Origin of the sequence: Pseudoalteromonas sp. SW0106-04, from assembly GCF_001293805.1 — a bacterium.
GTDB lineage: Bacteria > Pseudomonadota > Gammaproteobacteria > Enterobacterales > Alteromonadaceae > Pseudoalteromonas > Pseudoalteromonas ruthenica.
The window spans coordinates 114,734-230,076 of sequence record NZ_BCAI01000001.1 but is presented as its reverse complement, the minus strand read 5'-3'; the positions used below and the strand labels follow the sequence as shown (position 1 = coordinate 230,076).

Here is a 115,343-nt window from a genome sequence, read left to right as displayed (position 1 = left end):
CACAAACATAATCACCACTTCCGGGGAGTTCAGTTGCTCCAAACGGTGATAATCTTTACTTGAAAGCTCGTTGATACGCTCGTTCATCGCTTGCACATGCTCAGCCAAGGCTTGGTGAGCTTCAATATCGCTATGGGCGTTAACGTAGCGGGTATACGCATTTAGAGATGTTTTGGCATCGACGATAATATGGCGTTGTTGTGGCAAATAGACCACCACGTCGGGACGAAAGCGACCTTCTGGAGTATCAAAGCTCGCTTCGCGTCGATAATCCTCATTGAGGCGCAGTCCAGCGCTGTCTAAGACGTTTTCTAGCATTAACTCACCCCAGTTACCCTGGGTTTTCTTTTGCCCTTGTAAGGCCGTAGAGAGACGCTCAGCTTGTTCGGTAATAGATTGATTGAGTTTTTGTAGATGTACTAACTCGGCTTTAAGTGCTGCTCGTTGTTGCAGCTCTTGCGAGTGGATATGCTCCATTTTATCTCTGAAACCTTTTAACTCGCCTTGTACTGGTTTTAATATCTGCTCCATGCTCTGCTGATTAAGGCTTTTAAACTGCTGTGATTTATCCTCAAAGACTTGTTGCGCGAGCGCGCTAAATTCTTGCTTTAGTTGGTCTTTAGAATCCTTGACTAACTGCAGTTGCTGCTCAAAGTGCGCTTCTTTTTGCTCTAGCGTCGCTTTCAATGACTCATAACGGCCATGAACAAGGGTTAACTTTTGCTGCAGTTGCTGCGCCTCCTGACGCTCTCGTTCTAAACGATTATCTCGTTCGCCAAGCTGCTGCTGATGATATTGCTGTTGCGCTAAAAGCTGTTGCTGTGTGTGCTCATTGCGCTTTTTATAGTGTGATACCCTAACCCCTAGGAACAAGCAAAGAGGAATAACAAAGGCGAGGGAACCTAGGCTCAATAATGCTGTAGTGGAAAGTGACGCGAACATACCTTTCTCGCAAAAATAATGCTGTTGGCTTGATAATAGCAAATCCCAGACAAAAAAAAGCCAGCTAAATCAAAGCTGGCCAATTCATAATAATCAGGGAAATCAACATAGGGTGCTTGTCTAACAAGCATAATAATAGAGTCTGGCGACAGCCAAAAGTTCAAAAGAAATTATGCTTTTTCTTCATTTTGTAAGTTAAGCATCTCAAGCAGTTGATTATCATCAATTTTTTTATCTGCCAACAAACTCGTATTTAAGAACTCATCAACCAAGTGACGCTTTTTATCTGCCAAAGACATCACTTGCTGTTCCACGGAATCGGCAATAATTAACTTATACACAAAGACGGATCGATCTTGACCCATGCGATAAGCGCGGTCCGTTGCTTGATGCTCTACAGCAGGGTTCCACCAAGGGTCAAAATGGATCACTGTATCGGCGCGGGTTAAATTTAAGCCACTGCCGCCGGCTTTAAGGCTGACTAAAAACACGCGTTTATGCCCTTGTTGAAACTCGTCCACCTGGTGCTGGCGGTCACGAGTTTGACCGGTGAGCATCGCGTAATCAACCTCTAAGTCGGTCAACTGCTTGGCAATTAAACGCAGCATTGAGGTAAATTGACTAAAGATAATGACATGATGATCCTGAGCGAGCATATGTGGTAAATACGTGGCTAACCACTGTAGCTTCGCACTGCTGGCTTCGTGTGCGTCATCAACTAACTGCGGATGGCAACAAATTTGACGAAGTTTCAAAAGTGCATCAAGGAACTGTAACTTACTTTTCCCCACCCCCTGGTGCGCCACTAAATGGGCGAGTTTATCGTGTAAAGCGCGATGATAATTGTGATAAACCTGAGCTTGTGCGGGTAACATATCGAGCTGTTTTACCAGCTCAGTTTTGCTAGGTAGTTCGCAGAGTACATCTGCTTTCGCTCGGCGCAGCAAATAAGGTCTTATAGCCTCTTGCAGCGCTACTAGCCCATCAGTGGCTTCGAGAAAGTTACTTTTGAACTGAGCGTCGCTGCCTAACAGTCCGGGCAAAGCGAAGTCAAATACCGATTTGAGCTCTTGCAAATTGTTTTCAAAGGGTGTGCCGCTGAGTGCGATTCGTGTTTGGGCCTGTAACTGCTTGGCCTTGATGCTTAACTGTGACTGCGCGTTTTTTATCGCCTGCGCTTCGTCTAACACCACAGTGTTAAATTGCACACCGTGATAAAACGCAAAGTCACGTTTAAACAGCGTATACGTTGTGACAATAACATTCTTACAATTTAGCTGCTGTAATTGTGCAGTACGGTTGTGTCCGATAACCACATCGACATCCATATGTGGACAGAAGCGTTGAATTTCGTTGTACCAATTCGCGACTAAGCTCGTTGGGCACAAGACTAAGTGGGGCTTTTGGGTATTTTCTAAGGTGCTCAGGAAGGCGATAACCTGCAATGTTTTACCTAGCCCCATATCATCGGCTAATACCCCACCTAAACCTTGTGCAGCGAGCAATTGCAGCCAATTAACGCCTGAGTGTTGATACTCCCGCAAAGCAACACTGTGATGTAATTGCGGCTTTTTCAGGGACTTCAAGGTGGCCGGAGCGAGTAACTTTTGCAACTGACTATCCACTCGTAGCTCAAATGATTGTTCTTGTTGTAGTTGCTGATAAAGACTGCGAGGAAGCGTACAGTGCGGCTGATGTTTGCCACGAGCAAAGCGGGCAAGATACTGCCTTATACATTCAGCAGTGGCAGCACTAATAGTAAAGTAACGTTCCTCTACTGCAATAAAGTAATGCTGGGTGGTATAGGCTGGCACCGACTGCATTTGCGCTAAGGTCAATGGATAGTCCTTAGCGCGATGGTTAATAACAAACTGCACTTCTAAGCGATGGCCGTGCAACGCATTTACCTGGGCGATAATGCGCGCTGAGGTGGTGTTCTTCACATCAGCTTTGGGAAGGCCTGTCACCGTACCGCCTAGCGCCTGCACTTGGGTATTCAATTCAAACAGCCACTGCTGTTGATGTAAGCGCGAACGCGGAATAAATATATACTCATCTTGTAAAGGGGCTTTACATGGTTGCAATCCTAAATTTTGCAGTACGGTTACCGCTGGCGTTTTCTCCTTTGCCACTAGGCGGACTTTATAGGGCACCTGGGCAGTTAAAAATTGCAGATTAAAGTATGGAGTTAACTTTTTTTTTTGATTCACCAAAGTTCTCAGGTGAAGCGTTTTCATTAGCCGTTTAGCCAGCTCGTCCACTTCACTGGCTTCGGCCTGCGGAAAGCGTGCTAACGCCTGTATTTGCTCTGCACTAAGATGAGTTTGCAAAGCATGAACCTGGTGTTCCGCAGTATTAACGTAATAAGGTGGGGAGGTCGGTAATACCCGCTCGGCGTTGAAATTAGGATAATTTGCGCGCAGCTGAGCAATATCATTCTTAACCTGCCATTGATAACTAAGCGCAAAAGGCTTACCCAGTTGTAACGGCTGACGCTCCTTTTCAAAAAACAGCTGAGCGTTACTCAGTAGCTGCAAAAGTGCTCTTTCACCCCACTGGGAGTGAAGGGTTAACTTGCCAGGCTGGTTTTGTGAGCGGATCCAAGAAAACAGCCGAAAGTCTTGCTCACATACCCCTTTAGGTGTCACTTGGGCGTGGCTTTGTTGTTCGGTTAACGCTCGCCCTTGGGTGTATTCATTATCTTCATTTAGTGCCGCGATTTTAGCCGTCAAAGTTAATTGCTGATGATGAGGATGTAGTTCAAAGGCAATTCCGTGATTTTGCACATCAGACGCAGCGCCATCACTTTTTATCTCATTAAACCAGTCTTCGATACGGTATTGATGAGCATAATCACCTTGGCTTTGTAACTTCAACTGCAGTAACGCCGAGGCCACGTGCTTACAACGGACTTTAGCATCACAGCTGCAGTGCGCTTCAACATCAACGACTTGGGCTGTGACATTGAGACGAATCTGCTGATCGTAGGTGGTTCCATCGTCGTCCATCACTTGGGCATCGATTTGCGTGTAGTCATCGTTTGCCTTTACCCACAATACTTGCTCATCTCGCAACATTTGCTGAGCACGACTGTACACACCTTTGGTGAATAATCGTTTTAATGCCAATTCGGAAAGTGGAAATGAAAACTGCTGTTGCTCATTCACTTCAGCAAAAACAGCCAATAAATCCTCTTTGGTTAACGACGACGCCATGGACCTACTCTGGAACTCAAATATGCCAGTATATCGCCTTTAAAGGGAAGGAAAAAGTATGAACTAGTGAGGAACTTACAAAATAGGTACAAAGGTTTAAAAAAGTAAGCCCCGATTGGAGCTTACTTATACAGAATGATGTCTAATTAAAGCTCTCTAGCATTTTCGCCAACTGTGCAAAGCGTTTATCTGTTAGCACTTTATTATCGATTTTTATGGTTACATCACCACTTTTAGTATGCTTTTGTACACGCACAAAATCATTACCTAAATCAATATCTTGCGTACGTTTTCCAGCCTGCTCAACATCGCACAAATACTTAGTAACGGCTAATGCCGCCTTATCGTCACTGTCAAAATGCTGGTCGCTAAAATGGCTACTGCATTGTTTAACACGCTCATTAAAGCTTTCTGCGTCTTTATCTTTGGCTTGAATCAGTTTCTTAGCGACTTCGCGACCGACGTAGTTGGCAGTAGGGTAGAGCGCCAAAACATCGTGAGGAAGACACTCATACGCTTTTATGGCATCAGCGATAGCGGTGTGTGACACTCCCTCGAGGGCCGCTATTTCGCGATAAGAACCTTTTTTACCTTGCAGCTGTAACTCATCACGGGTGTATACATATGCTTGCCCCAACTCCCACAAACTTGGCGCAATATACTGATCTGAAGAAACCGCGAGTATTTTGGCGTCCTCATCGTTGAAATCTGCAGAGCTTAATACCAAATAGTCAGCTTTTGCGAGAATGCAGGCTTTACGGCGGCGAGAACCCGCCAGCACAAATAAACCGTCATCATGCTCCCAAGCCAAAGCCGGGTGCTGGTTGCGTCCATCTTCTGCAATTGCGGGTAAAATGTCAGCCACAGACTTCTCTGTCAGCAGGGCCTGAACTCGGCGGTTTTTACCATAAACTTTGGTACGCTGCTCTATTTCAGCGTGGGGGATCACCTCACACGTTAAGCGAATTGTACGCTGCGGATCGCTCGGTGCTGGCATGCTAATAACATCGCCAGCTTGCGCTTGTTCTAAAAGTTGATCAAGGCTGCTATTTTCTACCGCTGTTGCGAACGGATCTATTCGAGTATCATTTTTACGTTTTTTTGCCATGACAGTGCCTTACTTAGTCGCCTCTAACTGAGACTGAGTGGACGGCCAATTAGAGCGTATTAACATCTCTAATTCATCGACCACATCTTTAATGTTTTCCTGCGCTTTTACTAGCGATTCTCTACTTGCCAAGCTATCTGATGTTTTCTGATCAAATATGGTATTGAACGATGATGAACTAGCAGTAATGGCACTGCTGTGGTTAATGGGGTAGCTCATCACCTGACGACCAAAGGCCGAGCGGACATCCTTAACAATATCTCGCTGCGAATGGTTTCCCTTGACGTAATTGGTCACCAAAAACTGCATGAAGTCCCAGCCATCGTGACCGAGCGCCGCCACAGTGTGATAAATCTCACCTAAGCGCTTGAGATACTTATTATTTGCGTCAAAGTCTACAGCCTCAGGATGGACCGGTATAAGCATGGAGGTTGAGGCCATTAACGCATTGTAAAACATAAAGTTAAGTGATGGAGCGGTATCAATTAGGATGATATCAAACTGATCTTTTACCGGCTCAATAACCTTTTCAAGTAATTTATGGTAATGCCGCGTTTGGTCGTAGTTGGCACTTTCGCGCAAAATAGTGGCTATTTCATGCTCAAAATAGAAGTCGTCCATACCTGATGGCAGGACACGAATATTAGGGATGTGTGTTGGTAGAAACGCATCGCTGACGATTTGCTCCCAGGTTTCATTTTCTTCTAAATCGATACAATCACGCATAAGATCGCCAACGGTAATGGGATCTGGCTCACTAGGGGGAAAGAAGCTAGAAGAGGAGCCCTGAGGGTCAAGATCGATGATACCTATTCGATATCGTTTAATATTGGTGGTGGCCAATGCAGCAGCTATATTCACCATGCTTGTGGTTTTGCCACATCCTCCTTTTAAGGAGTTGATAACAATGACTTGCAGTTTATCGTCTTTATCACGGTGGTCGGCATCAATGCCCATGACTTCGGCCATGGCGTAGATGTTTGACAACGTATACGCATAGTGACCATTAGCACCTCGACGTATTTCAATATGATCAAAATCGCCCTGATCATGACGTCGCTTTAAGGTTCGGTTATTACAGCCTAACAAATCGGCGGCCGCTTTTTGGGTGTATGTTCGCAGCTCTTTTTCTTCTGACTTAAGGTGAGCGCGATAATGTTGTATTCGCCCTTCTAATGACTTTTCAGCTACATCGGCGGTGGCTTTCAATAACTGATATGTTTTTAGCGCACTTTGTTTGATTGTCATACTAGCTTCCCTAAATTTGAGGCTTTAGTATAATGTCCACTACTTTACCTGTAAACATATATTTTAGACGACATTCTATTTTTTGATTGAAATTAAATCAAAGAAATTTTTTATGAATAAATCCCTTAAGGTAATAAGTAGGGTAAATAGGTTTAAATATATAGGTAGTAATAGGTTAAGGTTGCAAAATAGATAGGTAACTTACTGTTATCTAATAATAAATTTAAAATTGTTAGATCGTAATTTTACCTGGTAAAGATCTGATTCTTACTAGCTGCGAGATCATGTTTTTACTGACTTAAATTTAACCTGTCTAGTTATGCACATAATATTAAGTAGGTTATCCACAAAAAGCGCCCGTGAGATCATTATTTTACTATCTCTAATACGGAGCTTATGCACAATGAACAGTGGTTCTAAGCCTTGTCAGTCCTAAAAGATCGGATCTTTACTTGCTACAGATCAGATCCATACTAAGCGAAAACTTAGTTATACACAGTGCGTTGATGAAGAAGCGATTTTTGCTGTTTTTTTGTACCATAAACGGCGGTCCAAGAGCGAAAACCTAAATTTAGTTAGTAAAAATTCGATCTAACAGCGCTGAGCTAGTAAAATTGTGATCTGAAACAGAGAAAGTATGCCTACAGAAAAAGGCTGTTAGTAAAAAACTGATCTCAGGAAACTAACTTCAAGTTGGATCAGTTTTTTACTAACATAGACGATTAACTTTTGCAGCATTATGTGTTGATATTGCTGATAGCACCGAATAAACGGAAAATAACAATGAGCCGGAAGGTCAATATCTCGGTTGAAAACTTGCCTGATTCATTAAGAGGCCAAATTAATGGCGTCGAGAGCGCAACCGATAATGAAAATTTAGCCCTTTTTACGGACAACAAAGATGTTCGCATTTCTATTGAAAGTTCTGCGGCTCACGGATTAAGAGCATATTCTAATACATTTAACCATTACGACTTGTGGGGACGCTTTGTTCGTTCAGGCCATAAGAAGCTTCCTCTAGAAGAAGCTCCCAAGAAAACCATTATTACCCGGAGAATATCTGAAAAACTAGACGGCATCCTTTATGAAGGGGAAATAAAAATTACCCCTGCTGTTGTTAGTACCCGACAAGATGGTGAAGAAGTAGAATGTTTAGTATGGCCTTCTGACAGAGAAGAAAAAGTTGAACGCGCATTAATAAGATTGGCGTCGAAAGGTAAAATAGTAAAGATTAACTTCAAGTCTGGCATTCAATATGCGGTGATCTTTTCCATGAATGAATTGGCTCAAGAGTTAAAAGCTGTTGGTCAGTCAATGCCATATCCACAAATCAAAGAATCACTTGAAGCGTTACAAGGCTCGAAGTTGTCTTTTAAATATTCGGCAACCGACACACGCAACTCTCATATTGATGATTCTTTTTACGAGTCCAATATGAATTTTCTTTCTTCGCTGCATTTCAGCGGTAAGAAAGGGCAGGGCGGTAATGTTAAGTGCGTGGCATGTTTGAATGCATTCGTGCATAACATGATTGATAACTTGGAGTATAAGGGTTACTACTTTAACCGAGCTCAAGAATTAAAGCGCGGTCTGTCTCGATGGATGATGTTGCGTTTGTATCACTTGTGGCGTTACGCTGCGCCAGGAAAAACTTATCACTTTCGCTTAATCTCAATCATGGAGAAGTACGGCTCGATTTATGCCGACGATGAAATTACCGACAATAAACTCAAAGCCCTGCGCAGAGATATGACGACAACTATGAAAGATCTCATTGATAAGGGGGCAATATCAGATTACAGCATTTCCAATGTTAAAGATGACAACACCGGCAAGATAATTGACTACGTGTATGAAATGCATCCTTCAGATGAGTTCTGTGAAGAAATACTGACTCTGAATAAACAACATAAGCGCATTGAAATCCAGGGTGGAAAACGAATTGTTGAAAATGCCGAAGTTATTGACGAAGAACGCTTAGAGGAAATTGTCGAAAAGTAAATTTAGGCGCCAACCAACATCCCCTCAAAAAATAAGGGTGAGTAAGTGTTTACTCACCCTTTGCCAAGTAAAGACGCTCAACTAGGTACTCATACTCTCGTTTTCTAGGATCCTCTTTTAGTGTGTATGAAGTTAATTCGCCTAGCTTCAAATCCGGGTTGTCATCAAAAACAATAAACGGTAGCGCACCGCTAACATGATATCGACGTGCGTCGCTGAATCTTACATTTACCTCAGGTGTCACTCGAATAGGCCGACGAATACGTAACTTTTCGTTATGACTGAGACTGGCCACTTTTGCTTTCTCCTGTTCCACCAAACGTTGCCACTGAGTTTGGTCTATCATCCTCGGGTTTGAGTAAGCACTGCTACGCTCTAACATAGTAAGTGCTAACTTACGCGATAGAGACTTGGTCGAGTGCTTTTTCATCCAAGTAAAGCGCACGGAGGAAGGGGAGTTGCCTTCATAATGTATACGTCGATAAAACGACAACGTTTGTAGCCCTGGCACTGCGCTATGAACCGCATCAAAGCGGGCGTCGTTGTTATCGTAAGTAAGCACTAACTTTTTAAATTCCATTTTTAGCTCATTTATCTTGTCTATGTATGGAACCAGCTCAGACGCACTCTGTTTAGCTAAAACAATTAACCCTGGATGGCGGCGCGCCATTTTACTACTTAAACCTTGTTGTTTATAAAAGTCAGTGTAGGAATTGCAGATGCGTAACAATGCTTGTTGGCCATCATGAGCGGTTACTGGAATAGAGCTCAACGCTTGACGTTCGTCATCCGTAGTCGGTGCGGGTAATTCAAAATATCGACTATGGTGTATGGGCTGCTTTTTAACCGTTTCGGTAAGCGCTTGTAAATAATCACCTGTTAAATCGAATATTGCTCTAAGCTGTGTTTTTACTGAACTCATAAGTCAAAACTATAACGAACACATCATACTATGGAGGATACCTGATAAATCACTTAAAGCATACGTTCTTTGACAAATTCGTTATGACAGTAGACACAGGTGTCACGGTGTAAATAATAGAACGCTAAGTATGATGTGTTCATTATTTGAATTACTTTAACCATTGTGGCTAAATAAAATGAATGAACCGCATCCAAAGGAGTAACTAATGAAAATCATGTTTGTATGCTTAGGAAATATATGCCGATCGCCAACCGCCCACGGTATTGCTATTAAATTAATTCGAGATTCACAGCTAAATCAGGTAACCGTAACCAGCTCGGGGACCGCAAGCTACCATGTGGGTTCACCCCCTGACAAAAGGGCAACTGAATATGCCTTATCCAAGGGCGTAGACCTAAGCGTTCTTAGGGCACAACAGCTGCAAAAGGCAGACTTTTATGAGCAAGACCTTTTACTGGTGATGGATCAAAGTAATTATGAAAACGCCCTTGCTCTAAGACCAGCTGATGCAACAGCTAAGGTTGAAAAGTTGCTGTGGTATTACCCGAACTGTCCTTTTGAGGATGTTCCAGATCCATATTATGGTGAAGATGAGGGATTTGCTCAGGTTTTCCATCTATGTGAGGTCGCAATCACCCATTTGCTAGAAGATATTTCAAAAACCCGTTGATGATGAGGTAAACTAATAAGCACATTATGTATGATGTGTTCATTATGCCATTTTTCTAATTCTTGTAATTTATTTAACGAACAGCGCCTTTACCCCTTGCGTCAGCGCCCGCCATTCGGTACTTTCGAGGGGAGGTAACAATAGGAATGAGGAAAGATAAAAAGTGAAACCTTGGAGTCCCAATAGTTGGAGAGATTTACCAATCGTCCAACAACCCACATACCCAGATGAAGCCCAACTGGGAAAAGTTGAGAGCGAATTAAATAATGCTCCGCCATTAGTGTTTGCTGAAGAAACGAGAAGTTTGTTCAAGCAGCTAGAAGATGTATGCGAAGGCCGTGCGTTTTTGTTACAAGGCGGAGACTGCGCCGAATCATTTAACGATTTTAACGCAGCCAATATACGCGATACATTTAAAACCTTGCTGCAAATGGCAGTGGTGCTAACCTATGGTGGCAAGTGTCCGGTCGTCAAAATTGCTCGTATGGCGGGGCAGTTCGCTAAACCGCGCTCAGCAGACATCGAAACTAAAGACGGTACATCGCTGCCTTCATACCGTGGCGACATTATCAATAGCTACGAGTTCACCGAGCAAGCTCGAGTACCAGATCCACAGCGGTTAATGAAGGCATACCACCACAGCGCCGCGACCTTGAACTTATTACGTGCTTTCGCTCAAGGTGGTCTAGCTGATTTACACCAGGTAAACCGCTGGAACATGAGCTTTGTCGCTGCTAACCCGTTGAAGGATAAATACCAACAGCTGGCTGACAGAATCCAGGATGCGTTAGAGTTTATGGAAGTCTGTGGTATCAACTCCACCAATGCTCCATCACTCACAGAAACAGCTTTGTACACGTCTCATGAAGCACTGCTATTAGGCTATGAGCAAGCGCTGACACGCCGTGACCACCTCAGTGGTGACTGGTATGATTGCTCGGCGCATTTCGTATGGATTGGCGAGCGCACACGCCAGTTAGATCATGCCCACATTGAATTTTTCCGTGGCATTAAAAACCCGATTGGCGTGAAGGTCGGCCCAGGCATGGACCCAGACGAGCTCATTCGCTTGATTGACGCCGTAAACCCGGAAAATATTCCTGGTAGGTTAACGCTTATCACACGCATGGGCGCTGACGTGCTTCCAGAAAAATTGCCCGCTTTGGTGCGTAAAGTTCAGCAAGAAGGACGCAAGGTTATCTGGAGTTCAGACCCGATGCATGGCAACACGGAAAAGGCCAGCTCCGGTTATAAAACTCGAAGCTTTGACAATATTCTGCGCGAGATCAGTCAGTTTTTTGCTGTTCACAAAGCAGAAGGGTCTTATGCCGGCGGTGTTCATTTGGAAATGACCGGCCAGCACGTGACCGAGTGCACAGGTGGTGCATATGGGTTGTCTGATGCAGATCTAGCGCAGCGTTATCGCACCCAATGCGACCCTCGCCTTAATGCCGACCAGGTCCTCGAGCTTGGCTTCTTAGTGGCAGACTTATTAAAGGATGCCCGTAAGTAAAATGAAAAGCGCCAACGTGGCGCTTTTTTAATATTTACGACGTTGTAGGCCAGATTCTGCCATTATCTTTGCAGAGATTTCCTCCACTGAATGATGAGTAGAATTGAAGTGAGGAATTTTAAAACGCTTATAGAGCATTTCTACTTCGCGGATTTCAATCCGACATTGTCGCAGTGATGCGTAACGAGAGTTCGCCATACGCTCATTACGTATAGCCGCTAGGCGTTGCGGCTCAATGGTTAATCCAAACAGCTTATCCTTATACGGCTGCAAACATCGCGGCAGCTCCCCAGATTCTAAGTCATCTGGAGTGAAAGGGTAATTCGCTGCCTTAATGCCGTACTGCAACGCTAAATAGAGGCTTGTTGGTGTCTTACCACTGCGGCTTACGCCCACAAGCACCACATCAGCCTGGTCATAATCTTTTATGTTCGCACCGTCATCATTTGCCAATGCATAATTAACTGCGGCAATACGATAGTCATAAGATTGCTCGTGAATACTGTGCGTGCGATGCACTTTGGGCACGGGCTCAACATTGAGCTCCCTCTGAATTTGCGCGCTGAACGTGGAAATAAAGTCATAGCAAATGGCATTACTCGATTGAATAATTTCACTGAGTTCTGGGTTAACAAACGTCAAAAACACTATAGGTTTTTCATGGCTGAAACTGGCGGCTTGCTCGAGCTGAGATTTTACTTCCCGCGCTTTTTCGACGGTTTCAACAAACGGAATGGTGATGTGTTTAAATTCTACAGGAAATAGCGATAACGTGGCATGGCCGAACGTTTCAGCGGTTATAGCAGTGCCATCGGATATATAAAACGCGCTACGCATGAGAGTCCTTTTTTATTAGTATCTTGGTATAAACCGCCGGTACACGGTTTACGCATCAGTGGTTGCCAGTGTAGAATGTTAGCGCCTCATTTAAAAGGTCGCGTTTGCGGCCAAACTTACAATTTGTTTTTTGGAGAAAGTTCCGTGCAAGAATACGTTCTCTGGTATCAAGAGCTTGGTATGCAAGATGTGCCAAGGGTTGGAGGCAAAAACGCCTCACTTGGTGAGATGATTTCCAACCTGGCGAACGCGGGCGTGCAAGTGCCTGGCGGTTTCGCAACAACCGCATCAGCATTTAACGAGTTTCTTGAGCAATCTGGATTGAATGCTCGCATCCACGACGCACTAGACAAACTAGACGTTGAAGATGTAAATGAATTAGCCAAAGTTGGCGCCGAAATCCGTCAGTGGATTATCGACACCCCTTTCCAAGCCTCCTTGGACCAAGCTATCCGTGACGCTTACGCGCAATTACACGGTGACCCAGCTCAAGACGTATCATTCGCAGTTCGCTCGTCAGCCACTGCAGAAGACATGCCCGACGCCTCCTTCGCGGGCCAGCAAGAAACTTTCCTTAACGTGCGCGGCATCGATTCAGTAATGACCGCTATCAAACACGTATTCGCTTCTTTATTTAACGACCGTGCTATTTCATACCGCGTGCACCAAGGCTACGACCACAAAGGCGTAGCGTTATCGGCCGGTATTCAACGTATGGTGCGCTCTGATAAAGCAGCGTCCGGAGTTATGTTCAGCATTGATACCGAATCAGGCTTTGAAGATGTGGTATTCGTGACTTCAAGTTATGGCTTGGGCGAAATGGTTGTACAAGGCGCGGTAAATCCAGATGAGTTTTATGTTCATAAGCCAACCTTAGCCAATGGTAAGCCTGCGGTCGTGCGCCGTAATATCGGCTCAAAAGCTATCCAGATGGTGTACTCAAGCGATGAAAGCCATGGCAAGCAAGTAGAAATCGTTGATATCGACCCGGCATTATCCAACACCTTCTCAATAACTGATGATGAAGTGATGGAACTTGCCAAGCAGGCTATCATCATCGAGAAGCATTACGGTCGTCCTATGGATATTGAATGGGCGAAAGACGGCAACGACGGTAAGCTATACATCGTTCAAGCTCGTCCAGAAACTGTGCGCTCAAATGAAGATGCCAATGTCATGGAGCGCTTCCAATTGAAAGGCCAAGCGCCGGTGATCGCTGAAGGACGTGCAATTGGCCATAAAATTGGCGCCGGGGTAGTACGTGTTCTCAATTCAATTGATGAAATGGACAAAGTGCAGCAAGGCGATATTCTTGTCACCGATATGACAGACCCTGATTGGGAACCTATCATGAAGCGGGCTGCGGCTATCGTTACCAACCGAGGTGGGCGTACTTGTCACGCAGCCATCATAGCGCGTGAACTTGGTATCCCGGCAGTAGTAGGCTGTGGTAACGCCACAGATCTTATTACGGCAAACCAAGAAGTAACGGTATCATGTGCTGAAGGCGATACAGGTTATATCTATCAAGGTCAACTTGAGTATGATGTACTCACATCTCGGGTAGACGAGATGCCTGAATTGCCAATGAAGATAATGATGAATGTGGGTAATCCAGACCGTGCGTTTGATTTTGCCCGTTTACCTCACGCTGGCGTCGGTCTCGCACGCTTAGAGTTTATTATTAACCGCATGATCGGTGTTCACCCTAAAGCGCTGTTGAATTTTGATGCTCAGTCTAGCGAATTGCAGGCTGAAATTAACGATATCATTGCTGGTTATGAATCTCCTCGCGAGTTTTACATCGCTAAACTAGTAGAGGGTATCGCTACCCTGGGTTGTGCTTTTGCACCACAACGCGTCATCGTTCGTATGTCTGACTTTAAGTCTAACGAATATGCGAACCTAGTTGGCGGCCAGCAATACGAGCCAGACGAAGAAAACCCAATGATTGGTTTCCGTGGTGCTTCACGTTACGTGAGTGAAGATTTCCGCGACTGCTTCGCTCTTGAGTGTGAAGCAATCAAGCGTGTTCGTAACGACATGGGTTTAACCAATGTTGAGATCATGATTCCTTTTGTTCGCACAGTGGACGAGGGCAAACGTGTTATCGAATTACTGGAGGAGCACGGCTTAAAACGCGGTGATAACGGCCTCAAAGTAATTATGATGTGTGAATTACCTTCAAATGCTCTGCTAGCTGAAGAATTCTTAGAGCACTTTGATGGTTTTTCAATTGGTTCTAATGACCTAACCCAACTCAGCCTCGGCCTTGATAGAGATTCAGGTTTAATCGCGCACTTGTTCGATGAACGTGACCCAGCTGTTAAAAAGCTACTTTCTATGGCGATAAAAACAGCCAAAGCAAAAGGCAAATATGTGGGTATTTGTGGTCAAGGCCCTTCAGATCATGAAGACTTTGCCGCATGGCTAGTGCAAGAGGGTATCGACTCTGTATCGTTAAACCCGGATACGGTGCTAGAAACCTGGCTATACCTTGCAGAAAAGCTTAAAGGCTAATCTGACAAGATAAAGGGCGAGTTTCTCGCCCTTTATTGTTATCGCTTCGCTAGTTTTCTATCTAATAGCTGACACCCTTTGCTCAGGGTGCTTTGGCAATAACGTAAATATTTTCGAGCCCCTGGGTAATGTACCGCAAGTAGCGTTAAGCCTATCAAGAAGAAAATGACTGACGGCCCTGGTACCACAGCAAACACTATCCCCAGTACAAAACAGAGCGTGGCAGCTAAGTTCATTATCACCTTTTTCATCTGTTTTTCCTAAATATATAGTATTGATCTTACCTTAGCAGGAAAGCGTATGAACAGGCATTCCAATTTGTAACAATCTGTACATTCTTCAATTTAGAACTGGTCGCATCATGGTATAATGTGTGCGTCCGTCACCAAGAACAATTCCAGCATGATAGCAAAGTTAACTGTAGAGCAAGTCAGTTCCGAGCTGGTACTGCATTACCTAAAAACTATAAAAAAAGAAGGCTTCAGTGGTGAAGTCGATGCCACTTATGGCACGCGATTGCTTGCTGCAACCGACAACAGCGTGTATCAGCAAATACCGCAAGGCGTGATCTTTCCCAAAACAAACAAAGACATTCAACTAGCCCTCAATATTGCCTCGCATGATCCGTTTCTTGAACTTACTTTTGGCCCGCGCGGCGGTGGCACTGGCACGAATGGTCAGTCGTTAACACCAGGCATCGTTATCGATTTATCTCGTCATATGCAGCAGATAATCGAAATCAATGAACAAGAAGGGTGGGTACGGGTGCAAGCCGGCGTCATTAAAGACCAACTTAATGACTATTTGCGTCCTTATGGATACTTTTTTGCGCCAGATTTATCGACCAGTAATCGCGCCACTATAGGTGGAATGATCAATACTGATGCGTCAGGGCAGGGCAGCTTAGTCTACGGTAAAACCTCTGACCATACTTTAGCAATAAAGGCTTTTTTGGCCGATGGCAGCGAGCTGGAAACACAGCGTATTAGTCGCGAAAAGGCCGAGTTGATTGCCGAGCAAGACACCTCTGTTGGCAAGCTATATAAAACGGCCCTTGATGTGAGCGTTGGCAACCGCGAGCAAATCCTTAAAAAATTCCCACGACTAAACCGCTTTTTAACCGGATACGATCTTGAACATGTGCTTAGCGATGACATGTCTGAGTTCGACCTCGGTCGGTTGATCACCGGCTCAGAAGGTTCATTGGCAATTGTCAGTGAAGCAAAACTCACTATTACTCCCATCGCTAAGTTCAAAACGCTGATTAATATTAAATACGATAGTTTTGACTCAGCACTGCGCAACTCCCCATTTTTGGTAGATGCCGAAGCGACGTCCGTAGAGACGGTCGACAGCAAAGTGCTTAACTTAGCGCGTGAAGACATTATTTGGCATTCAGTATCGGACTTAATTACAGATGTACCCGGCAAAGACATGCAAGGGCTGAACATGGTGGAGTTTAATGCCGAACGCAAAGAAGATATGCGCGATAAAATAGACGCCTTATGCGCTAAGCTCGATAAATTAATTGCCAACAAAGACGCTGGCGTTATCGGCTATCAGCTCACAGATGATGTCTCGGAGATTCAGAAAATTTACGCGATGCGTAAAAAATCGGTCGGCTTGTTAGGCAACACCAAAGGCAAGCAAAAGCCATTAGCCTTTGCTGAAGATACCGCCGTACCGCCAGAAAACTTAGCTGATTTTATCGCTGAATTTAGAGCATTACTTGATAGCCACAATTTACACTACGGCATGTTTGGTCATGTCGATGCCGGTGTTTTACATGTTCGACCCGCGTTAGATATGTGTGACCCTGAACAAGAAAAAACATTGCGCACGATTTCAGACCAAGTCGTTGCATTAACCGCTAAGTATGGTGGATTGATGTGGGGAGAACACGGTAAAGGCTATCGCAGTGAATATGGCCCCGAGTTTTTTGGTGAACAGCTATTTAATGAATTACGACGTATCAAAGCGGCATTCGACCCTCACAATAAAATGAACCCAGGGAAAATTTGTACGCCCCTTGAGTCAAATGACCAATTAGTGAGTGTGGATGACAAAAAGCGCGGTTGGTTTGATAGACAAATTGATATCGCGGTGCGTGACAGTTTTGATACCAGCATGAACTGTAACGGTAACGGTTTATGCTTTAATTATGATGCAAGCTCACCGATGTGCCCATCTTATAAGGCCACGGGTGATCGACGCTTTTCGCCAAAAGGTCGCGCAGGATTAATGCGTGAATGGTTAAGGTTACAAAGCGAGCAGGGCGTTGACTTATTGCAAGAAGAAAAAGGCATATCTAAAAAAGAAGGGCCCACATGGTGGGAGCGCTTTTTAAATTCAAAAGCAAAGCGCAGTGGCGAGTATGACTTTTCTCATGAAGTAAAGCAGTCAATGGATGAATGCTTAGCATGTAAAGCGTGTACAACTGCATGCCCGATCAAAGTCGATGTGCCTACATTCCGCGCGCGCTTTTTAAATTATTACTACAGCCTGTATAACCGGCCAGCAAAAGATTATTTAGTAGCAAGTATTGAGCAAACTGCGCCACTATTGGCTAAATTCTCGAGCGTAACAGCCCCTGTTATGCAATCGAACCTTGTTCAAAAGGCGATTAAAGCGACTTTAGGTTATGTAAACACGCCTACACCAAGTCACCCAAATTTAGCCAAACGTACGCAACAGTTACGCAAGTTTGATTTACAATACCTTAATTCCTTGGATGCGCAGCAAAAACGCGACTATGTGTTGATAGTACAAGACCCATTCACAAGCTTTTATGAAGCAGAACTTGTTGAAAGCTTTGTTAAAGTGGCACAAGCTTTAGGCAAACAGCCTATTTTGTTGCCGTTCAAGCCGAATGGTAAACCGCAACACGTAAAAGGTTTTTTAGCCAAATTCGCGAAAACCGCTAAAACTTCAGCCGACTTTTTAAATCAGGTCAGTGAACTCGGTATCCCAATGGTCGGGCTCGATGCCTCCCTTGTGTTATGTTACCGCGATGAATATGCCACTATCTTGGGTGACAACCGAGGTGATTTTGAAGTCCTCGTTGCCCATGAATGGCTGGAAGATCAACCGTTTAAGCAGACAGTATTTGAACCAACACCTGCTTATACTTTGCTCAGTCATTGCAGTGAAACAACTTCTCTTCCACACAGCGCCAATGTTTGGCAGGGGATATTTTCTCGTGTTGGTTTACTACTTAAACCTCAGGCAACAGGGTGTTGTGGCATGGCAGGGACCTACGGCCATGAAGTACAAAACCAAGAGAACAGCCGTACTTTATACGAATTGAGTTGGCAACAACCCGTTCAGCACACTGATCCTTCGCGGTTATTAGCAACGGGATTCTCATGCCGTAGCCAAGTAAAACGGTACGCGCAATTTAAGCCCAAGCACCCAATAGAGGTGCTAGCGAATGTGCTTAGTTAATTTCTATTTTTATAGGAATTAGCAATCGGGCGAGTGGTGATCCCATGAACGAAGACACTCATCAAAATGGTGAGTGTCGCTAATTCGGCTAAGCCATTTTCAGTAGACTCTAACACCATTAGCGTAAATACAATGGATGCCAGCCCCCTTGGACCAAACCAAGCGAGCGTAAATTTTTCTTTTAATGACAGTTCGTTAAAAGGAATTAAGCTCAACATCACCGGGGCAACACGTACTAAGGTTGCAGCTAAGAATGCAAATAATACTTTATAGATATTTAGATCTATTGTTTGCAGTTGGAAGAAGGCATATGCACCGAACAAACACCAGATAAGATAGGCAAAGAAGTCTGCGATATGCTCACTGTCTTCTATTAGTTTTTCATCATCGTCGGCACGATAAAATTTATCAAATACCAAACCACCAACAAATGCCGCAACAAAGCCACTGCCGCCAAGGAGTTGGGCGAGGGTGAACACACTAACAGCAACCGACAAAACTAAAAATGGACTCGATGATTTCTCAAAGTAATGGCGAGTAGCGCTTAGCTGAGTAAGCTTTAATGCTCCATAGGTAACACTGACACCAACTATGAGTGCGATACCTATTTCTTCAATGAGAAATGTAAGCATCGTCGCCGCACCTTGAAACTCACCATGCTGCCAAGAAAGAAACAAGAATAAAAATATAGGAACGCACATCCCATCGTTAAGACCGCTTTCCACATTGATCGATTCACGTATTTTTTCTGGAACACTTTGCGATTCGAGCAAGCCTTTACTAAGCGCAGCGTCTGTAGGTGTTAAGATGATGGCCAATAGAGGTACGGCCACGATTCGTGATAAATCGACCAAAAAATAGTTTAACCATATGAAATATATTGAATATCTCAACGAACTAACAGCAGACTTTGCGCTATTGATACACTGTTTGTTATATTCGTACTTTCAACTTAGAATTTTACTACCCACTTCAGTACCGACAATACGGTTAAATTATGTATGTAATTGGTCAACTTGCCAAATTGGCAAGCGTAAACGTTGAGACCGTTAGATATTATGAACGGTGCGGCTTAATTGAACAGCCCCAAAAACCCGTTAAAGGTTATCGTCGTTATCCTGAGACGACTTTGAATCGCATTCGGTTTATCAAACGTGCTCAAGAGTTAGGGTTTTCCTTGGATGAGATCGCTAACTTGCTGATGCTGGAAGAGACTTCTTGCCAAGAAGTACAAAGTATAGCAAACCACAAACTTGCCAGTGTTCGTGCAAAAATGGCTGATCTACGCCGCTTAGAAACCAGTCTTAATGATTTACTGAAACAATGTGCAAGCAACACTGAACAGGCACATTGCCCGATTATTACTTCCCTTCTCCCAGAAAACAACTAATAACAATCGCTAAACCCCTTGACTCCGTACTTGGATACGGAGTTTATACTGTTTTCTATCAGAACATTTGAAGTGGAGTAAGCCATGGCAAAAAACGATACCAGTTTACCGCTAGTTGGTGGTATTGCTGCTGCTATTGGTGCTGGGCTTTGTTGTGCTGGGCCCTTAGTCTTGTTACTACTAGGCGTTAGTGGTTCTTGGATTGGCAATCTGACCGTATTGGAGTCATACCGCCCTATTTTTATCTTGCTGGTACTGGTTTTATTTAGTTTTGCCGGTTGGAAAGTTTATCGACCTATAGAAGAGTGTGAGCCTGGAACCGCTTGTGCAATGCCACAAGTACGTAAGCGCCGGCAGATCATTTTCTGGGTAACCGCCTTCATTGCATTAATATTAGTCACTAGCAATTACTGGATTATCTGGTTTGCTTAATTATATCGTTGAGAAATAACCCTTGGAGAAGAAGATGAAAAAAATTGCACTATTATCCCTACTATCAATACTTAGCTTGGGTGCGTTTGCCAAGCAGCAAACAGTCATGCTTGAAGTTCCCACGATGACCTGCGTAACTTGTCCGATTACGGTGGAAAAAGCATTGCAACAGGTTGAGGGAGTTACCAAAGCTGAAGTGACCTTCGAAGATAAGTTAGCCGTGGTCACTTTTGATGATGAAAAAACTACGGTGGAAAAGCTGACCGAGGCCACAAAAAATGCCGGCTATCCATCTGTGGTAAAGCAATAAAGGACGAATACTAATGAAGAACCTGCTGAGTCTTTTTACCCGCATTGGCGACAAAGCCAGCTCATTAGGTGCCGTGGTGTCTGCCATGGGTTGTGCCATGTGCTTTCCGGCCATCGCCAGCTTGGGGGCAGCCATCGGGCAGGGTTCCTCAGTCAGTGGTAGTGGTTCTTTATCAATACACTCTTGCCTATATTGGCTTGGGTTAGCCTAATAGTTAACGGACTTGGCTGGATTGGTCACAAGCAGTGGCATCGTAACCTGCTTGGTATGCTAGGGCCTATTCTGTTGTTGCTATCACTTTATCCGTTCTTTCAATATGCCTGGAGCACTTATGTGACGTACTCAGCCTTGGCACTGATGGTAGCGGTATCAATCTGGGATATTTTTTCGCCAGCGAATAAACGCTGTGACAATGAAAGTTGTGTGCTTCCTGCCGACAACACTCACTCAAATCCATAAGGAGGTCTTTATGCGTAAATTCTCCATCTCTGGAATGACTTGTGAAAGATGCCCTCAGCAGATCGAAGATGCCTTGATCGTCATGCCTGGCGTCAGAAATGCCACCGTTTTTTATACGAAATCCAGTGCAGTCGTCGAAGCAGAATCTGATGTCAATGAACAGACGCTAATCAATACCATCAAAGCTCTTGGCTACACGGCTCAACCTGTCGCGTTAGATGGCTGCGATAGTGAAGATGTGACTGACAAAAAGTCGCTGCATGTCGCTATCATCGGTACTGGCTCGGCTGCTTTTGCTTGTGCTATCAAGGCAGTGGAAAATGGAGCACAAGTCACACTCGTTGAAGCTGGAGATGTGATCGGAGGTTGTTGTGTTAATGTCGGTTGTGTACCTTCGAAAATTCTGCTCCGGGCTGCCCAGCTGGCTGAACAGCAGCGTAACAATCCTTTCGACGGTCTAGAAAATCATGAACCTTCTTTGGATCGTAGCTTGTTAGCGAAACAACAAACTGCACGCGTGGAAGAGTTACGTGCCGCCAAATATCAGCATATTCTGGATACCAATCCAGCATTGTCATTGGTACAAGGTTATGCATCTTTTAAAGATACTCATACCTTAACTATTCGCAACAAAGATGGTTACGAGCAAGAGCTGGTTGCAGATCGCTTTTTGATTGCCAGCGGCAGTCAGCCATCTATTCCTCCTATTCCAGGCCTGGTTGATACCCCTTATTGGACTTCGACGGAAGCTTTATTCGAAACTGAGCTACCTGAGCACTTGTTAGTGATAGGCTCTTCAGTTGTGGCTGTCGAACTTGCTCAAGCTTATCGTCGGCTGGGTGCAGAGGTCACTATCTTGGCTCGCAGTACTTTATTGCTCCGTGAAGACCCACTGTTGGGAGAAGGCTTAACCGTAGCTTTTGAACAGGAAGGCATTCGCGTACTGGAACATACCCAAGCCAGTCAGGTGTCTTATGAAGATAATAAGTTTATCCTTGATACCGAGCAAGGAGAAATTCGTGGCGATAAATTGCTGGTCGCCACCGGCCGTGCACCTAATACCGGTAAGCTTAATCTTGCCGCTGCCGGTGTAGAAAAAGAGGCCAATGGAGCGGTCACTGTAGGTGATCAGATGCGCACATCACAGTCACATATTTACGCAGCAGGTGATTGTAGTAACATGCCGCAACTGGTTTATGTCGCGGCAGCGGCAGGCAGTCGTGCAGGGATTAACATGACAGGGGGTGAAGCTCGGTTGAATCTATCCGCGATGCCAGCCGTGATCTTTACCGAACCGCAGGTAGCAACGGTAGGGTTGTCAGAACAAGAAGCTCATGCACAGAATATTGAGACCGAAAGTCGAGTATTGCCACTGGAAAACGTGCCTCGAGCACTGGCTAACTTCGACTCTCAGGGTTTCATCAAACTGGTGGTTGAAGCTGGCTCCCAACGCCTGATCGGAGCCCAAGTATTAGCTCATGATGGCGGCGAGATTATCCAGAGCGCGGCACTGGCGATTCACAACCACATGACAGTGGATGACTTAGCGGATCAATTGTTTCCTTATTTAACTATGGTGGAAGGCCTGAAGCTTTGTGCACAAACTTTCAGTAAAGATATTAAAGAACTGTCTTGCTGTGCTGGGTAAGCTTTATCTTTCGTCAGAAAAGATATTTATGAGTCTGCTTTTGGTTTCCAGTGATACGGTACTACCAATTTACTGCATATTTCTTCGTGGAAAGTTTCTTCAGTAACTGTTTGAGAGCTAGCCTCAAGCAAGATATTTGGCCACAATAGGAGATGTGATCATCTGAATTACTGCAAAGAATGTGGCTGGTATTACTATTTCTGATGGCAACCGGGATGCAGCCACAAAAGCCGCTGCAATGCTAAATTCTTTTTTGCTGACAGTAAATAGGTATGCGATGACTTCCGGTCGGTCTGTCGTTATAAACCGTGAAGCCATTCCAATTAAGTAGCCACAAAGATTTAGACTTAAAGCTGCTCCAGCAATTACAAAAGCATACTATCCATAACCAATGATGGTTTCTGCATTGGAAGCCACTACCGCAAGTAATATTACAAGATAGAAGACTGACCCAATTCCTGCGTAAGTCGAATCATGCTTTGAAATAATCGTCGGAAAGTTGGTGCGTAAGGTTACACCGAGAATTGTAGGCACTAAAACAACTAGAGCTAACTCCAGGATGATGGAAACGAGAGGGACTTCTAGCTGTATCCCTGTCAGCCATAGAAAAAGGAGCGGAACTACGAAAGGAGAAAAGGCTGTATTGACCGCATTGAAAAAGGCGACCAGTCAAGAAGCCTGCAATTGAATCGGGCCATAGACGAGCCCCATTGCCAAAAACTGTCTTGACGGTTTGCGAAAGACTATTCGTACGGCATGTGCATCAAATGTAAGGCTGATCACAAACATCAGAATCACAAGTAAAGGGGCTATTGAGGAGTCGAGGTACTTCCCGGATTCGGGCAATATCAGGCCAACTCCAGCTACAATAATCACAAACCAAACAAGATTTGATTCAACGAAATAAATTAATCGACGCATAGGTCAAGGGTACCAGTTACAGTGCGGCCACAATATAAATTATAGCTGTACACTCCCAATTACAGAGCTTGAGAATCATCGCGACATTGCTCATTTGTCATTTCAAGCTCAATGGTCGTATGCTCTAAATTAAATTTACTCAATCGTTCTGCTATGGACTTTTTTAACTCCAGTTGCTGTTGAGTAGACAGTGCCTCTTGTAGAGCTAGATGAGCAGTAAGTACATGATGCTCTCCATCCAATGACCACAAGTGCAGGTGATGGATACTATCCACTTCTTTGAGTTCTATTAAGGTTTTATAAACTGATTTTGACAGTTCTTTGTCAGGGATTGCCTGTAAAAATAACCTTATAGTGTGCCAAAGGTTTTTAGCAACATTAATTAAAATATAGAGAGTGAAAAGAATTGATAAAGCTGGGTCAAGAATGGGCCAGTCAACAAAAAGAAGTACGATGGAAACGATTAAAACTGCAACCCAACCCAGTACATCTTCCAATAAATGCCAATTGAGTACACGCTCATTAAGAGTTTTGCCTTTACTTAATTTATAAGCCGCAAACCCATTAACTAGCACCCCAAACACGGCTAAGGCGATCATGCCCTCAACTATAGGCATTTCTGGTTGCAGGAGTTTAGGGATAGCTTCTGTCAGAACCCAGACGGAACCAATAATGAGGACTAGACCATTAATAAGTGCACCGAACAATGATAACCGGCGGTAACCATAGGTGAACTCTGAATTTGAACCTTTTTCACTAACTTTACTGAGAAACCAAGCAAATCCGATGGATAAACTGTCGCCAAGATCATGAACGGCGTCGGCCATGATGGCGGTACTATTGGTTAAGATACCTCCTATAAATTCGATAATGGTAAAGGTGACATTCAGAAAAAATGCCCAACCTATACGATTATTTGAACCATGTGAGTGCGAATGATCATGCATTTAAGATTACCTCTTGTGGAGCTCTATTCCTACCTTAGGATTTGATCTTCAATATACGAATACCGCCAACTAAAACAATTAATCCAATGATAAACCCAATGATTAAGTCTGGATATTGTGAGCCCGTCCATGCCACTAATCCTCCGGCAATAATAACGCCTGCGTTAGCGATGACATCGTTAGCAGAAAAAATCCAACTTGCTCTCATGTGAGCGCCGCCATTTCGCTTTTTGGCAATTAAGATTAAGCACCAGACATTTGCTACCAAGGCAATTAAGCCAAACACCATCATAAGGTTTGACTCAGGCTCACTCCCTTGAACCAGTCTCCTCACAACTTCTGTTAATACACCCAGAGCTAATATAATCTGTAACCATCCTGATATATGCGCTGCACGGAGTTTTTTTCGGACGCCATGCCCAACGGCGTATAGTGCCACCCCATACACTGCTGCATCGGCAAACATATCCAATGAATCAGCTATCAATCCGGTCGATTGTGCCCACCAGCCGATAACAAGTTCTGTAATAAACATCACTGCATTAATAGCTAATAGCATTTTAAGTATCCCAGCTTCCTCTGCTTCTTCATTTTGTGCCGTCAACCTTGCTTTATGGATAATCTCGCTGTCCACAGCGTTAGTTGATTCCAATCTAGCCCCAAGCCCAAGAGACGTTATCCGGTCTTCTACCATGTCCCTGAGTTCAAGGTGATGAAGCACTCTAACTATGCGTTTATGTGTATCAAACTCGAGGATTACACTTGGCTCAAGACTGTCCAGTGCCATTCGGATCATGCTTTCCTCTGATGGGCAGTCCATTTTAGGAACGTGGTATTCGCTTACATGTGCCCCTTCAAATAACTTGTCGTCGTTAGTAATATCTTGTGTTTCATCTGTAGCATCTGCTTTGCAGTCACGGTTACATTTCTGGCTCATAGGTATACCTTGCATTTTTTGATATTGGCTTTCCCCCTCCCCGATCACTATAGTCTAAAGCGGAGAGTCCTCGATACGAAAATGGGCGAGCTTTCAGCATTAATGGGGTGTTGGTTCAAACCATCTTGCTATTATAAAGTATTGCCGACTCCAAAATAGAGCCGGCAGATTGCTAGTTAGTGTTTCTCCTTCAACTTACCTTTTGAAAACCAGGCAAACAGAACGGGCAACACAAACAGTGTTAAAAATGTGGCTGTTATCAGCCCGCCTACGATAACACTGGCAAGCGGTTTTTGTATCTCTGCGCCAACGCCATTTGATAGCAACATCGGTATTAAACCTAACGCAGATGTCACTGCTGTCATCAATACCGGTCTAAGCCTGGATACGGCACCATCAAAAGCGGCTTCACTGACAGGTAGGCCATCCTTGATACGCTGATTGATACTTTCAACCATCACTACACCGTTAAGTACCGCGACGCCAAACAGGGTAATAAATCCGACCGAGCTGGGCACTGATAAATACTGCCCTGACAGCCAGAGTGAGAACACCCCACCAATAACGGCTAGAGGTACATTTACCAGGATCAGCATAGCCTGACCAACCGAAGCAAAGGCAAAGTAAAGCAACAAGGCAATAAGCGCCAGCGATAATGGCACGACCAGCGACAGACGCTTTTGTGCTCGCTGTTGATTTTCGAATTGTCCACCTATATCCACGGAGTAACCCGTTGGCAAATCAACTTGTTCAGCAATCGCTGCGCGAATATCTGCTACCACACTGCCCATATCACGCCCTTGCACATTGGCCTGAACGACTACTCTGCGCTGAACATCATCGCGGCGAACCTGCGGCGGGCCGGAAGCAATATTTACAGAGGCTACATCACCAAGGCGAACCCAGGCTCCTGAAGGTGCCTGCAAACGAAGGTCAGCAATAGTTTCGCGATCTTGGCGAAAACGTTCATCCAACCGAACATAGATATCATAACGTTCGTTACCATTGATGATTTGTCCAGCGCTGGCACCGCCAAGCCCATTTCGAACCACTTCCATGACATCCGCTACGTCGAGTCCATAACGAGACAATGCGCGGCGATTGGGCTTTACGACCAATTGAGCTTCACCGACAATTTGCTCCATGGCAACATCACGCGTACCGTCGATCTTTTTGACCACTGCCTCAATTGCCTGCCCTTTTTCAGCCAGCACATCAAGATCTTTACCAAAGAGTTTTATCGCTAGTTGCGCTTTAACCCCCGATAACAGCTCATCCACACGGGTGGCAATTGGTTGTGAAAAATTGAACAGCAATCCGGGATGTTGTTCCAGCTTTTGCTCCATCAGGGATTGAAGTTCATAACGATTATCGGCGCTGGTCCATTCTGGCACTGGCTTAAGACCAATATAGATCTCAATGTTATTCACTGGCTCTGGATCACCGCCAATTTCGGCACGTCCAATGCGTGATAACGCATAGGTGACTTCCGGGAATTCCATCAGCATTGCTTCAAGTTTTGGAGCGACTTCAAGCGCAGTATCCAGGCTGGAGGACGGAGCGAGTGTTACCCGGAGGTTGACCGTTCCTTCTTCGAGTTCAGGCACAAACTCGGTACCCAGACGCGGTATTACTAAAGCTGCCGCAACCACGAGCGTTACAGCAATACCAACGACGACCTTACTGTGGCTCATAGCCCACGACAAACCCTTGCGGTAGAGTTTATCAAGTGGTTTCAAGACGAAACTCTCCCGCGGGCGTATCCCTTTGCGAAACAGGTAGGTGGCTAATGCTGGGACTATGATTAAAGCTACAATCAGCGCGGACAGCATAGACAGCATGATACTGATAGCCATCGGCTGGAACAGTTTGGCTTCGACCCCTTCGAAACTGAATAGCGGCATGAAGACAACTAAAATAATTGCTGTAGCAAAAAATATAGGTCTTGCTACCTCTCTGCCAGCTTCTTGCAAGCGTAAAGCAATCCCATGGCTATCATGAGCTGCATCAACAGGATCTGGATCATCCTGAACCATTGTCTGTCTATCTTTGTCATGGGTAGCATCGGGATGGGTCAAATGTTTGAACATGTTTTCGACCATCACTACAGAGCCATCCACGAGCATGCCAATGGCCACGGCAATACCGCCCAGAGACATTAAGTTTGCCGAAAGACCAAACCACGCCATCACCATTAAAGCAATACCGATGGAAATTGGAATTGAGATCAGTACCAGTAAGGTAGCACGCAAATTCATTAGGAACAGCGCCAAAATAACGACAATGAAGACAAACGCCAGCAATAGAGCATTGACAACAGTATCAACCGCTTGCGTCACTAGGTCAGCCTGATCGTAATAAGGCTCAAACTTAACTCCTTCCGGTAACGCCTGATTAATACGTTCGACACGAGCATTAACCCCATCAATGGTGCTTTTAGTATTGGCTCCTAAACGTTTTAATACAATACCAGAGACGACTTCCCCCAGTTCCTCAACCTTTCCATCAGGGGTTCTGCGTGTCATGGTCACTGCGCCCTGGCGGATTTCGCTACCCAGACTCACTTTGGCTACATTAGATACTGTGATAGTAGTGCCATCGACTGTTTTCAGGGGGACTTGCCGGAGCTGTTCCAGCCCTTGCTTGCCATGATCGAGCCAGCCGGTACCTCGGATCACCAATTGCTCCTGACCACGGTTCATATACCAGCCGCCAACATTGGTGTTGTTACGCTCCAGAGCCGCCATGATATCGTCCTGGGTCAGACCGTAAGATAACAGCTTTGACGGATTCAGATCGACCTGATACTGACGCACCTCACCGCCGAAGGACAGCACATCAGTCACGCCTTCGGCCGGGATAAGCAACAACTTGACCACCCAGTCATTTAAGCTGCGTAGCTCCATGGCATCGAAACCCGAACCGGGTTCGGCAACCAGTAAATACTGATAGACTTGCCCCAGCCCAGAAGTGTTTGGCCCCATTTCGGGTGTACCAACGCCCTCTGGAATCAGCTCTTTGGCAGCCTGAAGTCGCTCGAATACCAGTTGCCGGGCAAAGTAAATATCAGTGCCTTCCTTAAACACAACAGTAACGCCAGACAAGCCAGTCTTTGAAATAGACCTTACTTCTTCTACGTCAGGCAAGGCGTACATCACTGCTTCAATCGGGTAGGTTATCAGCTGCTCAACTTCCTCAGCAGCCAAGCCAGGAGCTTCGGTGTTGACCGAGACCTGAACGTTGGTAACATCTGGAAATGCATCAAGATTCAGCCTTGGAATAATAAAAAAGGCACTGACCGTTAGAGTAATAAGCGCAATCGCCACCAGCAAACGGTTAGTGACCGCCCAATCGACAATTCGATTAAACATAGAGTCTCCTTAGTGCTTAGTGGTTATGCGGATCAAAACCGCCTTTGGCGATTTGTGAAGCAACAAAAAATGCACCGTCGGTAACAATACGTGTTCCGGGAACAATGCCGTTAATTTCACGTAACGAACCTAGTGCTCGCTTTAGTTCAACTTCTTGAGAGCGAAACTGCCCTGGACTCTCTTCTACAAAAACTGCCCAGTCTCCATCGGGATTCCGCATGAGCGCTGACTCTGGCACAGCCAATACCGGCTCTTCTGTACGAAAACGAAAGAAGACCTCTGCAAACTGTCCCGGATGCAGCCTATGCTCCAGGTTGTCCACCAATAAGCGCACTGTTCGGGTTCGTGTAACGGGGTTTATGGTATGTGCTTCTTGGGATACTTTGCCTTGAATTCGGATATCACCAGCCACAATGTCAGCCAATGTACCGAGCGGAAGTGATATAGACTGATCTGCTGGAAGGTGTGCTTCGACCCAGAGCTGCTTCTCATTGGCCAGCTTGATCAGAGGAGAACCAGCTTCGACGCGCTGCCCCTGCTCGAAGTCGTCAGATAACACAGAACCATCGGTTTCGGCACGTAGGGTATATTCGCCCAATGCCTTAATATCTTGCGATGCCAGAGACTGCAAATCTGACTCAGCTAACCCATAGGCCTGCAACGTTGCCCGAGCCGCTTCCCAGCTGGTTTTGGCCTGGATATAACGCTGCTCTCCAACGGTTTTGCGGCCGAGCTTGCGGACTCTTTCCCATTCAGGCCAGGCGGTGCGATAGTCTGCCTGGGCCTGCGCCACATCCTCACTGAACAGGGTTACCAGTGGCTGACCTTGTTCAACATGAGCGCCCAATGCTACGTGACGACGTAATACAACGGAAGCAACTCGCGGTGACACTATGTAGCTAGTGTATCCATTAGAAAGAACTTCCCCTGGTGCGTAGAACTCATAATCAATACGCTTGGCAGTGAGAGGAGCAACCTGGATATCAGCAATAGTCATTTGGGCAGTATTTAGTGCCGTAGTGGCAGAAGCTTCTTCTTGATGCCCATGTCCATCTTCTTCAGTATTACTTTCGCTGTGTCCAGCCTCATCATGACTTTCATTGTGGGAACTATCGCTAGACTCATGTTCTGTATCACCATGACGCTCATGTTCATCCGTGGCATTTGATGGGTGCTCCTTGTGAGACGCATCATCCTTATGCTCAATAACCTCTTGAGCAGTCTTGCTCTTATCATGTTCGTGCGCCTCACTACTCATTGTTTCTGCAAGCCCTACGCTTGGTGCAGTCATTGCGGCGCTTAGCATCACTATCAATAATCTATTCATGTTCATTGTCCTATCTTTAATTCAGTGGCTTAGTCGCAGTTAAAACAACAGCTCTGAGCTGGCCGGAGTGCAGCAACACTTCCGTTAACGCAAGCTGTGTGTGCTTTTCGAGTGAGATTCCTGCCAGCAAGCTCTCCGAACGCTGGTTGAGAGCAAGCAGGTAGTCAGTTGTTGATAGATCACCGCTTCGCCACTGGCTTTCCAACAAGTCAGCACTATTTTCAACTCTGCCATGAGCCAGCTCGAGCCAGCGTCGGTATTGCTCGTCATAACGTTTCCAGGCAGCTTGTGCAGCCTGCCAGTCAAACCGTAGATTGCGATAAACGGCCAAGAATCGGGCCTCTGCTTCTAGTGCTGCACGATTAGCCACACGAGTTTCGGCACTGTAGTCATTACGTACATTCAAAGGAATTGAGAAGGTCAGGCCGACAGTATTTTCTCCACCGTCGCGACCAGCATTGACTCCAAAGGTCGGCTCTGCTTTGGCTGCGCGGCGGGTTGCTTCCGCTTCTTCCTTGATGGACTTCCAGCGAGCCTGAGCGCTGGCAACATAGGGATGTTGTAACAACTCCTGGTTAGTAATTGACACCGGCTCCGAAGGCCAGAAATCTTCGGGAATGCCTCCTTTTTCAGGAGTCCACTGTGGCAAAAGTTCGCGCACTCTGCTTTCTGCTTTTTGCAAAGCGACTTCAAGCTCAGCGACCTGTGCCAGCTGTTTTGATAAAGATAGAAAGGTGAGTTCAGCATCAATAGTGCCTATATCCCCTGCTTTTTGGCGCTTTTCAGCCACTTGCAATAATGCATTAAGCTGCTCTTTTTGTGCCTGAGCAATAATGGCGGCTTCATTACTGGCACGCCACTCAACCAATGCTGATAGAGCCTCAGCAGTCTTACTCATAACCTGTTGCTGATACTGGGCTTTGGCTGCTTGTCGGATAAAAGCCGCCTGCTGCTGTTTAGCACCTCGTCTATCCCACCAGTCAACCGTTTGAGAAACACCTACACGGTAGTTATTTTCTTCACCAACCTGTTCCAGCTCAGAAGATAACTCCGGGTTGTAAAGTGGCTGTTCCGCTGCGTCCGCAGTAGCTTCCGAGCCTTGCAGTTGCTCGCGGGCCGCGATGATGTCTGGGTGCTGCTTTATCTGTGATGCCAGCCAGCGCTCCCAATCAACGGGTTGCGCTTGCGCCGAAGCCGACAGCAAATAAATAACGGCACACATCGCATAAGAAACGGATAGTTTCTTCATGAAATTTCCTCACAATTAAAATCAAAGTACATCAGGTACAGCTGGGTTGGCATTTGCACAACGCTATACCTCAGAATAAAAGTTTATTTGTACTGTATTTAACTGATCGGAGGGGGATTATCAGGGAAGGCTATATGGGAACGGTAATGGGAAGGGTTGCCTAAAATAGCACCCTTTTGATAAAGAGAAGCAGAGATATCTTGGCGACCCAGAAAGAAAGGGTGTGATGAGCCATGACAGTGACAACAATGGTGGCAATCAAGCTGGTAGCTTTTGCTCTTTTCTGATTCTAACCAACGCTTGTCATCATCTGGTATTGGAGAGGAGTGAGCTTTTTGATGCTCGTGATCAAAAGTAAGATGCTCAGAACCGGATTGATGAAACTGATGAACGTCCGCCACAGCAACTACCGATTGCAGGGCAATCAATATGGCTAGAGCGAAAGTTAAAAGTTGACGGTTCACGGTAAAAAAGAGTCTCTACTCGTTCTCATAAATGCAGGGCAGTAGACTAGCAGATTATCAGTTAGTTCACAATAGATAAGTGGATACTAACCAACTATTACACAGCTTTGTGGTTAAACGCTAGCTTTCAGACTTGGCTACTTCCTGTTTTTTGCGAGTTTCTTGGGCGATTTCAATTCCTCAATCTCATGCTCTAGCTGCACAACGGAAGTGTTTAGCTCATTGTTTTCTTTGGTTATAGCATCAAGTTGCGCTAGTAGCTCCTCTCTGTCAGTACTGGCTGACTGCACCTTTTCAGTTAACGTTTTTAATGAGTTTTGAAGTTCGCGCTGTGACTTGGCCAACAACCGCTTTTCGGTGATTAGCTCAGCGTTCTGACGGTTCAACTGCGTGAGTTCTGACTGTTGAGAGGCAATGGTTTGCCCCAGCTTTCGCTGCTCTGCTCGCAATCCCGACACTTCTTCAGCGTGCTTGCGCTCTTGTTGATCACGCTGTTCTTTAGCGGATTCGCGGAAGTGGCTCAAGTTGTCATAACTGTGTTGCAGACTCTTCTCCAGATCGATAATTCGTTCATCTTTTTGTCCACAAACAGCTGTAAGTTCTTTCAAGTCACTTTGAATACCTTGCAACTCAGTGTTCAGTTGCTCACTCTCACGGCTGGCAGTATTGAGCTTCGCCTGTAGTGAGTGAATGTTATCACTTAGAGCTTTATTTTGCTCTGTGGCTTGGCTTAACGACTCCTCAAGTCCTGACTTTTCTTGATTCCAAGACTTACGCTCTTTATCAAAGGCTTGCTCCATGTCTTCAATGGTTTTATTCGCTTCAGCGTTGAGCCTGGCAGCAAGCTGGCTTACCAGGTGCCCAATGGCGTCGGAGACTTTGACCTCGGTGAGTGTACCGTTAGTACGGGTCTTTTTAATGTCTTTGAGGTATTTTGAGATGGTGGTTTTGGAGCCAGTGTTACCCAGCTCAGCTCGTATTGCATCAATTGATGGGTTATTTACACCCTGTGAAGTCAATGATTTATATGCTTTTTCAACGTCAAATTGAGAGATGCCTGTGCGCGCCATTTTTTAAGTCTCTGATTATTTTGTAATGTAATACATAATATGTATATACATATTATTACTGTGTCATCTACGTGTCTATAGCTTTCGAAAATTCATTTTAGATAATAGTAGATTATCTATTGTGATAGACATTTTTGGACGATATGATGAGATAAAGTCGTACATAACACGCATATATGCCCGATTCTAAAAATATTGATTTAGTGAGTTTTTACGTCAACGCAGCCACTCGCGAAAATACGGTACGCAGTTACCGTACCGCCATTGAACACTATGAGCGTCACTGGGGGGGACTCTTACCTGCCACTCCAACTGCGATTGCACAGTATCTCAGTCACTACGCTGATAAGCTGACTTCAAGCACCTTAGCACACCGGTTGGCCGTACTTGCAAAATGGCATCATGAATACGGTTTTCCAGATCCTACGAAAGCACCATTAGTAAAAAAAGTAATGAAAGGTATCCGAGCAACGCATGCATACCAAACCAAGCAGGCTCGGCCTCTCCAATTAGAAGAATTGAAAATCATTATTCAGTGGCTTGAGGAGTCGATAAAGGAGTCAAAGGATTATAGGAAAGGCTTGAGACTCATTCGAAATAAAGCCATTCTGCTACTCGGGTTCTGGCGTGCTTTTCGAGCAGATGAGCTCACTAATATCCATGTTGAGTACGTGACCATGATCCCCAACAAGGGAATGTCACTGTATTTTCCTACTACGAAAGGCGATAGGGATAATAAAGGGGTGACCTATAAAGTTCCAGCTTTGCAAAAACTCTGCCCTGTCACTGCTTATCAGGACTGGGTTACGGCCGCTGAATTAAGCAAAGGACCGCTATTTGTAGGGATCGACCGCTGGGGACATTTTAATCATAAGAGCATGACATCCAATACAATCATTAATATTGTTCGAGAGTGTGCAAGTGGTGCTGGACTATTACACCCTGATGCCTTTAGTAGTCATTCGTTACGACGGGGGTTCGCATCCTGGGCCGACAGTAATGGCTGGAGCCTTAAAGAGCTTATGGAATATGTAGGTTGGAAAGATCCAAAAACGGCGCTTCGTTACATTGGTTCATCGCATAAGATTCAGCAACACTTTATTGAACAGCTAAAATAATGCAGTACAGTGACTGGGCCACTTCATCATGAGTTTTAAGCATGAATTCAGTATAGATTGAACTTGGACACTAAACGTCTTGCGCAAGTTTAATAAACTTCTCAGCACTAAAATTACTTTAGATAAACTGCAAGGTGATTGTGGCTGAGCTAAACAGTCGAACATTTTGTAATGTAACCAAATAATCAGACCTCCTAGCTGGCCTCGAGATCCGTCGCTGGTATTTATATCTCTATGACAACAATCAATGAAACCGCTTACCCGCGCATTAAACCTAACATGAGTCAGTCTGAATTACAGTCTGTATATACACCCACCCCCGAGGATATTGCCTATGTTCGCCAGCAGCGCCGGCGCAAATTGGATCAGCTTGCCCTGTTAGTCCATATTAAATTAACTCAGCGTTTGGGGTATTTTCTCAAGTCTCCTGACATCCCTAACAAGATTATTAGTCATATTTCTGAGCAGATGAAAATGAGGAGCGCTCCGAGAAAGTACTTATCACGGTTCGATAGAGGTGGAAGTCGAACCCGGTTAAAGGCTTTAGTGAGAAGGTATCTAGACATTAAGCTAATTGAAAGCAATGATAAAACAACATTATTGCTTCATAAGCTGTCATCCGAAGCATCTGAGAAAAAGCATGAAATCGCTGATATTATCAATATAGTCATTGAAGGGTTGGTTAAACAGCGCTATGAATTACCCGGCTTCTCAACTCTGGTAAAATACGCTAAATCAGCTAAAAAGCAAGTCAACGATGCCTATTTCAAGCAAACGCATAGAAAGCTGAATCATGAGCTGACAGCTGAGTTGGATAGAATGCTTAATAGCTCTGGAAGTAAAACACGCTGGGACTCGATTAAACGAGAAGTTAAAAAACCCACGAATAAAGAAGTCAAAAGCTACCTTCAACATTTACAATGGTTACAAGGCCTAGTCGAACGCTTACCAAATATGGAGTTCCTACCGTTAACGAAGAAACATCATTTCACTTTAGAGGCTCGTTCATTGGATGCTTTTCACTTAAAAGAAATGAAGCAGGCCAAACGTTACACACTGATGGTGTTGATGATCCAATCAAAATTAAGTCAATCCTTAGACGACGTGGCGGGTATCTTTAAACGAAAATTGAATAAGTTGCACCAATCTGCGGAGACCCGACTGATGGAATACCATCAGGAGCATACACAGCGAACGGAAAAACTTATCAGCCAGTTTCGTAATGTCTTAAAAACTTATGGTGATAATGAAGCTGGCGTACCGCCATCACTGTCGGATATTCGAAACGCCATGAGCGAAGAGCCAGCGATACTATTAGCTGAGTGTGAAGAGCACTTAGCCTATGCTGGAAATAATTATTATCCCTTTATGCTTAAATTGTATAAACCGCAACGTGCCCAGCTTCTGAACTGTTTGGAGCTTTTAGAGTTAGGGTCATCATCTGAAGATAGCTCGATTCTACTGGCGCTAGAAACCATTCTGGAGTATCGAAATACCCACAAGCAGGAACTGGGTCACTATGAGGAGTTTGTCGCGCAGCCCTGGGTGAACGATAAATGGAAGAAGCTGATATTCAACGCAGACACGAAAACGGTCAACCGTAAATACTTTGAGTTGTGTGTTCTGTCTCGGATCAAGAATGAACTCAGCTCAGGTGATTTATTCATTCGTTACAGCCTGGAACATTCAGATTATCGCAAAGAACTAATCAGTTGGGATGAATACGAGCAAGGTTTATCTGAATATACTGACATGCTAGGTTTTTCAAAGGATAGCAAAACCTTTGCAACTGAATTAAAGAAAACTCTCAGCGAATTATCAACTCAGGTGGACGAGCAATTTCAATCCAATGAGTTTCTTGATTTCAATAATGATCAGCTTGTGATTAGAAGACATCAGAATATCCCTGAGCCCCAACAACTCAAGAAGCTTGATGAAGCCTTACGGGACTCTCTTGAGGAAAAGAGCATTGTCGATATTCTGGTAGAATCCGAGCAATGGCTGGACGCCCACAAATTGTTTAAGCCTGTATCTGGATTTGAAAGCAAACTTGATAATCCTCGTAAACGCTTTATATCGACCCTTTTTTGTTATGGCTGCAATCTTGGGCCAACTCAAACAGCTCGCTCAATCAAGACCTTAAGCCGTAAGCAAGTTGCTTGGCTGAATTTAAAGTATGTCACTGAAGAGAAACTTGAAAAAGCTATTGTAAAAACCGTGAATGCTTATAACAAGTTTGAGCTGCCATCCTTCTGGGGATCAGGTAAATCAGCATCAGCTGATGGTACCAAGTGGAACGTGTACGAACAGAACCTATTATCAGAGTATCATATCCGTTATGGGGGGTATGGCGGTATAGGTTATTATCACGTCTCGGACACTTACATAGCTTTATTCAGCCACTTCATTCCGTGTGGCGTTTATGAAGCTATCTACATCCTTGATGGCCTCATTAAGAATGAATCGGACATACAGCCGGATGTGATCCATGGAGACACTCAAGCTCAAAGCACAACCGTTTTTGGCCTGGCTCATTTGCTAGGTATTGACTTGATGCCCCGAATACGAAACATCAAGAAGCTGGTATTTTACAAAGCTGACGGTCGAACCAAGTACAAGCATATAAACCGTTTGTTCCGAGGTAATATCAATTGGTCATTGATTGAACGACACCTGCCCGATATGTTACGTGTGGCACTGTCTATTCAGGCAGGAAAAATATCACCGTCTACAATTTTAAAACGTTTGGGAACTTACAGCCGTAAAAACCGACTGTATTTTGCCTTTCGTGAGTTGGGTAGAGCGATACGAACTATATTCTTACTGAAGTACATTAGCGATGTGGAGCTCAGGCGCACCATTCATTCTGCTACCAATAAAAGTGAAGAGTTCAATAACTTCACCAAGTGGTTGTTCTTTGGGGGTGACGGTATTATTGCGGAAAATGTGCGACATGAACAGCGGAAGGTCATTAAGTATAATCAGCTTGTGGCTAATCTGGTTATTTTGCATAACGTTCAATCCATGACAGAAGTTCTGTCGCAATTGAAACAACGTCAAATGCCAATTTCAGAAGAGGTGTTGAAGTTTCTTTCGCCATATCGAACTGAGCATATTAATCGCTTCGGCGATTACCATCTCGATTTAAGTAAAAAGCGAAAGCCCCTAAACTACAAACTTGACATCATAAAAAGCCAAAGCCCGCAGTAATACGGTTGGACGAGATTTTACATTTTGTTGTATACAGCGTCGGTAAATATATTAAATGGAAAACTTCAAATAGACTTATCTGATAACTTCGCAAAGCAAAATCAACAGTTTGACTTGAATTTTTCTTTTAATTCAAGTGGTTAATTATTTTATTGGTCGATTTGTTACGAATCGTGGCCGTACCTCCAATAGGGCCAAGGCAATAATGTGCATGTGCGGAAAGAGTAAATACCCCAAAGCAAATGTAACAAAAAAGGTTATTGGTAAAGCAACGAACAAAAGCACTAAAGGATACTTGAACTGCGACTTTAGTACATTAATACGCGTCTTGGCTGCATCAGTAAAAAGAAATACCGCAAGTGTCAATTCAACTAATGGTAATAGCGCGCTCAATGGCTGATCCACTTTCATTGCATCGCTAAATGCCCACGCAAGCGCGGCACCGACAATGACAAAATACATCGGGCCAGTTAATTCAGCCCGAGCCAATCTACGAAAGGAAACTGAATAAATAAAAAATGCTAAGCCCAGGGCTGCTGCCAATTGATATTCCATAAATGCAGTTCCTAAAGTTTACGTTTAACACCCGATTTAGCGCGCTCTTTTATATTCGTTTGAATATAAATTTGATCCGTGGTCGCAATTTTTGCATGACCTAAATCTTCGGAAAGATGCTTGAGCGGCCTTGAAGCAGCATCATGAGTTGCCCCCGTATGACGCAGCCAATGAGCAGTTGCTGCTTGTAGCTTTTCCGCTTCTTCAGTGAAGCCATCGGCTACCAGCGCTGAGCTGGCCAATTCAAAACTTTGCGCAACAAGGCGGCGAATTTGTCTAACCGTCATTCCGCCTTTCCCCCGTATTTTATGAATTAGTGGGTAGGGTTCATCAACACGGGGCAGGGCACTTAACCCTCTATACAAACGGTAGCGTTTTAAATATGCAATAAAATCTTGGCTTAACGTAACATCACGGAGTTTGTTACCTTTGCCCATAACACGCAGAAACCAAAAGCCATCAGCGTCTTGCCAAAAATGCGACATGACAGGAGACCAATTAGTACGCTCAGACAACTCAGAGATCCTTAAATACAGGCCTTTCAAACAGGCTAAAGTAAAAAGATTACGTTCTAGATCAGGGTCTTCCTGACATTGCTCTTCGGTTACACGCAGTACATATTCCCACTGCAAATCACTGAGAGTATCCGGTTGATTGATTTGCGACTGAACAACTAAATAAGGGCAGTTCTTTTTAACTACCGGGACAAAATTCGCGAACGCTTGCTCTTCTAAAATAGCAAACTTATAAAATACATTAAGTGCTGTAAAAGTCGCATTTAAACTTTGTTGCGATGGCTTTGTCTCGCGTGCTATAAACGGTCGCCATTTTTCGTTGGCTTTACGTAAACCTTGATGCTGTTTAAAGCGCCATTGCACCGAGTCGGAACACCAGGTTTTATCTGGTTCAACAACAAAATCAATGTATTGCTCAATATCTTCTCGTTTCAAAGAAAACAAAGAACATGTTTTATTAAACCAAGTCCACAAAGCAAAGCGTTCTATCTCATTACGAAACCGAGTAAAAGTGGCATCTGACTTTCGACCGTATACGTATAAAAACCGGTAGATAAATAGCAAATCTTGTTTAACTTCAGCGACGTTTAAGCTTTGTTGAGCTATAAATGCGGCAAGTTCAGGGTATTCGCTGTGCAACGTATCATCTTCAAGATGCGCTATTTGATAGCGAAGTTGTTTAAAGGTATCGACTAGTGGCGTAGGCATACTGACAACTGGACTACAATAATATAAGGCATAGCTTACCATAAAGTCCGATACTGTCTAGTATTGGACATAAAGAAGGGGTTCTAAATGAAACTATCTAAATCGGTGCTAACGTATTCTTTTATTTTCACTTTGTTCGCGGTGCTGACCGGATGTGCAAGCACTGGCACGCCAGCGCAGAAACGACAAGTAGTTCAAGATATGCGCAGTGATACTCTTAATCGCCTTTATGACCAGAAGCCGGATGTTCGTAATCAACTAACCTCTGCAGCAGGTTACGCCGTATTTGATAATGCCAATGTGAACGTAATCTTTGCAAGTTTTGGCGGTGGCTATGGTGTTGCAAAAAATAATCGCACCGGCGAATGGACCTATATGAAAATGGGTGAAGCTGGGCTAGGGTTAGGCTTAGGAGTTAAAGATTTTAATGTGGTGATGGTGTTTCATACCGAAGATGCACTCAATTATTTCATTAAGAATGGTTGGGCATTTGGTGGTAACGCCGATGCTGCTGCAAAGCATAAAACTGAAGGTGGAGCCGTTGCCGCTGAAGCCCAAGTTGGCGATGTGACTATTTATTCCATGACTGAAACAGGGTTAGCTCTGCAAGCAGTTCTAAAAGGAACCAAGTTTTGGAAAGATGACGAGTTAAATTAAAATCAAGTCCTTTCGGCTCACGAAATAGTGAGCCATTCGTCTTCGAATTATGGAAAACCCTCTCAAATAACAGCTCTTCTCTTTAAATAAACAGGGGCTATCTTAAGGAATTTCAATACAACAACTAATTTAACATAACATAAATTATAGGCTTTTCTAACCATACAGTTCCTTCAATGTGGACAGTAGCTAGTCATATAATTTGTTGCTATCATAGGCCTGATACTTTTTAATTTAACAGTTACAACAAGGATAGTTTACATGATCACACCAGAAAGCCTATACATCATGGATGTCGCAGAGTTCACTAAAGATTTATATCGCATGGGTAATGCTACTTGGCCTAAATTTGATGAAGACAGAGCGAGAGTCGATGTTGTAATCACTAAGCAGGACGGTATAGAGATGGTAGTTGCTAATGGCAATGGCTTCTCAGCATTTGATCACCTCACTAGAATAATGAAAAAACCCGGTAAAAAGGTCTGGAAGATTGTAAAAGGTGCATCTTTGCCTAAAGAGCTCAAAATAGTTAAAGATATGCGACCTGGCCATGAAGGTCATTACATGATTGCCCCTGCAAAAAATATGACTCTTAAGAAGTATCTAGGCATATTAGAAGAACTAGGTTTAGATAGATCAAGAGTTAAGTTAGTTACAAAAGAGGAACTCGCAAATGCCAGCTAAAGGTATGAAGTTAATCGTTAGCGAATATCATATCATTCACGAAGCTTTAAAGTGTTATGAAGAACGTTTGGATAAGTTATCGTCGATGACAACCGATGAAGATCAAGAAGTCATATATGATGAAAAGCTACAGGATATTGAGGGGATGATTAAAGCCCTAAAAATTGCAGCAAAAAATGACTTTGATTTGGAGCTGTGAACCTATAGCTTGATCGTTTCTTTTTTTTTGAAAGTCTCATAGCGACTAATTTCATTAAGGAAATTAGTCGCTATCAATAGAAATAAGAAGGGTAGCTTCAACTACCCTTTTCTTTGACTTAAACGTTGATTCTGCTATTTTTTCTTATCCTCGAGGGCCTTCTCTTTTACTTTGAACCTGTCCACATAGCGGGTTCTTGTAGAAAAAATGATTCAAACGATAAAATAAAAAGGGTCGCTTTCACTGCCCTCTTATTCAAATCATTAATCAAAACAGATAAGCTCATTTGTCTGATAACGTGTTCTTTCTTCAGACAACAAACTGCTAAATGACGGCTAGCCGATTATGTAATCTTTGATATCAACGTCATCAATTTGCGAGTCGTTAAGATGTTGCCTTGCGTAATCCATGTAAGCACCGCTTGTTAAGAACAAAGCAAATAGATCTTTATCTATATGCCTATCTTGCGCCATAAATTTCATAATTTTCAGTGACTGGGATAAGGTTTTTGCTTCCTTATATGGCCGGTCATTTGCAGTCAGCGCTTCGAAAATATCGGCAATGGCCATGATCCGTGCAGGCACTGACATTTGCTCAGCAATTAATCCTCGCGGATACCCACCGCCATCCAACTTTTCATGATGCGCACCAGCATATTCGGGTACACGCTGTAAATCCTCTGGTAATGGCAGAGTTTCTAACATGCGAATGGTCGTAATAATATGCTCATTAATAATATACCTATCTTCTTTCGTCAAAGTGCCCCGGCCTATTTTTAAGTTATATAACTCGCCCAGATTTTTTTTATTTTCTGTTGGTTCCATATTAAAACCAAAACCTGAATTGCGGCTAAATTCCCTTTCATTACGTGCAAATATATGGCGATTTTTATCCGCAAGTAAATACTCTTGACCTTCAGTGGTATGCTCAAAACCTTTCATCCGCCGCTGTTCGGCCGGGGATAGCCCAAGGCAATCATCGAAATTTCGGTACCATGTTTGCTCTGCTATCGACTCCAATCTGCTGCGGTCTTGTTCAGACATCATTTCTCCACCGACATTGCATTTGGCAACAAAAGCAAAATCTTCCTTTAGTTGCTTTTGTCGCTGTTGAAGCGTTGCATAAAGCCTTAGTTGCTCTTCAGGCTCTCTATTTACGGCTTCAAGATAATCAATGCGTGCATCGCGGTATAACACTTCAAAGCGCATACGTATTTCGTGAATTCGATTATATATACACTCTAACTTAGAGCCTTTATCGACAATATGCTCCGGTGTCGTAATTTTACCGCAATCATGTAACCACGCAGCTACTTCAAATTCACGCCACTGCTCTTTGGAATTAAAACCAAAATGCGCAAATGGTCCCTTCTGTTGATTATTCGCTTCTTTCGCCAACATCATCGCCAGCTCTGGTACGCGAGCACAATGCCCCCCTGTGTATGGCGATTTTTCATCAATCGCCTGAGCAATAAGTTGAATAAATGCATCGAGCAATTCCTTTTGTCCGGCCTCAAAGTCACATATTGATTCAGACATATTAACCATGGCCGATGAAAGTTGGTGGATTTCCTCAATACGAGAGTCAACATAATGAACATGGTCATAGTCTCGTTGACCAATCTTTTGATTTTCTTCAATTAAGCGTTGAATGGGGTTGGCTAGATTACGCGCCATTTGGGAGATAATGATCAGTACTATAAATAACACAAATAAGGTTACTAACATGGCCTTTTTTACTTGCCATTGCAGTTGCGACAAGGCCTCATCCTCGCTGACTATGAGTGCGATGTATTCCTGATTCCCAGAACCAATGAGCCCCTCAACACGCGATATATAGGCATAATGTGTTTTGTTATCAATTTCTATTTCGTGCATGCGATCGCGTAGGGGTGCTTGTTGGGCAATATCCAGTAACTGCTTAGAGGGCAACTGTGAAAGCTCTGCACGCCGTCTGGGGCTGTCAAAGTCTAACCACTTTTGTTTTAGATCTCCTTTCAAACTTGGTTCTAGTTCATTAATAGCCCGATTTATAAACGTCATCAGCGGCGCTAAATCCTTTCTTACCGTGTGATGAAAGTTGAAGTCACTTTGTGATTTTAGTTCACTAATTTGGGTTATTTTTTCAAGCCCTTCAATATAGAAGTAAGCTTGAATGTAGTTGATAACCACCTCATCATCGAACACAACATCAACCTCCCCTCTGTTAAGACTCTTTAGCGCATCGAGGGTATCGTTGTATTCAATAAAGTGGGCGTTGCCTAAATGCGCCTTTAAAAACTTTGTCACTGCGTAGCCTTTTTGCGCAGCAATTCGCAACTCTTTGAAGTCACTTAAACGTTGTTGCCCTTGTGTCTCCCCCTGGCGCATGGTGGCAATCACCCTAGTGTCATAGTGGCCATTCGCAAATACACAAAACTGTTCACGTTCTTCGTTTTTCATAAGTCCAAGTAGCATATCTATTTTGCCGGACTTTAACTGCTCCACTAGTTCCGGAAACCGATAGCCGTTGATAAATTGCAGCTCGACCCCCAGTTTCCTCGCCAATAAACGAATATGCTCAACACTGTAACCCCGAGGTTGGCCCGATACTGAGTACTCAAATGGAGGGTAATCATCCATAACCCCTACTCGCAAAGTACCGACTTTATCTAAATAAGCACGCTGACGGTCGTCTAAGGTGATGGGTGTCACGTTCAGTTCTGATGGCGCATCAACACGTTGCTCTATGCTGACTTCCCCATTGTCATCAAATAAATAGCCATTGCCGGTTAGGGTATAATCAGGTATGTCCATGTATCTAGACAAAGAAGATAGCAACACGGTGGTCCCCGCTACCACGTTATTTTTGCCGGTAATCGCGTAACTCGTGCCAGGGCGACCTATAAAGCTAAACATATAGGGGGGCATTTTATTTACACTTTGATGTGATGCGTTCTTAAACCACGGCCTTTGCCGAGCATCGTAGTCTGTTGGCTCCTCAGTTTGTATTCGAACGTTAAGCTTGGAGTCGAGAAATTGGGTATACCTTTTCCTATCGCCGCCCTGACCATATATTTGTACAACAACCCAGCGGTCGTTAGGTGCTGCACCCCACACGCGCCTAATCCCGGGAGTGGACTCTAAATTAGATATTTCAAAGTAATCGCCGTTACTAAAGCCGTAAAATAATGAAAACACCTCTTCTTGAGCACTTAATAAAGCACTAAAGCGAGTTAGTTGCTCGCTGCTAATGGACCTGACATCACGAATATTTTGCAGCTTAATTACATTGGCGAGACTTACCGCAGCCTGCTCTTGACGTCGCGCTTGGCTGGCGACCTGAGTAGCGATTAATTCAAACTGCGTTGTCGCTGCATTTTTTGCAAGACTACTACTAAAGTAATAGTGTAGTGATATAGCCGCAATAACCGTGAAGGCGCAAGCAAATATGAAGGTTGTTATTAGTGTAACGCGTATTGTAAAACGCTTTTTCTTGTTGTTAACTTCCATGCCAGCATACATATTTTTAAAGCGGAAGTTAAAAGTATAGGTAGGTATTTCAACACTATGAAATATTTAGCTTAATTATTTTCTTGTTGACGCTGTTGTTGAAACCGCTGATAGTTCTGTTTTTGTTGCTCTAAGCACGCAAAATAGTCATCATCATTTTTATATGCACACTCGTCTAAGCGTTGAGATTGGGTTTCATGATAACGCTGGGTGCCCTTACAAGCACTCAGGGAGAGCATACACACCACGGGTAAAATATAGCTGAATTTAGTCATTAGGCAGTAGTTAGAAAACAATGAATGATAAATCAAAACAAGGTCCCTTCGCACGCTTACATCAAAAAAAGCAGTCAAAATTGGACCAGAGCAAGCGCCAAAAACAAGTTATCTCTTGCTATGCGCAGGACCATCATAAGGCAATTGCTGAACTTATTAAACATTGGCTTAAATAAACCTATTACTGGGTATAGTTATTAACTATTTTTTCCAACTCGCCATTACGCCTTAACTTATCTAATAAGCGGTTAGTATAAAGCATATTGATACGCCCGTTATCAGTTTTTGGAAACTGAAACTGGTAAAGAGCTGTGTCTATGGGGCGGTTACTTTTAACTAATTCACCCACCAGCTCAGGTCTTGACCTCAACAGATAATCATAAACATGCTCTGCAATTACAACAGCACTGAGTTGCCCATGCTCTTTGTCTGCCAGGGCCTTTAGCATATTTATTTCAGAGTAAAAGTTATCACGGACCATGTTGCCGTTATTAAGCAGCGGCATTAAAGTTGGATAGTGGTAGTCGAAGCGGGTTCCAATTCGCAGCGGCTTTTGGCGGTCGTTTGCTAACCTTTGCAGTTGTTTTATATCATTGATTGCTGGGCCGCTTGCCGGATAAACCAACACATCATTCACTTCAACTATCGCGTCACTCCAATAATAGTGACTGGCGTTTGCAACCCAGCGCTCGGAATCAAAGCGGTAATGAATTTGCCCTTCGTGTAACAACTTTAATGAGCGCCGTGAGGTATTTGGCTGCGCTTTATAGGCATGATCACTAAACGAGTTCAGCGCCACTAATAGGTCAGGAATAATGCCTTTGGTGGTATCACCCACGATACTATAAGGAGGGTAATGATCTGGTAAGCTGCCCTTCAACTCGTGAGCAGACACACTGAGCGCACTAACAAGGACGAATAAGCCAACAATAAAACGCACAGGCAAGACTCCTACCAACACATTGCAGGTATACTAGGAAATGCGCTGGTAAAAGTCTAGCTAGGAATAATAAAAAGGCACAAAAGTGCCCTATTTACAGCAGCTTAGTACCCGTTACAGATAATTTTCAGCATTCTTCTAAGCGGTTCTGCCGCTCCCCATAGTAGCTGATCGCCCACCGTAAATGCACTAATATAACGAGGCCCCATACTGAGCTTGCGAATGCGGCCAACAGGAATTCGTAAAGTCCCTGTGACATTGACAGGGCTCAACTCTTCGCTCGATGCACCGCGCTCGTTGGCAATGACATCGACCCATTCGTTGTGACTCGCAAGAATTTGCTCTATTTTGCTAACGCTAACATCCTCACGCAATTTGATGGTCAGTGCCTGAGCGTGGCAGCGCATCATACCTACACGCACGCATAAGCCATCAACCGGGATAGGTTGCTTCGAGGAACCCAAAATTTTATTGGCTTCTACTTCAGCCTTCCACTCTTCTTTGCTTTGCCCTGACGGCATTGGCACATCAATCCACGGGATCAAGCTACCTGCTAATGGCACGCCGAACTGATCATAATCCAGTGAACCATCTTTCATTTTATTCGCAACCAGCTTGTCTATTTCTAAAATAGCGCTGGCAGGGTCAGCAAGTTGCGAGGCAACGACACCATGAATATCACCCATTTGCTTAAGTAATTCTTTCATATTGCGCGCACCGGCGCCGGAGGCCGCTTGATAGGTCATGGGGCTAACCCACTCAACTAAATCTTGTTCAAACAAGCCCCCCAATGCCAATAGCATCAACGATACCGTGCAATTACCACCGACGAAGGTTTTTACACCTTGTTCAAGACCTTGCTCGATAACATCATGATTCACCGGGTCGAGCACAATAATGCTCTCGTCGCTCATACGCAGCGCCGAGGCGGCATCAATCCAATACCCGCGCCAACCACTGTCGCGCAATTTACCATAGACTTCATTGGTGTAATCGCCACCTTGACAGGTCACAACAACATCCATGCCCTTGAGCGCGTCAACATCGTAGGCGCTCAATAAAGGTTTAGCATCGCCGCCAATTGCCGGGCCCAACTGTCCTGTCTGTGAAGTGGTAAAAAAGGTCACATCAATATGAGTAAAATCATTTTCTTGTTGCATCCGCTCTAGCAGTACGGAGCCAACCATCCCCCGCCAGCCTACTAAGCCTACTTTTTTCATTACAGATTCCTCTTACTTACAAGTTTATTCATATTGCGTGAGACCCAGCGAGCACTGAGAATCTCTGACAATAGCACTGCAACGCCCAAGGCACTAGTGGGTTAGATACAACTTAAAATTATTTCATATAGCTAATATCATCCTATTAGCTAGTCACAATTTATTAACCATTCTGTCGCTATTTTGAAAACAGTTGATGGTGTAGTAAGTAGGTACACAGGCAGTCGGAGGTGTGCATTAACAATTAAACAAGGAAATAGTCATGAATTTATTCGTAACCTCTATCGCGGCACTGACGGTCGCAGTACTATCATCAACAGCGTCTGCTCAAAGCTCAGCGGTCAACTTGGCAGCACCAGACCAAGAGCAAGTAAGCTTTATGCGCGCTGAAGTGAATATGCTCAACAAACAAGGTTCATTAGCCGCTTCAACAGTGACCTATTATGGCCCGAAAGTGTGGGTCAATGGGCGTTTAGAGTCCTTCTTTGTGGGCTCAACCAATGGCAACACCTTTTGTGAAGCACGCGGTCACAATCAAGAAGTCTCTGGAAGTACCGTTACCTGTGGTGAAGATGAATCGTCTTATGCTGATTATGACTGGTATGGCAGTGCGTGGATTAAAAAAAGCACGGGCAGCAAAAACCAGTGTTATCCTCTTTATGCGACTATTAAATGCCGTTAATACGCATATAAAAAAGCCCAGCTCTCGCTGGGCTTTCTTTGTTGTTACGTGCAACTAGAACTCATATGCATAACTTACGCTGAATTCTACACCTTCTTCACGTGAACGCACTACGATGTCTGACTGCGTCACTTCTTTTTGCTCGTCTAACAGGTTTTGGACTTTGAATTTCACTTTAGAGTTGAAATCTGGGTACCACGTGTACACTAAGTCTAACGAGTGAAATGGTTGCTCATAGGCATCATCACGCCCCGCTACGCCAGCGGCGAGAATACGCTCACCAAACACGTTATAGACCAATGACGCACTATGAACGCCATCAGCAGAGTCGTAATTTAGCTGCATATTGACGACGTATTCAGAGTGACCCGTCATACGCTTAGTTGGGTTAGTTAGGTTTCCGGCTAAAGCAGGATCTATCTTCGCTTCGGAATCACTTAAAGTAATATTACCGCTGGTAAATAGTCCATCGCTCAAGAACGTCAGATCTTGAAGCCATTCTGCTTCTATACCATACACCTCAGCAGTTTCACCATTGACGAAGGTCGCGGAGTAGTCTTCATCACCAATACGCAAAACGGTCTCAATGGGTGCTTCTATATCCTTATAAAAGGCTGCGACACTGTAGGAGTTCCCTGCTTCACCGTAGAATTCGTAGCGAAGGTCGTAATTCTTAATCGGACTGCTCTTAAGACCGACGCGACCAAAAGTACGAATATCGGTTAGCGGGTCAAAATAGGTGACAGGGACCACTTCACGAAAGTCAGGGCGCACTACGGTTTCACCGTAACCGGCTCGAACTTGATATTGCTCTGCGCCAATATAAGTTAATGACAATGCGGGGAACCAATCATCTTCTAAGATAGTGCCATCTTCAATGTTCTCGGCAGACCAAATCGTTTGCAAATCTTCGCCATCAAAAATAAGGCTAGACGTACCAACTGAGGTTTGTTTGAATTCCTCATATCGTATACCGCCGCTAATGCGCAACCATTGGTCATACATTACATCGAATGAGCCATAGCCAGCATCAATCTTTTGACCAGCAATATAGTCATCAGCATCTGGTGGTGTTGGTTCGTTAAAATCGACCAAAATGGCGTTGCCATCGATAAATTGATCGCTTAAATAGCCGCTGTTAGTCAGCGGATCGCGACTGCCATCGTTGACATTGATCGCAGCACCAGCACTGTTGTTCACAGTGAAGCTAGAAGTGTTGTAGATTCTTGCTCGATCCGAAAAGTCATAACCTACCTTAAACTCGACATCGACACCATCAAACATCAAAGGCAAGTTAAAGTTACCACCATAGGAAGTTACACGTTCTTCCATATCGGTATATGACATGATCACGCGGTTGTCGTCTCCGGTGATCTCAGACCCCGCGTAACGACCGTTTTCGCCGTATTGATCGCGAAACTCAAAATCAACGTTGGTGGGAATATCTGTGGTTGCTTTCGAACGCGTATACTGCCAATCAAAGCCGACTCCCCATAAATCCAAGAAAGTATGCTGTCCAAGGAACTGGGATACATTGAGCTTACGCTCTTCAAGATTGAATTCGTGATTGCGATTAGCTAACCCGTCACCGGCAATGGTAAACGTTGAACTGCCCGCCGGGCTTTGTGAAATCGCTACTTCCGTTTCGTCTTCATTATCGACAATATAGAGTTGTTGAGCAGAAATACTATGTGTATCGAAGGTGTAACCAAGGCTTGCCGTGGCGTTATAACGCTCGTTCTCGGTCGTTACAGTCGAATTTTTCACGGTGTTATAGCACGAGTTTGCAACCTGCTCGGCAGAATCTAGGCTAGTCGCACAACTGCTATCGACATCTTGTGCAATCACAGATGAAAAGCGAGTTTGTGCATCCCATTCATTAACATACGCACCTGATAGTAAAAAGCCAATACGACCGCCGAAGTAATCCTCTTCAAAGCTATTGCCAATGTGCGCTTTGACGCCCATTTCCGGGTCAAGTGACTCTTCTTTCAGGCCATAGTTTCGTGGCAATGACTTTAACAATTGGTTATTGATAGCGGTCGCTTGCTGAGCACGCGTTCCTTGCTCATTGTCCTGCAAATAGTCTCTGTTAACTATATTGTTGATGCTAAAGTTCCCTTGATAGCGAACAATCGCATCTTTCATTGCTTGAGGAACGCCGGCATCATTACCATCATAGGTATAGCCTTCATCCGCTGTTGTGTTATAGCCAACGCCCAACTCCACTCCGGCAACAAAATCGCTGGGGATGGATTTGGTTCTGATGTCTATGTTACCGCCACCGAACGCCGCAGGCATATCGGGAGAGTAGGCTTTTTGCACCGCCATACTTTCTATGATGCTTGCTGGGAAGATATCCAGCGGCACGACGTTGCGAGTGAGGTCGGGGCTAGGGATATAGGCACCATTCAATCTAGCACTGGAATAACGCTCGCCCAGACCACGAACATAAATAAACTTACCATCAACTAATGTCAGGCCTGTCACACGACGAAGCGCTGAGGCAGCGTCACTGTCGCCAGTACGTGATAGTTGCTCGGCTCCGAGAATATCAGCAACGAATGCCTGATTTTTTCGTTCTTCAACCACAGCTGCAGCGCTTCCTTGAAGCCGAGTTCCTACAGCCACAACCTCTTCTATTTCATCGTTCGCTGCGAGCTCTGCTTCAGCTGCGATTAGGCCATTAGTGTGGACAAACAATCCCAGGCCAACCGCGAGGGTGAGTTTGCTCAGCCTATGTTGTTTAAACATGATATACATCCTAATCAGTTTGACAAAAAATAGGCGCCTACTGCTTTGCTCAAGCACCAAGGTGCCTCAATTTAACACTCTAAATAACTAGGCTTTTAGTCTTGAGCCGCTGCATTAACAGCAGTCTCAACCCACTTATACCAGCTAGAGCTTGTGTCCTGATCAGATACCGCGCCGATGTAATCTACGCTCTCAAAGAAGCTTGAGTCTAGGCCACTTAAATCGTTGGCATTAATTGAAACATCTGCTGAGGCAGTGTTTGTTGCAAAGCCATTTTCAGCCAATACCGATACATCATCAGTCAAAATTTCGCTACTACCGCTATTTTCGAACCAAGACGCCTTGGTTTGACCTGCTAATGGGCCCGCTGCGAATGTATCTGTATCGGTGAAGTTTGAAGAGCACGCCATCACTGAGTTATTAAACATGATGTTATCGGCTTGCTTTTCGCCATCAGAAGTCACTTGAATACAGCTGCTGTTTACCGCATTTTTCTTAACCAATAAGGCATTGTAAATGCTGGCATTGAACTCATCGTCGAACTTGTAAGCTTGCGAAGGGTCATCATCTCGCACAGAATTGCCATCTGTGGTCACGATGGTGATGTTAGCAAGGGTCGGGTTAGTTGGGCCCACTTGCGGTGAAGACTCGCCCTTAACACCATCAGATTCGAAACCGTTGTTGCCCATGTTCACCACAGTGCCGTCGTTCAAGGTTACAGTACCATGTTGTACATATAAGAATTGACCTGCACCCTGCCAACCCGCATCAAAGTCGAATGAATCATCCTGCGTGTCGGTAACAACAATGTGCTTAATCGTCGCTGCACCGCCAAAGAATTCAATACCATCATCGAAACCTTGGTGAATATGCAGGTATTCAAACTCTGAACCTGAACCCACTGCATTTAATGTAAGTGAATTAAGGTCATCGCCCTCACCCCCTACTTTAGGACCTGAACCTGCATACCAAATTTTGGCCCACTTGATACTACCGCTAGAATCAGTATTGTCGTCACCACCGAAGTAGCTAGTGATCCCCTCAGAGGCAACGTTACAAGTGCTTGCATCACGCTCTGCATCAGTACATTGGTCAGTGATACCATTACCATTAATAATGATACCGCCCCAATCTGCATAGCGAGCACCTTCTCCTGCGCTATCAAAACGGTCGAAGGCATTAGCTGAAGTGAACGTAATAGGTTTCTCTTCGGTGCCATTAGCTTGGATTTTTGCGCCACGAGCGATACGAATAATGGCTTCGCCAGATTGGAAGGCCAAGGTAGCACCAGGCTCAACTGTTAGCGTTGGGCCATTTGCTGGAATTTCAAAACCTTCTGTGGTGTTGCCATCTTCACCGATTAACAGTGCTTGCTCAAATAAGTGCACACCATTATCTGGGATTTCAGAGAACGTAATGTTACTGGTGATTTCAATAGTTTTACTGGCAAAGGAGTCATTGTAAATACAGTCACGACCATCAAATACACCTTGGACCGTACCAGAGTCAGACTCGTAGCTGGCACATTCAAAATCATCGGAGTTGTCACCACCAGATGTATTGTTTGAATTATTAACACTGTTATCTGTATTTGTGCTGTTGTCATTTACAGTTGGGGTGATTTCGATGTCGCCGCCACATGCTGCCAGTGTGACTGCTGAAGCCACTAGGCTGACCTTGAATAAGTCAGATAGTTTCATTGTTATACTCCGTTGAATGTCAATTATTGTTAACGCATTTAAAAGTTACGACATACAATACGGTGGCTTTATGACAATGAAGTGACACTTATTTAAACATATGATGACATGATTAAGTTATTAATATTATTACTTAAAAAAGATAAAAGCCACCCGAGGGCGGCTTTGGTGTTGCGATTATGGTTGTTAAAGACCAGGCACGGTTAATTAATATTTATATTAACTAACTCTATTATACCTAATCATAAAACACTTTATAAAAGCGCCTGCTTTAATGTCTCAGCATGCAGCTTTTCATTTTTTACATATTTTATCCATTGTTGCGCCAAACGCTCAGAGCGCTTGTGTTTCTCCGCCTGTTCGAAGGCCAAAATAGAGGCGTCAAAGTTCTGTAAGTTAAACTGCGCCATCCCTAACGCCACATACGCATTAGACTCATGCTGTAAACCCCCTTTCTCCAGAGCTGCCCTGGCCGCATCCGCCGCCTCTGCATATTGCTCGAGATTCAAGTGCACCTCAGCAAGGCGTTGGTCATAAATACCTTCTTGGCTTTGCTTAGCCGCTTTTTCAAAGTAAGCAAGGGACTTGCGTTCTTCTTTGGCTTGTACAAAAGCTTCTGCTATAAAGGCATTGTTTTTAACATTATCCGCGACGACACCTTTGGCTTGCGCGGTTTTCATAACTTTCGCAGCCTTATAAGGTAAGCCGTTGAACATATAAACCTGGGCTAAGTTTCGTAAATCCGATTTGCTGGTAACAAAGCCTTGTTGATATGCAGCTTCAATAGTAGCCAGTTGCTCTTGTTCACGCCCTACCTCACCATACATACCGCTTAATTGCAGCCAATATTCGGGCTTGTTGTACAGCGCAATCATTTTCTCAATCACCGCCACAACCTGCTCTGGTTGTTGTAATGAGTAATACAAAGCGCGTTGCAATACCAGCCAATTTTCCTTCGGTGTTTTCCCGTCTTTTTCAGCAAGTGCAATAGCTGTGTTTATCGCTGCCAAAGCATCCTGATATTGGCTCATTTGGTAATAGGCTTGAGATTTCAGCACATAATAACTGTCAGGCTGCGCTTTGGTATTGACCTTATCCCAACGGGTCAGGTAATCAATCACCCCTTGATAATCATCGTTGGCCATCGACAACTGCGCCAATGAAAACAGCGTGCTAAGCGTTAAACTCTCAGGAATATCTGTCTGAGCAACAACATTTTCAAAAGCATCAATGGCTTCATCCAAGCGGTTTTCATTGTAGTAAATAAAGCCATAAAAATTGTACATCATGGCCTTTTCGTAGCTATTCATGCTTGAAGCACGCTCTTTAACAGAGTCAAGTGCCGCTAGTCCGCCTTTTACATCCCCGTCATCAGCGAGCTTCTGTGCCCGCGCTAATTGGCTATATACCTTATCGCGCAGCGCCGGCACGCGTTTGGTTTTTTGCTCTGCATGGGCGCTGGCGAGCGCCACCGATGGGATCATACTGGCCATGCTCGGCAACACTAACGTCGCCGATGTTAACCCTGCAAATAGCAGCAATGAGTTCAGTTTTGTCATGGTAAACCTCTTAATCGCAACAGGTGCCCACTGCGGGGCACACTCATTAACCGTTGATTTGGAAGGTGATGCGGTTTTGCACCCCTGCCACTTCTACCGCCTCGCCATTAACGATACGCGGCTTGTATTTGAATTTTTTAGCCGCATCCATTGCAGCTCTATCGAAAATACTCTCAGGCTCGGCTTTAAGTACCTTCGGGTCGCGTACGGTGCCTTGTTTAGTCACTGTAAATTCGACAATGACATAACCTTCAATACCGCGTGATAAAGCTCGGCGTGGATACACAGGCGAGACTTTAACAATGGGCAAATACTCACCGTCGCTGCTTTCTAGCGCTAAGCCCTTACCAATGTCGACATCAGCACTGACATCGGCAGCAAAGTCGAAATTACCGCTGCTGGCGTTAGGATCGCTGCTTTGTGTTTGCGGCGAGTCCATCGGTGGTGGCGGCTCTTTTGGCTTCGGTGGTTTCTGCGGTTTACGCTCTTTTTTCTCGACGGTTTCTTCTTGCTTAAGGCGCACAAAATCAAGTACGTTGCCTTTAGCTGGCTCAGTCATGGCTCCCTCGCCACCGGAGATTAATGCCTGCATGCCTAAAAACAGCATAAAGGTCACCACCGCAGCGACTATCAGGGCGATAAAATAACGCATGATGGCAGCTCCTTAGGCCTCTTGAGCCGCAATCGACACGTCAAATACGCCCGCAGCTCTGGCGGCATCCATCACCTTGATCAAGGTATCAGTAGTGGCTTTCTTATCCGCTTGAATCACCACGCTGCCTTGCGGGTTTTCGGCTTTTAAACGCTCGATATTCGCTTGCACCGCGCGCACGTCTACTTCCCGTTTATTGATCCACACCTCGCCCTTATCAGAGATAGCGACAAGAATATTGGCGCGCTCTTTTTTCACCGCCGTTGCCGCTTCTGGGCGGTTTACATCAATACCTGACTCTTTGACAAAAGACGCGGTAACGATAAAGAAAATAAGCATGATGAAGACCACATCCAGCATCGGCGTCATGTTAATTTCTTCTGCTTCTTCTTCTTGAAATATTTTACCTAAAGGGGCTCTCATTTTTTTCTCCTTGCCTGTGCTCAAGCACAGGCATCATCGCAACTAGTGGTCCAAGACCATTTTATCTTCTAACAATTCGACTTCTCGTTTGGCGCGACGCTGTAAAAATGTTGAGGCAAACACCCCAGACAACGCGCCGACCATCCCGGCCATGGTGGGGATAGTCGCTTTCGACACCCCAGAGGCCATGGAACGGGCACTGCCGGTGCCAGTAATAGCCATAACGTCAAATACCTCAATCATGCCAGTTACTGTACCTAGCAGACCGAGCAGCGGACATAGTGCAACCATGACATTGATCAGAGCAAGATTAGCGTTAAGCTTCATTCCCGCCCGTGAGATCATCGCTTGGCGAATTTGCTCGGCATTCCAGCTGTTACGCTCGCTGCGGCTTTGCCACTGGGTGCGCACCGATTTTTTGTACTTGCCATAGCCATGGAAGAAGTACATAAAGCGCTCCAAAATCAGCAACCACATGGCAAAGATGAGGATGCCGATGACCAGGAGCACCTGGCCACCCGTATCGAGAAAATCACGAATTGCATTGATCCAATCAATCAATAGCACCATGATTTACGCTCCCTTTTCGCTGCGCTCAGCAATAAGACCGGCACTTTGCTCTTGCAAAATGAGCAACAAGTTCTTTGAGCGTGTATTAAGCAGGGTATAAAGGAATACCGTCGGTATAGCGACGACCAAACCTAGTACCGTTGTCACTAAGGCTTGAGATATGCCCCCAGCCATTAACTTAGGGTCGCCGGTGCCGAATAAGGTAATCGCTTGGAAGGTATTAATCATACCGGTGACCGTACCGAGTAAGCCCAGCAGCGGCGCCACCACAGAGATGATTTTAATAAGCGTGAGGTTACGCGTGATTTTTGGCATCTCGCGTAAAATTGCTTCGGACAGTTTCAGCTCAAGGGTATCGTGCGCCACGTGAGGGTACTGGTCTTTCACCTTCATCACACGCCCAAGCGGATTATCGTCGCGGGCAACATCGTCTTTAAGCTGGCGACGAATTTTGCTGCCAATGATAAGCAAAGAAATGAACCGCTCAATGGCGATTAATAGCGCCAATGCGCCAACCGCGAGAATCACATAACCCACAGTGCCGCCTTGATGCACGCGCTCTTCACTACCTGGAGCCTGTACTAGTAGGCCCAAAATAGAGCCACCCGTTGGGTCCAACGCGAACTGTACAAAGCCGTCAGTGGCTTGTTGTAAGTCTTGAGCACTGGCGGTGTAACGGTCAACTGGCTGGCGAGTCAGTTCAGATAAGGTATCGGTGACATTGTTGTACTCAAGGTACTTGCCATCGGCAATAAGGTTAAATGCGCCGACACGCAGCACTTCTTTGCTTTCTTTAGCGCCGCCGGCAACGATCACTTCAGTATTAAAGCGTGTGACTTTGCCCTGCTCGGTCATCTCTCGCTGCAGCTCAAACCACACCTTCTCGATGTCTTCGATAGAAGCAAGTTTCGAACTTGAACCCATTTTTTGCGCCATTTCTTCCATAAACTCATCACGCCCTGGAAGCTGTGCAGAGATAACAGAAGTAGCAAACTTATTGGCACTCTCGCCTGCTTCTTGCTGCAGCACACCAAACAATTCTTTGAGTGTGCCCATGCGGTTTTGCAAGGTATCGGATAGCTGCGCAAGTTTCACTTCGTTTTCTTCAAAACGCGTTTCTAGCTGTTCAGACTCTTGAAGCTTGGCGTTGCGAGTTTGCTCGGCCTGACGCAGCATCTGTAATTGTTCGTTTTCGCGGGCCATAAATGCCTGCTCACGCTCTTTATTTTCCGCAGACTGGGCAACTTTACCCTGCTCGAGTGTTTTTAATAGCGCATCTAAATCCATAGCGTCTGCGGCTAAAGCAGAGTGCGATAACGCCAAAGTGGCAACCAAGGCTGCGCTTCGGGTAAACTGTTTCATTAATTTCATTGTCGGTACCTCTTATTCCGCAGCTTGGATAGGCAGGGTTAACATGTCTGGGGCTAGCTGTTTACGCGCAATACGCAGACCTTTGTTAATTTGGCTAATGGCCGAATCATCCAGTTTTACAAACGCTTTTTGTTCTTTATCCCAGGCGCCGGCTTGCTGGCCATCACGGGTCAAATAAATAAGCTCTAAGCGACCAATGCGCAGGAAATCAACCTCGCGTTCTTTGCCATCTACATCCTGTAAAGCGGTATAGGCCTCGATGGTGCGACCATAGTCGACCTCAACCTGATAGGCTTCAAGCACACGGCGGAACTTTTCACTTGACGCCACGTCAGCGCGGTCCATCAACGCATGCAACTTAGCAATACGCTCGCTGCGCTCTTGCTGTAAAAAAGGCACATCTAGGGCAACAAACTGTTCAAGGCCATTGATCATTCGCAACATCAGTGGCGTGATTTGTCGCTCGATCACCGATACTTGGTCCATCGACGCGTTAAGGTTGTCCATTTCTTCAACTTGATTGGCAATTTGCTTTTGCAACTGCGCGTTGTAGACGCTGAGGCCGTCTATTTCTTTGTTGAGTGCCTTAAACTTTTGCAAGCGGTTTTGCATTGAATCAGCGATGTTATCGATTTTATTTTGAGATTTTTTCGCTAACTCATTAATTTCACTGCTTTTGATTTTAACAGTGTCCAGTTCATTAGCCATCAGCACGGGGCTGGTGGCCGCCACTACAGTGGCTAATATCAGGGGTTTAACGCCTTTCATCGCATACACCTTATGTTTAGCTCGAATGCTTAGCCGGAAATCCGACACGAATGTAAGATGTGCGAGAGTGTAGAGAAGGAAAGTGACAGTGGTGTTGCGCTATTAATACAGTTTAATTACAGTTGTAACAATTATGCCATATAGGTGACGCTAACTGCCCGCACAGGCGCACGAGCGCGAACTCATCTGTGTATACCCCTTATTAAAAAGGAGAACGTTTGCTAGCAAGCTTGTTGGGAGCCAAAAAATAGGTGAAAGACAAAATGGAACGTTCCAGATCATATTAGTAAATAGGAGTAATGAATACGTATTCACCGACCTTAAAACAAAACCGCCCTGACAAGCATCAGGGCGGTGTTTCAAAGCTTAAATATATCGTACTGCTATTTTTCGATTTTCTCTTGCCACTTTCCTTGTAACTTGGGTGTACTCATCGCATACCAAGCGATATATACGTAACACACAAGCGGCACGTAGAAGCTTAACTGCAAACTCACAGTGTCGGCTACATAACCTTGGACGAGAGGAATTAACGCACCACCAACAATGGCCAAGCATAACCACCCCGAGCCGCGACTGGTGAGTGAGCTAAGCGCCGCAATAGCAAGTGTGAAAATGGTGGGGAACATAATTGAATTAAACAAGCCGATAGCCAGTACAGACCACATGGCCACCATCCCTTGGCTATTAATAGTGACAAGCAGCAATACAATGGTGGCCACAGCATTAAAAAGTAGTGCTTTGTGCGGCGCAATTCTTTGTAATGCTGCCGAGCCAATAAAGCGCCCGACCATGGCACCGCCCCAATAATAAGAAATGAGGTGAGCCGCCTCGTGCTCAGCTAGACCAGCAATATGCGCTTCGCCAAAGTAATTAACCAGAAAACTACCAATGGCCACTTCGCCGCCAACATAACAAAAGATAGCGCCAACACCGAAAACTAAGTGAGGTGCTTCGAATAAAGAGTGGTTTTTGGCTTTGCAGTCAAATTCCTCAGTGTGCTCTTTGATCACGGGTAGCTTCAACACTGCAAAGACAACGGCAATCGTTAATAGCGCAGCGGCGAGCATTAAATAAGGAATTTTTACCGTGTCCGCCGTTGCAGCCTCGGTAACCAGCGCAGCACTGCCGCCAAACAATAAAATTTTGCCGATAATAGGCCCCACAGTGGTGCCTAACGAATTAAGAGCCTGCGCCAAATTGAGTCGACTGGAGGCGGTTTGCGCCGGGCCTAATGCGGCCACATAGGGGTTAGCAGACACTTGTAGAATGGTCACCCCAGAAGCTAACACAAATAGTGCGCCTAAAAACAACCAATACTCGTGTACGGCGACGGCTGGGTAAAACAGTAAGCAGCCGATAGAGGCAACGATTAAGCCACTGACAACACCGTTCTTATAGCCAAATCGCTTAACTAAGTAACCCGCTGGCAAAGACATAATGAAATACGCGCCAAAGAAGCAGAACTGGATCAGCATGGCTTCGGTATAGGTTAAGTCAAAAACTGCTTTCAATCTGGGGATCAGTAAATCGTTTAAAACGGTGATAAAGCCCCACAGAAAAAACAAGGTGGTCATCGCTACAAGCGGCAAAGTGTAGTTGCTTTGTTTATCTGCCGATGCAACGTAAGCCTGATTATTATTCATCTCACTCACGTGTTGTTCTCCTTCTACTTGTTGTCTCGGATTCTACACATCCACATAACAAGATCACAGAATATTTACTGGAACGTTCCAAATCATATACAACTAACATTCGGCTTTTTGTATTGCGGACGAATGAATCTGCGACAGGAAAGTAACGGCTAAGCGAACATATCGGCCAATGAAATTAGCAATTCAACCTTGAGTAGACTGGGCCCGAACAGGCGTTATCACCACTGAGGGTGAGCGCTTGCGCTCAGCTTTCGTCACCGCTTTGAGTCTAAAACGTTAATCGCAGTCATTTTGTGGCCATTGAGCGATATGGTCTTCGAAGTACTCGAGATCAACATCACAGTCTTTTACTGTTTTGTTGCGTACGCTGATCCCGACGCTGTGCATCTTCGACTTTTTGCCCTTATTAAGTAGCGGGTGCCAACTGGCCAAGCCTCGACCCTCTTGCAGTCGTCGGTAACTGCAACTGTTAGGCATAAAGAAGATATCGTCAATGTTGTCTTTGGTGAGCTTCACACATGAAGGAACTAAGCGCTGGCGGTTTGCATACTCGGTGCAGTTGCAAGTTTTGTTATCCAAATACTGACACACAATGTTGGTATAGATAAGCTGCTCGCCGGGGCGCAGCTCGGTGGTGGCAGCGAAGTCTTCTTGTTGTTCTTCGTCGCTGTCAATAAAGGTATTTAAACAGCATTTACCACAGCCATCACAAATCGCTTCCCACTCTTGGTCACTCATCTGTGCCAACGACTTGGTCTGCCAAAACTTATCTTCTAACATAAAAACGCCCCTTTGAACCGGGGCGTAGTGTAGCAAATTAGCGTGTTGCCACGCCAGTGTGAAGTTACTCCACCGGCGGGTAACCGATGCGGTCGGATAAATAGCCGACACTGGTGGCGAAATAATATGAACGGTTCCAGTTCATTAGTGCTTTATAATTATCGTAGGCTAAATACATACGCCCATCGACATTATCTGGCATCACCATCGCCGCTGTGATATCACGTTGCGGTAAGTCGCTGCCATCCATGCGCCTAACACCAAGTGCTTGCCACTGCGCTAAACTGCGCTCGGACTCACGCCAGTACTGCAACCATTGCTTATGGCTGCGGGTACCGCGCTGCAATATAGCGTTGCTGTCAAAATCCTCGGGTAATTTTACCTGTCGTCCCCAGGTCAGCGAGTCATTCCAGCCCACGCTTTTTAAGTAATTAGCAATGGAGGCGAACGCGTCTTCCTCAGTGGTCCAGATATCTTTGCGGCCATCGCCGTTATAGTCTACAGCATAAGCATTAAAGGAGCTTGGCATAAACTGTGTTTGCCCCATAGCCCCGGCCCAAGAACCCTTGAAATGTTCAAGGTCGATATGGCCGTCTTTAAGAATATCTAACGCCGCCCAAAGCTGTCGTTTGTATAGCGCCTCGCGGCGGCCATCATAAGCCAGTGTCACTAAACTTGAGATCACTGGGTGGCCACCTTGAATACGACCAAAGTTACTTTCTAACCCCCACAACGCAACGATAAAGCGGGCTTGCACGCCAAATTTATCAGCCACTTCTTCCAGTGTCTGTTTATGCTCTTTATAGAGTTTACGGGCGCGGTCTATTTTCCACTGCGGCACCCGTTTTGGTAGATAAGTCTCTAAGGTTTCTTTGACCTCAGGCTGGTTTTTATCGGCGCTGATCACCTTAGGCTTAAACTCTATAGTGGCGAACGCCGAATCAATTAAGGCTGCGTCATAGCCTTTTTCCAGCGCTTCGGTGCGCAGTTTTTTAACATAGGCATCAAACTGCGCCTGTTGTTGTTCAACACTTGCTACCTGCGAGTTTGCCAGAGACGGAAAAGTAATTGTTGCTGCGCCAGCCACACATAAGGTGGATAAGGCAACAGGCTTGAAGGCGCTGGCGATATACTTGCTGATGGTGTTAATCACGCTCTACTCCATTTTGCTGTCTTAATTCGTCCAACATATTCTCAGTTGGCGGTGGTAGTTGCAAATAGAACCCGTTGGCGCTTAATTCAGCCTTAACCTTGTCAATATCAGCAAGCGCTAAGCGCTTTTTTGTCGCTAAATTAATCAACATCACAAATTCTGGCGACCCAAAACTGTCCATCAGCGGCTCAGGAACATCGTCAAAATGATCACGTTTGGGTACATATAAATAGGTATCTGCTTTTTTCTTGCTCTTGTATATGGCACACAGCATCTTAAGGCCTTTAAATTGTTGCGAAACACACCTTGACACTATACCATGAGAGCTAATCTATGTGGTAAGTTTAGTGGCCAAAGCTCAACGCTCATCACTGTTTGCGACTGCCAAGTTAAAATGGCAACGCCACAGATAAGCGATAACAAATAATTCGGCCACACGAATACGAGCGCTTATGTCGGAACAATTATTCGAATTAAAAGGGAATCTCTTCACGTTATCCGTGTTGCGGTTATTAACACCGGATCTTGCAGCCTTATCTGAACAGCTTGATGCTAAAATAGCGCAAGCTCCGAAGTTTTTCGCAGGCGCGCCCATCGTTATCAATCTTGAAGCAATCCAAGATGCAACGCTTGATTTCACCCAACTAAGAGACACATTAAAACGCCTTGCTTTTAACCCGGTTGGGGTATGCAGTGGCAGTGATAGTCAACATAACAGTGCAAAAAAAGCCGGCTTGTCGGTGCTTAACTACGCCAAAGACGTACAACAAAGTCAGCAAAAAGCCCCTACCCCTCAAGCTACAGCCAAAGTAGAAAATGAACCAACCTTGGTTGTAGAAGGCACCGTGCGTTCAGGTCAGCAGGTGTATGCTAAAGGACGTGATTTGATTGTCTTGGGCTCTGTCAGTCATGGCGCTGAGGTCATTGCTGACGGACATGTTCATATTTATGGCACTTTGCGAGGCCGTGCTATTGCCGGTGCGCAAGGTGACGCAAACGCCACAATCTTCTGCCAAAAACTTGAAGCCGAACTTGTTTCAGTCAATGGCAGCTATTGGATCAGTGATTCGTTACAAGGGGACTTATGGGGCCAGCCAGCCCAAGTTCGCCAGCACGATGACTCACTTCATTTATCAGCTTTGGTTAAAGGATAAAACACATGGCAAAAATTATTGTCGTTACTTCAGGTAAAGGTGGCGTTGGTAAAACAACTTCAAGCGCCGCAATCGGCACAGGCCTTGCCCTTAAAGGCTTTAAAACGGCGATCATTGACTTTGACATTGGCCTGCGCAACCTTGATTTAATCATGGGCTGTGAGCGCCGCGTGGTCTATGATTTTGTTAATGTGATCAATGGTGAAGCAAACCTCAACCAAGCGCTTATTAAAGACAAGCGGGTTGATAAGCTGTTTTTGCTCCCAGCTTCGCAAACTCGTGACAAAGACGCGTTAACCAAAGAAGGTGTCGAAAAAGTTCTCAATGAAATGAAAGAGAGCTTCGACTATATTGTGTGTGATTCGCCAGCGGGTATTGAAGCGGGTGCGATGATGGCCCTATATTTTGCAGATGAAGCCATTGTGACCACCAACCCTGAGGTATCATCAGTACGCGATTCGGACCGTATCCTAGGTATTTTACAGAGCAAATCACGTCGTGCTGAGGAAGGTTTAGAGCCGGTAAAAGAGCATTTGCTGCTTACCCGTTATAACCCTGAGCGCGTACAAAAAGGTGAAATGCTTTCGGTTGAAGACGTTAACGAAATTTTGGCTATTGATTTGTTGGGTGTTATCCCAGAGTCACAAGCGGTACTTAATGCCTCAAACCAAGGTCAGCCTGTGGTATTGGACGCTGAGTCAGATGCCGGTCAAGCCTATTTAGATGCCATTAACCGTCTACTCGGTGAGCAAATTGAATTCCGCTTCTTGGACGTTGAGAAGCGTGGTCTATTCAAACGGATTTTTGGAGGATAAGGTGTCATTACTAGATTATTTTCGTTCGCAAAAAAAATCCAGCGCATCGCTGGCTAAAGAGCGGCTGCAAATTATCGTCGCTCATGAGCGCTCACAGCGCGGCACGCCTGATTACTTGCCGCAGCTAAAACAAGACATCCTTGAAGTGATCCGTAAATACGTGGCCATTGATGCCGAAGCAGTGCAAGTGCAGTTAGAGCAAAATGAAGACGACTTAGCGGTGTTGGAGCTCAATGTCACGCTACCTGATGACGAAAAATAACGTATCAGCGCAAATCACAAGAAAGAGGCTAAGTTAGCCTCTTTTTTTATCCCTGTCTCTTTTTGCTCGCAGACTGACCCAGCTCCAAATAAGCGCTATCAGCAACAGCAAAGGCCAAGGGATGAGCAACGCATGGCTGTATTGCGTGGCGTTGATAAGCCCAACAATGATGATGCCCACACTCACTGCCAAGGCGATTATAAACGTAACCCATAAGCTGACTAAAACGCGGTTCAACCCCTTAGAAAGGGTCGGTGCATTCTCGGCGCAGGCCATGAACATCATCGCCATCGCAGCAAAGAAGCCAATAAATATTTGCCCAATAAGCAATACCACTAGCATCCACGTAGGCATAACGACCTCAGTTACCGTCATTCGTTGGTAGTGAGCACCCAATCAGCAAGTGCGTCGCGCACATAATCAAAACGCCAAGGTTGTAATAAATCAGGCGCTAATAGCTGCTCGCGTTCATGCTCGTCGTACTTCCAATGCCAACTGATAAGTTGATTAATTTGTTTTTTACTGGCAAATACGTCGGCAGGTATACCGGTTTGCTTGGCAACGGTGGCTATCTTTTGCTTAATATCTTTTGCCGTTTGTTTGTAGCCACGATAGTCCATTAATCGCATTACGCGACTAGGAAGACTCTGCTCAGGCACCGCTTTGCCCCGCTCGATGCAAGCGAGGATTTCTTTACCTGAACGATTCACTTCCATCGGCTCAACGCCTGGGATATTACGCATACTATTGAGTGAGCCAGGCCGACGCTTGGCGATCTCCACCATATTGGCTTCTTTCAACACGAAATTAAGCGCTAAATTCTTTCGTTGTGCCTTTTGTCGGCGCCACATGGCCAACTCTTTTAATATCGCTAGATCCCGTGGAGCTAACTGCCAAGCCCCTTTCACCTCGCGGTATAACTGCTCATCGGGTATTTGATGGGCGCGCTTTTTCGACAACAACTGCGACTCTGCAATCACCAAATCAAACCACCCCTGAGCCCTGATCTGTGTCACTAATTCGTTATAGCAAGGCAATAGATGCGCTACATCAGCGGCGGCGTAGGCTAACTGGCTTTCTCTTAACGGCCGCTGTAGCCAATTGGTTCGCGACTCGCTTTTATCAATCTCTATATTAAGGCGTGAATTCACCATCGCCGCAAACCCTACGCAGTTCCCCTGCCCTAACAATTGCAATGCAAACTGAGTATCGAAAAGCGGCGCTGGCACAAAGCCGGCAAAGTTTTGGAAAACTTCGATGTCCTCAGAGGGAGAATGCAGCACTTTTAACACTTGTTCGCATTTAAGTAACTGCCAAAGTTGGGTGAAATCAAGAGGCTGTAACGGGTCAATAAGACCAAGATGTTGACCATCAAAAATTTGCAGGAGTGCGATTTCGGGATAAAGCGTGCGCCGACGCATAAATTCAGTGTCTATTGCCAAGGTCTCAGCCTGACTAATAGCATTTACAAAGCTATCTAGTTCAGCCTGTTCAGTGATTAACTGGTAATCCACTTGTACTCCTTAAAAAACAAACCGGCGATTGCCGGTTTGTTTGCTTATTCTTATTCGTCTTTAAGTGCGCGTCTGAGTATTTTACCGACATTGGTTTTCGGTAATTCCTCTCTAAACTCAACTAATTTAGGCACCTTGTAATTGGTCAGGTTTTCGCGGCAATGCTTAATGATGTCTTGCTCACTAATGGCTGCATCCTTTTTCACCACGAACAATTTAACTTGCTCACCACTGACATCATGAGGGACGCCAACAGCGGCGACTTCAAGCACGCCATCCATTGATGCGACCACTTCTTCTATTTCGTTCGGGAACACGTTAAAACCGGATACCAGAATCATATCCTTTTTCCGATCAACAATATAGAAAAAACCTTGGTCATCGTAAGTGGCAATATCGCCGGTGGCAAACCAGCCGTCGCGCAGACACTCTGCGGTGGCATCAGGACGGTTGTAGTACCCTTTCATTACTTGTGGGCCTTTAACCCAGAGTTCACCGGGCTCGCCAGCGGGTGCTTCTTGGCCATCTTCAAGCATCAATTTGATGTCTGTGCTTGGTGCCGGCAAACCGATAGAGCCGTTGTAGCCTTCCAAGTCATATGGGCAAACTGTAACCAACGGCGCACACTCAGTAAGACCGTAACCTTCCACCAAACGCGTACCGGTTACTTTCTGCCAGCGTTCAGCAACTGGACGCTGAACCGCCATACCGCCACCGAGCGACATTTTTAAGTTGGAAAAGTCTACGTCGGCGAAACCATCGGTATTAAGAAGACCATTAAATAAGGTGTTTACCCCGGTCATGACAGTGAATTTATTGTCGTTCAACTCTTTTACAAAGCCTTTCATGTCGCGTGGGTTGGTAATGAGTAGGTTCAACCCTCCATACTTCATAAAGGTTAAGCAGTTCGCCGTCAGTGCAAAGATGTGGTAAAGCGGCAGCGCCGTAACCACGATTTCTTTGCCTTTATCTAAAATATTGTCGAGACAACCGGATACCTGTTCTAAGTTGCCCACCATGTTACCGTGGGTAAGCATGGCGCCTTTAGACACCCCAGTCGTACCACCCGTGTATTGTAAAAACGCGAGGTCGTCCAAGGTGATCTCTGGGCGAGTATAACGGCTGGCGTCGCCGTTTTTTAACACATCCGTGAAAGCGATGGGGTTTGGCAGCTCAAAGCTCGGTACCATCTTTTTGATATGCTTAACAACGAAGTTGACCAGATGCTTTTTAAGGCCGCCCACCATGTCACCCACTTGGGTTACCACTATGTGTTTAACATTGGTTTTTCCCAGTGCTTTTTCCAAGGTGTGGGCAAAGTTGGCAAGAATAAAAATGGCATCCGCTTCGGAGTCATTTAGCTGATGCTCTAGTTCACGCGCAGTATAAAGAGGGTTAACGTTAACAACCACGCACCCTGCCCGTAAAATACCGAGTATGGATACCGGTGTTTGCAATAAGTTGGGCATCATGACTGCCACTTTTGCACCGGGCTTTAAGCCCAGATCATTATTTATATAGGACGCAACTTTCTTAGTTGCTTGGTCTAGCTCAGCATAGCTCAGCGTAACCCCCATATTTTTGAATGCAGGTAATTGGGCGTAATCCGCAAAACTTTTCTCGAATAATGACAGTAAAGAGTTGTAATGAGCGGGATCGATGGTCTCTGGGCAACCTTTTGGATATCGCTTTAGCCAGATTTTTTCCACACTAAGCTCCTATTAATTTGTTCTTATAATGATTTGTCTTAGCAGTCATAAGTTTGGCAAATAGTAAGCACGACACTTAACCAATGCCCATATAGTTCGCCGTAGAGTGATAAACATTGCCACGCTTTTAGCAGGCTTGAGAGTTCATCGCCACAACAGTACTAACCTTAATCTAAGTTGCTATCTTTCACAATTGAGCAATTGCTCTAAATTGCTTTGATATTCCCACATTTATCGCAAAGTTACAATTATTCTGCGCTATTTTGATGCAAGTGCGCACCAATAAGGCGCGCGCATTGCTTCGGGCTTTGCATATGGCAATGATGGCCGCCGTCGACTGTATGTGTAACTAAGTCGTTGTAGCAACTACTAAATTCCTGCTCATTTTGGTGCACCATGGAATAACCTTGCGCCCCCTTTATTAATAAGGTGGGTACTTTTATAGGTGTTAACAAAGCATGCGCTTGCGCTTTAGTGTAGCGAAAAGCGGAATAATGCTTTAATCGCGGATCTGTTGTTAACATCACACCTTGCTCTTTTTTAACAATATTACGCGCCATTAGCTGCCGAGCGATATCAATATTGAAGTCACTCACGGCCTCGCGGCGCGCATAGAGCTGTTCGGCACTTTCATAAATCGGCCCTTTTTTTGCGCGGGCTCGGTGTTTAAGCGCCTGAATCAATACATTTTTAGTGTCAGACTCCTCTGCGGTGACCAGGCCAACGCCTTCAATGAGCGAAAGTGAGGTGACACGCTCTGGAAAACATGCACAGTACAATGAAGCCACCATAGCGCCCAGGGAGTGTCCGATGATGTGCACATATTTGGCCTTGCAACGCATCATAAGTTGATGAAGGTCATCAACATAATCAATAAAATAATAATGTGCGTCTTGGCCTCGCCACTGCGATAAACCGTGTCCGGGCCAATCAATTGCATAAACCGGTAAATCCTTACCTAAGGCAGACATTAAAGGCAAAAAACTGTTGCTGTTGTCCTGCCACCCATGCACGGCGATCACCACGGTGTCAGTGTTATTTGTGATTGCCAACTCTGTGTTGCTTTGTCCTTGCAGCCGAAGATGGCGCAGTTTGACCGAAAAACTAGGCATTTGAACTCCTTTTTGCCGCATTGCGGTTTATTTATTGATTTGTGGGTTTAAAATGTTGCCAAGCCACAACAGGACTAAATTATGAAACGCACTCTAACATTCGCTTCGATGATCTGCGCAAGTTTTTTTGCCAACGCCGAGCAAGCAGCACCTAAGAACATTATTTACATGATTGGCGATGGTATGGGCCCTGCCTACACCAGCGCTTATCGCTACTACGTTGATGATAAAAACACCAAGGTGGTAGAGCCCACGGTATTCGATTCCATCCTCGTGGGCATGGCACACACCTACCCTGATGACGATACCATCGTCACTGACAGCGCTGCGGGCGCAACGGCTCTATCTACCGCAACGAAAAGCTACAATGGCGCCATCGCTGTGGACACACAAAAGCATGATCTTAAAACGATGCTTGAGATTGCCAAAGAACGCAAAATGACGACCGCGCTTGTTGCCACATCGCAAATCAACCATGCGACCCCCGCAAGCTTTGCTGCACATAACGAGTCTCGCCGTAACTACGATGACATTGCCAATGACTTCTTCGATAATAAAATCAATGGCGCTCTGCCAGTGGATTTAATGCTTGGCGGAGGTACACAGTACTTTATTCGCGAAGATAGAAATTTAGTGAATGAATTTATCGCTCAAGGCTACCAATACAGCGATAACCTCAGTCAATTAGAACAATTACAACAAATTCCAGCTCTGGGTCTGTATGCCGCTAAGGGTCTACCCTTTGCTCTCGATGGAGAGAGTAAACGATTAACGAAAATGACCGATAAAGCACTGTCGTTACTCGCAGCCAATGAGAATCCGTTCTTTGTGATGATCGAAGGCAGTCAAATAGACTGGTGCGGCCATGCCAATGATATTGCTTGTGCCATGGCAGAAATGGACGATTTCGCCCACGCCATTGATAAAGCCAAAGCCTATGTTGATGCCCACCCAGACACACTGTTGGTGATCACAGCCGATCACTCCACCGGTGGCTTGACCATAGGTGCTAATGGCCAGTACTTGTGGCACGCCGATGTGGTTAAAGGCGTAACGGCGACAGCGGGTGTCATTGCTGAGCGATTGCTGGCAAGCGACGATATGGCCACGGTATGGCAACAAACCACGGCACTGGAATTCACCGAAGCACGTAAGGTTTTACTTACCCAAGCGAAGAATGTAGGTGAAGATGCGTTGGTCATGACTGTTAAAAAGTTAATCAATGAAGCAAGTTTTACCGGATGGACTACCTCTGGTCACACTGCTATTGATGTTCCTGTGTTTGCCTATGGCAACGGCGCAGAACAATTTATAGGGTCGCAAAACAACACTGACATCGCACAAAAGCTAATTAACTTTATTAACAATAAATAACATTGTTGATCTTATTGTAATCATGCGTTAATGTTTTATTGCTTGTTAACATAGTTTAACAACCCTACTGAAAACTGAAGACTCAAAAGCCGCTCTTGGAGCGGCTTTTTTATTGCTTTAAATCACATTTTAAGAGTTACTGTATCTACGCATCGCTTGTTCAAGCGTGAGAGGCATATCAAAATAATAGCCTTGCAACAGATTCACAGGGAGCGTTGCTATGTAGTCAACGTGAAATGGCGACTCCACCCCCTCAGCGACAACACTAAATCCTAACTTGTTACAAAGCTGTGACATATTTTCATATAAATAGGTGGCCTTGTCTTCGGCGTTAACCGGAAGCAAGCTGCGGTCAAACTTGATGGTATCGACATTAAGCTTACTTAAAATGTTTAAACATGAGTAGCCGGTACCAAAATCATCTACCGCACATAAAATCTGAGCGGCGCGCAATTTATCGACAATTTCTTTGGTGCGTTCAAAATTATTGTTGTAGGACGACTCAAGAATCTCAACCTCAACTTGCCCAGGAAACTTGGAGAACGCCTTGAGTACGCGGCGGTAACGACGGTTAATCAAATTATCGGGAGAAATATTAAAGCTAATTTTAGGGTTCATCTGATGGCGCTGAAACTGCAATAAATCAAGCTCTAACTGATCAATTACAAAGCTGTCCACCACATCCATCATCTCAAAGCGCTCAAGCACGTCAATAAACCACGGTGCTTTGATTTGACCGTCCGCTTGCTTTAAGCGTAATAGCGCTTCGAAGCCAATGATTTTATGAGTGGTGTTATCCACTTTAGGCTGGTAGTACAAACACAGAGTGCCTTCTTTGAGGGCACTGATCACCTTATGTAGCTGGCGTTGGTCTGCAAATTGCGCGGTGTTACGCTTTGCGAATTGCGCTTCAACGTGGCGCTCAAGTTGCCGTCCTGCGCTGACTCGCTTCACTAAAATATCGAGCTCACGCCCGCTAATATTATGGGCACTATTGGCGCGTACAAAGGGTAAATAAACAAGCGTATTGATAGCCACCAATCCCACTTGCAGTGCCACGCCAATAAAGCTACCAGTTAATAAGTAGCCGCTTAATAGCACCGGAGTGAACCAGGGTATCGAGTCAATGTTGCTTAGGGTTAAAGCACCACTTTGTAGCAGCGCATAGGCGATAGCCGCATTCACCAATGGACAGAGTAAAAAAGGAATAATAAAAAATGGATTAAACACCACAGGCACCGCATACATCATTATTTCACTGATATTGAATAATGAAAATGGCGCGCTTAGTTTAGCAATCTGGCTCTCATGGCTTTGTTTTCCTTGTAATAAACAAGCGATTAGCAGGCCCCAAATGCCACCACTGCCACCTAAAGCTACAAAGGTCGATAAGAAGCTGTAGTTATCCAGGCCAGGCACCACTTCGAAGCCTGTGAGCTCTGCTGAGGCAAGTATGTGATAAGTGTTATCACCATGAATACCAAACAGCCAAAACACGTGGCTAAATATAATTTGCGATATTAACTGTTGCCATTGGCTCCAATCACTGTGACTTGCGCTTAACCACGACAAGCAAGCGGCCAATCCAGAGTCAACGTAAGGAAATAAAACAAAGGTCACAAAAACGGTCAGCACATAGGGCAGCATCAAATTAAGATGCTTGACCAAAAACAAGCTAACATTGCCCACAGACATAATTCTAAGCCAACGTAAGCTCAATGCGGAGCGCAACAGGTAACAACAAAATATCGGCATAAGAATGGTGTACAGCACACCGGCGCGATTATTTATACCCACCCCACCGCTATCAAGCGCGTAGATATAGCCCGTAGCGACACAAAAACAAGTAAGCACTAAAATCGGTGCGGCGAAGGTATTTAACTTGAGGTTCTTCGCCAAATAGTAACTAAATGACAGCAATGTCGTTATCGGAAATAACGTCCATATTAGGTTATTAAAAGAATACAAATAGGCATAAGGGCCCTGTAAATGCTCGTAGCCAAGCCAGTGAGTCACCAAAGAAACTAGCGCCGCCATAATAAAGAATGGGATCAGGGCTATGTACCCTTCTCGCAGCGAGAGAATAACGGTGTTGGCCGCTAACTTGGCAGCGCCGCGAGCAAGTACATCAAATACGCGGTGAAGCACGAGTTAATCAACTTTTATTATTATTTTCTAAGAGCAGTTAAGTTAACGTTAATGAGAGGTAATGTCCATAATTTAAAAACGCAGCTCAGGTTATGCGTAAACACTCACGCTAAGCATGGACTGTACTTCTTGGCGACGCTCTAAAAACGCGTATTCTTTATACGTGGCAATCGCATTACTGGTGCGGGTATTGGCAGGTTGGTCGTAAATAGTCTGACGATATAAGGCATCCGCTAAGCGACGACCTTGGCTGGAGTCTTTAACAGACGACGCCGACTGCTCTACAGCCGGTTTTTCTTGAGCGCGCCCATCTCCCACAGGCTGTTGATTTCTTTTCAGTTCCAGCGCTGGGTTAGTCGTGAGTGAATTGACCGTACGTATCGTCATACCATTAATATATAAAAATCTAGCGACTTATTGAGTGTGATATAAACAGCGAGTTTGCGCAATGTTTATTCGCGTCCGGGTAATTTCTTCCACGTTACCGTGTCGCGAACATACACTGGCTGCGCTTCACTGGCACTGTGATGTTGGCCTTGTGCAAATTGCTCTGCCACCAGCGCCAGCATAAACTGACTATTCGGTAACGTAATATGCTCATCAACGCTAATGCCGGCTACTGAGTGAGCTAAATCGGGGTAACTTTGCCACCCTGTGCCAACCGCAAAGGCGGCATCAAAAGGGACTGCGAGTGCTTCTGGCTTCACCACTTGCTGCGTGCCTACCAGCGTGGCAAGGCCATTGATATTCTCAAAAGCACCCACATAAAGCTCGCCCATACGCGCATCAATGGCCGAAACGACTTGGTTTACACCACGTTGCTCTATGGCTTGCTGCGCCATCATTGCCAGCGAAGAGATACCGACAACGGGCTTTTGCGCTGAAAATGCCAACCCTTGAGCCACTGAGACGCTGATGCGCACGCCGGTGAAGCTACCTGGTCCTTCGCAATAGCCGATAACATCCACCTCTTTTAGCGAGCAATTGGCCTTGGCAAGTAGCGTGTCTATTTCAGTTAAAATACGTTGGCTGTGCTGCTGTGGGCAGACATCAAAGAAACAATATTGCTGTCCTTGGTGGGTTAAGGCGATAGAAAGCGCTTCTGTGGAAGCATCGATGGCTAAAATGGTGTTGGTCATGGTTAATCTATTGCTGCTAAAAAGGCGTTTACTTCATTCATATCACGGCTACGACGCATATTCGGCAAGCTTTTTAGAAAGACTTGGCCGTAGTCGCGGGTGATCACTCTGTTATCACATAATACTAAAACACCGCGATCTTGGCTATCACGGATCAGCCGCCCAACCCCTTGTTTGAGCGCTATAACTGCTCTTGGCAGTTGAATCTGCGCAAACGGTTCGCCGCCACTTTGCTCACAGTCCTGCATTCTCGCTTGTAACAATGGGTCGTCGGGGGCCACAAAAGGCAGTTTATCTATCACCACGCAGCTCAGTGCGCTGCCACGCACATCTACCCCTTCCCAAAACGACGCGGTGCCCATTAATACGGCATTGCCATGACGAGTAAAGCGCTCAAGCAACAAGCGCTTAGACATTTGCCCTTGCACAAACACTGGATAATCCATTTGTTGGCATAGCACCTCAGCGACCATGTGCATAACACGATAGGAAGTAAAGAGCAAAAAACAGCGCCCTTTTGCGGCGCGGATAACTTGCTGACAAATGCCTACCAGCGCCCTTGGCATGGCATCGGAATTAGCCTCGGGTAGATAGCGGGGTAAACAAAGCAATGCCTGACGTTGATAGTCAAAAGGACTGGCCAGCATCAATGTACGCGAAGGAGATAAACCCAGCGCATCGCTAAAATGTTGTAAGCTGTCATTGACCGATAATGTCGCAGAGGTAAAGACAAAACCCGCCTCTCGCTCACTAAGCATCTCTTTAAATTTGGCCGCTATGTTCAACGGAGTAATATGAATGGTCAAATGGTAGCGAGTGGCTTCATACCAGTAACTATAGCCACGCACTGAGACATCAAAAGCGCGATCGAGTTGGCCTTTCAATGTCATCAAGCGCTCTAACATCGGCTCCACCAATTCACTGCGCTCTAAGCATAACTTAAGCACTTGGTTTAAAAATGCTAAGTCTTTATTAACACGGTGAATCGCGTCACACAGGGCTTTATCAGTCAGCGCTTTTCGCCAGTCTCCGCGCCCGCCGTCACTGCCAAAGGCCAAACGCATGTCCTTGGTTGCCGATTCTAATTTATCCAGCGTCTTTCCCAGTTGCAACATATCACGTAATTCGCTGCGATAAAGCATTCGCGCGTCGGTGATAAAAGCGAGAATCTTCTTCGTCGATATTGTTTCGCCAAAGTAGTCACTGGCAATATCGGCCAATTGATGGGCCTCGTCAAAAATATAGCCATCGGCCCCAGGTAACAACTCGGCAAAACCACTGTCTTTCACCGCCATATCAGCAAAGAATAAGTGATGGTTAATGACGACGATATCGGCATCTGCGGCGCGTTGACGGGCTTTACGAATAAAACAACTGTCGAAATCAGGGCACTCACGCCCAAGGCAATTATCAGCAGTGGAAGTGACGTATGGCAGAACCTTGGCATCATCTTCGATGCCGACGCAATCGGCAATATCGCCACTGCGTGTTTGTGCTGCAAACTTTGCCACCATGGCTAATTGATGCATGATATCGGCGTCGTCACTTGGAACATGAGCAACATGTTGATTAAGGCGATAATGGCACACATAATTAGCGCGCCCTTTTAATAGTGCTTTCTTTTTAGCACTGCCCAAGGCTTTGTATACAGTGGGTAAATCGCGGTGATAGAGCTGTTCTTGTAACGCCTTTGAACCCGTGGAGATAATATATTTGCCCTTGTTCACCAACGCAGGAAGCAAGTAAGCAAAGGTTTTACCAGTGCCAGTTTCTGCTTCAACAATCGCTTGTTGAGAATGCTTTAATGCCGAGTCACACACCTGCGCCATATCTATTTGCGCTTGGCGAGGTTGGTAGCCTTTCAGTGCGAGAGCCAAAGGCCCGGTTTGCGAGAATAACTGCTCGATGGTCATGGATATTGCGCTCGGTGGACAGGCGCACATGATAACGAAAAAATCAGTTGCTACCAACAGGCCAATATTATGTTGTCATTTTGGCAACGCTCGGTTAATATTCTGGCGCTAAAACAACCCTCTAAAAGGACTTAACAATGAAACAATTAGTCGTTGTCTCTGCCGTTGTCGCCGCTGCACTTCTCAGTGGCTGTAAATCGACCCCACCGCGCGTTGCCCAAGATAAAACGGTTTCAGTAAACGGCACCGATTATGTATTCGGTGGTGTATACAATGTCGATAAAAATAAATTAGAGCTTAGTATTAATGGCGACCCAGCGATGAAGGGCAGTTTCCCTCCATATACGCCTACGTTGAATATGAGTACCAAGTACAAAGGCGAGGAGTTTTCCAGCTACTGCTACTTCGGTTCGGTACTTCAGGAGCAAGGCGGTGCTTTTGGCGCTATTGCCGGGGTGATCCAAGGCTCCAATAATAAATCGGGTGACAAGTGTGAGATTAAAGTAGCTGGTGAAATCAAAGAGCACCTTTACTTCTAAGCACTAGGCCCAGGTATCGAGGTGAGGCGATGAGTCCTTGCCTTTTTTCTTTTGCGTGTCTTCAACAAATGTTTCCTGCCCACGCGCTTCCTTGTCTTGTTTGCGCTCGTTGCGCACCTTCGCAACTTTGTTATCTTTAACACCGGCAACGTGAAAAGCGCCATTGTGGTGCACTTCTAGGCGCGTTATCCGCCCTAAAAAAGGGATCATAACATCCATACCGCTTTCCTTTTATCAACACTAACAAAGTAGTTGTACCTATAGACTATTATCGGCCGTTATACCTTATACTTTAATTTTTGTAAAAAAGTAGTTGCACTACTTATAAGAACTATGATTATCTATGTGCGTAGTTAACAAACAACGCAAACACACTAAAGAGCATACGACCATGACAACGATTCTGACAACTATTCATCATCATCACCACAGCACCGAATAGCCTGTCAGGTCTTTCGCTGGGGGGTTATTCCTAAAAGGAACCTCTGGCGACGATATAGCAAGATTCATTTTCGCCCCGAGGTTTCCCCTCGGGGTTTTTAGTTTTATCTATTAAGGAAGTGAATTATGAGCAACAACAAACGTTTACGTATCGCAATCCAAAAGTCAGGGCGTCTTTCCAAAGATTGCCAAAACCTGCTTAAGCAACTTGGCGTTAAACTTAATCTGCGTGAGCAGCGCTTAATTGCTCACGCCACCAACATGCCTATCGACGTGCTGCGGGTACGTGATGACGATATCCCTGGTTTAGTTATGGATGGCGTGTGCGATTTGGGGATCGTAGGCGAGAACGTGCTCGAAGAGGTGCAAGCCGAACGCCGCAACAGCAGCGCCAGCTTTGCCGTTAAGAAACTGGCAAAATTAGACTTCGGTTACTGTCGTCTTGCGTTAGCCTGGCCACAGGAGCTCGGCGCACAAGACAAGCAGTGGTTCAACGGCAAACGTATCGCCACCACCTACCCTGAAATTCTAAGCCAGTACCTAGAGCGTGAGAACATTGATGCCAGTGTAGTTATGCTCACCGGCTCGGTCGAGGTTGCGCCGCGTGCTGGGCTGGCTGATGCCATCTGTGATTTGGTATCGACCGGTGCCACCCTAGAGGCCAACGGCCTGATGCAAGGCGACACCATTTTAGAGTCCAATGCCTGCCTAATCCAAAATCAAGAGCTCGCTGATAGCGATAAGCTGGCGCTAATCGACAAGCTGATGCCGCGCCTACGCGGTGTCAAACAAGCGAAGGAAAGCAAATACATCATGATGCACGCGCCAAAGGCCAAACTTGATGATATCTGCGCTTTACTTCCGGGGACCGGACAACCCACCTTGCTTGCACTCGCTGGCAGCGATGATTACGTGGCCCTGCACATGGTTAGCAGCGAGACACTGTTTTGGGAAACCATGGAGTCGCTCAAGGCCCTCGGCGCTAACTCTATCTTAGTCATGCCCATTGAAAAGATGATGGAGTAATTAGCATGATTGTGTGGAACTCTTTGAGCGGCGAACAACAGCAGGCGCTATTACAGCGCCCAGGGGTTGCTGCTGCCGATAATGTGCGCCCCATCTGTGAAGACATTATGGCGAAGGTGCAACAACAAGGTGATAGCGCACTCAAAGCCATTGCCGCAAAGCTTGATAAGCGCTCGACTGAGGCGGAAATTTTATGTCCACAACAGGATATCATCGATGCCCAGCAACAGTTGAGCGAAGAACTAAAAGCGGCTATTGAGCAAGCGTACACCAACATCAAACGCTTTCACCAAGCGCAACAACCGAAGTCAATCAGCCTGAGTACGCAACCGGGCGTTTCTTGTGAGCTGCGCTATGAGGCCATTGACGCGGTGGGCATTTATGTACCCGGCGGCAGTGCGCCGCTGCCCTCTTCGGTGCTAATGCAAGGGGTGTTGGCACAGCTCAGTGGTGCCAGCACCGTGATATTGGCCACCCCGGTCAAAGGCGATGAGCAAGTACACCCGGCTATTCGCTATGCTGCCAAGCTATGTGGCATCACGCAAATCATGCAAATTGGCGGAGCCGCAGCGATAGCGGCAATGGCCTTTGGCAGTGAATCTATCCCGCAAGTGAATAAAATTTTTGGCCCGGGTAATGCGTATGTCACCATGGCCAAACAGATCGCTGCACAACAGGTGCCTGGTCTTGCCATCGACATGCCTGCCGGCCCCTCTGAAGTGCTGATTATTGCCGATAGCCGCGCCAACGGTGAATACGTTGCCGCCGATTTGCTGTCGCAGGCCGAGCATGGTCCGGACTCGCAAGTCATTTTGCTCAGTGACAGCGATGAGGTCATTGCCGCCACTGAGCGTGCCTTAGAGCGACAGCTGGCCACCCTGAGTCGCGCCGATATTGCCCGTCAGGCGCTTGCACACTCGGCGCTAATTAAAGTGGCCGATATTGACCAAGCGGTGCGCATCTCGAATATTTACGGCCCCGAGCACCTGATTTTGCAACTTGGCGACAGCACCCCGTACTTAAACAACATAAAAAATGTTGGCTCCATCTTTGTCGGCGATTACACCCCTGAATCTGCCGGTGACTATGCCTCGGGCACCAACCATGTGTTACCGACCTATGGGTATTCAAAAGTATATTCGAGCCTTAGCTTGCTCGATTTTTACCGCACTTACACGGTGCAAACAGTGACTAAAAATGGTCTCGCTGATTTGGCCAACGCCATTATTCCAATCGCCGAAGCTGAAGGCTTGGATGCACATGCCAATGCAGTTCGCGTACGTTTAGGAGCGTCCTCATGACTACAGAGTTATTACCGGATAATATCGCCGCATTGAAGGCGTACAGCTCGGCAAAAAGTGAAAAGCTCAGCGGCACTACGTGGCTCAACGCCAACGAAAGCCCGTATAGCAAAGCCTATAACGTCAGCGCATCCAATTTGAATCGCTATCCCGACCCACAGCCGCCAGCGGTGATTGAGGCCTATGCCCGCTACAGCGAGCTGCAACCTGAGCAAGTGTTAATGACCCGAGGGGCTGACGAGGGTATTGAACTCCTGATGCGCACCTACTGCCAAAGCGGAGTTGACAGTATTGCGCTGTTTACGCCCACCTATGGCATGTATAAAGTCAGCGCCGACACCCATAACATCGGCATTAATGAGCTTAGCCAAGCACAACTACAACAAGCCAGTGCCAGCGAGCTCAGCGAGTTAGTCGGTGCTGCTAAGCTGGTGTTTATTTGTAACCCCAACAACCCCACCGGCGCTCTTATCAGCGTTGACAAAATCGCCGAATTGGCACAGCGTTTAGCCAAGCGTGCCATTGTTGTGGTCGATGAAGCCTACATTGAGTTCTGCTATCAGCACAGTGCCGCGCAGCTCATTAAAACAAACGCCAATATCGTGGTGCTGCGCACCCTTTCCAAGGCCTTTGCTTTAGCGGGGCTGCGTACCGGTTTTACCTTGGCGCAGCAAGATACCTTAGCACCGCTGCGTAAAGTGATTGCTCCCTACCCCGTCGCCACAGTTATCGCTGACATTGCTGAACAAGCCGTAAGTAGTGCCAACATCATTTCCATGCGCCGACAAGTGAGTATTCTCAATACGTTGAAGGCCCAGCTAGTCGATTGGCTGCAAAGCAGCGCGGCGATTAGCCAAGTACTCACTGGCGAGGGAAATTTTGTCACCCTCCAGCTCAGAGATAAAGCCGCGATTGGCCTGGCCTATGAGCGCGGCTTGGTAATGCGCCCTTTTACCTTGTTTGGTGAGGATAATTGGCTACGTATTTCCATTGGCAATGAACAAGAGTTAAATGAAGTAAAAGCCTGGCTGGACAGCTTAACCAGCCCAGCGCCAACAACCAAGGAACCACAATGAGCAACCCGTATTTATTCATTGACCGTGATGGCACCCTGATTGAGGAGCCGAGCAGCGATAAACAAGTCGACTCACTGGAAAAGCTTAAGCTGCTACCGGATGTTATTGTGGCGTTATTAGCGCTGCAAAATGCCGGTTATCGGTTAGTCATGGTATCGAACCAAGATGGCCTAGGAACTGAGAGCTTCCCACAAGCAGACTTCAGTCTGCCCCATAACGCTATGATGGAGATTTTTAGCTCGCAAGGTATCCACTTTGACGAGGTATTAATTTGTCCTCACTTCGACAGCGATAATTGCAACTGTCGTAAACCGAAAACCGGTTTACTGACGCAGCTGATGCGCTCAGGTAAAGTGGATCTGAATCGCTCTTATGTGATTGGCGACCGCCAGACCGATCTCGGGTTGGCAGAAAACCTGTGTATACGCGGTATTCTTTATAACAATAATTGGCCGCAGATTGTCACCGAGTTAACCACCGCTAATCGCAGCGGTGCGGTATCGCGCGATACCAAAGAAACGCAAATCTCCGTGGCCGTCAATCTAGATAGTAACGCCCAAGGCACTATCAGCACTGGGCTTGGTTTCTTCGACCATATGTTGGAGCAAATTCGTACCCACGCCAATATCGCTTTGGATATTAATGCCAGTGGCGACTTACACATTGATGAGCATCACCTAGTGGAAGATGTCGGCATTGCCCTTGGTCAAGCGCTGCGCCAAGCCCTCGGCACGAAAGCGCAAATTGCTCGCTACGGCTTTGCTCTGCCGATGGATGAGTGCAAAGCCGAGGCGCAAATTGACCTTTCTGGTCGTGCATCGTTCGTGCTGAATGCCGACTTTAGCCGCGATAAAGTCGGTGATTTGGATGTGCAAATGGTCGAGCACTTCTTCAAAAGTCTCAGTGACAATGCCGCGATTTCGCTGATTTTGTCTGTTTCACCGGGCAATTGCCACCACCAGGTGGAGGGGCTGTTCAAGGCCTTCTCTCGGGCCCTGCGCATGGCCATCGCCCTTGATAGCTCTCAGCAAATGGCAAGCTCAAAGGGGGTGTTATGATTGCCATCATTAATACCGGCTGCGCCAACATTAATTCGGTGCGCTTCGCCTTTGAGCGCTTAGGGCAAGATGTCGAAGTGATCACCTCCCCGGAGCAGTTGGCCACTTTTGAGCGCGCGGTGTTACCGGGCGTCGGCCATGCTAAGGTAGCTATGCAGCGCCTAAAGCAAGGCGGCTGGCAGCAAGCGATCAGCGAGTTTCAGCGGCCACTGCTTGGCATTTGTTTAGGCATGCAAATGCAGTGTGACTATACCGATGAGGGAGATACGCCGTGTTTAGGGGTTATTCCGGGGCACGTTAGTGAGCTGCAGGTGGGTACGCTCAGTGCACCGCATATGGGCTGGAATCGCCTGCACATCGAGCGTGAACACCCGTTAACTAAAGGGGTAAGCAGCGATGACCAAGTGTATTTTGTACATAGCTTTGCCCATGCCTGTAACCAAGCGACCTTGGCCTCAAGTGAATACGGACAACAGTTTTCCGCCATTGTCGCCGACAATAACTTTGCCGGCATGCAGTTTCACCCTGAGCGCAGCGCAAAAGTCGGCGCCCGATTATTGCAGAACTTCATTGATTGGCAAGTCTAAGGATTGAGTATGATTATTCCAGCATTAGATATATTACAACAACAAATCGTGCGCTTATTTCAAGGCAAGTACGATACAGCCCAGTTCTACCCCTTTGATTTGCAAGCGCGATTAAGCGAATATCAGGCCCAAGGGGCACAAAAGTTACACTTAGTCGATTTAGAAGGCGCGCGCGACCCAAGCAAAAAGCAATGGCAGCAAATCCAAGCAGCGACCGCACAGCTAAAGGTTCCCTATCAAATCGGCGGCGGTGTGCGTAGCAGCGCCGATGTCGAGCAGTGGCTAGAAGCCGGTGCAGCGCAAGTGGTTATCGGCTCCAAGGCGGTGAACGAGCAACAGCAAGTTGCCCAGTGGATCCGTGAATATGGCGCGCAGCACTTCGTTATCGCCCTAGATGTAAATAAAACGGACACTGGCTGGGCCCCTGCAACACACGGTTGGCTGCAAAGTGCAGATGTCTCGTTGTTTAGCTTAGTTGACTACTACAGTGATCTCGGGGTGCAGGATTTCTTATGCACCGATATCTCCAAAGATGGCACCATGAGCGGGCCTTCATTTGCGCTTTATCAGCAACTGCAAGAGCATAACAGCCGTTTACGCATCCAAGCCTCCGGGGGCGTAAGTTCCCTAGAAGACATTGCCAAACTCAAGGCCATAGGTACACAAGGCGTTATTCTTGGTAAATCCTTGCTTGATGGCGCATTCAACGTTGAGGAGGCGCTGGCATGCTATCAAAACGCATAATCCCCTGTTTAGACGTCAAAGACGGCCAAGTAGTTAAGGGCGTGCAGTTCAAAGGCCATGAGGTAGTGGGTGATATACTCGCTTTGGCAGAGGCTTACAGTGCAGCAGGCGCCGATGAACTGGTGTTTTATGAGATCAGTGCCAGTGTCGAAAAACGCCTGCTAGATGTAAACTGGGTAGAAAGCATCGCCCGGCACATCGATATCCCCTTTTGTGTTGCCGGCGGTATAAAATCAGTGGCTGATGCGGCTCGCGTCTTGGAGCGCGGCGCCGATAAAATCAGCATCAATAGCCCGGCCATCGCACGTCCCGAGCTTATTCGCGAATTACACGATGAATTCGGCAAACAATGTGTGGTGGTGGGCATAGACAGTTTTTACGATAAGGACAGCGATCAATACTTGGTGTATCAACTGACCGGCGATCCCAATGCTTCATCGCGTACCCGCTACAACACCTTGGAATGGGTCGAGCGCGTGCAGCAGCTCGGAGCCGGTGAAATCGTACTAAACTGTATGAATCAGGACGGTGTGCGCAACGGCTATGATATTGCCCAGCTAAGCAGGGTACGCCAACGTTGCGATGTGCCGTTGATTGCCTCAGGAGGCGCAGGGACCATCAGCGACTTTAGCGATGTTTTTAACCAGGCTAACGTCGACGGCGCATTAGCGGCCAGCGTGTTTCACAAAAACCTTATTAATATTGGCGATTTAAAACGTCACCTCGCCGATAACAACATAGCGACTCGATTATGCGATTAGATATTAGCAATGTAAACGAAGTAAATTTTGCCAAAGCGCCGTTAATTCCTGCGCTGATTCAAGATGTTGATACCGGACAAATTCTCATGCAAGGGTTTATGGATCAAGCGGCGTTAACGCACACCTTAGAAAGTAAAAAGGTCACCTTCTATTCACGCTCGAAACAGCGCCTGTGGACCAAAGGAGAAAGTTCAGGGCATTATCTACACGTTGAGCGCGTGTACACTGATTGCGACCAAGACTCCATTTTAGTCTTTGCTCGCCCAGATGGGCCCACTTGTCATTTAGGCACGCAAAGTTGTTTTGGCGATGCAAAACCCAACTTAGGGTTTTTAGCCGAGCTGGAGCAAATTATCGTTGCCCGTAAGGACAGCGACCCGCAAAGCAGTTACACCGCCTCGTTATTTGCCAAAGAGCTCAGCCGTAGCTGTCAAAAAGTGGGCGAAGAAGGCGTCGAAGTGGCCCTGGCTGCCATGAAAAATGATAACCAGGAACTGACCAACGAAGCCGCTGACTTGCTTTATCACCTAATCGTGCTGTTGCAACGACAAGGCTTGTCGTTGTCTGAGGTGGTGAGTTGTTTACAATCACGCCACTAAGACCTATTAATTGACAGTAAATATTGCCAGCATGGCCTTTGGTTGGGTATCCTGTGGGTACCCCAATTAAGGAACTCATTGGCATGAAGGCAATTTATCCTACCTTAGCGGCGCTGGTTGTTATTAGCGGTTGCACCAGCCCGCAACAAAAAGAGAATCAAGCATATGTCGACCAACTCAGTCCCTGCGACAAAATAGAAGCGCTTGTTGGTGCATATGACAACCAATTTGAGGGGTTGAAGCTTGGACGCATTCAATCAAAGTACATGGATAGCTGGCAATCACGCTATAACTTAATTGGTGAAAGCTGCCAAATAAGCGCGCTTAATGATAAAACCATGAACTATCATTGCCAAGAAAGTTATAAGGATAAAACCCAAGCCCTTAGCATTCATAACAAGGCGGTGGAGTTCACTCGTCAGTGCTTGGGCGAAAATTGGTTTGAAAAGCAAAAAGAGTCTGCCAACTCACTACGCACGACCTTTGTGCTTGATGAGTCTGCCCCCGTTGTTTCTATACATACTGGTAAATCTTTATCAAAACGAACCCCATGGATGACCTCTTATGAGGTAGGAACTAGCGTTAAATAAGGCACAAAGACCACTGCTACAGCGGCCCCTTAAAAAGGACAGCGGCCGCTGATGTCATCTGGTTGTCATTTTTTCTACATCTTACTGCCTTAAATATTCGCCACACTGGCCCCATACCCATCACAGGAGAGGATGATGGTTCCTATCTATGTCATTAACTTGGCTGACAGCCAAGAACGCTTGGCTCGCGCCGAGCAACAGCTTCACGCCCAACAACTTGACTTTGAACGCATAGAGGCGGTTAACGGCAAAACCTTAACTGCAGAGCAAGTGTCCGCTGTTTACAGCGAGGCGGCTAATCGACGTCATTTTTATCGCCCTCTTAGCGCCGGTGAAATTGGTTGTTATTTAAGCCATCGCCGCTGTTGGCAAACCTTGATACAAAGCGGTGCTGAGTATGCGGTAATTTTAGAGGACGACTTTACCTTGTGTGGTGATTTAGCCGACAGTATTTCGGCAATCATAAACACCAACATGGCTATCGATATTGTTAAGTTATGCAGTTATCAAGGCCGGGAGCGGCCAGTGAAGTACAGCACCCAAATCAGCGGTGAGCAGCACTTAGTGGTGCACGATAAACCCATGAGTGGCTGCTGTGCTTATGTCATTAGCCGCCAAGGTGCGAAACAGCTATTAGCTCATAGTACCAAGATCAGCCGCCCGGTAGATACCGATATTCAATATTGCTGGGAAACCGGTGTTGACGTTGTCAGTATTAAACCTTATCCCGTCGCTCAAGATAACTTTTTTGACAGCGATATCGCCGCAAAAGGACGAAATAAACCCAAACCCTACCCACTGCAAAAACAGTGGCTGGCGCTGACCACCTTGCCAGCACAAATCATGGCGAGAAAAAACTTGATTAAAAATCTCAAGAGCCATGCTCAGCACTTAGACTCTCGCTCTCATTAAATGTGGCGTGCAGGTAAAGCGCACGCCACATTTATGCGACTAGATTAAATCAACTCCCATCCAGGCTTTGAAAAGCGCTTGTTGCGCCGCTGTCGGGTTATCGACGGCCTTGATAGTCGCTGCTTCATTGTATTCGCCACCGAGTGTAAGCGTGGTGGTTCTTAGGTTATCTCTGCGAAAGTAAGTGATCTCAACTTGCTCACCCACCGCGAATTGCTCAACCAAGGTAGCTAAATCGCTGCTGACTCGCTTGCCGTTGATAGCCACGATGCTATCCCCTGCTGTGAGGTTCGCTTGCCAAGCAGCGCCGTCTCTGCGCACATGGGTTAACTCAATCAAGCCATCGTCAAGCTTACCTTGCACATCTAGCGATGGGCTTTGTTTGGCATCTTCTGAGTAGGTACGCTGCAGCCCCACCGTCGCCAATAACGTATCGAAATCGACCTGCAATGGGCTATCAACATGGTTTTGCCACCACACAGTGTAATCTTGGCCGCTGATATCCTTGAGAATGGCCAACACATCCGCCTCGTTAAACCCTTCAGGCAGACGATGGCGCTTATACAGTTCACGATGTACATCACGGTAATTTACCGCGCCATCAGAGTCGCTTAGCAGCTTTAAATCTAATACCATGGAGATCAGTGAGCCTTCAGAGTAGATATTGGTACTAAAGTTACGACCATGATCGCCGCCAGCATTAATCCATTTATCAAAACTGGTATGTGCTGCACTTTGCACCTCGCGTCCTGGCGTCTTCAAGTGGCGGTCTATGCGATTACCCAAATCCTTAAAAAACTCTTCTTTGCTCATTAAGTCACTGCGCAGCAGAAGGTGATCCTCAAGATAGCTGGTCGACCCTTCAGCAAGCCACAATAAACGCGAGTAGTTAGGCGCTAGGTAATCATAAGGCACTAACCCTTCAGGGCGATAAGCTTTAACGTTCCAGGTGTGAATAAATTCATGGGCTGCGGTGGCAATAAAACCCAAATAGTCTTCACGCTTGGCGAATTTGTCGCGATGACGTTGAATGATGGTGGAGTTTAAGTGTTCAGTCGCACCGCGAGCGCCGGACGTTGCATGCACCATAAACACATAGCGCTGGTACGGGTAATCATCCCAAATAACATCACCGGTCTTTACCAAGGTGGTTAAATCAGTGACCATTTTCTCGGCATCATAGTTACCTTGGCCCCAAATCACGAGCTCATAATCGCGCCCGTCAACGGTAAATTCATAATGGCTGTTAATACCGCTCTCAATGGGGGAGTCCACCAATACATCGTAATTATTGGCGATAAAGTGATGGTCATTGTCGCCATTATCCATTCCCGATACGGAGCGCCATTGCTTAGGAACATCAAGCTGCACAGAAACAGGCTCGTTGCGGGTTGCTTCACTAAACATAAAAAAGCCAGAGGCATCGATAAAAGCGTGACTGTCGTCAATGTGGCGCGAACGCAGGCCTAGTTGATTGGCATACACTTGGTAATTCAAGGTCACCGCTGTAGGTTTATCCAAAAAAATGCGCCACGTGCTTTTATCTACTTTTTGCCATTTCAGCGTATCACCTTCACTGTCTAGGGCCTCAAAATAACGCACACCATTGGCGAGATTTAATATGTCGTAGCGCCCTGTGCGCCATGCTGGTAGCTTGGCATCGATATAGCTTTGTCCGGTTTTATCAAATTGGACCTGTACATCACCCAAATGATGTGTACCGTCATCGATAGTTAATGTGTATTGCGTATCTGCCAGCGCGCAGTGGCTAAGGGCAACCATAGTGGCCCCCAGTAAAGCTTTTTTCACGTTGAAACCTAAAGAGAAATGATACTATGACGGCCACCCTACCAAGTCGGGCGCACAAACAACAAGCATTTGCGCCCAATTACTGATTCACAACAAAAAATCGGTGAGTAGTTCAGAAAAGCGAAGAAAATTGTTGTACACTAAAATCTATAGTAAAACAGAAGGAAAACGGGTGTGTCTGAGCAGCTCGACGCCTTAAGAAAAAAGCTTAATTCCGCCGTCTCCCAACGGCAAACAATCGAGAACACCCGCCAAGAGCAAGTTCGTACCCTCGCGCAATTTATTGCCAAGTTATCCTTGGTGTGTAAAGGCATGGATATCGAGCTAGATAACCGTCTTGCCGCATTTAGAAAGTTGTTACACAAAGGCGCCAACTATCAAGACCTGCTCCCTGTGATAGACGAGCTCACTGACTTACTGTCTCGCCATGAAGCCAATCTGGAAGCGCGTTTTCGCGCCTTGCATCAAGGTGTGCAGGCGGCCGGCGTGAATTTGCAAAAGCGTAAAGGTATTCCCGCTGAGCTAAGACGCACCTTGCGCCACCTACTTAATACCGAGCTGGTCGACGCACAAACCGCTGTCGACTTTTTGCCGATACTAGAGCGGTTAGTCACCATATACGACCAAGTAATGGCCAGTCGTAATCAGCAAGGGGATGATGACACAAGCGATAATACTCAACTACAGCCCTTAATTGATGAGCTTAACGCGCTGAGCAGTGAGATCTCCTTAGAAGGGGAATTGGCTGAGCATCTACGGCAATTAAAATCACAGATTAATGCTGCCAGCACTATCGATAACTTACTCAATGCCAGCGTTGAAATTATGCGCGTCATCGTATTGAGCCTGAGTAAAGAGCGCCAGTCTGCTCAGCACTTTCTTGCCGCGTTAAATCACAACCTGTCGGAATTGCAGCAAGCCATTGCTAAAACCAGCGACCGCTCTAAGCACTTAGATAGCAAAATCAGTGCTGTATATCGACAAATTGATGAAAACATCAATCACTTGAGTGAGCAAACCGCGCAAGCGACCGATATTCAAACGCTCAAAGAAACTGTTGAATCTAAGCTCTCTGCCCTGACCGAGCAATTACTGAATAAAGAGAAATTAGAGGCGCAGCAACGAGACACCCTAAGCCAAGCGTTGCACAGTATGCAATCTCAAGTCGAGGCGTTGGAGCAGCAAGTTGCACAATATGAAACCAAGCTTGAGCGTCAACGTCTGGTGTCATTGCAAGATGGGCTGACTAAATTGCCAAATCGTATTGCCTTTGATGAGCGTATGGATCTTGAGCTGAAACACTTTAAACGCCATCAGGCCCCGTTGTGCTTGGTAGTCATTGATGTCGACCACTTCAAGTCCATTAATGATAATTATGGCCACAGTGCCGGTGATAAAACCCTACAGGTTTTGGCCACGGCGATGAAAAAATCGATTCGCAGTACTGACTTTATTGCTCGCTTTGGCGGTGAAGAGTTCGTAATGCTGATGCCAAACGTATCCATCGATAACGTTGTTCGTCCGCTAGAGAAGCTGCGCCACACTATTCGTAGTATTCCTTTTAAGTTCAAAAATGAGCAAGTGCAAATCACGGTATCTATTGGGGTCACCCAAATTAACGCCGACGACACTGCACTCAGTGCTTTCGACCGCGCTGATAAAGCGCTTTATGAGGCCAAGAATGCAGGGAGAGACCGGTTAATTTTGTCCAGTTAACCTCCAGGGCATTGCGTTATTGCTGTGACTGTGTCAAAAACAACTCAAGCTGACCATCTATTTTTAAGTGCTAGTCATTTTCAGCACTCGCCACATGCATTAAATTAAGGAGCAGCAATGCAAGTACAGCTTAATCCTACTGGCGTATTAAACCTTCTTTCACAATTAGAAGTAGATTTGCTCGCGCAATCGACCACTGACCGTTATCGGCTCTTTCGCAATTGTGCGCTCGCGGTCCTTAACGTGGGCAGTCATACCGATTCCAGCGCCGAGATTTACGATCGCTTTCAAGACTTCGACATTCGTCTAGTCGCCCGCGAGCGAGGAATCAAAATAGAGCTGACTAACCCCCCTGAAACCGCTTTTGTCGATGGCGATATCATTCGTGGTATCCATGAGCATATTTTTTCAGTCATTCGCGATATCTTATTCATTTGTCAAAAACACCAAGCGATGGTAGAACCCGATCCAAAAGCGATAACCCACATGGTCTTCGACATGCTTCGCAATGCCGATGCCATGCCAGTGAACACCGATCCGAACATGATAGTGTGTTGGGGTGGCCATTCTATTAATGAAATCGAGTATAAATACACCAAAGAAGTGGGCTATCAACTCGGTCTGCGTGGCCTGAATATTTGTACGGGGTGCGGTCCAGGTGCCATGAAAGGGCCAATGAAAGGCGCAACGATAGGCCATGCCAAGCAACGTGTTGACAACCCGCGCTATCTCGGCCTCACCGAACCCAGTATTATCGCTGCAGAGCCACCCAACCCGATTGTTAACGAGCTGGTCATTCTACCGGACATTGAAAAACGCCTGGAAGCCTTCGTTCGCGTTGCCCATGGCATTATTATTTTCCCAGGTGGCGCAGGCACTGCAGAAGAGCTGTTATATTTACTTGGCATCTTGTTGCACCCTGAGAATCAAAAGCAACAGCTGCCGGTGATACTTACCGGACCGGCACAAAGTAAGGACTATTTCGATGAAATAGTCAGCTTTGTACGCGACACCTTAGGCGAGCAAGCATTAGACAAGTTTGAGGTGATCATTGACGACCCGGCATTAGTCGCCAGTAAATTAAAAGCGCAAATGCAAGATGTGCGCGACTATCGTCGCCAACAGGGTGATGCCTACTACTTCAATTGGACGCTGCGTATTGAGCCTGAATTCCAGGCACCGTTTGCCCCAACCCATGAGAATATGGCGTCTTTGAACTTGCATTTAGAGCAGCCGAAGCAACAACTTGCCGCCAACTTACGCCGTGCTTTCTCGGGGATTGTTGCTGGCAATGTTAAAGATGAAGGGATCCGCGCTATCAAACAGCATGGTGTGTTTGAGCTATCTGGCGATCCTGAGTTAATGCGTAAGATGGATACCTTGTTAAGTGCCTTTGTGGCTCAAGGGCGCATGAAGTTGCCAGGCAGCACCTACATCCCTTGTTATACCATTAAGACATGATGCACTTTCTACTTATTGATGCGCTGAACTTGATTCGGCGCATTTATGCGGTGTGCGAGTCTCAACATGGTAGTGATAGCGATGCTGCCATTGAAGCAGCGCTGCAGCGAACCAGCAACGCCATTAATAAGCTAATGCACCAATATCAGCCCCATTATGCGGTTGCGGCCTTCGATGGACAAAGCAGCTGGCGTCATGCTTACTACCCTGATTACAAGATATCACGCAAACCGATGCCAGAGCGCCTAAAATCCAATTTAGGCCGTTTTGCACACGCGTTTCACGCCGCCCAAATAAGCTCCTTGAGTGTAGATAACGAAGAAGCGGACGACGTATTAGCGACCCTGGCCAGTAAAGCGCCGCAGACCATGCAATGTATTATTGTGTCCACCGACAAAGGCTACTTACCACTGTTAAGTGAGCAAATCAAAGTATATGACTACTTTGGCAAATCTTTTCGCGATGCTCAGCAGGTACAAGACAAATACGGCGTTAGCGTGGCGCAACTGACTCAGTATTTCGCCTTAGTGGGCGACAAAACCAATGATATCCCAGGTGTAAATGGCATAGGTATAAAATCAGCAAAGGCATTACTCACTCAGTACGACAGCGTTCAACACGCCCTAGCGCAGGCACCTGAAAATAAAATTCAGCGACAATTAACCGATAATTTGCCACAGTACGTGCGCGCTTTACATTTGGTATCGCTGCGCTGTGATATTGATCTTGGCGTAAGTCTAAAGCAGTTTCAAGTTCACAACGGGGCGCAGCAAATTGTTCTTCCACCGCACTCGGCTTCGCAAAGCAGCGCCAAGCCCGGTATACTGAGTTAAATTGGCTGGTGGACGCAGTATCACGATGTTAAAAAAAGTATTACGTTATGTGGTGTTAGGTATTGGTGTGTATGCGCTGATAGCGACGCTCGTGATGACCTTTTACAAGGATGATCCTGGCTCCATGGTATGGCAGGACAGAGAAGCCTATAACAAACGGTTTATCGCGAGCCTCGACTCTGCCGATTCAATGCCCATAGAAGAGGTCCTTGATACCTTAGGTACACCGGATCTAACTTTTGTAAAACGCCGAGGCGATGATATTTATCAAATAGTCTTTTATCGCACTCAGCACAAAAAGGCCGATGGCATCACCACTAAAGATGAATGCACCGGGCTGCTGTTTAAAAATAAAAAGCTTTTAGTATGGGGGCAGCAAGCCGAGCTTGCCTATGACAAAGTCGACTTACAATCCTAAATACGTCGAGCAGTTCGACCGCGTTATTGACTACATAGTACGCTTTGATAAAGCCGCACTGTCGCGCTCGCAGTGGTCTAGCTTATACCCTGCCCTGCTCGGTCTCAGTGAGCGCTTAAGTGTGTTAGCCCATAAGCAAAACGGTTTGTTTCAATGGCTGCTATCGACCCACATACAAAACCTTGCCTATGCACAGAGCTTGCGTCTAAAACGCATCGCCATCGTGGCCGGATTGTGCCGCGCTCATAATTACCACCGCAGTGATACGCAAGTAATGATGATGGCGGCGCTCAGCGCTGACATATCAGTACTATCACTGCTCAATAAGCGCCATAATGGCGAGGCTCTAAGCAGTGCAGAGCGCCAACGGTTTAGCCAAAGCGCATTACTGAGCCTGAAGATGCTGTCCCTCAGCGCCGAAGAGCAACCTGCGCTAACGCAGATCATCGCCAAGCTAAAACGCTATCGCCGCGAAATTATCAGTCATCAACGCGCGCCTCTATATGATGGTTATACGCGCATTGTGGCCTGCGCCAGTATTTTAGCAGAGCAAATGACAGCAACACGGCCGTTGCACCTCTTTAATGCCTGCGCGCAGTTGTATAAAGCCACTCATAATGTTGCCATACAGCAAGACTGCGATACGTTGGTCGACTTCTATTCTCCACAACTTCTTGGTTCGCGACAGCGCTTTGAAGAGAATGACTATTTATACATGGGCTGCCACCCTGATGGCCAGTATATTTTCACCGATGCGCAGGCCACTAAGTCTCGTTTTCGACTGCTCGCCAACCCTCACTGGCAATACCGCCAACCGGTGCGTTACCGCAGTTGGTCGTCAGTGAGTGCCCGCGCCAGTGTCCCTGTACAACGCGCCAGCTCTGCCGCTGGGGCGCAGCGCGATCATGATGCCATTGTCGCACAAATTCGTGGTGCCCAAGGTTATAGCGATATTGAGAAAGTCATCGCACAAGACGACACGCTCGTTGCGCAAATCATGATGCAAGCGAGCCAATATAATCGCGGTGCACAACAGGCCAGCTCTTTGCGTCACGCGCTTTCCATGGTTGGGCTATACAGCGTCGGGGATTTTATTGCCCGAGTGATGTTGGAAGAAAAGATGCTGCAACTGTGTCACCCAATGGCGCAGTTTCTCCAAGCTCGAGTGCACAGTGCCATTCGCATCGTTGAAGATATCGCAAGGCAAACAAAAGACCTTCAGCATGAGCGACTATCAGCCTTATTACTATGTTATTTCAATTTTTTTATTTTTGAGTGCCCACAGCGGTTGTCTCGTACCATTGCGTTAAACCCGTTGAAAACACCCATGCAACAAGATATAGCGCGCCCATTGGCGACGCTCCTTGGGGTGCAACAATATGATAACGAAGCTTTGCGCCATTATTTGACCCGTCATATTGGCAGCAATGAGTGGGTCAATGCGTTATTAAACAGCGAACAACAACCATTCGACCAGTTAAACAGCAATGCGCGGCTATGCTGTACGTTAAAAATCATCCTGTTCTACACCTTCTCTGGGCCGGCGACGGCAAGTGCTTGGCAACAGCAGTTGGTTAAGCAAACCATGGTCGATTGGCAAGGACCCAGTACCAAAATCGAGCGGCTGGTCGATCGCGCCTTATCTTGCGCACCGCACAATGGCATTTAACTTAGCTTAATTCACCATATTTATAGTCGGTATAAGGTATATTTAAAAGCGATATACTGGAAAAATAACGCCTTTGCTGCTATAAAACGCCCCTGAATTCTCACGTAAATTTATCCACCCTAAACGTTCATTTTACTGTTCTTGGTAGCAGCGTTGGCGTCGTTGGTGGACACATCTATCAGTTTTAAGGAATAGGTTACATGGCTAAGCAAACCATTAGCGTCATCAAAGGCGATGGCATCGGTCCAAGCATTATCGACGCGGCAATTGAAATTCTTGATGCCGTCGGTTGTGAGTTTGATTACGAATACATTGATGCTGGTCTAGCCGCGCTTGAAAAAACTGGTGAACTTCTACCACCAGAAACGCTCGAAGCCATTTCCCGTAATAAAATCACGCTAAAGGGTCCATTAACTACACCAGTAGGCGAAGGTTTTACTTCTATTAACGTCACACTTCGTAAACAGTTTGGCCTATACGCTAATGTGCGCCCAGTAAAATCCTTTGCTGGCACCAAGGCGCGCTATGACGACATCGACATTATCACCATTCGTGAAAATACCCAGGGTATGTACTCTGGTCTAGGCCAGGTCGTTTCAGAGGACGGTAACGAAGCCGAAGCGATGTCTAAAATCACGCGCGATGGCGCTGAGAAAATCGTAACCTTTGCTTACGAGTTAGCACGTCGTGAAGGCCGTAAAAAAGTCACTGCAGTACACAAAGCAAACATCTTGAAATCAACCTCAGGGCTGTTCTTAAAAGTGGCTCGTGAAGTGGGTGAGCGTTACCCTGATATTGAATCAGCGGAAATGATCGTTGATGCAACTTGTATGAAACTAGTCATGAATCCTGAGGAATTTGACGTTATCGTAACCACTAACCTGTTCGGTGACATCCTTTCGGACTTATGTGCTGGTTTAGTAGGTGGTCTAGGTATGGCCCCAGGCGCTAACATTGGCGAAGACGCGGCTATTTTTGAAGCTGTTCACGGCAGTGCCCCAGATATTGCAGGCAAAAACCTGGCAAACCCAACATCCGTTATTCTCGCAGCCATTCAAATGCTTGAATACTTAGACATGGGTGACAAAGCAGAGCGAATTCGCGCAGCAGTTGCTGATGTCATTAAAAGTGGCGACCGTACCACTCGCGACTTGGGTGGCGAGCACGGCACCACAGACTTTACCGCTGCCGTTATTGAGCGTCTGTAAGCAGGAAAAAAACTCTGCATACAGGTGGTCATAATGATTGAATAACCTGACTAAGACCGGTTCGATACCGGTCTTTTTTTTGCTAAAAACTTTACCATTAGGACAACTTTATTCCAAGCAGGTTAATTTAAACTCTCATTACGTATTTTTTATTCAAAATTCATCTTGCTCGGGGTTGACAGTATGCTTTCAAAAGCTTAACAATAGAAGCCATTGTTGAGTATAAAAGTGTTTACCCATGTTTAATGTCGTCGTTCTCGTTGTGATTCTCGTGGTGGTCTTAACCAAGACTACGGGGCCTACGTGAGCGAACATATAACGCTAACAAACCCCCGCCCTTAAGCGGGGGTTTTTTTTTTAAGGAATGAGGATGAATGAGCAACAGTTTAACGGTGGAGAGTTAGTCGTCGCCGCGCTAAAAGAACTAGGCGTTCAGTATATATTTGGTTATCCAGGGGGATCGGTATTAGATTTATACGATGCGCTATTTGAACAGCAGGACCTTGAGCATATTTTGGTGCGTCACGAGCAGGCAGCTACACATATGGCCGACGGGTATGCCCGTGCGACTGGGAAAGTGGGTGTGGTCTTGGCCACTTCCGGTCCCGGAGCGACTAATTGCGTAACCGGTATTGCTACTGCCTACATGGACTCAATCCCCATGGTGGTGATCTCTGGACAAGTACCCAGCAACCTTATCGGTGACGATGCCTTTCAAGAAACGGATATTGTCGGTTGCTCACGGCCTATCGTTAAACACAGTTTCAACTGCCGCAGCGCAAAAGATATTCCGACTATGCTTGCCAAAGCATTTTACATTGCTAGTAGTGGTCGCCCGGGTCCGGTTGTTGTTGAACTCCCTAAGGACGTACTTAACCCAACCCAGAAATTCCCATTTGAATTTCCAGGTGACATCCAGATCAGAACCTATAATCCCAACAAGAAAGGCCACCCAAAACAAATTAAAAAAGCGGTCAATGCAGTTCTTAACGCTAAAAAATTGGTCATTTATTCAGGGGGGGGTATCGTTCTTTCCGACACCAGCGATAAGCTTACCGAACTGGTAGAGACGCTTAACGCCCCTTGTACTAATACGTTAATGGGACTGGGTGGGCTGAGCGGTGAACATCCAAACTTTATTGGTATGCTAGGCATGCATGGCACTTTAGAAGCAAACAAAGCCATGGCCAATGCCGATGTTATTTTAGCTTTAGGTGCTCGATTTGATGATCGGGTTACCAATAACGTGAATAAGTTCTGCCCAGACGCAACCATAGTCCATGTTGATGTTGACCCGACCTCAATTTCTAAAACTATCAGCGCTCATATTCCGGTGGTTGGCTGCTTAGACACTGTCCTGACACAATTATTAACCGCTATCAATACATCGAACATTGCCATTGATAGAAGTGCCCAAGAGGATTGGTGGCAGCAAATCAATCGTTGGCGTGAACAAAAGTGCCTTAGTTTCAGTGCAGGCAGTGAAAAAATCAAGCCACAGACTGTTATTCAAAAGCTTTATAAAGCCACTAACGGCGATGCCTACATCAGTTCAGATGTGGGTCAGCACCAAATGTTTGCTGCCCAGTACTACCCCTTTAAAAAGCCGCGCCAATGGATCAATTCCGGAGGCCTTGGAACCATGGGGTTTGGTCTTCCTGCAGCGATGGGCGTTAAGCTTGCTTATCGTGATAGCGAGTCTATATGTATCACTGGAGATGGCTCCATTCAGATGAATATACAAGAGCTATCAACTTGTTTGCAGTATAACTTGGCGGTCAAAGTTGTATCACTGAACAATCGTTCCTTAGGCATGGTGCGTCAATGGCAAGATATGATGTACAGCGGCCGTCACTCGTCGTCTTACATGGAGTCCCTACCTGACTTTGTCAAACTGGCGCAAAGCTATGGTCATGTCGGTATACGCGTTGATCATCCCGATGAGCTTGATAGCGCCATTGAAGAGATGCTCAGTATCAGCGATAGATTGGTCTTTTTAGATGTGCGTGTTGATGAGCTAGAGCATGTTTACCCGATGCAAATCAAACTAGGCGCAGTTGATGATATGTGGCTGAAAAAAGGAGTGAAAGCATAATGCGTAGAATATTATCAATCTTATTGGAAAATGAACCTGGCTCACTTTCGCGCATCGTCGGCTTATTTTCCCAGCGAGCTTATAACATCGATAGTCTCGCGGTGGGCACCACCGATGATGCATCGTTATCGCGCATTACTATTACCACACAGGGCGGCGATCGTATCCTTGAGCAAATCCTCAAACAAGTTAACAAATTAGTAGATGTGCTCAAGGTCATTGATCTGACCGAACAAAGTCATATTGAGCGTGAATTACTCTTAGTTAAGGTTGTAGCCCAAGATGAGAACACACGCGCAGCAGTAACCCGAGTTGTTGATGTATTTGGCGGCGCCATTTTGGATATGGGGAGGATCAGCTATTCATTACAACTCGCCGCAAGTACTGAGAAGCTAGAATCGTTTTTGGATACCTTGCGTCATGAGACAGAGGTCATAGAAATGGTGCGTTCTGGAGCTATTGGTTTAGGACGTGGCGATAAAGCCTTGAAAGGATAGCAACGAGACGGTTGGCATTTCATTGACTAATTATGAATTGCGGAGCTTTAAACGTAAAAAAGGGCGAAACCGCCCTTTTTTCACAATTGTTAGTAAACTGATTATGAGTTTACTGAGTCTTTTAGACCTTTACCCGCTTTGAAGCTTGGGATATTCGCAGCAGCGATTTGGATTTCTGCGCCTGTTTGAGGGTTGCGGCCGGTACGAGCTGCACGCTCTTTAACTGAAAAAGTACCGAAGCCTACTAGCGCGACAGAGTTACCATCTTTCAAAGAGTTAGTCACCGCACCTGTGAACGCGTCCAGTGCACGGCTCGCCGCTGCTTTTGAAATTTCTGCATCACTGGCGATCTTTTCGACTAATTGAGCTTTGTTCATTGTTTGATTCCTATTCGTTATTTTTTTGCCTTAGCAAATCTATCATTATGCATTTTTACTGACTTGGCAACCGCAAATCACACATTTTCTGAAAAAGTTCTCCTCTGGAGAGCCCTTAGGCACAGAGTTTTAGCGTTTTTCTATCACCAGCGTGATTTCGCCAACCTCCAATCCCAACTTATCAATTGCGGTGCGGTTGATCAACCTCGATTCTGTGACAAGGTACATCCAATCGTCTAGGTCTACCGTCATAGTATCACCGTCATAAGGAATTTCGAGAGTGTACTTCCAATTGAAGGCACTGCCTCTGGTCAACCCTTGCGCGGTGCCAACCACATCATTGGCGGTCCCGGTAAGGGTGCCATTTTTACCCAACTCGATACGCCATACACGCGTGTCCTGCTCGCCGTCTTGATAATAGAATTGCTCGTCAATAACGCCTTTGTTTCCCTGCCATGAGGCCTGCATATCAACGCGAAAACGCCGTGTGACCTCACCTGAGTAATCTTGCACTATGCCATAGGCAACTAACTCGCCAGAAAAAAACTGTTTAAAATCAAATTTCGGTTCAGTTCCTTCATAATCCTCGATGGAGGCCGAACAGGCAGTCAGCATCGCCAATACAAGCAAACCTAAATAAACGCGTAATGACTTCATTCACTTGCTCCTATTAATTTCTGACGCAGTTTTGGCTCGCTGGTGTCCGGCGACAACCATATTGCCAAAAAGGCTTCGCTAAAAGCCTGTTGCTCGATGGTTTGTAACTTTTCACCGTTATAATAAAAAGTACCCACGCCCTGCTCATTGGTCTCAAAAGCCAATGAATCCCCTTCTGTGATATCCGGCCATAAGCCTTGTAACGTATCGCCATATTCACTGACGTACTGCGCCTTATCAAGGTGTCGCCACTGATCAAATGTAGCTTTAACAATGTCGCTTGCTTCTATATCTCTGAGGTAGGTGAGGGTCAATCGCACTGGATGCTCTCCGGCTTGGTAGTCGCCATCGGTCGTAGCTAACTTCGCGCGGTATAGGTCCCAGAACATATAGCTCATAACCCCTTCACCAACCGCCTTGAAGGATGCCTGTGACCACGCCGGTAATGGCGCCATACCACCCAAGGTCAATGCCATAATGATAGGAAGGTATTTCATGAAAAATCATCCGTAATAACTAGGTATTATCTTCTACGCGTCCTGCAAAGCGATTGATCACAATAATCACGGTAAAAGCACTGGCCCAGAGCAGCCCATACACAAAGTAGAATTGCCACCAAGGTGAGGGCGTTGACAGCACTTCAAATCGAGCAGCACCTAGGTAGCTAAATGGTGCACATACCCAGCACAAGACAAAGCATTGCCACAGCGGTAATCGCGTAATGAACCGCAATGAATGATTGATAGTTAACAGGAGAGAAACCCATAATAAGACGAGCCACCAGGGTATCCAAGGACCTTCGAATTGCAGTAGCGCGAATTGCGCAGCACTCGTTTCGAGTAACAAAGCTACAGGTAGACTGGCAAGTAACAGTATGTCTCGCTTGCGCTTTTCAGAGAGCGCAAGCATCAACACAATCAGCGCCGCCATTATTGGCAACGCATCGTTTTGCCAAAAAAAAGCTGCCCACCAGCAGCTTTGAAACAAAATAAAATTAGTAGCTAAGCGCCACATGATCATCACCGCCGTTGAAGCCTTGCTTACGCGCGCTTAGGTGCACAGTGCTAATTGCCCGCTGGCGAAATGCCCCTTCGCAATAAGCTAGGTAATACAACCAAAGGCGGTAGAAGGCGCTGTTGAATTTAGCTCCTTGCAATTGCGGCCACGCCTGCTCAAAGCGAGTGCGCCAATCGGCTAAAGTCCGAGCATAATGAAGGCCAATATCATGTAATTCATGCATGACCAGGTCTGTGTTTTTACGCAAATGCTTACTCATTTCATCAACACACACCAAACACCCGCCAGGGAAGATGTATTGTTGAATAAAGTCAGTTTCCTTTACGTATTTACTGTAGCGCTGGTCGTTGATGGTGATAGCCTGAATAAGCATGGCACCACTGGGCTTTAGAAGGCTGTTGCATTTGCTGAAAAACTCACCGAGATACTCATGACCTACCGCCTCAATCATTTCTATAGAGACAAGCTTGTCGTAGTGTCCTTCAAGTAGTCGATAGTCTTTCTTTAACAGAGTAATTTTATCTTCTAAACCGTGTTGCGCGATTTTTTGCTGCACATAGGCATGTTGTTGATCTGAGATGGTTGTAGTCGTTACATGCACATCGTAGTGGGTAGCCGCATAGATAGCAAAAGCGCCCCACCCTGTGCCAATCTCGACAACCTGATCGCCATCGGCCAACTGCACACGTTCGCATATCAGCTTTAATTTATGTGCCTGCGCTTGCTCAAGGGTTGCATCTGCTTGAGGATAAACGGCACAGGAGTAAAGCATTTCATCACTTAAAAACGACTCGTATAATTCATTGCCCAAGTCATAGTGAGCAACAATGTTTCTTTTCGAGCCTTGCGTGCTGTTACGGTTACGCAAGTGCTTGAGTCGGTAGGCGATTGCGCTAAAAAAGGCGAAGCGACCTTCAAATTCATCGAGCTGGTCTTGATTGAGAACAAAAATCTCCACCAAGGCAGTCAAGTTATCGCATTGCCAATGGCCGTCTATAAAGGACTCCGCCGCGCCAATACTGCCGCCAAAGGCAAACGCATCGAACATACGCGCATCGCTTATATCCACACGCGCTCTAAGCGAAGAGGTGTTATTGCCAAACTGATAGCTCTGATCACGGAAGTGCATTTCTACAAAGCCGTGCTTTAAGGTTCTCATTGCTGCCAAGACAAAGCGTTTAGCGATCTGAGACTTCCAACTGATTGATTTTTTTGCTTCTACTTGGGTAACTCTATCCATCTTTCTTTCCTGGGTGAGCGTAAAACGGCACACGCTTTAACAATAACCTTAATGCTTGCCAGTATATCCCGCGCATGACACTCAGTGTCATTATAGGAAAACGCCGCAACACCTTGGTGAACACACGGCGCTCTAACCCTTGGTGTTGCAATCGCATGGTGGCATCAAATAATTTCTGCCGCTGGCGTTTGTTCTCAATATGAATAAGCATCGCCCGGTTTTTGGCTTTCACTCGCCAATGGTAATGCATATCCAAATTCATAAAAGGCGATACGTGAAACTGCTTTTTAAAGTTCACTTTAGTTTGTAAATCAACTAAATAATAGTGACGCTCATTCCAAGGAGTATTACTCACTTCGGCAACCATGACACTGAAATCGCTGTCACCACGATAACGATAGAAGTAAAAATTGGCCGGAGAAAAGTAAATACCGCAACAGCGCAGCTGCACCAACATGTAAACTTGGGCTATCTCTTGCTCTACGCCCAGTTGCTGTGCTTTATGCACAGCGCGTTCAAACAGCGAGCCTTGCTCATCACGCAAGTAATCGCCTTGGTTAAACCGCAGCACCTTCCAGCCCTGAGTCCCAACCAAAGGGTGGATACCATTAAGCTGCTCTGGGTGCTGAGTATCAACCCACATCATGTACAGTGGATAGTTAAAACCATGGAACACGGGCTCGAAGCGCCGATGACGCACATCGCCAAGCATGATCGCGCACCCTTGGGTCAGTAACGGTTCCTGCACGGTTTCAGTGTTCAAAGTCGACCCCTAGCGCTTTGGCCACATCCACGGCACTGCGCACGCCATCTTCGTGAAAACCGTTGTACCAGTATGCGCCGCAATAGTAAGTGGCTGCGAGATTAACCTCATCTCGGCGTTGTTGCGCAGCGATGCTGTCGCTGTTGAATACAGGGTGATGATAAGTGAAACGGCGCAGCACCTTACTATCATCAATAGCGTCATCACAATTGAGAGTCACACACAACGGTGGGTTGCTGTGCAAACCTTGGAGAATATTCATTTGATAAGTGACAACTGCGGCTTGCTCGGTGTTGTTATCAAGGCGATAATTCCAGCTTGCCCACGCTGCACGGCGCTCAGGTAACAAGCTAGTATCAGTATGTAGGACAACAGAGTTGGCAGTATAAGGCATCGCGCCTAGCACTTGCTGCTCGCTTTCAGTGGCATCGCCTAACAACGCAAGGGCCTGATCAGAGTGGCACGCAAACACCACCGCGTCATAGTGATAAATCTCACCGCCTTGCATATGAATCGTCACGCCATCTGGGTGCCTAAACACCTTTTCTATATTCGCATTTAGATGGATATTGTCTTTAAAGGGTTTCGTTAGCGGGCCGATGTATTCGCGAGAACCGCCAGGGATCACATACCACTGCGGGCGATTGGTAATATCTAACAGGCCATGGTTGTAAAAGAAGCGAATGAAGAACTCGATGCCAAAGTCTTTCATCTTTTTGATAGACGTTGACCAAATCGCCGCCCCCATAGGCAAAATGTAATGATTGCGGAAGAAATCGTTAAACCCATGTCTATCAAGGAAGCGACCTAAGGTGTCGCCTTGCTTATATTCGCCGCTGTGATAAAGGTCCTTACACAACCGGTTGAAACGGACTATTTGCCACAACAAATGCCAAAACTTCGGTCGCAATAGATTGCGACGCTGGGCAAACAAAGTGGTCAATGTATGGCCATTGTATTCAAAGCCTGTGTCCACGTTGTGCACGCTAAAGCTCATTTGTGTAGGCTTGCGACCTATGCCAATTTCAGCGAGCAACTTTTCAAAACGCGGGTAGGTGCGATCATTAAAAACAATAAAACCAGTATCGACACTGTGTTGCTGTCCGCCGACCTCAACATCCACTGTGGCGGTGTGGCCACCGATGTAATCGTTCTTTTCGAAAACATCAACATGATACTTTTTACTCAACAAATAGGCACTACTGAGGCCCGCGATACCACTACCTATTACTGCGATTTTCTTCACCGCACCATTCCTTTTGCAATTTTGCGCCACAGCGGCCAAGGCAGCACGCGCAGCAGTTTTAAAATAAATGTGAATCTTTTCGGAAAATGAATTTCTTTGCGCCGTTTTTGCAGCCCCTTATACATGTATTCAGCGGCTTGCTCTGCACTGACGGCCATGGGCATAGGGAAATCATTGTTATCGGTCAATGGCGTTTTCACAAAACCTGGGTGGATAACGCTCACGTCAATGTCTTTGAGATCCACAGCCAGGGATTTTGCCAAATAAGTCGCGCCTGATTTCGATGCGCCATATGCCTCGCTCCGCGTCAGTGGTAAATATGTGACACTGGAGGAGACAATGGCGAGGTGGGCACCGGATTTAAGTTTCGGCAACAGCGCCTCAAGGCAATAACCAAGGCTTAGAAGGTTGATAGTAATAACACGTTCGAATAATGCACTGTCAAAATGACGCGCATCATCGACGTATTCGCAGTTACCGGCGTTGAGCACCACCAAGTCAAGCTCGTCTATGTCGGTGGTGGCTGATTTAATAGCCTCTAATTCGGTGACATCAAAGGACAACCCTTTAATACGCCCTTGGCCTTGACTGTCTTCTAGCTCTTTAAGCTTTTGTTCGTCTCGCCCACACGCAATAACATCATGTTGCTGCGCATAGCGCTTAGCTAGGGCTTCACCGATACCCGATGTTGCCCCTGTGATTAATACTTTCATACCCTAACTCCCTGCTTTGTTGTCAACGAGCTTGATTACTTTGCCAAGCAAAGGGATATGTCGGTATAACATAGCGCCTACATCAAAGTAATCGCGATGGTGGATGACTTTGCCTTGATCAAATTGCAAAAAGCTGTGCCCTGCAACCGAGACCTCATTGCCACCATTTAACTTGGGGTGTGAAAAGCGCATGGTCCAATACAAGAATGCATGATTATCAAAAGCAAATTGTTGGCTAATATCAAATGTGCAGTGATTAACATTGGCATACATGTTGGCGAAATATCGCCTTAGTTGTTGCAACCCTTTAACTTCATGAAGGGGATCTTGGAAATGAATGGCTTCGCCATAAACTTCATGCAGCAAGTCTAGGTTATGCTTATCCAAACGCTGATAAACTGACACAAATTGCTCAAGCGCGTTATTCATCGTCCACCTTAAATCGTGCTAAGGCACGTTCGCGTGCTGCTTTATGATCAACTATCGCCGGCCAATACCTGTTGCTTTGAGTTGCTGCTAGATATTGGTGCGGAAAGTGGATCTGCTTAGCAGGCACTTTTTCTAACTCTGGTAGGTACTTACGGATGAATTCGCCATCTGGATCAAAACGTTCACTTTGCGTTATTGGGTTAAAAATACGAAAGTAAGGCTGCGCGTCGCAGCCGGTGCTTGCCGCCCATTGCCACCCGCCGTTGTTTGACGCCAAGTCACCATCAATCAGGTGACGCATAAAAAACTGCTCACCAGCGCGCCAATCGATCAGTAAATGCTTGGTCAGAAAGCTTGCCACCACCATACGTAGACGATTATGCATCCACCCTGTTTGCACTAATTGTCGCATTGCTGCATCCACCAGAGGGTAACCCGTTTTTCCTTCACACCAAGCGTTAAAGTCTTTATCGCTTTGCCGCCATTTCACGGCGTCGTACTTGGCGTTAAAGTTAGCGTGTTTGCATAAACGCGGATAGGCAACAATAAGATGGCGATAAAACTCTCGCCAGATCAGTTCGTTAACCCAACTAAAGAGATTACTTTTTGCGCTTTGCAAAATATCAGGGTGGCGCTGCTGTACATTAACGAGCAGTTGTTTAACGCTGATCACTCCTAACGCCAAGTATGGGCTCAACCCAGAGGTGCCTTTAATCGCCGGGAAGTCTCGCTGCTGTTCATAAGTGGTGAGCTTATCGTCAATAAAGCGCTCAACAATGGCGCTAAGTGAGTCATCATCAACCGGCCATTTTTGCGACTCACCGTCACTTTGTATACATCGAGGCGTCTGCCACTTTATCGCTTTATATAACGATGGCCATGACGACAGTGAAAAGTGGGTTTGTTCATACTGCTTTAGCCATTGACGCTTGAATGGGGTAAACACGCGAAACATGTCGCCGCTTTTTGTACACACTGAGCCTGGCGGGGCAATTACATCGCCATCAAACCAACGAAACTCAAGCGCTAATTGCGCACATTGGCTGTCACGCTGGCGCTCATTCACTTCATATTCGCGGTTGGCGTAAATATGCTTGACACTCAAGCTGTTACATAACCCTTGTAACGATGCGGGTATGTCACTAAATTCATCAACATTCAATACGTGCAAGCGAATACCATGCTCACTCAGGCGCTGACCCAAATAATCGACACGTCGCAGTATGAGATCCAGTTGAATGGGCGCCATGTCGTGCCGTTGCCACTGTTTCTCGCAGACAAAGAAAACGGCGTCTTTTGCGCCGTTGTTTAATGCTTCAATTAAAGCTTCGTTTGCATAAAGGCGCAAGTCGCGCCGAAACCAGAACAATGAACTCATTTAAATACCATACCTCAGCTTTAAATCGTTTGGGTGGGGATTAAAGTAAACTTGTTGCGCTAAATAAGGATTTGGATGCACCGTAAGGTGGTGACGCAATAATGTCAGCGGCACATATAAAGGCACCAGCCCCTGGCGGTAGTCTTCGATTGCCGCACGTAATTCTTGCTTTTCCTCTTTACCGAGGTGCTGTTTGAAATACCCCTGCAAGTGCATCAAGGTATTAGTATGTGCTTTGCGCGACGCAGGCTTTTTCAACGCATTCATTAAGCCAAGGATATACTCATCGGCAATAGCTTCGATGTCATCCCCTTCGATACTGCCGAGCAACCGCCCTAAATCACGGTAGGCTTGATAGTTGTGACTCATCAATAGGTATTTATGCAAAGAGTGAAAAGTAGTCAGCCGATGAGCGCTTAATCCTGACTCACGCAGCTTGCGCCAGCTATGGTAAACATAAACCCGCATAACAAAGTTTTCGCGCAGGTGCATGTCATTGAGTCGGCCATTTTCCTCACAAGGGAGTAGCGGATTAGCCTTCATTATTTCAGCGCTGAAAAAGCCTACGCCCTCTGATGTATTGCCCGTCCCAGCTTCATTAAAGACTTTGACTCGTTCCATGCCACAGCTAGGGCTTTTAGCACAGAATATAAAGCCATCGAGATGTTGGCCTTGATTCTGTGCCACCTGCTGTCCATAGTTTTTAAGGTCGTTGCCAACCTCGCCACTGCCATCAGGGCGACACACCGTTATCACATCGTCTTTACGCACTTGGCGAATGGTCGGCCTAGGAATGGGTAAGCCAATTGCCACTTCTGGACAAAAGGGCACATACTGCACGTGCTTTGCCAGCTCATCCATGCAAAAGTTAGAGCGCTTGTGCCCAGAGTCAAAGCGAACTTTTTCGCCGGTAAGACACGCGCTAATACCTATTTTCAACGATTTATCCATTAATATATAAGCTCGCCAATGGGGTTCAGCAATTTACTTAAGCCTTTATTGAAGTGTAGTGCACTATTGACTACTGCCAAGCACAAACATCCCTCTTCGGTGTAAGGAGTATGGTCGTGCTTATGATCAAGCCATATAAAATCGCCCGGTTGGTATTCACCTTCTTCGTCGGTGAAGGTGCCATCAAGCAATAGCGTCAACTCAAAGCCTGTGTGCGTGTGCTCGGGAATCGTCCCCCCTGGAGCAATGTACAATAGGCTAGTGCGGATACTGCCCTCATCAAGCTCCAGGCGCGAACGCGCAAGCTTCCCGGCCTGAACAAACCTCGACATGCCGACATGGCTCAATGCACGTGGCAAAGTAATGTTTCTATCACCGACGGATATTCGCTTTGCGCTTTGAATGGCAAAATCATCGACGTCTGTATCTGCAGTAATATCACTGAGCATGGCGCTCATCTGCGCATCAAGCAGCTCTTGTGACCCGGTGAGCTCTTCACCGGCGTCATCTGTAAACGTTTGTTCACCAATGCGCTGCTCTAATGCTGCGACGGTGTCGCAACAGTCATCGCAAAGCTCAAGGTGAGCTGAAATTGCCACGCTCAGCGAAGCTGGCAATGCGCCAAGCACATGTTGTTCTAACAACTGTGTGTTCGGGTGAAATTTAATCATGCTCTGCTCCCAGATGATTTCTTAGCTTTGAGAGCGCCAATCTTAGCCGCGACTTTACGGTTCCAACTGGTACGCCTAACTGCTTCGCAAGTTGCTCTTGCGACATTTCTTGAAAGTACACTCCCTTAACCACCTCCTGCTGGGCGATGGGAAGCTTGTCTATATGCTGCTGCAAGAGTTGACTCTGTAGATGATCGCCAAACACTTCTTGCTCTTCTTCATGATGCTGCACCAACGGCCAGATATCTTCGCTTAAGGTATCTTCTTTATTGCTGCGCATTTTGCGCAGCGCATCGAAAGATGCATTACGCATTACGGTATAAACCCAAGTCGTCGCCGCGCCTTTACTCGGATGGTAAAGGTGAGCTTTACGCCAAACTGACGTCATGGTGTCTTGCACCAGCTCCATCGCCGACGCTTCGTTGTTGTATTGCTTAATGCCAAAGCGTTTTATCTTTGGTGCGAAATAAGAAAACAGCGTTGCGAATGCGCTTCTGTCCCGATGCTCTGCGACGCGCACTAACGCATCCGACAAATGCTCAGTTTCACTGCCCATGTTTCTTCCTTTGCTTTGATTGCCACCGCTTGGTGCAATACTTTGCTGCGGAGACTTGTTACACGGCTTGTCTAACACGCTTTGCAATCCCATTGGCTGCCTCAGTAATGCTTTTATTTGTGAGATTTACGCAAGGAGTGGCGCGATAGATCATCGCTCGTTGAAATTAATTACAGTATGGAGGAAGTCGAGCAGTTGTTCAAAGTTGTGATCACGGATTATTAACTTTTTTTGATTATAATCAACAGGTAATATCTCTAACCAGCGATAGGCAACCCACTTGGCATCGTCGTAGTTAGGGCAATCATATAGGCATTTGAGCTCTGGATTATTGTCTAACACCCATTTTAACGCCTGCGCCAAATCGGTAAGTTCAACCTCAGGCACGGTCGCAGTCTCTATTTCAGTGGGGTGGGTACAATAGCGTAAGCCGTTATCAAGGTAGGTTATGTTGTCTATGCGCATCAGGCTTTCACCTTGCACAGTGATCAACAACTGGCCTGTCGGGTCTTGGTCAAAATCGATAATTTTAACTAGGCAACCAAATTCGCTTGTCTGGTCGTCATTTTCCTTGGCTAATGGGGTAATCACAAAGCCGCGTTGTTCGCGCAGACACTCTTTTACCATGTGAATGTATCGCTGCTCGAAAATTTTGAGCTTGGTCACGCCCTGCGGCAACAACACCAGCGGCAGAGGGAACACGGCATACTTCATAAAAATCCTAGGACGGTGAGTAGTGCGTATACTACGTCATGTCTGTTAATGCCGATCAACTCGCCAGTGAAATAGTTAGGGTGAGGACAACTACTCTCCCCACCAACCGAAATTACGGCAGACACTAATGCCTAGGTAGGTACCAAACAAACTTGCTACGGGTAGCAGCATAAGCCCTAGTAAGGCAAAATTAAGCGTCATCACCCTGCTCCTTCGCATTCTTTTTATCAGACGCTTTATCAGCTGCTTGGCGCTGCTCGGAAAATAACATCTGAGTTGCATCACGTAGTGCCTGTTTCTGTGACTGGATGAGCGATGAATACGCTTCGTTTGCAGCAGAGCGAACAGCCTGTTCAATTTCTTGCGTGAGAGAGTTCGCATTTGCCATTGAACTTACAAATAAAGCGGAAGTCAGAATTGTTGCCTTGGTTAACGTTTTCATGATGATGTTCCTGTTGTTAAGGTATTGTTTAATTAGTCGCATCATCTATTACAAAGGTTGTGCCAGAACCAATAAATTTTTTAAGTCCATGTAATAAATGAACTTTTATTTTCCAACAGGCAAAATGGAAAATTAGCCACATAAAATAAAAACTATTTTTTAGCTTTTTTTACACTGCAATTAGCGAATTAAACCAACCGAATTTTTGTTCCGAATTAACACTTTTATTTGGGTGTACATGTGTACGCTGAACGGTTATAGTTGGTTCGTCGTAGCAAGTAATAATGAGTTAAAACAGATGCAAGTGAGTGGTTATTCCCCGTTTGAAGAAAAGTTAAACTGGTTAAGCCATGGTCTTGGTGCCTTACTCGCTATTGTGGCCTTGGTCGCTATGGTGCTCGTCAGCGAATCCATAACCGCTGTGGTAGCGACCAGCGTATACGGTGCCAGCCTCATTTTAATGTTCGTCAGTTCGACCCTTTACCACGCCAGTGTAAGTGATAAGGCCAAACGCGTCCTAAAAAAGCTTGATCACAGTGCCATCTACCTATTAATTGCCGGTACGTACACGCCCTTTTTATTACTTGCGCTAGGCGGGTACTGGGCCTGGATAGGCATGTTTGCTATTTGGGGGTTGGCTTTATTTGGCGTGATATTCAAATTAACTGCAAAAATCCCGCGACCGAGAATTTCTTTGGCCACCTACTTAGTGATGGGGTGGATAGCGCTTGCGTTTATCTATCCACTTTATCTTGCACTGCCCGGGGGCGCGATGTGGTTGTTGGTATTGGGTGGGGTATTATTCAGTGTGGGTACCTTGTTCTACAGCGCCAAACATCGCCACCTCAGCCATGCCATCTGGCATTTATTCGTGCTGGTTGCCTGTACCTGCCACTTTTTGGCCATTTACCTATACATTATTTAGTTGCCAATAACACACACTCGCTGTTAGATATGCCAAGCGAAACGGCGCATATTGACCTTCCCGTCGATTACAAGCACGCCTTCGCCAAGCAGTGCTTGTTGTTGTCGTGTGAACCCATCACTGCCTTGCGCAAACGATATTTTGCCTTGGCTGTTTACCACCCGATGCCAAGGCAAGCGAGAGTCAGAGGGTAGGTTTTTAAGGGTATGGCCCACATAGCGGGCATAGCCAGGTAAGCCAGCTCGTTTGGCTACTTCGCCATAACTGCATACCTTGCCTTTAGGAATGGCAGCGACCACTTGATAAATCATCGCGGCTTTATCCATGGGCTATATCCTGCAACTTTGCCCACACATGTCGAGCTACCGGACCGTGATGACGCGAATGTCGGCGAAACGCACGAATCTGCGCGCGAAACGCGTGCTCTCTATCGCTAAGGTGAATCACTTGCAGTTGCCCGGTCGCTATTTCTTGTTGACACAAATCGAGACACATTAAGGCCCAGCCCGCCCCCGCAAGCAACATGGAGCGCAGCGCGAATATATCGTCGAGTTTCATCATCGCCGCTTGATTTAAAAACGGCATCCGCCCACTTTCAAAGTGCAGATCACTTTCAAACATCGCCACACAGGGGTAACTTTGGAGCTCTCTGTAACTTATCTGAGTTTGTTGAATAAGCTCCGGTGAAGCCACAACACCCACTTCAATATCTCCAAGCGGCAAACTTTCTAAGTCGCCGGTGGCGTGAAAAATATCAAACCAAGGGCCAATCCCTAAATCACTTTTTCCGCTATTAACTTGCTCTAGCGCGGTGAATCGCCGACCACTGTCAATCTCAAACTCGGTGTGAGCAAAGGCATGATAGCAATCGCGCAGCAAAATACTGAGCTCTTCGCCAACACAAACTTGCTCGTAACTGATACGAAACTTTGGCTCATTACCGTTAGCTAATTCGCTGGAGAACTCACTCAATTCGTCCATATCGCGCAGCACATATTGAGCACGCCGACAAAACGCCTGACCTTGTTCAGTGAGTGAAAACCGATAACCTTCGCGATTGACCACAGCAAAACCGACGCTCTGCTCTATTTTCTTGACCATCATCGTCAGCGCCGGCTGGGTTTTATGTAAACGCTTTGCCGCCTCACTGAGCGAGCGACACTGAGATAACACATCAAGTACTTTTAGCCATTCCAGCTTCATAACATTACCTTATGAAGTTATAAGTAATTTATAATTTTTATTTTAGTCTACGGCAAAGTAAGCTAACGCACCAGCGTGCTCTTATACTGGCATACATACACACTATTCACAGGGAGTCTCATTCATGTCTCGCAGTCTATTCGTATTAGTCTTGCTCGCGATGATTTCACTAACGGGGTGCTCACAAGAGCAACCCAAAACCGATAAAAAGCCGCCTATCAGGCCGGTTAAACTCTTTAGCGTGGGTCACGCTGATGAAAAGGTTATGCGTAGCTTTCCTGCTGAAGTAGTCGCCCACCAAGGCTCCTACTTAGCCTTTCGTGTCAATGGAGAACTTATAGAATTTCCCGTGTTAGCGGGTCAGGAAGTGGAAAAAGGCGAGTTACTCGCTAAGCTCGACCCTGAAGATTTCCAGCTACAGTATGAAGAGCGTAAGGCCCGTTACGACCTGGCTCAGTCGCAGCTAAAGCGCGTAAAAACACTTTATGATCGCAACATTGCCAGCCAAGCAGAACTCGATGAAGCAGTCGCCAACGCCCGAGTTGCCGAATCGGCATTCAATATTGCTAAAACTAACTTAGACAACTCAGAGTTAAGAGCGCCTTTCGCCGGTACCGTTGCCAAAGTATTCGTTAAGAATTTTGAAAACATTCAGGCAAAGCAAAATATTTTACGCTTAGAAACCCGAGATTTAATGGACGTAGTTATCCAGGTACCCGAGAAGTTGGTGGCCCGCGTCAACAAGGATACCTTGTATCAACCCACGGTTATCTTTGACGGCTATCCAGATAAAGCCTATACGCTCACCATAAAAGAATACGACACTCAAGCCGACCCTGCTACGCTGACCTACAAAGTGGTATTTTCATTACCCGTGCCCGAAGATTTTAACTTGTTAGCGGGGATGAGCGGCCATGTGTATATTGATATCAGTAAAATCACCGGAAATGCCGAGTCATGGCATAAAATTCCGGTGGAAGCGGTCTTTTCTGACTCGCAACAAGGCCTAGCGAACAACAGCTATGTATGGGTCTATAAAGACGGCGCTGTGCATAAACGCCAGGTGGAAGTCGGGCAAATGCACCGAGACGGACTAGAGATACGCTCAGGCCTAAATAGCGGAGAGCAAGTAGTGGCCGCAGGCGTACACTATCTCAAAGAAGGGATGCAGGTGCGCCCATGGCAAAAAGAGCGAGGCCTATAAATGAATCTTGCTGCATTTGCCATTGAACGTAAAGTTATTAGTTGGATGTTTGCGCTGTTTCTGCTCATTGGTGGAACGGTCTCTTACTTTTCTCTCGGACAGTTAGAAGACCCAGAGTTTACTCTGAAAAAAGCCATGGTGATTACCCTCTATCCTGGGGCCTCACCGCAGCAGGTTGAAGAAGAAGTGACATACCCAATCGAAAATGCGATTCAAGAATTGCCCTACGTCGACTATGTCACCTCCATTTCCTCTAACGGCAAAAGCCAGATTACGGTGGAGATGAAAAGCACCTATCGCAAAGAGGACCTAAGACAAATTTGGGATGAACTGCGCCGCAAGATTAATGATGTTTCGGCATCTATGCCGCCAGGGGTGTATCCCAGCCAAGTCATTGATGACTTCGGTGATGTGTATGGTGTCACCCTTGCAGTGACCGGTGATGGCTACTCCTATGATGAGCTCAAAGACTATGTTGATTTTCTCAAGCGTGAACTGGTGCTGGTCGATGGCGTTGGCAAAGTTACCGTAGCCGGCGAGCAGCAAAGCCAAGTGATTGTCGAGGTATCGACCCATAAGCTCGCGCAACTGGGACTCAGTCCTGAGCGCATCTTTTCCCTGTTGCAAGCGCAAAACACCGTTTCTAATGCCGGTCGCGTCATGGTCGATGGCGAGTCTATTCGCCTGCATCCCACTGGCGAGTTTGACAATGTTGTTGAACTTGAACATGTGCTTATTTCTAAGCCCGGTGCCAGCGAGCTCATCTATCTCGGCGATGTCGCCAAGGTCTATCGCGAGTATGCTGAGGTGCCCTCGCATATGGTGCGCTACAACCAACAACAGGCATTATTAATTGGTCTTTCTTTTGCCAGCAACGTCAATGTCGTTGACGTGGGTCAACGTATCGATGCCCATTTAGCAGAGCTGGAGTATCAGCGCCCCCATGGCATGGAAGTCGCGGCTATTTACAACCAACCTCAGGAAGTCGATAAGTCGGTGTCCAGTTTTATTATCAGCCTGGTCGAAGCGGTGGCTATTGTTATCGTGGTGTTGCTGCTGTTTATGGGCGTTAAAAGCGGTATTTTAATTGGTGGTATTTTGCTGCTCACCGTGCTCGGCACCTTTATCTTTATGGTGCTCTTTGATATCAACCTACAACGCGTCTCCCTCGGAGCGTTAATCATCGCACTAGGGATGTTGGTGGATAATGCCATTGTGATCACCGAAGGCATTCTTATTAATATGAAGCGCGGGCAAAGTAAACTAAAGGCAGCAGTCAATATCGTTAACCAAACCAAATGGCCCTTACTCGGGGCTACGGTTATCGCCATTACCGCCTTTGCCCCCATTGGCCTGAGCTCGGATGCCAGTGGCGAATTTGCCGGTAGCTTATTTTGGGTGTTGATGATCTCGCTATTACTGAGCTGGATCACCGCCATCACCCTTACGCCGTTTTTTGCTGATGTGATGTTCCGCATTCCAAAGAACAACAACCAAGCACAAACAGGCGATGAAGATCCCTACCAAGGATTTTTATTTAGTGGCTATAAGTTTATCTTGCGCCATGCCATGCATTACGGCAAAACCACTATCGTATTAATGCTAATCCTTTTAGTCGGCGCGGTGGTGGGCTTTAAATCGGTCAAACAGTCGTTTTTCCCTGCCTCTAACACACCCATGTTTTACATAGATTATTGGCATTATCAGGGCGCTGATATTCGCACCACCAGCAAAGGTATCGCCAAACTCGAGCAGTTTTTACTCGAGCAGGAGTTGGTTGAGGAGGTCACCGCCACCATAGGTCAAGGGGCACCACGCTTTATGCTGACTTATGCACCAGAAAAACAATACCCTGCCTATGGTCAGCTGATTGTTCGGGTGAAGGACCGAGAAGCCGTATTGGCCATGATAGCTAAGGTGCGTGACTACGAGCGCAATCATATTGTTGATGCCAAACTAAAGCTCAAACGCATGGAAATCGGGCCCTCGACCGATGCCAAAATCGAAGCACGCTTTTCTGGCCCCGACCCTGTGGTGTTAAGACAGTTGGCCGAACAAGCGAAGCAAATTCTCGCAAGTGACGCTGGAGCCTTTCACATTCGCGATGATTGGCGCCACCGCACAAAGCTCATCCGCCCACAGCTCAATGAGCAAAAAGCCCGCCGTTTGGGAATAAGTAAAACCGATTTAGACGAGTTACTGCTCACCAGTGTGTCGGGTAAGAAAGTGGGACTCTATCGCGATGGCACCCAGTTGTTGCCAATCATTGCCCGCTCTCCAGAAGACGAGCGTTTAAACGTTGAATCACTGCGCGACTTGCAAATCTACAGTCCAGTATTAGGCGTGTTTGTGCCAGTGACGCAAGTGGTGGATGACTTCACCGTACGCTGGGAAGACCCCCTCATCATGCGTCGCGACCGTAAGCGCACCATTACCGTGATGGCGGATCATGATTTACTTGGCGATGAAACCCCTGCGAAGTTGTTCGCCCGTGTACGTGGCGATATCGAAGCCATTCCCCTGCCCCGAGGCTATGAACTGCAATGGGGTGGTGAGTATGAGTCTGCCAACAAAGCACGCTCAGCCATTTTTGGCTCGCTACCGCTGGGTTATCTAGCGATGTTCGCGGTCACCGTGTTGCTGTTTAACTCAGTGCGTAAACCGCTGGTGATCTGGGCCACGGTGCCTTTGGCCATCGTCGGTGTCAGCGCTGGCTTGCTGGCCATGGGCGCATCCTTTGGCTTTATGTCACTGCTGGGGCTATTGAGCCTCTCAGGCATGTTAATTAAAAACGGCATCGTGTTGTTGGATCAAATCAATATCGAGTTAGCTGCAGGTAAAGACCCTTACGAGGCGGTATTTGACTCTGGCGTTTCCAGGGTTAGGCCGGTTTCCATGGCGGCTATCACCACAATTCTAGGGATGATCCCGCTGCTATTCGATGTGTTCTTTAAGTCCATGGCGGTGACCATCATGTTTGGTCTCGGCTTTGCCACCATACTCACGCTGGTTGTGGTCCCGGTGCTTTATTGTAGGTTCTTTGCCATACATAGCCACCGTCGCAACGGATGAGATCAGCAGTCATTAAAAAGCCAGCTTAAGCTGGCTTTTTTCGTTAGCGTTCAACCTCTATCACATCGGCTATGGCTAACGCTAGGCGTCGATAGCCTTGGTCATTAAGATGAATAGCGTCAGATTTAAAGCGGTTATCGCCTAGTAATTCAGACAGTATATCTGCCACCAGCACCACCTGATACTGCTCGCTTAATTGTTGATATAACGGCGCGTCAGACAAAAACAAAGACTTGGTCGGCACCGCCACAAGGATCACTGCAATCCCTTTACTTTGCGCATGCGTTATCATCGCGCCTAGGTTCGCTTTTGTTTGCCCGCTATCTTGGTTACGCAAAAAATCGTTTCCGCCTTCAAGTAACACCACCGCCTGAACCTGGTGCGTGTCGAGTGCACGTTTAAAGCGCTCAAGGCCCTGCGCTGTTTGCTCGCCAGAGACACCACTGGCTATCACTTCCAGCCCTGTTAGCTGAGCGAGTTGCTGGGGATAGGTGCTGTTTTTTGCACCCACTGACACGGTTAAACTATCACCGAAAGCTAAAATAGAATCGCCAGCATGCAACGTCACTTTGTCTGATTGCGAGCAACCGGTTATAAAAACAAGCAGCACAAGGCCAATAAAGCGCATCATTTCTTTAGCCTCAATGTTCCTTTCACCCGCTTGTTTGCCTTACTTTTTGGCTTGTGAACAGGCGCTGTGTGAGCTCGAGGTACGGCTTTGCGCTTTGGTTGTGCAGTCTTCGGTGTATTGGAATGTTGCTCAGAGGGCACACTGTGCTCAGTTTTAGAATGCTCTTCGGTTTTACCAGAGTCCGCGATTAGATCATTAATGGTGGCCATTTCTGCATCACTTAAATGGCGCCATTGGCCACTTTTCAGCCCGGCTAATGTCACATTCATGATGCGCGTGCGCTTGAGCGTAACTACTTCATAGCCAAGATACTCGCACATGCGACGAATTTGCCTATTCAGGCCTTGAGTCAGTATGATGCGAAAGCTATCCGGCCCGGTTTGCTCAACCTTACACTTCTTGGTAACAGTGCCAAGAATGGGAATACCCGCGCTCATACGCTCAACAAAGCGCCGATTTAAGGGCTTATCAACCCGCACTTCGTACTCTTTTTCGTGGTTATTCCCTGAGCGCAATATTTTGTTGACGATATCGCCCTCGTTGGTGAGGAAGATAAGCCCTTCGGAGGGCCTATCTAAACGGCCAATAGGGAAAATACGCTCGGGATAGTTAATCGCTCGCACAATATTACTTTTTATTTTCTTTTCAGTGGTGCAAGTTATACCCGTTGGCTTGTTGTAGGCGATATAGACACGTTTAGGCTTAGTTTTAAGCGCTTTACCATCAATGTGAATGGTGTCGGCATCAGTCACTTTATCGCCCATTTGTGGCGCATGACCATTTACGCTGACTCGCCCCGCACTGATCAGCGCATCCGCCTCACGGCGCGAGCAAAATCCGGTTTCACTTATGTATTTATTAAGGCGCGTAGGTTGACTCATAGTTCTACTTGTTGCTTCTTTTTCACCTGCGCATTGTAAAGCAGTTACCAACAAAAATCAGAACTAAAAGTGTTGATTGAGGATACTTTGCAAATCGAAGGGGTACTCATCAAGTGTGCTGTTATGGGTTCTTGTGTAGCTTTTAAAATCAATTTGCTGCCAATTATCGGGGTCCACCAAAGGGAGGATGCGCTTGACGTTTCCTTGATGCGCGATTGCCAGTTTAAAGCGCACTTCTTGAGTGCTACTTTTTGACACTGAAAAGCGGTGATCATAGGCTTTGACCAAAGCCCAAGCCCCCATCAAAAAGTGTCCACCCACCGACGCCGTTTGCCTACCATCGGCTATAGCGCTCAAGGAGTCGGCCAGCCAATCAAAACCACCGATAAACATATCTTTATTGACCACTTTGCCATGTTGCTGAGCTTGTTGTGCAGCCGCCAGCGCCATGGCGTCCGAGGCGCACCAGATGATACTTAACTCAGGATAGCGCCGTAATAGTTTGGCCGTTTGTTGACGGGCAACTTCTTGCTGCCAACGACCATGCACGACTTGCACTAGTTGTCCTTGGTGGTCTGCTAAAAAGTCGCGCAATCCATTCACACGCAGGTTTGTTTCTCCTCCGTAGTGCCCCCCTATCGCCGCCACCAGCGGTGACTCTATGCCTTGCTCAACGGCTTTGTTGTGCAAAAAAGAAGCGAGTTGCTGCCCAGCGTGTTGGTTGTCATGGGACAGCTCCGCCAACCAATAATGGAAGCGCTTACCAGGCTTTTGCACAAGCTCCCGCTCTTGTTGGGACAGTGTCTCTTCCAACGTGACAAAATAAACCTCGCGCTGCTCCAGTAACTGCATAGACTGACCACTGCCGCCGGGGTAATTGATAAGCACCGCATAATCCGGCGCAGGATGAGTAGCTAAATACCGGGCGATGGCTCGATGCTGAAACTCTCGATGACCGTCGCCATAAACAATGTCTAAATTGATGTCTAAGTCCCCGGCAGCTTGCACCGCAAAAGTCTCTACTTTATGCCAAAAAGGGTCGCCCGCTGTAGATGGGTTAACAAACAGCACCCGCATTGCGCCATGTGCGCTAAAGCAAGATGACACATAAAGGATGGCAAATAAGATAACATGGTTTTTCACAGGGACTCCTTGGCTAGCGCTGAGTATAGTTTATGTTGATGGTATTAGCGCCATCGCTCTACC

106 protein-coding genes and 1 pseudogene (2 of these 107 running past the window's edge) are annotated in these 115,343 nt (G+C 46.2%); 42 read left to right on the top strand and 65 right to left on the bottom strand.

Annotated elements, in window-relative coordinates:
* The 4 genes from W04_RS01060 to W04_RS01045 all read right to left on the bottom strand — a co-directional run.
* On the bottom strand, window positions 1-942 hold the 5' portion of the coding sequence (locus tag W04_RS01060; protein WP_053909450.1) for a DNA recombination protein RmuC. The gene continues 411 nt to the left of window position 1, outside the view; 942 of the gene's 1,353 nt are visible here — the first part of the coding sequence; its start codon is at window positions 940-942; its stop codon lies beyond the left edge, outside the window.
* Window positions 943-1,112: 170 nt separating this feature from the next.
* A complete protein-coding gene (locus W04_RS01055; protein ID WP_053909449.1) occupies window positions 1,113-4,157 on the bottom strand; it encodes a DEAD/DEAH box helicase in 3,045 nt (1,014 codons plus the stop codon).
* Between the two features lie 142 nt (window positions 4,158-4,299).
* Entirely contained in the window at window positions 4,300-5,265 is a 966-nt protein-coding gene (locus W04_RS01050; protein ID WP_053909448.1) for a transcriptional regulator, read from the bottom strand.
* 9 nt (window positions 5,266-5,274) lie between these two features.
* Window positions 5,275-6,513: an AAA family ATPase gene (locus tag W04_RS01045; RefSeq protein ID WP_022946896.1), complete on the bottom strand. Its 1,239-nt coding sequence runs from the start codon at window positions 6,511-6,513 to the stop codon at window positions 5,275-5,277.
* 783 nt (window positions 6,514-7,296) lie between these two features.
* On the opposite strand from W04_RS01045, the gene W04_RS01040 reads away from it, so the two are divergent.
* On the top strand, window positions 7,297-8,514 hold the full coding sequence (locus tag W04_RS01040; protein ID WP_022946895.1) for a replication protein A: 1,218 nt from the start codon (window positions 7,297-7,299) through the stop codon (window positions 8,512-8,514).
* A 49-nt stretch (window positions 8,515-8,563) separates the two neighbouring features.
* On the opposite strand, the gene W04_RS01035 is transcribed toward W04_RS01040, so the two are convergent.
* A complete protein-coding gene (locus tag W04_RS01035; protein WP_053909447.1) occupies window positions 8,564-9,436 on the bottom strand; it encodes a DNA replication terminus site-binding protein in 873 nt (290 codons plus the stop codon).
* Window positions 9,437-9,644: 208 nt separating this feature from the next.
* On the opposite strand from W04_RS01035, the gene W04_RS01030 reads away from it, so the two are divergent.
* On the top strand, window positions 9,645-10,109 hold the full coding sequence (locus W04_RS01030) for a low molecular weight protein-tyrosine-phosphatase (RefSeq protein ID WP_053909446.1): 465 nt from the start codon (window positions 9,645-9,647) through the stop codon (window positions 10,107-10,109).
* 163 nt (window positions 10,110-10,272) lie between these two features.
* Window positions 10,273-11,622 (top strand): class II 3-deoxy-7-phosphoheptulonate synthase, encoded by a 1,350-nt coding sequence (locus tag W04_RS01025; RefSeq protein WP_053909445.1) that lies wholly within the window; start codon window positions 10,273-10,275, stop codon window positions 11,620-11,622.
* Between the two features lie 27 nt (window positions 11,623-11,649).
* On the opposite strand, the gene W04_RS01020 is transcribed toward W04_RS01025, so the two are convergent.
* Window positions 11,650-12,459 (bottom strand): pyruvate, water dikinase regulatory protein, encoded by an 810-nt coding sequence (locus W04_RS01020; RefSeq protein ID WP_022946891.1) that lies wholly within the window; start codon window positions 12,457-12,459, stop codon window positions 11,650-11,652.
* A 144-nt stretch (window positions 12,460-12,603) separates the two neighbouring features.
* On the opposite strand from W04_RS01020, the gene ppsA reads away from it, so the two are divergent.
* Window positions 12,604-14,979, top strand: coding sequence for a phosphoenolpyruvate synthase (gene ppsA / locus W04_RS01015; protein WP_053909692.1), 2,376 nt, complete (start codon window positions 12,604-12,606; stop codon window positions 14,977-14,979).
* A gap of 38 nt (window positions 14,980-15,017) precedes the next feature.
* Here ppsA and W04_RS01010 read toward each other — a convergent pair whose 3' ends face one another.
* Window positions 15,018-15,230, bottom strand: coding sequence for a PGPGW domain-containing protein (locus W04_RS01010; RefSeq protein WP_053909444.1), 213 nt, complete (start codon window positions 15,228-15,230; stop codon window positions 15,018-15,020).
* A 151-nt stretch (window positions 15,231-15,381) separates the two neighbouring features.
* On the opposite strand from W04_RS01010, the gene W04_RS01005 reads away from it, so the two are divergent.
* Window positions 15,382-18,423: an FAD-binding and (Fe-S)-binding domain-containing protein gene (locus W04_RS01005; protein ID WP_053909443.1), complete on the top strand. Its 3,042-nt coding sequence runs from the start codon at window positions 15,382-15,384 to the stop codon at window positions 18,421-18,423.
* On the opposite strand, the gene W04_RS01000 is transcribed toward W04_RS01005, so the two are convergent.
* Window positions 18,420-19,277: a cation:proton antiporter gene (locus tag W04_RS01000; RefSeq protein ID WP_197275926.1), complete on the bottom strand. Its 858-nt coding sequence runs from the start codon at window positions 19,275-19,277 to the stop codon at window positions 18,420-18,422. The genes W04_RS01005 and W04_RS01000 overlap by 4 nt on opposite strands.
* 143 nt (window positions 19,278-19,420) lie before the next feature.
* Here W04_RS01000 and merR point away from each other — a divergent pair, with 143 nt between their 5' ends.
* The 5 genes and pseudogenes from merR to merA all read left to right on the top strand — a co-directional run bounded on the left by merR (window position 19,421) and on the right by merA (window position 22,662).
* The gene (merR, locus tag W04_RS00995) at window positions 19,421-19,813 is read left to right on the top strand and encodes an Hg(II)-responsive transcriptional regulator (protein WP_012801204.1); all 393 of its coding nucleotides are present in this window, start codon (window positions 19,421-19,423) and stop codon (window positions 19,811-19,813) included.
* 84 nt (window positions 19,814-19,897) lie between these two features.
* Entirely contained in the window at window positions 19,898-20,245 is a 348-nt protein-coding gene (locus W04_RS00990) for a mercuric transporter MerT family protein (RefSeq protein ID WP_045980003.1), read from the top strand.
* A 34-nt stretch (window positions 20,246-20,279) separates the two neighbouring features.
* On the top strand, window positions 20,280-20,555 hold the full coding sequence (merP, locus tag W04_RS00985) for a mercury resistance system periplasmic binding protein MerP (protein WP_012801202.1): 276 nt from the start codon (window positions 20,280-20,282) through the stop codon (window positions 20,553-20,555).
* Between the two features lie 13 nt (window positions 20,556-20,568).
* Window positions 20,569-21,014, top strand: a pseudogene (gene merC / locus W04_RS00980) (organomercurial transporter MerC).
* Between the two features lie 10 nt (window positions 21,015-21,024).
* A complete protein-coding gene (gene merA / locus W04_RS00975; RefSeq protein WP_012801201.1) occupies window positions 21,025-22,662 on the top strand; it encodes a mercury(II) reductase in 1,638 nt (545 codons plus the stop codon).
* A gap of 378 nt (window positions 22,663-23,040) precedes the next feature.
* Here merA and W04_RS19200 read toward each other — a convergent pair whose 3' ends face one another.
* The 8 genes from W04_RS19200 to W04_RS00945 all read right to left on the bottom strand — a co-directional run bounded on the left by W04_RS19200 (window position 23,041) and on the right by W04_RS00945 (window position 32,948).
* Window positions 23,041-23,331, bottom strand: a complete 291-nt coding sequence (locus tag W04_RS19200) for a bile acid:sodium symporter (protein WP_197047990.1) — start codon at window positions 23,329-23,331, stop codon at window positions 23,041-23,043.
* A 311-nt stretch (window positions 23,332-23,642) separates the two neighbouring features.
* The gene (locus tag W04_RS00970) at window positions 23,643-24,530 is read right to left on the bottom strand and encodes a cation diffusion facilitator family transporter (RefSeq protein WP_045980004.1); all 888 of its coding nucleotides are present in this window, start codon (window positions 24,528-24,530) and stop codon (window positions 23,643-23,645) included.
* Window positions 24,531-24,564: 34 nt separating this feature from the next.
* Window positions 24,565-25,467, bottom strand: coding sequence for a cation transporter (locus tag W04_RS00965; RefSeq protein WP_045980005.1), 903 nt, complete (start codon window positions 25,465-25,467; stop codon window positions 24,565-24,567).
* A gap of 176 nt (window positions 25,468-25,643) precedes the next feature.
* Entirely contained in the window at window positions 25,644-28,838 is a 3,195-nt protein-coding gene (locus tag W04_RS00960) for an efflux RND transporter permease subunit (RefSeq protein WP_053909441.1), read from the bottom strand.
* 16 nt (window positions 28,839-28,854) lie between these two features.
* Window positions 28,855-30,165, bottom strand: coding sequence for an efflux RND transporter periplasmic adaptor subunit (locus W04_RS00955; RefSeq protein ID WP_053909440.1), 1,311 nt, complete (start codon window positions 30,163-30,165; stop codon window positions 28,855-28,857).
* 16 nt (window positions 30,166-30,181) lie between these two features.
* Window positions 30,182-31,414 (bottom strand): TolC family protein, encoded by a 1,233-nt coding sequence (locus W04_RS00950; RefSeq protein WP_053909439.1) that lies wholly within the window; start codon window positions 31,412-31,414, stop codon window positions 30,182-30,184.
* Window positions 31,415-31,512: 98 nt separating this feature from the next.
* Window positions 31,513-31,878: a hypothetical protein gene (locus W04_RS18800; RefSeq protein WP_106646697.1), complete on the bottom strand. Its 366-nt coding sequence runs from the start codon at window positions 31,876-31,878 to the stop codon at window positions 31,513-31,515.
* A gap of 137 nt (window positions 31,879-32,015) precedes the next feature.
* On the bottom strand, window positions 32,016-32,948 hold the full coding sequence (locus W04_RS00945; protein WP_053909438.1) for a DNA-binding protein: 933 nt from the start codon (window positions 32,946-32,948) through the stop codon (window positions 32,016-32,018).
* A gap of 176 nt (window positions 32,949-33,124) precedes the next feature.
* Here W04_RS00945 and W04_RS00940 point away from each other — a divergent pair, with 176 nt between their 5' ends.
* Both W04_RS00940 and W04_RS00935 read left to right on the top strand, forming a co-directional pair.
* Complete coding sequence (locus W04_RS00940; protein WP_053909437.1) at window positions 33,125-34,066, top strand: site-specific integrase; 942 nt, start codon at window positions 33,125-33,127, stop codon at window positions 34,064-34,066.
* Window positions 34,067-34,300: 234 nt separating this feature from the next.
* A complete protein-coding gene (locus W04_RS00935) occupies window positions 34,301-37,276 on the top strand; it encodes a Tn3 family transposase (protein ID WP_049586311.1) in 2,976 nt (991 codons plus the stop codon).
* Window positions 37,277-37,420: 144 nt separating this feature from the next.
* Here W04_RS00935 and W04_RS00930 read toward each other — a convergent pair whose 3' ends face one another.
* Together W04_RS00930 and W04_RS00925 are read right to left on the bottom strand one after the other, a co-directional pair.
* Window positions 37,421-37,831 carry a hypothetical protein gene (locus W04_RS00930; RefSeq protein ID WP_053909436.1) on the bottom strand — a complete coding sequence of 137 codons (411 nt, stop codon included), beginning with the start codon at window positions 37,829-37,831 and terminating at the stop codon, window positions 37,421-37,423.
* 11 nt (window positions 37,832-37,842) lie between these two features.
* Complete coding sequence (locus W04_RS00925; RefSeq protein ID WP_053909435.1) at window positions 37,843-39,054, bottom strand: tyrosine-type recombinase/integrase; 1,212 nt, start codon at window positions 39,052-39,054, stop codon at window positions 37,843-37,845.
* A gap of 87 nt (window positions 39,055-39,141) precedes the next feature.
* On the opposite strand from W04_RS00925, the gene W04_RS00920 reads away from it, so the two are divergent.
* The 3 genes from W04_RS00920 (at window position 39,142) to W04_RS00910 (ending at window position 40,594) form a co-directional block, all read left to right on the top strand.
* Entirely contained in the window at window positions 39,142-39,711 is a 570-nt protein-coding gene (locus W04_RS00920) for a YSC84-related protein (protein WP_022946885.1), read from the top strand.
* Between the two features lie 261 nt (window positions 39,712-39,972).
* A complete protein-coding gene (locus W04_RS00915; protein ID WP_053909434.1) occupies window positions 39,973-40,395 on the top strand; it encodes a hypothetical protein in 423 nt (140 codons plus the stop codon).
* Window positions 40,385-40,594 carry a hypothetical protein gene (locus W04_RS00910; protein WP_053909433.1) on the top strand — a complete coding sequence of 70 codons (210 nt, stop codon included), beginning with the start codon at window positions 40,385-40,387 and terminating at the stop codon, window positions 40,592-40,594. The genes W04_RS00915 and W04_RS00910 overlap by 11 nt, the downstream gene beginning before the upstream one ends.
* 335 nt (window positions 40,595-40,929) lie before the next feature.
* Here W04_RS00910 and W04_RS00905 read toward each other — a convergent pair whose 3' ends face one another.
* The 4 genes from W04_RS00905 to asd form a co-directional block, all read right to left on the bottom strand.
* Entirely contained in the window at window positions 40,930-44,085 is a 3,156-nt protein-coding gene (locus W04_RS00905; RefSeq protein ID WP_053909432.1) for an HD domain-containing phosphohydrolase, read from the bottom strand.
* 71 nt (window positions 44,086-44,156) lie between these two features.
* A complete protein-coding gene (locus W04_RS00900) occupies window positions 44,157-44,360 on the bottom strand; it encodes a hypothetical protein (RefSeq protein WP_045979997.1) in 204 nt (67 codons plus the stop codon).
* Window positions 44,361-44,541: 181 nt separating this feature from the next.
* Window positions 44,542-45,300 (bottom strand): ABC transporter substrate-binding protein, encoded by a 759-nt coding sequence (locus W04_RS00895; RefSeq protein WP_053909431.1) that lies wholly within the window; start codon window positions 45,298-45,300, stop codon window positions 44,542-44,544.
* Between the two features lie 104 nt (window positions 45,301-45,404).
* Window positions 45,405-46,520 carry an aspartate-semialdehyde dehydrogenase gene (asd, locus tag W04_RS00890; protein WP_022946864.1) on the bottom strand — a complete coding sequence of 372 codons (1,116 nt, stop codon included), beginning with the start codon at window positions 46,518-46,520 and terminating at the stop codon, window positions 45,405-45,407.
* Window positions 46,521-46,782: 262 nt separating this feature from the next.
* Here asd and W04_RS00885 point away from each other — a divergent pair, with 262 nt between their 5' ends.
* Window positions 46,783-47,202, top strand: a complete 420-nt coding sequence (locus W04_RS00885; RefSeq protein WP_053909430.1) for a hypothetical protein — start codon at window positions 46,783-46,785, stop codon at window positions 47,200-47,202.
* 54 nt (window positions 47,203-47,256) lie between these two features.
* Here W04_RS00885 and W04_RS00880 read toward each other — a convergent pair whose 3' ends face one another.
* The 12 genes from W04_RS00880 to W04_RS00825 all read right to left on the bottom strand — a co-directional run bounded on the left by W04_RS00880 (window position 47,257) and on the right by W04_RS00825 (window position 60,861).
* Window positions 47,257-49,956 (bottom strand): TonB-dependent receptor domain-containing protein, encoded by a 2,700-nt coding sequence (locus W04_RS00880; protein ID WP_045980212.1) that lies wholly within the window; start codon window positions 49,954-49,956, stop codon window positions 47,257-47,259.
* Window positions 49,957-50,051: 95 nt separating this feature from the next.
* On the bottom strand, window positions 50,052-51,656 hold the full coding sequence (locus W04_RS00875) for a hypothetical protein (RefSeq protein WP_053909429.1): 1,605 nt from the start codon (window positions 51,654-51,656) through the stop codon (window positions 50,052-50,054).
* Window positions 51,657-51,910: 254 nt separating this feature from the next.
* Complete coding sequence (locus tag W04_RS00870; protein WP_053909428.1) at window positions 51,911-53,215, bottom strand: lipopolysaccharide assembly protein LapB; 1,305 nt, start codon at window positions 53,213-53,215, stop codon at window positions 51,911-51,913.
* 46 nt (window positions 53,216-53,261) lie between these two features.
* Window positions 53,262-53,867: an energy transducer TonB gene (locus W04_RS00865; RefSeq protein ID WP_022946859.1), complete on the bottom strand. Its 606-nt coding sequence runs from the start codon at window positions 53,865-53,867 to the stop codon at window positions 53,262-53,264.
* A gap of 12 nt (window positions 53,868-53,879) precedes the next feature.
* On the bottom strand, window positions 53,880-54,290 hold the full coding sequence (locus W04_RS00860; RefSeq protein WP_022946858.1) for a biopolymer transporter ExbD: 411 nt from the start codon (window positions 54,288-54,290) through the stop codon (window positions 53,880-53,882).
* A gap of 42 nt (window positions 54,291-54,332) precedes the next feature.
* Window positions 54,333-54,860 carry a MotA/TolQ/ExbB proton channel family protein gene (locus tag W04_RS00855; RefSeq protein ID WP_053909427.1) on the bottom strand — a complete coding sequence of 176 codons (528 nt, stop codon included), beginning with the start codon at window positions 54,858-54,860 and terminating at the stop codon, window positions 54,333-54,335.
* A 3-nt stretch (window positions 54,861-54,863) separates the two neighbouring features.
* A complete protein-coding gene (locus tag W04_RS00850) occupies window positions 54,864-56,231 on the bottom strand; it encodes a MotA/TolQ/ExbB proton channel family protein (RefSeq protein ID WP_053909426.1) in 1,368 nt (455 codons plus the stop codon).
* Between the two features lie 12 nt (window positions 56,232-56,243).
* The gene (locus tag W04_RS00845; protein ID WP_053909425.1) at window positions 56,244-56,999 is read right to left on the bottom strand and encodes a DUF3450 domain-containing protein; all 756 of its coding nucleotides are present in this window, start codon (window positions 56,997-56,999) and stop codon (window positions 56,244-56,246) included.
* Between the two features lie 383 nt (window positions 57,000-57,382).
* On the bottom strand, window positions 57,383-58,654 hold the full coding sequence (locus tag W04_RS00840; RefSeq protein ID WP_082342070.1) for a sugar MFS transporter: 1,272 nt from the start codon (window positions 58,652-58,654) through the stop codon (window positions 57,383-57,385).
* Window positions 58,655-58,930: 276 nt separating this feature from the next.
* Window positions 58,931-59,434: a YcgN family cysteine cluster protein gene (locus W04_RS00835; RefSeq protein ID WP_053909423.1), complete on the bottom strand. Its 504-nt coding sequence runs from the start codon at window positions 59,432-59,434 to the stop codon at window positions 58,931-58,933.
* Between the two features lie 64 nt (window positions 59,435-59,498).
* Window positions 59,499-60,503, bottom strand: a complete 1,005-nt coding sequence (locus W04_RS00830; protein ID WP_053909691.1) for a lytic transglycosylase domain-containing protein — start codon at window positions 60,501-60,503, stop codon at window positions 59,499-59,501.
* Between the two features lie 76 nt (window positions 60,504-60,579).
* Window positions 60,580-60,861, bottom strand: coding sequence for a YcgL domain-containing protein (locus W04_RS00825; RefSeq protein WP_053909422.1), 282 nt, complete (start codon window positions 60,859-60,861; stop codon window positions 60,580-60,582).
* A gap of 178 nt (window positions 60,862-61,039) precedes the next feature.
* On the opposite strand from W04_RS00825, the gene minC reads away from it, so the two are divergent.
* From minC to minE, 3 genes are read left to right on the top strand one after another with little or no spacing between them, the layout of a single operon-like run.
* Window positions 61,040-61,741 (top strand): septum site-determining protein MinC, encoded by a 702-nt coding sequence (minC, locus tag W04_RS00820; protein WP_053909421.1) that lies wholly within the window; start codon window positions 61,040-61,042, stop codon window positions 61,739-61,741.
* A gap of 5 nt (window positions 61,742-61,746) precedes the next feature.
* The gene (minD, locus tag W04_RS00815; protein ID WP_022946849.1) at window positions 61,747-62,556 is read left to right on the top strand and encodes a septum site-determining protein MinD; all 810 of its coding nucleotides are present in this window, start codon (window positions 61,747-61,749) and stop codon (window positions 62,554-62,556) included.
* A 1-nt stretch (window position 62,557) separates the two neighbouring features.
* On the top strand, window positions 62,558-62,818 hold the full coding sequence (gene minE / locus W04_RS00810; RefSeq protein ID WP_022946848.1) for a cell division topological specificity factor MinE: 261 nt from the start codon (window positions 62,558-62,560) through the stop codon (window positions 62,816-62,818).
* A gap of 33 nt (window positions 62,819-62,851) precedes the next feature.
* On the opposite strand, the gene W04_RS00805 is transcribed toward minE, so the two are convergent.
* The 4 genes from W04_RS00805 to W04_RS00790 all read right to left on the bottom strand — a co-directional run bounded on the left by W04_RS00805 (window position 62,852) and on the right by W04_RS00790 (window position 67,153).
* Complete coding sequence (locus tag W04_RS00805; protein ID WP_157576178.1) at window positions 62,852-63,172, bottom strand: hypothetical protein; 321 nt, start codon at window positions 63,170-63,172, stop codon at window positions 62,852-62,854.
* A 17-nt stretch (window positions 63,173-63,189) separates the two neighbouring features.
* Window positions 63,190-64,332 (bottom strand): ribonuclease D, encoded by a 1,143-nt coding sequence (rnd, locus tag W04_RS00800; RefSeq protein WP_053909419.1) that lies wholly within the window; start codon window positions 64,330-64,332, stop codon window positions 63,190-63,192.
* A gap of 50 nt (window positions 64,333-64,382) precedes the next feature.
* Complete coding sequence (fadD, locus tag W04_RS00795; RefSeq protein ID WP_053909418.1) at window positions 64,383-66,041, bottom strand: long-chain-fatty-acid--CoA ligase FadD; 1,659 nt, start codon at window positions 66,039-66,041, stop codon at window positions 64,383-64,385.
* A gap of 248 nt (window positions 66,042-66,289) precedes the next feature.
* Window positions 66,290-67,153, bottom strand: a complete 864-nt coding sequence (locus W04_RS00790) for an alpha/beta fold hydrolase (protein ID WP_053909417.1) — start codon at window positions 67,151-67,153, stop codon at window positions 66,290-66,292.
* A gap of 81 nt (window positions 67,154-67,234) precedes the next feature.
* Between W04_RS00790 and W04_RS00785 the strand changes: the two genes are divergently transcribed.
* Window positions 67,235-68,527: an alkaline phosphatase gene (locus W04_RS00785; RefSeq protein WP_053909416.1), complete on the top strand. Its 1,293-nt coding sequence runs from the start codon at window positions 67,235-67,237 to the stop codon at window positions 68,525-68,527.
* A gap of 129 nt (window positions 68,528-68,656) precedes the next feature.
* Here the strand turns inward: W04_RS00785 and W04_RS00780 are convergent, their stop codons facing one another.
* From W04_RS00780 to W04_RS00765, 4 genes are all read right to left on the bottom strand, one after another.
* Window positions 68,657-70,675, bottom strand: a complete 2,019-nt coding sequence (locus tag W04_RS00780) for an EAL domain-containing protein (RefSeq protein WP_231657962.1) — start codon at window positions 70,673-70,675, stop codon at window positions 68,657-68,659.
* A gap of 90 nt (window positions 70,676-70,765) precedes the next feature.
* Complete coding sequence (locus tag W04_RS00775; protein WP_130146413.1) at window positions 70,766-71,062, bottom strand: hypothetical protein; 297 nt, start codon at window positions 71,060-71,062, stop codon at window positions 70,766-70,768.
* 65 nt (window positions 71,063-71,127) lie between these two features.
* Window positions 71,128-71,814 (bottom strand): tRNA (adenosine(37)-N6)-threonylcarbamoyltransferase complex dimerization subunit type 1 TsaB, encoded by a 687-nt coding sequence (gene tsaB, locus W04_RS00770; RefSeq protein WP_053909414.1) that lies wholly within the window; start codon window positions 71,812-71,814, stop codon window positions 71,128-71,130.
* 2 nt (window positions 71,815-71,816) lie between these two features.
* Complete coding sequence (locus W04_RS00765) at window positions 71,817-73,727, bottom strand: ATP-dependent DNA helicase (RefSeq protein ID WP_053909413.1); 1,911 nt, start codon at window positions 73,725-73,727, stop codon at window positions 71,817-71,819.
* Window positions 73,728-73,864: 137 nt separating this feature from the next.
* On the opposite strand from W04_RS00765, the gene W04_RS00760 reads away from it, so the two are divergent.
* Entirely contained in the window at window positions 73,865-74,266 is a 402-nt protein-coding gene (locus tag W04_RS00760) for a hypothetical protein (RefSeq protein ID WP_022946838.1), read from the top strand.
* A 3-nt stretch (window positions 74,267-74,269) separates the two neighbouring features.
* Here the strand turns inward: W04_RS00760 and W04_RS00755 are convergent, their stop codons facing one another.
* Window positions 74,270-74,485 carry a hypothetical protein gene (locus W04_RS00755; protein WP_053909412.1) on the bottom strand — a complete coding sequence of 72 codons (216 nt, stop codon included), beginning with the start codon at window positions 74,483-74,485 and terminating at the stop codon, window positions 74,270-74,272.
* Window positions 74,486-74,833: 348 nt separating this feature from the next.
* On the opposite strand from W04_RS00755, the gene hisG reads away from it, so the two are divergent.
* From hisG to W04_RS00705, 10 genes are all read left to right on the top strand, one after another.
* Window positions 74,834-75,733 carry an ATP phosphoribosyltransferase gene (gene hisG, locus W04_RS00750; protein WP_053909411.1) on the top strand — a complete coding sequence of 300 codons (900 nt, stop codon included), beginning with the start codon at window positions 74,834-74,836 and terminating at the stop codon, window positions 75,731-75,733.
* A gap of 5 nt (window positions 75,734-75,738) precedes the next feature.
* Entirely contained in the window at window positions 75,739-77,034 is a 1,296-nt protein-coding gene (gene hisD / locus W04_RS00745; protein ID WP_053909410.1) for a histidinol dehydrogenase, read from the top strand.
* Entirely contained in the window at window positions 77,031-78,110 is a 1,080-nt protein-coding gene (gene hisC / locus W04_RS00740) for a histidinol-phosphate transaminase (RefSeq protein ID WP_053909409.1), read from the top strand. Before hisD ends, hisC begins: the two co-directional genes overlap by 4 nt.
* A complete protein-coding gene (gene hisB, locus W04_RS00735; RefSeq protein WP_053909408.1) occupies window positions 78,107-79,168 on the top strand; it encodes a bifunctional histidinol-phosphatase/imidazoleglycerol-phosphate dehydratase HisB in 1,062 nt (353 codons plus the stop codon). The genes hisC and hisB overlap by 4 nt, the downstream gene beginning before the upstream one ends.
* Entirely contained in the window at window positions 79,165-79,755 is a 591-nt protein-coding gene (gene hisH, locus W04_RS00730) for an imidazole glycerol phosphate synthase subunit HisH (protein WP_053909407.1), read from the top strand. The genes hisB and hisH overlap by 4 nt, the downstream gene beginning before the upstream one ends.
* 9 nt (window positions 79,756-79,764) lie before the next feature.
* Complete coding sequence (locus W04_RS00725) at window positions 79,765-80,499, top strand: 1-(5-phosphoribosyl)-5-[(5-phosphoribosylamino)methylideneamino] imidazole-4-carboxamide isomerase (RefSeq protein ID WP_022946831.1); 735 nt, start codon at window positions 79,765-79,767, stop codon at window positions 80,497-80,499.
* Window positions 80,481-81,260, top strand: coding sequence for an imidazole glycerol phosphate synthase subunit HisF (gene hisF / locus W04_RS00720; protein WP_053909406.1), 780 nt, complete (start codon window positions 80,481-80,483; stop codon window positions 81,258-81,260). Before W04_RS00725 ends, hisF begins: the two co-directional genes overlap by 19 nt.
* Window positions 81,251-81,859: a bifunctional phosphoribosyl-AMP cyclohydrolase/phosphoribosyl-ATP diphosphatase HisIE gene (gene hisIE / locus W04_RS00715; RefSeq protein WP_022946829.1), complete on the top strand. Its 609-nt coding sequence runs from the start codon at window positions 81,251-81,253 to the stop codon at window positions 81,857-81,859. The genes hisF and hisIE overlap by 10 nt, the downstream gene beginning before the upstream one ends.
* 83 nt (window positions 81,860-81,942) lie before the next feature.
* On the top strand, window positions 81,943-82,449 hold the full coding sequence (locus tag W04_RS00710) for a hypothetical protein (protein WP_022946828.1): 507 nt from the start codon (window positions 81,943-81,945) through the stop codon (window positions 82,447-82,449).
* Window positions 82,450-82,584: 135 nt separating this feature from the next.
* On the top strand, window positions 82,585-83,361 hold the full coding sequence (locus tag W04_RS00705) for a glycosyltransferase family 25 protein (RefSeq protein ID WP_053909405.1): 777 nt from the start codon (window positions 82,585-82,587) through the stop codon (window positions 83,359-83,361).
* 39 nt (window positions 83,362-83,400) lie between these two features.
* Here the strand turns inward: W04_RS00705 and W04_RS00700 are convergent, their stop codons facing one another.
* Window positions 83,401-85,170: a M61 family metallopeptidase gene (locus W04_RS00700; protein WP_053909404.1), complete on the bottom strand. Its 1,770-nt coding sequence runs from the start codon at window positions 85,168-85,170 to the stop codon at window positions 83,401-83,403.
* 174 nt (window positions 85,171-85,344) lie between these two features.
* On the opposite strand from W04_RS00700, the gene W04_RS00695 reads away from it, so the two are divergent.
* The 8 genes from W04_RS00695 to ilvN all read left to right on the top strand — a co-directional run bounded on the left by W04_RS00695 (window position 85,345) and on the right by ilvN (window position 95,067).
* On the top strand, window positions 85,345-86,886 hold the full coding sequence (locus W04_RS00695) for a diguanylate cyclase (protein ID WP_053909403.1): 1,542 nt from the start codon (window positions 85,345-85,347) through the stop codon (window positions 86,884-86,886).
* 117 nt (window positions 86,887-87,003) lie between these two features.
* A complete protein-coding gene (ppnN, locus tag W04_RS00690; RefSeq protein WP_022946824.1) occupies window positions 87,004-88,347 on the top strand; it encodes a nucleotide 5'-monophosphate nucleosidase PpnN in 1,344 nt (447 codons plus the stop codon).
* A complete protein-coding gene (gene xni, locus W04_RS00685) occupies window positions 88,344-89,180 on the top strand; it encodes a flap endonuclease Xni (protein WP_082342067.1) in 837 nt (278 codons plus the stop codon). The genes ppnN and xni overlap by 4 nt, the downstream gene beginning before the upstream one ends.
* Before the next feature lie 25 nt (window positions 89,181-89,205).
* Window positions 89,206-89,598, top strand: a complete 393-nt coding sequence (locus W04_RS00680; RefSeq protein ID WP_022946822.1) for a DUF3192 domain-containing protein — start codon at window positions 89,206-89,208, stop codon at window positions 89,596-89,598.
* Entirely contained in the window at window positions 89,573-91,267 is a 1,695-nt protein-coding gene (locus W04_RS00675; protein ID WP_053909402.1) for a hypothetical protein, read from the top strand. Before W04_RS00680 ends, W04_RS00675 begins: the two co-directional genes overlap by 26 nt.
* Before the next feature lie 200 nt (window positions 91,268-91,467).
* Window positions 91,468-92,475 carry an isocitrate dehydrogenase gene (locus tag W04_RS00670; RefSeq protein WP_022946820.1) on the top strand — a complete coding sequence of 336 codons (1,008 nt, stop codon included), beginning with the start codon at window positions 91,468-91,470 and terminating at the stop codon, window positions 92,473-92,475.
* 370 nt (window positions 92,476-92,845) lie between these two features.
* The gene (locus W04_RS00665; RefSeq protein WP_053909401.1) at window positions 92,846-94,570 is read left to right on the top strand and encodes an acetolactate synthase 3 large subunit; all 1,725 of its coding nucleotides are present in this window, start codon (window positions 92,846-92,848) and stop codon (window positions 94,568-94,570) included.
* Window positions 94,570-95,067: an acetolactate synthase small subunit gene (gene ilvN, locus W04_RS00660; RefSeq protein ID WP_053909400.1), complete on the top strand. Its 498-nt coding sequence runs from the start codon at window positions 94,570-94,572 to the stop codon at window positions 95,065-95,067. Before W04_RS00665 ends, ilvN begins: the two co-directional genes overlap by 1 nt.
* Before the next feature lie 101 nt (window positions 95,068-95,168).
* Here the strand turns inward: ilvN and W04_RS00655 are convergent, their stop codons facing one another.
* The 15 genes from W04_RS00655 to W04_RS00585 all read right to left on the bottom strand — a co-directional run bounded on the left by W04_RS00655 (window position 95,169) and on the right by W04_RS00585 (window position 106,221).
* On the bottom strand, window positions 95,169-95,444 hold the full coding sequence (locus W04_RS00655; protein WP_053909399.1) for an HU family DNA-binding protein: 276 nt from the start codon (window positions 95,442-95,444) through the stop codon (window positions 95,169-95,171).
* A gap of 129 nt (window positions 95,445-95,573) precedes the next feature.
* Window positions 95,574-96,101: a DUF3833 domain-containing protein gene (locus tag W04_RS00650; RefSeq protein ID WP_053909398.1), complete on the bottom strand. Its 528-nt coding sequence runs from the start codon at window positions 96,099-96,101 to the stop codon at window positions 95,574-95,576.
* Window positions 96,098-96,598: a chalcone isomerase family protein gene (locus W04_RS00645; protein ID WP_231657960.1), complete on the bottom strand. Its 501-nt coding sequence runs from the start codon at window positions 96,596-96,598 to the stop codon at window positions 96,098-96,100. Before W04_RS00645 ends, W04_RS00650 begins: the two co-directional genes overlap by 4 nt.
* A 19-nt stretch (window positions 96,599-96,617) precedes the next feature.
* Window positions 96,618-97,115: a DUF2878 domain-containing protein gene (locus tag W04_RS00640; protein ID WP_053909397.1), complete on the bottom strand. Its 498-nt coding sequence runs from the start codon at window positions 97,113-97,115 to the stop codon at window positions 96,618-96,620.
* The gene (locus W04_RS00635; protein ID WP_053909396.1) at window positions 97,096-98,358 is read right to left on the bottom strand and encodes a cyclopropane-fatty-acyl-phospholipid synthase family protein; all 1,263 of its coding nucleotides are present in this window, start codon (window positions 98,356-98,358) and stop codon (window positions 97,096-97,098) included. Before W04_RS00635 ends, W04_RS00640 begins: the two co-directional genes overlap by 20 nt.
* Window positions 98,351-99,070 (bottom strand): DUF1365 domain-containing protein, encoded by a 720-nt coding sequence (locus W04_RS00630; protein WP_053909688.1) that lies wholly within the window; start codon window positions 99,068-99,070, stop codon window positions 98,351-98,353. Before W04_RS00630 ends, W04_RS00635 begins: the two co-directional genes overlap by 8 nt.
* 40 nt (window positions 99,071-99,110) lie before the next feature.
* Window positions 99,111-100,367 (bottom strand): NAD(P)/FAD-dependent oxidoreductase, encoded by a 1,257-nt coding sequence (locus tag W04_RS00625; protein ID WP_053909395.1) that lies wholly within the window; start codon window positions 100,365-100,367, stop codon window positions 99,111-99,113.
* Window positions 100,364-101,080 (bottom strand): SDR family NAD(P)-dependent oxidoreductase, encoded by a 717-nt coding sequence (locus tag W04_RS00620; protein ID WP_053909394.1) that lies wholly within the window; start codon window positions 101,078-101,080, stop codon window positions 100,364-100,366. Before W04_RS00620 ends, W04_RS00625 begins: the two co-directional genes overlap by 4 nt.
* 3 nt (window positions 101,081-101,083) lie before the next feature.
* Window positions 101,084-101,509 (bottom strand): nuclear transport factor 2 family protein, encoded by a 426-nt coding sequence (locus W04_RS00615; protein ID WP_053909393.1) that lies wholly within the window; start codon window positions 101,507-101,509, stop codon window positions 101,084-101,086.
* Complete coding sequence (gene phrB / locus W04_RS00610; protein WP_053909392.1) at window positions 101,502-102,887, bottom strand: deoxyribodipyrimidine photo-lyase; 1,386 nt, start codon at window positions 102,885-102,887, stop codon at window positions 101,502-101,504. The genes W04_RS00615 and phrB overlap by 8 nt, the downstream gene beginning before the upstream one ends.
* Window positions 102,888-103,838 (bottom strand): DUF523 and DUF1722 domain-containing protein, encoded by a 951-nt coding sequence (locus W04_RS00605; protein WP_045979960.1) that lies wholly within the window; start codon window positions 103,836-103,838, stop codon window positions 102,888-102,890.
* On the bottom strand, window positions 103,838-104,509 hold the full coding sequence (locus W04_RS00600; protein ID WP_053909391.1) for a ChrR family anti-sigma-E factor: 672 nt from the start codon (window positions 104,507-104,509) through the stop codon (window positions 103,838-103,840). The genes W04_RS00605 and W04_RS00600 overlap by 1 nt, the downstream gene beginning before the upstream one ends.
* The gene (locus tag W04_RS00595) at window positions 104,502-105,065 is read right to left on the bottom strand and encodes a sigma-70 family RNA polymerase sigma factor (RefSeq protein WP_045980206.1); all 564 of its coding nucleotides are present in this window, start codon (window positions 105,063-105,065) and stop codon (window positions 104,502-104,504) included. The genes W04_RS00600 and W04_RS00595 overlap by 8 nt, the downstream gene beginning before the upstream one ends.
* Before the next feature lie 150 nt (window positions 105,066-105,215).
* Window positions 105,216-105,779, bottom strand: a complete 564-nt coding sequence (locus W04_RS00590; protein ID WP_022946804.1) for an LON peptidase substrate-binding domain-containing protein — start codon at window positions 105,777-105,779, stop codon at window positions 105,216-105,218.
* 190 nt (window positions 105,780-105,969) lie between these two features.
* A complete protein-coding gene (locus tag W04_RS00585) occupies window positions 105,970-106,221 on the bottom strand; it encodes a hypothetical protein (protein WP_053909390.1) in 252 nt (83 codons plus the stop codon).
* Window positions 106,222-106,519: 298 nt separating this feature from the next.
* Between W04_RS00585 and W04_RS00580 the strand changes: the two genes are divergently transcribed.
* Entirely contained in the window at window positions 106,520-107,146 is a 627-nt protein-coding gene (locus W04_RS00580; protein ID WP_026111382.1) for a hemolysin III family protein, read from the top strand.
* A 23-nt stretch (window positions 107,147-107,169) separates the two neighbouring features.
* Here W04_RS00580 and W04_RS00575 read toward each other — a convergent pair whose 3' ends face one another.
* Window positions 107,170-107,472 carry an MGMT family protein gene (locus W04_RS00575; protein ID WP_053909389.1) on the bottom strand — a complete coding sequence of 101 codons (303 nt, stop codon included), beginning with the start codon at window positions 107,470-107,472 and terminating at the stop codon, window positions 107,170-107,172.
* Entirely contained in the window at window positions 107,465-108,349 is an 885-nt protein-coding gene (locus W04_RS00570) for a LysR family transcriptional regulator (protein ID WP_045979956.1), read from the bottom strand. The genes W04_RS00575 and W04_RS00570 overlap by 8 nt, the downstream gene beginning before the upstream one ends.
* A 124-nt stretch (window positions 108,350-108,473) precedes the next feature.
* On the opposite strand from W04_RS00570, the gene W04_RS00565 reads away from it, so the two are divergent.
* Both W04_RS00565 and W04_RS00560 read left to right on the top strand, forming a co-directional pair.
* Window positions 108,474-109,553: an efflux RND transporter periplasmic adaptor subunit gene (locus W04_RS00565; protein ID WP_053909388.1), complete on the top strand. Its 1,080-nt coding sequence runs from the start codon at window positions 108,474-108,476 to the stop codon at window positions 109,551-109,553.
* On the top strand, window positions 109,554-112,625 hold the full coding sequence (locus tag W04_RS00560; protein ID WP_053909387.1) for an efflux RND transporter permease subunit: 3,072 nt from the start codon (window positions 109,554-109,556) through the stop codon (window positions 112,623-112,625).
* Window positions 112,626-112,668: 43 nt separating this feature from the next.
* On the opposite strand, the gene W04_RS00555 is transcribed toward W04_RS00560, so the two are convergent.
* The 4 genes from W04_RS00555 to W04_RS00540 all read right to left on the bottom strand — a co-directional run.
* Window positions 112,669-113,256, bottom strand: a complete 588-nt coding sequence (locus W04_RS00555; RefSeq protein WP_053909386.1) for a GDSL-type esterase/lipase family protein — start codon at window positions 113,254-113,256, stop codon at window positions 112,669-112,671.
* Window positions 113,253-114,137, bottom strand: a complete 885-nt coding sequence (rluF, locus tag W04_RS00550; RefSeq protein WP_053909385.1) for a 23S rRNA pseudouridine(2604) synthase RluF — start codon at window positions 114,135-114,137, stop codon at window positions 113,253-113,255. The genes W04_RS00555 and rluF overlap by 4 nt, the downstream gene beginning before the upstream one ends.
* 63 nt (window positions 114,138-114,200) lie before the next feature.
* Entirely contained in the window at window positions 114,201-115,280 is a 1,080-nt protein-coding gene (locus W04_RS00545) for an ABC transporter substrate-binding protein (RefSeq protein ID WP_053909384.1), read from the bottom strand.
* A gap of 44 nt (window positions 115,281-115,324) precedes the next feature.
* Window positions 115,325-115,343, bottom strand: the final stretch of a protein-coding gene (locus W04_RS00540; RefSeq protein ID WP_053909383.1) for a DUF418 domain-containing protein. 1,238 nt of this gene lie beyond the right edge of the window; 19 of the gene's 1,257 nt are visible here — the last part of the coding sequence; its start codon lies off the right edge, out of view; its stop codon occupies window positions 115,325-115,327.

What these genes read in the sequence shown, in the direction of transcription:
- W04_RS00965 (WP_045980005.1), bottom strand. Translation starts at nt 25,467, where the DNA reads ATGAGCCAGAAATGTAACCGTGACTGCAAAGCAGATGCTACAGATGAA.
- W04_RS00755 (WP_053909412.1), bottom strand. Translation starts at nt 74,485, where the DNA reads ATGGATGTTATGATCCCTTTTTTAGGGCGGATAACGCGCCTAGAAGTG.
- W04_RS00565 (WP_053909388.1), top strand. Translation starts at nt 108,474, where the DNA reads ATGTCTCGCAGTCTATTCGTATTAGTCTTGCTCGCGATGATTTCACTA.
- W04_RS01030 (WP_053909446.1), top strand. Translation starts at nt 9,645, where the DNA reads ATGAAAATCATGTTTGTATGCTTAGGAAATATATGCCGATCGCCAACC.
- W04_RS00945 (WP_053909438.1), bottom strand. Translation starts at nt 32,948, where the DNA reads ATGGCGCGCACAGGCATCTCTCAATTTGACGTTGAAAAAGCATATAAA.
- W04_RS00665 (WP_053909401.1), top strand. Translation starts at nt 92,846, where the DNA reads ATGAATGAGCAACAGTTTAACGGTGGAGAGTTAGTCGTCGCCGCGCTA.
- W04_RS00875 (WP_053909429.1), bottom strand. Translation starts at nt 51,656, where the DNA reads ATGAAACTATCTGACTTATTCAAGGTCAGCCTAGTGGCTTCAGCAGTC.
- W04_RS00590 (WP_022946804.1), bottom strand. Translation starts at nt 105,779, where the DNA reads ATGAAGTATGCCGTGTTCCCTCTGCCGCTGGTGTTGTTGCCGCAGGGC.
- W04_RS00595 (WP_045980206.1), bottom strand. Translation starts at nt 105,065, where the DNA reads ATGGGCAGTGAAACTGAGCATTTGTCGGATGCGTTAGTGCGCGTCGCA.
- W04_RS00640 (WP_053909397.1), bottom strand. Translation starts at nt 97,115, where the DNA reads ATGTGGCGCTTAGCTACTAATTTTATTTTGTTTCAAAGCTGCTGGTGG.
- W04_RS00575 (WP_053909389.1), bottom strand. Translation starts at nt 107,472, where the DNA reads ATGGATAAAGCCGCGATGATTTATCAAGTGGTCGCTGCCATTCCTAAA.
- W04_RS00600 (WP_053909391.1), bottom strand. Translation starts at nt 104,509, where the DNA reads ATGATTAAATTTCACCCGAACACACAGTTGTTAGAACAACATGTGCTT.
- phrB (WP_053909392.1), bottom strand. Translation starts at nt 102,887, where the DNA reads ATGAGTTCATTGTTCTGGTTTCGGCGCGACTTGCGCCTTTATGCAAAC.
- W04_RS01040 (WP_022946895.1), top strand. Translation starts at nt 7,297, where the DNA reads ATGAGCCGGAAGGTCAATATCTCGGTTGAAAACTTGCCTGATTCATTA.
- merP (WP_012801202.1), top strand. Translation starts at nt 20,280, where the DNA reads ATGAAAAAAATTGCACTATTATCCCTACTATCAATACTTAGCTTGGGT.
- W04_RS00990 (WP_045980003.1), top strand. Translation starts at nt 19,898, where the DNA reads ATGGCAAAAAACGATACCAGTTTACCGCTAGTTGGTGGTATTGCTGCT.
- hisD (WP_053909410.1), top strand. Translation starts at nt 75,739, where the DNA reads ATGATTGTGTGGAACTCTTTGAGCGGCGAACAACAGCAGGCGCTATTA.
- W04_RS00835 (WP_053909423.1), bottom strand. Translation starts at nt 59,434, where the DNA reads ATGTTAGAAGATAAGTTTTGGCAGACCAAGTCGTTGGCACAGATGAGT.
- tsaB (WP_053909414.1), bottom strand. Translation starts at nt 71,814, where the DNA reads ATGACCAACACCATTTTAGCCATCGATGCTTCCACAGAAGCGCTTTCT.
- W04_RS00615 (WP_053909393.1), bottom strand. Translation starts at nt 101,509, where the DNA reads ATGAATAACGCGCTTGAGCAATTTGTGTCAGTTTATCAGCGTTTGGAT.
- W04_RS01035 (WP_053909447.1), bottom strand. Translation starts at nt 9,436, where the DNA reads ATGAGTTCAGTAAAAACACAGCTTAGAGCAATATTCGATTTAACAGGT.
- W04_RS00940 (WP_053909437.1), top strand. Translation starts at nt 33,125, where the DNA reads ATGCCCGATTCTAAAAATATTGATTTAGTGAGTTTTTACGTCAACGCA.
- W04_RS00765 (WP_053909413.1), bottom strand. Translation starts at nt 73,727, where the DNA reads ATGACCATCGAGCAGTTATTCTCGCAAACCGGGCCTTTGGCTCTCGCA.
- W04_RS00775 (WP_130146413.1), bottom strand. Translation starts at nt 71,062, where the DNA reads ATGACGATACGTACGGTCAATTCACTCACGACTAACCCAGCGCTGGAA.
- W04_RS00555 (WP_053909386.1), bottom strand. Translation starts at nt 113,256, where the DNA reads ATGATGCGCTTTATTGGCCTTGTGCTGCTTGTTTTTATAACCGGTTGC.
- W04_RS00585 (WP_053909390.1), bottom strand. Translation starts at nt 106,221, where the DNA reads ATGAAAACGTTAACCAAGGCAACAATTCTGACTTCCGCTTTATTTGTA.
- W04_RS01050 (WP_053909448.1), bottom strand. Translation starts at nt 5,265, where the DNA reads ATGGCAAAAAAACGTAAAAATGATACTCGAATAGATCCGTTCGCAACA.
- W04_RS00850 (WP_053909426.1), bottom strand. Translation starts at nt 56,231, where the DNA reads ATGAAATTAATGAAACAGTTTACCCGAAGCGCAGCCTTGGTTGCCACT.
- minD (WP_022946849.1), top strand. Translation starts at nt 61,747, where the DNA reads ATGGCAAAAATTATTGTCGTTACTTCAGGTAAAGGTGGCGTTGGTAAA.
- W04_RS00930 (WP_053909436.1), bottom strand. Translation starts at nt 37,831, where the DNA reads ATGGAATATCAATTGGCAGCAGCCCTGGGCTTAGCATTTTTTATTTAT.
- W04_RS00710 (WP_022946828.1), top strand. Translation starts at nt 81,943, where the DNA reads ATGAAGGCAATTTATCCTACCTTAGCGGCGCTGGTTGTTATTAGCGGT.
- W04_RS00900 (WP_045979997.1), bottom strand. Translation starts at nt 44,360, where the DNA reads ATGACTAAATTCAGCTATATTTTACCCGTGGTGTGTATGCTCTCCCTG.
- W04_RS00650 (WP_053909398.1), bottom strand. Translation starts at nt 96,101, where the DNA reads ATGAAGTCATTACGCGTTTATTTAGGTTTGCTTGTATTGGCGATGCTG.
- W04_RS00860 (WP_022946858.1), bottom strand. Translation starts at nt 54,290, where the DNA reads ATGAGAGCCCCTTTAGGTAAAATATTTCAAGAAGAAGAAGCAGAAGAA.
- W04_RS00790 (WP_053909417.1), bottom strand. Translation starts at nt 67,153, where the DNA reads ATGCCTAGTTTTTCGGTCAAACTGCGCCATCTTCGGCTGCAAGGACAA.
- hisC (WP_053909409.1), top strand. Translation starts at nt 77,031, where the DNA reads ATGACTACAGAGTTATTACCGGATAATATCGCCGCATTGAAGGCGTAC.
- W04_RS00870 (WP_053909428.1), bottom strand. Translation starts at nt 53,215, where the DNA reads ATGACAAAACTGAACTCATTGCTGCTATTTGCAGGGTTAACATCGGCG.
- W04_RS00885 (WP_053909430.1), top strand. Translation starts at nt 46,783, where the DNA reads ATGAATTTATTCGTAACCTCTATCGCGGCACTGACGGTCGCAGTACTA.
- W04_RS00915 (WP_053909434.1), top strand. Translation starts at nt 39,973, where the DNA reads ATGATCACACCAGAAAGCCTATACATCATGGATGTCGCAGAGTTCACT.
- xni (WP_082342067.1), top strand. Translation starts at nt 88,344, where the DNA reads ATGATGCACTTTCTACTTATTGATGCGCTGAACTTGATTCGGCGCATT.
- W04_RS01010 (WP_053909444.1), bottom strand. Translation starts at nt 15,230, where the DNA reads ATGAAAAAGGTGATAATGAACTTAGCTGCCACGCTCTGTTTTGTACTG.
- hisIE (WP_022946829.1), top strand. Translation starts at nt 81,251, where the DNA reads ATGCGATTAGATATTAGCAATGTAAACGAAGTAAATTTTGCCAAAGCG.
- minC (WP_053909421.1), top strand. Translation starts at nt 61,040, where the DNA reads ATGTCGGAACAATTATTCGAATTAAAAGGGAATCTCTTCACGTTATCC.
- W04_RS00760 (WP_022946838.1), top strand. Translation starts at nt 73,865, where the DNA reads ATGAAACAATTAGTCGTTGTCTCTGCCGTTGTCGCCGCTGCACTTCTC.
- W04_RS00570 (WP_045979956.1), bottom strand. Translation starts at nt 108,349, where the DNA reads ATGAAGCTGGAATGGCTAAAAGTACTTGATGTGTTATCTCAGTGTCGC.
- W04_RS00725 (WP_022946831.1), top strand. Translation starts at nt 79,765, where the DNA reads ATGATTATTCCAGCATTAGATATATTACAACAACAAATCGTGCGCTTA.
- W04_RS00825 (WP_053909422.1), bottom strand. Translation starts at nt 60,861, where the DNA reads ATGCTGTGTGCCATATACAAGAGCAAGAAAAAAGCAGATACCTATTTA.
- W04_RS00845 (WP_053909425.1), bottom strand. Translation starts at nt 56,999, where the DNA reads ATGAAAGGCGTTAAACCCCTGATATTAGCCACTGTAGTGGCGGCCACC.
- asd (WP_022946864.1), bottom strand. Translation starts at nt 46,520, where the DNA reads ATGAAAAAAGTAGGCTTAGTAGGCTGGCGGGGGATGGTTGGCTCCGTA.
- W04_RS00805 (WP_157576178.1), bottom strand. Translation starts at nt 63,172, where the DNA reads ATGCCTACGTGGATGCTAGTGGTATTGCTTATTGGGCAAATATTTATT.
- W04_RS00935 (WP_049586311.1), top strand. Translation starts at nt 34,301, where the DNA reads ATGACAACAATCAATGAAACCGCTTACCCGCGCATTAAACCTAACATG.
- W04_RS01005 (WP_053909443.1), top strand. Translation starts at nt 15,382, where the DNA reads ATGATAGCAAAGTTAACTGTAGAGCAAGTCAGTTCCGAGCTGGTACTG.
- W04_RS00680 (WP_022946822.1), top strand. Translation starts at nt 89,206, where the DNA reads ATGTTAAAAAAAGTATTACGTTATGTGGTGTTAGGTATTGGTGTGTAT.
- W04_RS00865 (WP_022946859.1), bottom strand. Translation starts at nt 53,867, where the DNA reads ATGCGTTATTTTATCGCCCTGATAGTCGCTGCGGTGGTGACCTTTATG.
- W04_RS01055 (WP_053909449.1), bottom strand. Translation starts at nt 4,157, where the DNA reads ATGGCGTCGTCGTTAACCAAAGAGGATTTATTGGCTGTTTTTGCTGAA.
- W04_RS00970 (WP_045980004.1), bottom strand. Translation starts at nt 24,530, where the DNA reads ATGCATGATCATTCGCACTCACATGGTTCAAATAATCGTATAGGTTGG.
- W04_RS00910 (WP_053909433.1), top strand. Translation starts at nt 40,385, where the DNA reads ATGCCAGCTAAAGGTATGAAGTTAATCGTTAGCGAATATCATATCATT.
- W04_RS00855 (WP_053909427.1), bottom strand. Translation starts at nt 54,860, where the DNA reads ATGGTGCTATTGATTGATTGGATCAATGCAATTCGTGATTTTCTCGAT.
- ilvN (WP_053909400.1), top strand. Translation starts at nt 94,570, where the DNA reads ATGCGTAGAATATTATCAATCTTATTGGAAAATGAACCTGGCTCACTT.
- W04_RS00785 (WP_053909416.1), top strand. Translation starts at nt 67,235, where the DNA reads ATGAAACGCACTCTAACATTCGCTTCGATGATCTGCGCAAGTTTTTTT.
- W04_RS00705 (WP_053909405.1), top strand. Translation starts at nt 82,585, where the DNA reads ATGGTTCCTATCTATGTCATTAACTTGGCTGACAGCCAAGAACGCTTG.
- merR (WP_012801204.1), top strand. Translation starts at nt 19,421, where the DNA reads ATGTATGTAATTGGTCAACTTGCCAAATTGGCAAGCGTAAACGTTGAG.
- W04_RS00925 (WP_053909435.1), bottom strand. Translation starts at nt 39,054, where the DNA reads ATGCCTACGCCACTAGTCGATACCTTTAAACAACTTCGCTATCAAATA.
- W04_RS00580 (WP_026111382.1), top strand. Translation starts at nt 106,520, where the DNA reads ATGCAAGTGAGTGGTTATTCCCCGTTTGAAGAAAAGTTAAACTGGTTA.
- W04_RS00560 (WP_053909387.1), top strand. Translation starts at nt 109,554, where the DNA reads ATGAATCTTGCTGCATTTGCCATTGAACGTAAAGTTATTAGTTGGATG.
- W04_RS00630 (WP_053909688.1), bottom strand. Translation starts at nt 99,070, where the DNA reads ATGCTTGGCGATGTGCGTCATCGGCGCTTCGAGCCCGTGTTCCATGGT.
- W04_RS01020 (WP_022946891.1), bottom strand. Translation starts at nt 12,459, where the DNA reads ATGCGTAGCGCGTTTTATATATCCGATGGCACTGCTATAACCGCTGAA.
- W04_RS00955 (WP_053909440.1), bottom strand. Translation starts at nt 30,165, where the DNA reads ATGAATAGATTATTGATAGTGATGCTAAGCGCCGCAATGACTGCACCA.
- W04_RS00670 (WP_022946820.1), top strand. Translation starts at nt 91,468, where the DNA reads ATGGCTAAGCAAACCATTAGCGTCATCAAAGGCGATGGCATCGGTCCA.
- W04_RS00620 (WP_053909394.1), bottom strand. Translation starts at nt 101,080, where the DNA reads ATGAAAGTATTAATCACAGGGGCAACATCGGGTATCGGTGAAGCCCTA.
- W04_RS00675 (WP_053909402.1), top strand. Translation starts at nt 89,573, where the DNA reads ATGACAAAGTCGACTTACAATCCTAAATACGTCGAGCAGTTCGACCGC.
- hisB (WP_053909408.1), top strand. Translation starts at nt 78,107, where the DNA reads ATGAGCAACCCGTATTTATTCATTGACCGTGATGGCACCCTGATTGAG.
- W04_RS00645 (WP_231657960.1), bottom strand. Translation starts at nt 96,598, where the DNA reads ATGAAATACCTTCCTATCATTATGGCATTGACCTTGGGTGGTATGGCG.
- W04_RS00605 (WP_045979960.1), bottom strand. Translation starts at nt 103,838, where the DNA reads ATGGATAAATCGTTGAAAATAGGTATTAGCGCGTGTCTTACCGGCGAA.
- rluF (WP_053909385.1), bottom strand. Translation starts at nt 114,137, where the DNA reads ATGAGTCAACCTACGCGCCTTAATAAATACATAAGTGAAACCGGATTT.
- W04_RS00655 (WP_053909399.1), bottom strand. Translation starts at nt 95,444, where the DNA reads ATGAACAAAGCTCAATTAGTCGAAAAGATCGCCAGTGATGCAGAAATT.
- W04_RS00950 (WP_053909439.1), bottom strand. Translation starts at nt 31,414, where the DNA reads ATGAAGAAACTATCCGTTTCTTATGCGATGTGTGCCGTTATTTATTTG.
- W04_RS00920 (WP_022946885.1), top strand. Translation starts at nt 39,142, where the DNA reads ATGAAACTATCTAAATCGGTGCTAACGTATTCTTTTATTTTCACTTTG.
- W04_RS00635 (WP_053909396.1), bottom strand. Translation starts at nt 98,358, where the DNA reads ATGGATAGAGTTACCCAAGTAGAAGCAAAAAAATCAATCAGTTGGAAG.
- hisF (WP_053909406.1), top strand. Translation starts at nt 80,481, where the DNA reads ATGCTATCAAAACGCATAATCCCCTGTTTAGACGTCAAAGACGGCCAA.
- ppnN (WP_022946824.1), top strand. Translation starts at nt 87,004, where the DNA reads ATGCAAGTACAGCTTAATCCTACTGGCGTATTAAACCTTCTTTCACAA.
- hisG (WP_053909411.1), top strand. Translation starts at nt 74,834, where the DNA reads ATGAGCAACAACAAACGTTTACGTATCGCAATCCAAAAGTCAGGGCGT.
- merA (WP_012801201.1), top strand. Translation starts at nt 21,025, where the DNA reads ATGCGTAAATTCTCCATCTCTGGAATGACTTGTGAAAGATGCCCTCAG.
- W04_RS01045 (WP_022946896.1), bottom strand. Translation starts at nt 6,513, where the DNA reads ATGACAATCAAACAAAGTGCGCTAAAAACATATCAGTTATTGAAAGCC.
- W04_RS00880 (WP_045980212.1), bottom strand. Translation starts at nt 49,956, where the DNA reads ATGTTTAAACAACATAGGCTGAGCAAACTCACCCTCGCGGTTGGCCTG.
- W04_RS00905 (WP_053909432.1), bottom strand. Translation starts at nt 44,085, where the DNA reads ATGGAAGTTAACAACAAGAAAAAGCGTTTTACAATACGCGTTACACTA.
- hisH (WP_053909407.1), top strand. Translation starts at nt 79,165, where the DNA reads ATGATTGCCATCATTAATACCGGCTGCGCCAACATTAATTCGGTGCGC.
- W04_RS00960 (WP_053909441.1), bottom strand. Translation starts at nt 28,838, where the DNA reads ATGTTTAATCGAATTGTCGATTGGGCGGTCACTAACCGTTTGCTGGTG.